At 72.2% G+C, this 97,237-nt stretch carries 94 protein-coding genes, 1 rRNA gene, 1 pseudogene and 1 riboswitch (1 of these 97 cut by a window edge); of the genes and pseudogenes, 46 read left to right on the top strand and 50 right to left on the bottom strand.

Features of this window, described 5'->3' with window-relative positions:
• Both ACWGKT_RS10270 and ACWGKT_RS10265 read right to left on the bottom strand, forming a co-directional pair.
• Positions 1 to 74: ribosomal RNA gene (locus tag ACWGKT_RS10270) — 16S ribosomal RNA — on the bottom strand; the annotation flags it as partial.
• 526 nt (positions 75 to 600) lie between these two features.
• Positions 601 to 1,242: a DNA-3-methyladenine glycosylase gene (locus ACWGKT_RS10265; protein WP_453273218.1), complete on the bottom strand. Its 642-nt coding sequence runs from the start codon at positions 1,240 to 1,242 to the stop codon at positions 601 to 603.
• A 137-nt stretch (positions 1,243 to 1,379) separates the two neighbouring features.
• Between ACWGKT_RS10265 and ACWGKT_RS10260 the strand changes: the two genes are divergently transcribed.
• The 3 genes from ACWGKT_RS10260 to ACWGKT_RS10250 all read left to right on the top strand — a co-directional run bounded on the left by ACWGKT_RS10260 (position 1,380) and on the right by ACWGKT_RS10250 (position 3,416).
• On the top strand, positions 1,380 to 2,162 hold the full coding sequence (locus tag ACWGKT_RS10260) for a sporulation protein (protein WP_453273217.1): 783 nt from the start codon (positions 1,380 to 1,382) through the stop codon (positions 2,160 to 2,162).
• Between the two features lie 40 nt (positions 2,163 to 2,202).
• Positions 2,203 to 2,742, top strand: a complete 540-nt coding sequence (locus ACWGKT_RS10255; protein ID WP_356142911.1) for a YbhB/YbcL family Raf kinase inhibitor-like protein — start codon at positions 2,203 to 2,205, stop codon at positions 2,740 to 2,742.
• 167 nt (positions 2,743 to 2,909) lie between these two features.
• On the top strand, positions 2,910 to 3,416 hold the full coding sequence (locus tag ACWGKT_RS10250; RefSeq protein WP_356142913.1) for an HNH endonuclease: 507 nt from the start codon (positions 2,910 to 2,912) through the stop codon (positions 3,414 to 3,416).
• Positions 3,417 to 3,580: 164 nt separating this feature from the next.
• Here the strand turns inward: ACWGKT_RS10250 and ACWGKT_RS10245 are convergent, their stop codons facing one another.
• The 3 genes from ACWGKT_RS10245 to ACWGKT_RS10235 all read right to left on the bottom strand — a co-directional run bounded on the left by ACWGKT_RS10245 (position 3,581) and on the right by ACWGKT_RS10235 (position 5,953).
• The gene (locus ACWGKT_RS10245) at positions 3,581 to 4,546 is read right to left on the bottom strand and encodes an SPFH domain-containing protein (RefSeq protein ID WP_356142915.1); all 966 of its coding nucleotides are present in this window, start codon (positions 4,544 to 4,546) and stop codon (positions 3,581 to 3,583) included.
• Positions 4,547 to 4,676: 130 nt separating this feature from the next.
• Positions 4,677 to 5,108, bottom strand: coding sequence for an NfeD family protein (locus tag ACWGKT_RS10240; RefSeq protein WP_356142917.1), 432 nt, complete (start codon positions 5,106 to 5,108; stop codon positions 4,677 to 4,679).
• A 53-nt stretch (positions 5,109 to 5,161) separates the two neighbouring features.
• Positions 5,162 to 5,953, bottom strand: coding sequence for an ABC transporter ATP-binding protein (locus ACWGKT_RS10235; protein WP_235460427.1), 792 nt, complete (start codon positions 5,951 to 5,953; stop codon positions 5,162 to 5,164).
• 150 nt (positions 5,954 to 6,103) lie between these two features.
• Here ACWGKT_RS10235 and ACWGKT_RS10230 point away from each other — a divergent pair, with 150 nt between their 5' ends.
• Positions 6,104 to 6,889, top strand: coding sequence for a hypothetical protein (locus tag ACWGKT_RS10230; RefSeq protein ID WP_453273216.1), 786 nt, complete (start codon positions 6,104 to 6,106; stop codon positions 6,887 to 6,889).
• A 208-nt stretch (positions 6,890 to 7,097) separates the two neighbouring features.
• Here ACWGKT_RS10230 and ACWGKT_RS10225 read toward each other — a convergent pair whose 3' ends face one another.
• From ACWGKT_RS10225 to ACWGKT_RS10215, 3 genes are all read right to left on the bottom strand, one after another.
• Positions 7,098 to 7,346, bottom strand: coding sequence for a chaplin family protein (locus ACWGKT_RS10225; protein ID WP_235460425.1), 249 nt, complete (start codon positions 7,344 to 7,346; stop codon positions 7,098 to 7,100).
• Positions 7,347 to 7,460: 114 nt separating this feature from the next.
• Positions 7,461 to 8,102 (bottom strand): response regulator, encoded by a 642-nt coding sequence (locus ACWGKT_RS10220; protein WP_235460424.1) that lies wholly within the window; start codon positions 8,100 to 8,102, stop codon positions 7,461 to 7,463.
• Positions 8,095 to 9,240, bottom strand: a complete 1,146-nt coding sequence (locus tag ACWGKT_RS10215) for a GAF domain-containing sensor histidine kinase (protein ID WP_453273215.1) — start codon at positions 9,238 to 9,240, stop codon at positions 8,095 to 8,097. The genes ACWGKT_RS10220 and ACWGKT_RS10215 overlap by 8 nt, the downstream gene beginning before the upstream one ends.
• 225 nt (positions 9,241 to 9,465) lie before the next feature.
• Here ACWGKT_RS10215 and ACWGKT_RS10210 point away from each other — a divergent pair, with 225 nt between their 5' ends.
• From ACWGKT_RS10210 to ACWGKT_RS10200, 3 genes are all read left to right on the top strand, one after another.
• Positions 9,466 to 10,164, top strand: a complete 699-nt coding sequence (locus tag ACWGKT_RS10210; protein WP_453273214.1) for an SDR family NAD(P)-dependent oxidoreductase — start codon at positions 9,466 to 9,468, stop codon at positions 10,162 to 10,164.
• Positions 10,161 to 11,267 (top strand): S-adenosylmethionine:tRNA ribosyltransferase-isomerase, encoded by a 1,107-nt coding sequence (locus ACWGKT_RS10205; protein WP_453273213.1) that lies wholly within the window; start codon positions 10,161 to 10,163, stop codon positions 11,265 to 11,267. Before ACWGKT_RS10210 ends, ACWGKT_RS10205 begins: the two co-directional genes overlap by 4 nt.
• 314 nt (positions 11,268 to 11,581) lie before the next feature.
• Positions 11,582 to 12,406 carry a transglycosylase SLT domain-containing protein gene (locus ACWGKT_RS10200; protein ID WP_453273212.1) on the top strand — a complete coding sequence of 275 codons (825 nt, stop codon included), beginning with the start codon at positions 11,582 to 11,584 and terminating at the stop codon, positions 12,404 to 12,406.
• An 88-nt stretch (positions 12,407 to 12,494) separates the two neighbouring features.
• On the opposite strand, the gene ACWGKT_RS10195 is transcribed toward ACWGKT_RS10200, so the two are convergent.
• Positions 12,495 to 15,020, bottom strand: a complete 2,526-nt coding sequence (locus ACWGKT_RS10195) for an FHA domain-containing protein (protein WP_453273211.1) — start codon at positions 15,018 to 15,020, stop codon at positions 12,495 to 12,497.
• A gap of 240 nt (positions 15,021 to 15,260) precedes the next feature.
• On the opposite strand from ACWGKT_RS10195, the gene ACWGKT_RS10190 reads away from it, so the two are divergent.
• On the top strand, positions 15,261 to 17,519 hold the full coding sequence (locus tag ACWGKT_RS10190) for a streptophobe family protein (RefSeq protein ID WP_453273210.1): 2,259 nt from the start codon (positions 15,261 to 15,263) through the stop codon (positions 17,517 to 17,519).
• A 682-nt stretch (positions 17,520 to 18,201) separates the two neighbouring features.
• Entirely contained in the window at positions 18,202 to 19,410 is a 1,209-nt protein-coding gene (gene serB / locus ACWGKT_RS10185) for a phosphoserine phosphatase SerB (RefSeq protein WP_356142934.1), read from the top strand.
• Positions 19,411 to 19,491: 81 nt separating this feature from the next.
• Here the strand turns inward: serB and ACWGKT_RS10180 are convergent, their stop codons facing one another.
• From ACWGKT_RS10180 to ACWGKT_RS10165, 4 genes are all read right to left on the bottom strand, one after another.
• Positions 19,492 to 20,010, bottom strand: a complete 519-nt coding sequence (locus ACWGKT_RS10180) for a SixA phosphatase family protein (RefSeq protein WP_356142936.1) — start codon at positions 20,008 to 20,010, stop codon at positions 19,492 to 19,494.
• 79 nt (positions 20,011 to 20,089) lie between these two features.
• Positions 20,090 to 20,296, bottom strand: coding sequence for a hypothetical protein (locus ACWGKT_RS10175; protein WP_235458203.1), 207 nt, complete (start codon positions 20,294 to 20,296; stop codon positions 20,090 to 20,092).
• Between the two features lie 168 nt (positions 20,297 to 20,464).
• Positions 20,465 to 20,581, bottom strand: coding sequence for an SGM_5486 family transporter-associated protein (locus ACWGKT_RS10170; RefSeq protein WP_268835308.1), 117 nt, complete (start codon positions 20,579 to 20,581; stop codon positions 20,465 to 20,467).
• A gap of 100 nt (positions 20,582 to 20,681) precedes the next feature.
• Complete coding sequence (locus ACWGKT_RS10165) at positions 20,682 to 22,004, bottom strand: CynX/NimT family MFS transporter (RefSeq protein ID WP_453273209.1); 1,323 nt, start codon at positions 22,002 to 22,004, stop codon at positions 20,682 to 20,684.
• Between the two features lie 70 nt (positions 22,005 to 22,074).
• On the opposite strand from ACWGKT_RS10165, the gene ACWGKT_RS10160 reads away from it, so the two are divergent.
• Positions 22,075 to 22,767, top strand: coding sequence for a FadR/GntR family transcriptional regulator (locus ACWGKT_RS10160; protein WP_453273208.1), 693 nt, complete (start codon positions 22,075 to 22,077; stop codon positions 22,765 to 22,767).
• On the opposite strand, the gene ACWGKT_RS10155 is transcribed toward ACWGKT_RS10160, so the two are convergent.
• The 3 genes from ACWGKT_RS10155 to fabG form a co-directional block, all read right to left on the bottom strand.
• Entirely contained in the window at positions 22,745 to 23,089 is a 345-nt protein-coding gene (locus ACWGKT_RS10155; RefSeq protein WP_453273207.1) for a hypothetical protein, read from the bottom strand. The two genes, ACWGKT_RS10160 and ACWGKT_RS10155, sit on opposite strands and share 23 nt — an antisense overlap.
• A gap of 160 nt (positions 23,090 to 23,249) precedes the next feature.
• Positions 23,250 to 24,017 (bottom strand): enoyl-ACP reductase FabI, encoded by a 768-nt coding sequence (gene fabI, locus ACWGKT_RS10150; protein WP_235458199.1) that lies wholly within the window; start codon positions 24,015 to 24,017, stop codon positions 23,250 to 23,252.
• A gap of 5 nt (positions 24,018 to 24,022) precedes the next feature.
• Positions 24,023 to 24,742, bottom strand: a complete 720-nt coding sequence (fabG, locus tag ACWGKT_RS10145) for a 3-oxoacyl-[acyl-carrier-protein] reductase (RefSeq protein ID WP_453273206.1) — start codon at positions 24,740 to 24,742, stop codon at positions 24,023 to 24,025.
• Between the two features lie 238 nt (positions 24,743 to 24,980).
• On the opposite strand from fabG, the gene ACWGKT_RS10140 reads away from it, so the two are divergent.
• Genes ACWGKT_RS10140 through tyrS form a run of 3 tightly spaced genes read left to right on the top strand, consistent with a single transcriptional unit; the run spans position 24,981 to position 29,216 of the window.
• Positions 24,981 to 26,504, top strand: coding sequence for a TldD/PmbA family protein (locus ACWGKT_RS10140; protein ID WP_356142946.1), 1,524 nt, complete (start codon positions 24,981 to 24,983; stop codon positions 26,502 to 26,504).
• Positions 26,501 to 27,904: a metallopeptidase TldD-related protein gene (locus ACWGKT_RS10135; RefSeq protein WP_453273205.1), complete on the top strand. Its 1,404-nt coding sequence runs from the start codon at positions 26,501 to 26,503 to the stop codon at positions 27,902 to 27,904. Before ACWGKT_RS10140 ends, ACWGKT_RS10135 begins: the two co-directional genes overlap by 4 nt.
• Before the next feature lie 43 nt (positions 27,905 to 27,947).
• Entirely contained in the window at positions 27,948 to 29,216 is a 1,269-nt protein-coding gene (gene tyrS / locus ACWGKT_RS10130) for a tyrosine--tRNA ligase (RefSeq protein ID WP_453273204.1), read from the top strand.
• Between the two features lie 57 nt (positions 29,217 to 29,273).
• Here tyrS and ACWGKT_RS10125 read toward each other — a convergent pair whose 3' ends face one another.
• Positions 29,274 to 29,558: a GlsB/YeaQ/YmgE family stress response membrane protein gene (locus ACWGKT_RS10125; protein ID WP_356142952.1), complete on the bottom strand. Its 285-nt coding sequence runs from the start codon at positions 29,556 to 29,558 to the stop codon at positions 29,274 to 29,276.
• Between the two features lie 260 nt (positions 29,559 to 29,818).
• Between ACWGKT_RS10125 and ACWGKT_RS10120 the strand changes: the two genes are divergently transcribed.
• Together ACWGKT_RS10120 and ACWGKT_RS10115 are read left to right on the top strand one after the other, a co-directional pair.
• Positions 29,819 to 30,217 carry a DUF3099 domain-containing protein gene (locus ACWGKT_RS10120; protein WP_356142954.1) on the top strand — a complete coding sequence of 133 codons (399 nt, stop codon included), beginning with the start codon at positions 29,819 to 29,821 and terminating at the stop codon, positions 30,215 to 30,217.
• 228 nt (positions 30,218 to 30,445) lie between these two features.
• Positions 30,446 to 30,679, top strand: a complete 234-nt coding sequence (locus ACWGKT_RS10115) for a hypothetical protein (RefSeq protein ID WP_235458192.1) — start codon at positions 30,446 to 30,448, stop codon at positions 30,677 to 30,679.
• A 77-nt stretch (positions 30,680 to 30,756) separates the two neighbouring features.
• Here the strand turns inward: ACWGKT_RS10115 and moaA are convergent, their stop codons facing one another.
• The 3 genes from moaA to ACWGKT_RS10100 all read right to left on the bottom strand — a co-directional run bounded on the left by moaA (position 30,757) and on the right by ACWGKT_RS10100 (position 33,874).
• Positions 30,757 to 31,746, bottom strand: coding sequence for a GTP 3',8-cyclase MoaA (gene moaA, locus ACWGKT_RS10110; RefSeq protein WP_356142957.1), 990 nt, complete (start codon positions 31,744 to 31,746; stop codon positions 30,757 to 30,759).
• Positions 31,747 to 31,901: 155 nt separating this feature from the next.
• Positions 31,902 to 33,521, bottom strand: a complete 1,620-nt coding sequence (locus ACWGKT_RS10105; protein WP_453273203.1) for a solute symporter family protein — start codon at positions 33,519 to 33,521, stop codon at positions 31,902 to 31,904.
• Positions 33,518 to 33,874, bottom strand: a complete 357-nt coding sequence (locus ACWGKT_RS10100) for a DUF485 domain-containing protein (RefSeq protein ID WP_356142961.1) — start codon at positions 33,872 to 33,874, stop codon at positions 33,518 to 33,520. The genes ACWGKT_RS10105 and ACWGKT_RS10100 overlap by 4 nt, the downstream gene beginning before the upstream one ends.
• A 248-nt stretch (positions 33,875 to 34,122) precedes the next feature.
• On the opposite strand from ACWGKT_RS10100, the gene ACWGKT_RS10095 reads away from it, so the two are divergent.
• The 4 genes from ACWGKT_RS10095 to ACWGKT_RS10080 all read left to right on the top strand — a co-directional run bounded on the left by ACWGKT_RS10095 (position 34,123) and on the right by ACWGKT_RS10080 (position 39,870).
• Positions 34,123 to 35,649 carry a S8 family peptidase gene (locus ACWGKT_RS10095; RefSeq protein WP_453273202.1) on the top strand — a complete coding sequence of 509 codons (1,527 nt, stop codon included), beginning with the start codon at positions 34,123 to 34,125 and terminating at the stop codon, positions 35,647 to 35,649.
• Positions 35,650 to 35,714: 65 nt separating this feature from the next.
• Complete coding sequence (locus ACWGKT_RS10090) at positions 35,715 to 37,232, top strand: S8 family peptidase (protein WP_453273201.1); 1,518 nt, start codon at positions 35,715 to 35,717, stop codon at positions 37,230 to 37,232.
• A gap of 105 nt (positions 37,233 to 37,337) precedes the next feature.
• Entirely contained in the window at positions 37,338 to 38,723 is a 1,386-nt protein-coding gene (locus tag ACWGKT_RS10085) for a CoA transferase (RefSeq protein WP_453273200.1), read from the top strand.
• 100 nt (positions 38,724 to 38,823) lie between these two features.
• Positions 38,824 to 39,870 carry a CopD family protein gene (locus ACWGKT_RS10080; protein ID WP_453273199.1) on the top strand — a complete coding sequence of 349 codons (1,047 nt, stop codon included), beginning with the start codon at positions 38,824 to 38,826 and terminating at the stop codon, positions 39,868 to 39,870.
• On the opposite strand, the gene ACWGKT_RS10075 is transcribed toward ACWGKT_RS10080, so the two are convergent.
• From ACWGKT_RS10075 to ACWGKT_RS10040, 8 genes are all read right to left on the bottom strand, one after another.
• A complete protein-coding gene (locus ACWGKT_RS10075) occupies positions 39,871 to 40,917 on the bottom strand; it encodes a zinc-dependent alcohol dehydrogenase family protein (RefSeq protein WP_453273198.1) in 1,047 nt (348 codons plus the stop codon). It lies immediately after the preceding gene.
• Positions 40,918 to 40,987: 70 nt separating this feature from the next.
• The gene (locus ACWGKT_RS10070) at positions 40,988 to 41,674 is read right to left on the bottom strand and encodes a lysoplasmalogenase (RefSeq protein ID WP_453273197.1); all 687 of its coding nucleotides are present in this window, start codon (positions 41,672 to 41,674) and stop codon (positions 40,988 to 40,990) included.
• Positions 41,671 to 42,573, bottom strand: coding sequence for a sterol desaturase family protein (locus tag ACWGKT_RS10065; RefSeq protein WP_453273196.1), 903 nt, complete (start codon positions 42,571 to 42,573; stop codon positions 41,671 to 41,673). Before ACWGKT_RS10065 ends, ACWGKT_RS10070 begins: the two co-directional genes overlap by 4 nt.
• Before the next feature lie 80 nt (positions 42,574 to 42,653).
• Entirely contained in the window at positions 42,654 to 43,373 is a 720-nt protein-coding gene (locus ACWGKT_RS10060; RefSeq protein ID WP_453273195.1) for a VIT1/CCC1 transporter family protein, read from the bottom strand.
• A gap of 72 nt (positions 43,374 to 43,445) precedes the next feature.
• Positions 43,446 to 44,684, bottom strand: coding sequence for an amidohydrolase family protein (locus ACWGKT_RS10055; RefSeq protein ID WP_453273194.1), 1,239 nt, complete (start codon positions 44,682 to 44,684; stop codon positions 43,446 to 43,448).
• On the bottom strand, positions 44,681 to 45,964 hold the full coding sequence (locus ACWGKT_RS10050; RefSeq protein WP_453273193.1) for an amidohydrolase family protein: 1,284 nt from the start codon (positions 45,962 to 45,964) through the stop codon (positions 44,681 to 44,683). The genes ACWGKT_RS10055 and ACWGKT_RS10050 overlap by 4 nt, the downstream gene beginning before the upstream one ends.
• Before the next feature lie 12 nt (positions 45,965 to 45,976).
• The gene (locus ACWGKT_RS10045) at positions 45,977 to 46,861 is read right to left on the bottom strand and encodes an SDR family NAD(P)-dependent oxidoreductase (RefSeq protein ID WP_453273228.1); all 885 of its coding nucleotides are present in this window, start codon (positions 46,859 to 46,861) and stop codon (positions 45,977 to 45,979) included.
• Positions 46,861 to 47,661, bottom strand: a complete 801-nt coding sequence (locus ACWGKT_RS10040; protein WP_453273192.1) for an acetoacetate decarboxylase family protein — start codon at positions 47,659 to 47,661, stop codon at positions 46,861 to 46,863. The genes ACWGKT_RS10045 and ACWGKT_RS10040 overlap by 1 nt, the downstream gene beginning before the upstream one ends.
• Positions 47,662 to 47,852: 191 nt before the next feature.
• On the opposite strand from ACWGKT_RS10040, the gene ACWGKT_RS10035 reads away from it, so the two are divergent.
• From ACWGKT_RS10035 to ACWGKT_RS10015, 5 genes are all read left to right on the top strand, one after another.
• The gene (locus ACWGKT_RS10035; RefSeq protein WP_453273191.1) at positions 47,853 to 48,884 is read left to right on the top strand and encodes a DEDDh family exonuclease; all 1,032 of its coding nucleotides are present in this window, start codon (positions 47,853 to 47,855) and stop codon (positions 48,882 to 48,884) included.
• A gap of 79 nt (positions 48,885 to 48,963) precedes the next feature.
• Positions 48,964 to 49,197 (top strand): hypothetical protein, encoded by a 234-nt coding sequence (locus tag ACWGKT_RS10030; RefSeq protein ID WP_235458175.1) that lies wholly within the window; start codon positions 48,964 to 48,966, stop codon positions 49,195 to 49,197.
• 48 nt (positions 49,198 to 49,245) lie between these two features.
• Positions 49,246 to 50,037 carry an SURF1 family cytochrome oxidase biogenesis protein gene (locus tag ACWGKT_RS10025; protein ID WP_453273190.1) on the top strand — a complete coding sequence of 264 codons (792 nt, stop codon included), beginning with the start codon at positions 49,246 to 49,248 and terminating at the stop codon, positions 50,035 to 50,037.
• A gap of 73 nt (positions 50,038 to 50,110) precedes the next feature.
• Positions 50,111 to 51,895 carry a glycoside hydrolase family 15 protein gene (locus ACWGKT_RS10020; RefSeq protein WP_453273189.1) on the top strand — a complete coding sequence of 595 codons (1,785 nt, stop codon included), beginning with the start codon at positions 50,111 to 50,113 and terminating at the stop codon, positions 51,893 to 51,895.
• Positions 51,896 to 51,899: 4 nt separating this feature from the next.
• Complete coding sequence (locus tag ACWGKT_RS10015; protein WP_453273188.1) at positions 51,900 to 52,655, top strand: SDR family oxidoreductase; 756 nt, start codon at positions 51,900 to 51,902, stop codon at positions 52,653 to 52,655.
• A 36-nt stretch (positions 52,656 to 52,691) separates the two neighbouring features.
• Here ACWGKT_RS10015 and amaP read toward each other — a convergent pair whose 3' ends face one another.
• From amaP to ACWGKT_RS09990, 5 genes are all read right to left on the bottom strand, one after another.
• Positions 52,692 to 53,279, bottom strand: coding sequence for an alkaline shock response membrane anchor protein AmaP (gene amaP, locus ACWGKT_RS10010; protein ID WP_453273187.1), 588 nt, complete (start codon positions 53,277 to 53,279; stop codon positions 52,692 to 52,694).
• Positions 53,276 to 53,953, bottom strand: coding sequence for a DUF6286 domain-containing protein (locus tag ACWGKT_RS10005; RefSeq protein ID WP_453273186.1), 678 nt, complete (start codon positions 53,951 to 53,953; stop codon positions 53,276 to 53,278). The genes amaP and ACWGKT_RS10005 overlap by 4 nt, the downstream gene beginning before the upstream one ends.
• Positions 53,950 to 54,372 carry an Asp23/Gls24 family envelope stress response protein gene (locus ACWGKT_RS10000; protein ID WP_453273185.1) on the bottom strand — a complete coding sequence of 141 codons (423 nt, stop codon included), beginning with the start codon at positions 54,370 to 54,372 and terminating at the stop codon, positions 53,950 to 53,952. The genes ACWGKT_RS10005 and ACWGKT_RS10000 overlap by 4 nt, the downstream gene beginning before the upstream one ends.
• Positions 54,369 to 54,563 carry a hypothetical protein gene (locus ACWGKT_RS09995; RefSeq protein WP_235458168.1) on the bottom strand — a complete coding sequence of 65 codons (195 nt, stop codon included), beginning with the start codon at positions 54,561 to 54,563 and terminating at the stop codon, positions 54,369 to 54,371. Before ACWGKT_RS09995 ends, ACWGKT_RS10000 begins: the two co-directional genes overlap by 4 nt.
• Positions 54,564 to 54,631: 68 nt before the next feature.
• Positions 54,632 to 55,117, bottom strand: coding sequence for an Asp23/Gls24 family envelope stress response protein (locus tag ACWGKT_RS09990; RefSeq protein WP_453273184.1), 486 nt, complete (start codon positions 55,115 to 55,117; stop codon positions 54,632 to 54,634).
• An 89-nt stretch (positions 55,118 to 55,206) separates the two neighbouring features.
• Here ACWGKT_RS09990 and ACWGKT_RS09985 point away from each other — a divergent pair, with 89 nt between their 5' ends.
• Entirely contained in the window at positions 55,207 to 55,929 is a 723-nt protein-coding gene (locus ACWGKT_RS09985; protein WP_453273183.1) for a nucleopolyhedrovirus P10 family protein, read from the top strand.
• A gap of 785 nt (positions 55,930 to 56,714) precedes the next feature.
• Here ACWGKT_RS09985 and ACWGKT_RS09980 read toward each other — a convergent pair.
• The 4 genes from ACWGKT_RS09980 to ACWGKT_RS09965 form a co-directional block, all read right to left on the bottom strand.
• Positions 56,715 to 57,518 carry an enoyl-CoA hydratase/isomerase family protein gene (locus tag ACWGKT_RS09980; protein ID WP_235458165.1) on the bottom strand — a complete coding sequence of 268 codons (804 nt, stop codon included), beginning with the start codon at positions 57,516 to 57,518 and terminating at the stop codon, positions 56,715 to 56,717.
• A 146-nt stretch (positions 57,519 to 57,664) separates the two neighbouring features.
• Positions 57,665 to 57,886, bottom strand: coding sequence for a helix-turn-helix domain-containing protein (locus ACWGKT_RS09975; RefSeq protein WP_004002281.1), 222 nt, complete (start codon positions 57,884 to 57,886; stop codon positions 57,665 to 57,667).
• Between the two features lie 335 nt (positions 57,887 to 58,221).
• On the bottom strand, positions 58,222 to 59,820 hold the full coding sequence (locus tag ACWGKT_RS09970; RefSeq protein WP_356143005.1) for an ABC-F family ATP-binding cassette domain-containing protein: 1,599 nt from the start codon (positions 59,818 to 59,820) through the stop codon (positions 58,222 to 58,224).
• Positions 59,821 to 59,912: 92 nt separating this feature from the next.
• On the bottom strand, positions 59,913 to 60,611 hold the full coding sequence (locus tag ACWGKT_RS09965) for a hypothetical protein (RefSeq protein WP_453273182.1): 699 nt from the start codon (positions 60,609 to 60,611) through the stop codon (positions 59,913 to 59,915).
• 271 nt (positions 60,612 to 60,882) lie between these two features.
• Between ACWGKT_RS09965 and ACWGKT_RS09960 the strand changes: the two genes are divergently transcribed.
• Positions 60,883 to 61,296 carry a VOC family protein gene (locus ACWGKT_RS09960; protein WP_235459617.1) on the top strand — a complete coding sequence of 138 codons (414 nt, stop codon included), beginning with the start codon at positions 60,883 to 60,885 and terminating at the stop codon, positions 61,294 to 61,296.
• 25 nt (positions 61,297 to 61,321) lie between these two features.
• Here the strand turns inward: ACWGKT_RS09960 and ACWGKT_RS09955 are convergent, their stop codons facing one another.
• The 3 genes from ACWGKT_RS09955 to ACWGKT_RS09945 all read right to left on the bottom strand — a co-directional run bounded on the left by ACWGKT_RS09955 (position 61,322) and on the right by ACWGKT_RS09945 (position 64,956).
• Positions 61,322 to 62,785: a hypothetical protein gene (locus ACWGKT_RS09955; protein WP_453273181.1), complete on the bottom strand. Its 1,464-nt coding sequence runs from the start codon at positions 62,783 to 62,785 to the stop codon at positions 61,322 to 61,324.
• A 202-nt stretch (positions 62,786 to 62,987) separates the two neighbouring features.
• Entirely contained in the window at positions 62,988 to 64,115 is a 1,128-nt protein-coding gene (locus tag ACWGKT_RS09950) for an alpha/beta hydrolase family protein (protein ID WP_453273180.1), read from the bottom strand.
• Positions 64,116 to 64,215: 100 nt separating this feature from the next.
• Positions 64,216 to 64,956, bottom strand: a complete 741-nt coding sequence (locus ACWGKT_RS09945; RefSeq protein ID WP_356143015.1) for a class II aldolase/adducin family protein — start codon at positions 64,954 to 64,956, stop codon at positions 64,216 to 64,218.
• Between the two features lie 198 nt (positions 64,957 to 65,154).
• Between ACWGKT_RS09945 and ACWGKT_RS09940 the strand changes: the two genes are divergently transcribed.
• From ACWGKT_RS09940 to cobI, 10 genes are all read left to right on the top strand, one after another.
• Positions 65,155 to 65,910 (top strand): lysozyme, encoded by a 756-nt coding sequence (locus ACWGKT_RS09940; RefSeq protein ID WP_453273179.1) that lies wholly within the window; start codon positions 65,155 to 65,157, stop codon positions 65,908 to 65,910.
• A gap of 143 nt (positions 65,911 to 66,053) precedes the next feature.
• The gene (locus tag ACWGKT_RS09935) at positions 66,054 to 67,301 is read left to right on the top strand and encodes an anion permease (RefSeq protein ID WP_453273178.1); all 1,248 of its coding nucleotides are present in this window, start codon (positions 66,054 to 66,056) and stop codon (positions 67,299 to 67,301) included.
• A gap of 32 nt (positions 67,302 to 67,333) precedes the next feature.
• Positions 67,334 to 67,561, top strand: coding sequence for a hypothetical protein (locus ACWGKT_RS09930; RefSeq protein ID WP_356143021.1), 228 nt, complete (start codon positions 67,334 to 67,336; stop codon positions 67,559 to 67,561).
• Positions 67,562 to 67,690: 129 nt separating this feature from the next.
• Positions 67,691 to 67,830, top strand: a riboswitch (cobalamin riboswitch).
• A 101-nt stretch (positions 67,831 to 67,931) separates the two neighbouring features.
• Positions 67,932 to 68,882: a cobalamin biosynthesis protein gene (locus ACWGKT_RS09925; protein WP_453273177.1), complete on the top strand. Its 951-nt coding sequence runs from the start codon at positions 67,932 to 67,934 to the stop codon at positions 68,880 to 68,882.
• Positions 68,879 to 70,426 carry a cobyric acid synthase gene (locus ACWGKT_RS09920; RefSeq protein WP_453273176.1) on the top strand — a complete coding sequence of 516 codons (1,548 nt, stop codon included), beginning with the start codon at positions 68,879 to 68,881 and terminating at the stop codon, positions 70,424 to 70,426. Before ACWGKT_RS09925 ends, ACWGKT_RS09920 begins: the two co-directional genes overlap by 4 nt.
• Positions 70,423 to 74,076: a cobaltochelatase subunit CobN gene (gene cobN, locus ACWGKT_RS09915; RefSeq protein WP_453273175.1), complete on the top strand. Its 3,654-nt coding sequence runs from the start codon at positions 70,423 to 70,425 to the stop codon at positions 74,074 to 74,076. Before ACWGKT_RS09920 ends, cobN begins: the two co-directional genes overlap by 4 nt.
• Positions 74,073 to 76,079: a putative cobaltochelatase gene (locus tag ACWGKT_RS09910; RefSeq protein WP_453273174.1), complete on the top strand. Its 2,007-nt coding sequence runs from the start codon at positions 74,073 to 74,075 to the stop codon at positions 76,077 to 76,079. Before cobN ends, ACWGKT_RS09910 begins: the two co-directional genes overlap by 4 nt.
• Positions 76,079 to 76,687: a cob(I)yrinic acid a,c-diamide adenosyltransferase gene (cobO, locus tag ACWGKT_RS09905; RefSeq protein ID WP_235459606.1), complete on the top strand. Its 609-nt coding sequence runs from the start codon at positions 76,079 to 76,081 to the stop codon at positions 76,685 to 76,687. Before ACWGKT_RS09910 ends, cobO begins: the two co-directional genes overlap by 1 nt.
• A complete protein-coding gene (locus ACWGKT_RS09900; protein WP_453273173.1) occupies positions 76,681 to 78,111 on the top strand; it encodes a cobyrinate a,c-diamide synthase in 1,431 nt (476 codons plus the stop codon). The genes cobO and ACWGKT_RS09900 overlap by 7 nt, the downstream gene beginning before the upstream one ends.
• Positions 78,108 to 78,839, top strand: a complete 732-nt coding sequence (gene cobI / locus ACWGKT_RS09895; protein ID WP_453273172.1) for a precorrin-2 C(20)-methyltransferase — start codon at positions 78,108 to 78,110, stop codon at positions 78,837 to 78,839. The genes ACWGKT_RS09900 and cobI overlap by 4 nt, the downstream gene beginning before the upstream one ends.
• A 26-nt stretch (positions 78,840 to 78,865) precedes the next feature.
• Here cobI and ACWGKT_RS09890 read toward each other — a convergent pair whose 3' ends face one another.
• Positions 78,866 to 79,594 (bottom strand): ZIP family metal transporter, encoded by a 729-nt coding sequence (locus tag ACWGKT_RS09890; protein WP_453273171.1) that lies wholly within the window; start codon positions 79,592 to 79,594, stop codon positions 78,866 to 78,868.
• Between the two features lie 95 nt (positions 79,595 to 79,689).
• Between ACWGKT_RS09890 and cobM the strand changes: the two genes are divergently transcribed.
• From cobM to cobC, 6 genes are read left to right on the top strand one after another with little or no spacing between them, the layout of a single operon-like run.
• Positions 79,690 to 80,508 (top strand): precorrin-4 C(11)-methyltransferase, encoded by an 819-nt coding sequence (cobM, locus tag ACWGKT_RS09885; RefSeq protein WP_453273170.1) that lies wholly within the window; start codon positions 79,690 to 79,692, stop codon positions 80,506 to 80,508.
• On the top strand, positions 80,505 to 81,746 hold the full coding sequence (gene cbiE, locus ACWGKT_RS09880; protein ID WP_453273169.1) for a precorrin-6y C5,15-methyltransferase (decarboxylating) subunit CbiE: 1,242 nt from the start codon (positions 80,505 to 80,507) through the stop codon (positions 81,744 to 81,746). The genes cobM and cbiE overlap by 4 nt, the downstream gene beginning before the upstream one ends.
• A complete protein-coding gene (gene cobJ / locus ACWGKT_RS09875; protein ID WP_453273168.1) occupies positions 81,743 to 83,446 on the top strand; it encodes a precorrin-3B C(17)-methyltransferase in 1,704 nt (567 codons plus the stop codon). The genes cbiE and cobJ overlap by 4 nt, the downstream gene beginning before the upstream one ends.
• Positions 83,443 to 84,027, top strand: coding sequence for a precorrin-8X methylmutase (locus ACWGKT_RS09870; RefSeq protein ID WP_453273167.1), 585 nt, complete (start codon positions 83,443 to 83,445; stop codon positions 84,025 to 84,027). Before cobJ ends, ACWGKT_RS09870 begins: the two co-directional genes overlap by 4 nt.
• Positions 84,024 to 84,953: a sirohydrochlorin chelatase gene (locus ACWGKT_RS09865; RefSeq protein ID WP_356143046.1), complete on the top strand. Its 930-nt coding sequence runs from the start codon at positions 84,024 to 84,026 to the stop codon at positions 84,951 to 84,953. The genes ACWGKT_RS09870 and ACWGKT_RS09865 overlap by 4 nt, the downstream gene beginning before the upstream one ends.
• The gene (gene cobC, locus ACWGKT_RS09860; RefSeq protein WP_453273166.1) at positions 84,943 to 86,007 is read left to right on the top strand and encodes an Rv2231c family pyridoxal phosphate-dependent protein CobC; all 1,065 of its coding nucleotides are present in this window, start codon (positions 84,943 to 84,945) and stop codon (positions 86,005 to 86,007) included. Before ACWGKT_RS09865 ends, cobC begins: the two co-directional genes overlap by 11 nt.
• A 36-nt stretch (positions 86,008 to 86,043) precedes the next feature.
• Here the strand turns inward: cobC and ACWGKT_RS09855 are convergent.
• From ACWGKT_RS09855 to ACWGKT_RS09835, 5 genes and pseudogenes are all read right to left on the bottom strand, one after another.
• Positions 86,044 to 86,957 (bottom strand): annotated as a pseudogene (locus ACWGKT_RS09855) (SCO1860 family LAETG-anchored protein).
• Between the two features lie 15 nt (positions 86,958 to 86,972).
• Entirely contained in the window at positions 86,973 to 88,064 is a 1,092-nt protein-coding gene (locus tag ACWGKT_RS09850) for an amidohydrolase family protein (RefSeq protein WP_453273165.1), read from the bottom strand.
• Between the two features lie 19 nt (positions 88,065 to 88,083).
• Positions 88,084 to 88,905 carry an amino acid ABC transporter ATP-binding protein gene (locus ACWGKT_RS09845; RefSeq protein WP_453273164.1) on the bottom strand — a complete coding sequence of 274 codons (822 nt, stop codon included), beginning with the start codon at positions 88,903 to 88,905 and terminating at the stop codon, positions 88,084 to 88,086.
• Positions 88,902 to 89,735: an amino acid ABC transporter permease gene (locus ACWGKT_RS09840; RefSeq protein WP_235459296.1), complete on the bottom strand. Its 834-nt coding sequence runs from the start codon at positions 89,733 to 89,735 to the stop codon at positions 88,902 to 88,904. The genes ACWGKT_RS09845 and ACWGKT_RS09840 overlap by 4 nt, the downstream gene beginning before the upstream one ends.
• A gap of 4 nt (positions 89,736 to 89,739) precedes the next feature.
• A complete protein-coding gene (locus ACWGKT_RS09835) occupies positions 89,740 to 90,597 on the bottom strand; it encodes an ABC transporter substrate-binding protein (protein WP_453273163.1) in 858 nt (285 codons plus the stop codon).
• A 574-nt stretch (positions 90,598 to 91,171) separates the two neighbouring features.
• On the opposite strand from ACWGKT_RS09835, the gene ectA reads away from it, so the two are divergent.
• The 4 genes from ectA to thpD are packed head-to-tail and all read left to right on the top strand — an operon-like array spanning position 91,172 to position 94,290.
• On the top strand, positions 91,172 to 91,690 hold the full coding sequence (gene ectA / locus ACWGKT_RS09830) for a diaminobutyrate acetyltransferase (protein ID WP_235459293.1): 519 nt from the start codon (positions 91,172 to 91,174) through the stop codon (positions 91,688 to 91,690).
• A gap of 13 nt (positions 91,691 to 91,703) precedes the next feature.
• Positions 91,704 to 92,975 carry a diaminobutyrate--2-oxoglutarate transaminase gene (gene ectB, locus ACWGKT_RS09825; RefSeq protein WP_356143056.1) on the top strand — a complete coding sequence of 424 codons (1,272 nt, stop codon included), beginning with the start codon at positions 91,704 to 91,706 and terminating at the stop codon, positions 92,973 to 92,975.
• Positions 92,976 to 92,995: 20 nt separating this feature from the next.
• On the top strand, positions 92,996 to 93,400 hold the full coding sequence (locus tag ACWGKT_RS09820) for an ectoine synthase (RefSeq protein WP_356143058.1): 405 nt from the start codon (positions 92,996 to 92,998) through the stop codon (positions 93,398 to 93,400).
• A 5-nt stretch (positions 93,401 to 93,405) separates the two neighbouring features.
• Positions 93,406 to 94,290 carry an ectoine hydroxylase gene (gene thpD, locus ACWGKT_RS09815; protein WP_356143060.1) on the top strand — a complete coding sequence of 295 codons (885 nt, stop codon included), beginning with the start codon at positions 93,406 to 93,408 and terminating at the stop codon, positions 94,288 to 94,290.
• Position 94,291: 1 nt separating this feature from the next.
• Here the strand turns inward: thpD and ACWGKT_RS09810 are convergent, their stop codons facing one another.
• From ACWGKT_RS09810 to ACWGKT_RS09795, 4 genes are all read right to left on the bottom strand, one after another.
• A complete protein-coding gene (locus ACWGKT_RS09810) occupies positions 94,292 to 95,323 on the bottom strand; it encodes a maleylpyruvate isomerase family mycothiol-dependent enzyme (protein WP_453273162.1) in 1,032 nt (343 codons plus the stop codon).
• A gap of 22 nt (positions 95,324 to 95,345) precedes the next feature.
• Complete coding sequence (locus ACWGKT_RS09805) at positions 95,346 to 95,939, bottom strand: RNA polymerase sigma factor (RefSeq protein WP_453273161.1); 594 nt, start codon at positions 95,937 to 95,939, stop codon at positions 95,346 to 95,348.
• A gap of 57 nt (positions 95,940 to 95,996) precedes the next feature.
• A complete protein-coding gene (locus tag ACWGKT_RS09800; protein WP_453273160.1) occupies positions 95,997 to 97,058 on the bottom strand; it encodes an aminotransferase class V-fold PLP-dependent enzyme in 1,062 nt (353 codons plus the stop codon).
• A gap of 97 nt (positions 97,059 to 97,155) precedes the next feature.
• Positions 97,156 to 97,237, bottom strand: the end of a protein-coding gene (locus ACWGKT_RS09795; protein WP_453273159.1) for a DsbA family oxidoreductase. The gene runs 644 nt beyond the window's last position; 82 of the gene's 726 nt are visible here — the last part of the coding sequence; the start codon falls outside the window, past its right edge; its stop codon occupies positions 97,156 to 97,158.

The following is a 97,237-nucleotide window of genomic DNA, read 5'->3' as shown; positions in this document are numbered from 1 at the left end:
CTTCATCGTTCGACTTGCATGTGTTAAGCACGCCGCCAGCGTTCGTCCTGAGCCAGGATCAAACTCTCCGTGAATGTTTACCGGTAATCCGGTTGCACACCACGAGAGCGGTGCGAGAGGAGGAATAGTCCCCTCGCACACAGCGTCCTCGCTGTGTTTTTTCAAAGGAACCTCGACCATCGGATTGTTCCGACGGACGGGGTATCAACATATCTGGCGTTGACTTTTGGCACGCTGTTGAGTTCTCAAGGAACGGTCGCTTCCTTTGTACTCACCCTCTCGGGCTTTCCTCCGGGCGCTTCCCTTCGGTCTTGCGTTTCCGACTCTATCAGATCCTTTCGGCGTCCGATTCCCGGTCGGCGGGATTTGTCTGTGGGCTTTGGGCTTTCGCCCGTCGGCCTTTCGACATTCACTACGTTAGCTGATTCTCTCGGCAACTCATAATCGAGTTCCGCGGGATTGAATTCGGGCATGCGGGCACGCCAGAAATCGCCCCGGTCGAGGGGAACTAGCAGGTAGTGGGTTGGCCGCTCCGGCTGCTGGCGATTGCCGTACCCGGTTCAGCGGCTCGGGCTACATTACGCACCTCCCAAGGGCGCGTCAACTTGAGCGGCGGCGGGCGGTGTGGGCCCTGTAGGGGCTCACAGTGGGGTCGTTGGCGACCCAGTAGCGCCAGGGGTGGACGCCGCCGTCGCCGGCCACGCCCGTACGCGGACCGTTGCGTACCTGGTCGGAGGGGACCGGGGCGCCGGTCAGCATCCGCAGCGGCGTCTCGCCGGGGGCGCACGCGTCGGTGCCGTCGAGGGTCCGGTCCACGCCGAGTGCCGTGGCCAGGCGGGCCGGCCCTTTGGCCAGTTCCTTGTCGTTTCGGGCCGAGAGTCGACGTTTACGCGCGAGCTCCGCACCCTCGACGATCTCCCCCGCGCGGAGCAGGACGGCGCTCGCCCGACCGTCCGGACCGCAGACGAGGTTCATGCAGTGCCACATGCCGTAGGTGAAGTAGACGTACACGTGTCCGGGGGGACCGAACATCACGTCGTTGCGGGCGGTGCGGCCGCGATAGGCGTGGGAGCCGGGGTCGTTCGGGCCGTCGTACGCCTCGACCTCCGTCAGACGCACCTCGATCGGACCGTCCGGGGTCTGCCGTACCAGGATCCGACCGAGGAGGTCGGGCGCGACCTCCAGTACGGGGCGGTCGAAGAAGGTCCTCGGCAATGGCGTACGGTCCGGGGGCGCGATCATGTCGTACGAGCGTAGTCCAGGTAGTTCCGTACCAAGGGCTGGTCAAAGGTTCGCCCGATTGCCAGGGTGTGGCGCGGAACCGGCAGTGCCCGGATCGCGTTTGTAGGGGTCAGGGATCCAGACGTAAAGGGAGAGTCATGGCGTTCAAGAAGCTGCTCGCGAGCCTGGGGGCCGGCGGGGCTTCGGTCGAGACGGTGCTCACCGAGGTCAACGTCGTGTCGGGCGGTGTCGTCCAGGGCGAGGTGCGGATCCAGGGCGGGTCCGTGAACCAGGACATCGAGGGGCTGTCCGTCGGTCTGCAGGCGCAGGTCGAGGTGGAGAGCGGCGACCAGGAGTACAAGCAGAACATCGAGTTCACCAAGGTGCGCCTGGGCGGGGCCTTCGAGCTGCAGGCCGGTGCCGTGCACGCCGTTCCGTTCGGGCTGGAGATCCCGTGGGAGACGCCGATCACGATGATCGACGGTCAGTCCCTGCGCGGGATGCACATCGGGGTGACCACCGAGCTGGAGATCGCCCGCGCGGTGGACTCGGGTGACCTGGACCCGATCAACGTGCACCCCTTGCCGGCGCAGAAGGCGATCCTGGACGCGTTCATCCAGCTGGGCTTCCGCTTCAAGAACGCCGACATGGAGCGCGGCCACATCCGGGGCACGCGCCAGCGACTGCCGTTCTACCAGGAGATCGAGTTCTACCCGCCGTCGCAGTACCGGGGTCTGAACCAGGTCGAGCTGAGCTTCGTGGCGGACGAACATGCCATGGACGTGATCCTGGAGATGGACAAGAAGCCGGGTCTGTTCAGCGAGGGCTCCGACACCTTCCGGTCGTTCCAGGTCGGTCTGCACGACTACCACGGGACCGACTGGGCGGCTTACCTCAACCAGTGGCTGTCCGAGGTCGGCAGCAAGCGCAACTGGTTCTAGGCTCGGTCCCACTGAACGGATTCGATCAGGAGGTACCGAGGTGACCGAGCTCAAGCGGCGGCCGCTCCCCCACGACTTCCATCCGCCCGTGCCGTCCTTCACGGTGACGAGTGAGGACGTCGAGGAAGGGGCGACGCTCAAGAGCGCCCAGGTCTACGCGGAGGGCAACACCTCGCCGCAGCTGCGGTGGGAGGGGTTCCCGCCCGGGACCAAGAGCTTCGCCGTGACGTGTTACGACCCGGACGCCCCGACGGGCAGCGGGTTCTGGCACTGGGTCGCGTTCGACATCCCGGCCTCGGTGACCGAGCTGCCGGCGGGCGCGGGCAGCGGCAAGTTCGAGGGGCTGCCGGCGGGCGTGGTCCAGGCGCGCAACGACTACGGCACCAAGGAGTTCGGCGGTGCCGCGCCGCCGCCGGGGGACGGGCCGCACCGGTACGTCTTCACGGTGTACGCGGTGGACCAGGAGAAGCTCGGTCCGGACGCGGACGCCTCTCCCGCCGTCGTCGGCTTCAACCTGCGGTTCCACGCGATCGCGCGCGCCCAGCTCATCGGCGAGTACGAGAACCCCCAGAAGGGCTGACGAGGAGTACCGAATCAGCCGAGCGTTCATGGAACGTTTGCCCGCCCCCGGTCTTGGAAGTGATCAGGGGCGGGCATTTTTTTATTGCGTTGTCCATCTCGGCGCGCCCGTCCAGAGTTGATCCAAGCCCGCCGGGGAGTGGGCGGTGCACACGGGAGGTGGGCTGGATGCGGGACACGCTGGTTCTGAACGCGAGCTTCGAGCCGCTGTCGACGGTGACGCTGAACCGCGCCGTCGTTCTGGTGCTGACGGACAAGGCCGTCGTCGAGCAGGCCCACCCCGAACTGCGCATGCGCGGTGCCGAGGTGGACATACCCGCGCCCCGGGTGATCAGGCTCTGCAGATACGTACGGGTGCCGTTCCGAAGACAAGCCCCGTGGTCGAGGCGGGGTGTGCTGGTGCGCGACCGGCACAAGTGCGCGTACTGCGGGCGGCGGGCGACGACCGTGGACCACGTGGTGCCGCGGGCGCAGGGCGGTGCGGACGCGTGGCTGAACACGGTCGCCTCGTGCGCGGAGGACAATCACCGCAAGGCGGACCGGACTCCGGAGCAGGCGGGCATGCCGCTGCTGCGGCAGCCGTTCGAGCCGACGCCGCAGGACGCGATGCTGCTGGCGTTGGGGCAGGACGACTTCGACGCGTTGCCGGAGTGGCTCGCGCAGCCGGCCGCGTAGCGGGCATGTGAGAGGGGCTCGCCCCCCACCACTCCGCGGCGTGCCGGTAGTCGCCCCCGCCGCGGGCCGCGTCGGGGCATTGTCTCGGGGGCTCGCCCTCCGTGGAGGGCGAGCCCCTCTTCGTGTGTACGGGAGTCGTCCGCGGGGGTCGTGTCCGCGGGCGGTCAGTCGATCTGCGGCTTCTCCCGGCGCTCCGAGCCCGGGCCGTTGTTCTGGTTCGGGACGGAGGCTCCGCCGCCGCCCGAACCGCCCCCCAGCGGGCCGAAGTTGCCCATGGCCCCGGAGAGGCCCTTCAGGGCGTCGCCGATCTCGCTGGGGACGATCCAGAGCTTGTTGGCGTCGCCTTCGGCGATCTTCGGCAGCATCTGGAGGTACTGGTAGGAGAGCAGCTTCTGGTCCGGGTCGCCGGCGTGGATGGCCTCGAAGACCGTACGCACGGCCTGGGCCTCGCCCTCTGCGCGCAGGGCCGCGGCCTTGGCCTCACCCTCGGCGCGCAGGATCTGGGACTGCTTCTCACCCTCGGCGGTGAGGATGGCGGCCTGGCGCGTACCTTCGGCGGTGAGGATCGCGGCGCGCTTGTCACGGTCGGCGCGCATCTGCTTCTCCATCGAGTCCTGGATGGAGGTGGGCGGTTCGATCGCCTTGAGTTCCACGCGGTTGACGCGGATGCCCCACTTGCCGGTGGCCTCGTCGAGGACGCCGCGCAGGGCCGCGTTGATCTCCTCGCGGGAGGTCAGCGTGCGCTCCAGGTCCATGCCACCAATGATGTTGCGGAGCGTGGTGACGGTGAGCTGCTCGATCGCCTGGATGTAGCTGGCGACCTCGTAGGTGGCGGCCCGCGCGTCGGTCACCTGGTAGTAGATGACGGTGTCGATGTTCACGACCAGGTTGTCCTGGGTGATCACCGGCTGCGGCGGGAACGGCACGACCTGTTCGCGCAGGTCGATGCGGTTGCGGATGGTGTCTATGAACGGGACCACGATGTTGAGGCCCGCGTTGAGTGTCCGCGTGTAGCGGCCGAAGCGCTCGACGATGGAGGCGCTGGCCTGTGGGATGACCTGAATCGTCTTGATCAGGGCGATGAAGACCAACACCACCAGAATGACCAAGACGATGATGACCGGTTCCATCGTCGCTCCCCGTACCCCTCTCCGCCGCGGCGTTTCGGCAGATCTTGTGGCTGTTGAAGATCTTGCTGGACGAGTCTGACAGACCGTCGCACGACTCGGGAGGTGTTCGGTTCAGTTGAGTCCTGCGAGGTCAGATGACGATCGCGGTGGCCCCCTCGATGTCGACGACATCCACTGCCTGGCCCACGTCGTAGGCACGGTCGGTGTCGAGCGATCGGGCCGACCAGACCTCCCCGGCGAGTTTGATGCGGCCGCCGGAGCCGTCCACGCGCTCCAGCACGACGGCCTGCTTGCCCTTCAACGCGTCCACGCCTGTGGCCAGTTGGGGGCGCTGCAGGCTGTGCCGGGCGGCTATGGGCCGGACGACGGCGATGAGGGCGACCGAGACGGCGACGAAGACGAGTACCTGGGGCACGACGTCGAGCCCGAGGCCCGCGACGACCGCGGCCGCGACGGCCCCCGCCGCGAGCATGCCGAATTCCGGCATCGCGGTGACCACGAGCGGGATTCCGAGCGCCGCCGCCCCGACGAGCCACCACACCCATGCGTCGATGTCGTTCACATGGTCATGGTAGGTCCGCACATCCCGTGCGGACAGGGCGCGTTGGGGGTGACTCAGGACAGCGGCAGGCCCTGGGCGGTCCAGCGCTCGCCGACCTGCTCGACGACGAGCGGGAGACCGAAGCAGAGGGAAAGGTTGCGGGAGGTGAGTTCGAGCTCCAGCGGACCGGCGGCGAGGACCTTGCCCTGACGGATCATGAGGACGTGGGTGAACCCGGGGGCGATCTCCTCGACATGGTGGGTGACCATGATCATCGAGGGGGCGATCGGGTCGCGGGCGAGGCGGCCGAGGCGGCGGACCAGGTCCTCGCGGCCGCCGAGGTCGAGGCCGGCGGCGGGCTCGTCGAGCAGGAGCAGCTCGGGGTCGGTCATCAGGGCGCGGGCGATGAGGGTGCGCTTGCGCTCGCCCTCGGAGAGGGTGCCGAACTTGCGGTCCAGGTAGTCGCTCATGCCGAGGCGGTCGAGGAAGGCGCGGGCGCGCTGCTCGTCGACCTCGTCGTACTCCTCGTGCCAGGCGGCGGTCATGCCGTAGGCGGCGGTGAGCACGGTCTGCAGGACGGTCTGGCTCTTGGGGAGCTTCTCGGACATGGCGATGCCGGCCATGCCGATGCGCGGGCGCAGGTCGAAGACGTCGATCTTGCCGAGGGTGTCGCCGAGGATGGTGGCGGTGCCCTTGCTGGGGAAGAGGTAGCTGGAGGCGACGTTCAGGAGGGTGGTCTTGCCCGCGCCGTTGGGGCCGAGGATGACCCAGCGCTCGCCCTCCTTCACCGACCAGGAGACCTGGTCCACCAGAGCCCGGCCCTCGCGGACCACGGATACGTCCTGAAGCTCCAGAACATCGCTCATGAGCGCGTTGTCTCCCCTTGCAGTGTGGCCGGTCTCGGCTGTCGCGTACGCCTGTGGCTCGGTCCGCCGCGCCGGTGGGCGCAGCCCCTACGAAATCTACGCCACCGGTGCCGCGGTCCATTCCATCGGTCCGGTCCTTAGGGTGGGGGCATGCTCTCGGAACCGCGTTCAGGACGCCTCGCCGCTTGGGGTAATGCCCTTTTGGCCGGACTTGTCTCTCCGGATGACGCCGTGCTCGCCATCGTCGGGGACGACGCGGTGCACCGGGTGGAGGGGTTGCCGGGTGAATCGGCGCCGGTCGGTCTCACGCTCGGCCTGGGCCGGCTGCGGGCCCTCGGGGCGACCGGGCTGCGGGTGGCGTTGCCGACGCCGGGGCATCCGCTGGGCCTGAGCGGGCCGCCGGAGTTCAACGCGCGGGCGCTGGAGTCCGAGGAGGCCGTGATCTGCCACGGCGCCGCGCTCGGGCTGGTTCCCGAGGTGTACGAGGCCGGGCCCGCCGGTGATGTGCATGTCGAGGTGGTCTGGCACTGCCTGCAGGTGCGGGAGGCGCCGCCCGCCGACGTGCCGTCCCTGGGCGAGGCCGAGCGGGAGCTGGCGGAGGCCCTGCGGGACGCGACCGAGATGCTGTCGCGGCTGGACGTCGCCGGGTCCGGGCCGGTGGCCGAGGCGGCGATCGACGCGTACCGGGCGCGGGCCGAGCGACGGCGGGAGGTGCTGGCGCCGGGCTATCCGCCACGGGCGGTGCGGGTGCTGGAGCTCGCGCAGCGGGTGGGGCTGCTGGTCTCCCTGGCCTATGAGAACGGCCACGGGGGTGCCGTGAGCGCCTCCGAGATGACGGCACGGGGGGCGGTGCTGCGGCCGGTGGAGCGGACGGCTCGGCGGGCGCAGGTCGCGGCGTACAACTCCGTTGTGGAGGAGCGGGAGCGGGGGCGGTGAGCGGGGCTTCGTGGTGACCGGCGTTGGTGTCGGCGTCCCTGGGGCTCTGCCCCCGGACCCCCGTTTCGGCCTGGACGGCCTCGTCCTCAAGCGCCGGACGGGCTGCATGGTGCCGGCCTGCGTTGAGTGGGCGCGGCACCGTCACAAGAAAGAAGCGACCGGCCCCCCGGTGCGATGGCGGGAGGCCGGTGGGCAGTGGGGGGTGGGCTCAGTGGTTGACGCCCAGGTTGCCGAAGGCCGGGTTCAGGGCACCGATGACGTTCACGGTGTTGCCGACCACGTTGACCGGGACGTGCACCGGGACCTGGACGACATTGCCCGAGGCGACGCCCGGGGAGTGCTTGGCCTCGCCGCCGGCCCACGCGCCGCCGGTCGTCGCGGAGGCCATCCCCGCACCGGCGGCCACCAGACCTCCGGCCACCATCGTCACGGCCGCGACCTTCTTCAGGTTCTTCACTTCTCTACCCCTCCTGGGTGATCACCGCGGCGATCACCGCGGCACGCACTGGAGAACGGCGGAGATCGCCGGAGGATGCGCCGTCCGGGTGACATTCCCCCGACGGTATGAATCTCACCCTGTCACACCGTGACGTACGGCCCACAGCGCGGCCTGGGTGCGGTCCGCGAGGTCGAGTTTCATGAGGATGTTCGAGACGTGCGTCTTGACGGTCTTCTCCGACAGGACGAGGGCACGGGCGATCTCGCGGTTGGAGCGGCCGTCCGCTATCAGGCCCAGCACCTCGCGCTCCCGCTCCGTGAGTGAACCGCCCCTGCCCTGGCCCGAGTTGGTCTCCTCCTGGGAGAGCAGCGCGTCGGCCACCTCCGGCTGGAGCACGACGTGGCCGGCGTGGACGGAGCGGATGGCGCCGGCCAGCGCGTCGGGGTCCACGTCCTTGTAGACGTACCCGGCGGCGCCCGCGCGCAGCGCCGGGACCACCGTGCGCTGCTCGGTGAAGCTGGTGACGATCAGCACGCGGGCCGGGTTGTCGAGCTCGCGGAGTCTGCGCAGCGCGTCGACGCCGTCCATGCCCGGCATCTTGACGTCCATGAGGACGACGTCGGGGCGCAGCTCCTCGGCGCGGTCGACGCCCTCGGCGCCGTCGGCCGCCTCGCCCACGACCTCGATGTCGTCCTGGACCTCCAGGAAGGTGCGCAGGCCCCGGCGGACCACCTGGTGGTCGTCGACGAGCAGCACCTTGATTGCGTCAGCCACCGGGGACCTCCATCTCGATCACGGTGCCCTTGCCGGGCGCCGACTCCACCGTCAGCCTGCCGCCGACGCCGCTCGCCCGGTCCCGCATGGAGACCAGGCCCAGATGGCGTCCGGCACGGCGGACGGTGCGCGGGTCGAAGCCGCTGCCGTCGTCGGTGACGCGCAGGACGGCTCCGACGGCCCGGCGACCCAGGGTGACGTCCACGTGCTCCGCCCCCGCGTGCCGCAGGGCGTTGTGCAGGGACTCCTGGGCGACCCGCAGGAGGGCCTCCTCCTGGGCGGCGGGCAGGGCGCGGAAGCCCGTGCTGGCGAAGGTCACGCGCGCGCTGTGGGCGCGGTCGAGGACCTGGACCTGATTGCGCAGGGTGGCAACGAGGCCGTCCTCGTCGAGTGCGGCCGGGCGCAGTTCCACGACGGCCGCGCGCAGTTCGTCGGCGGCCTCCGCGGCGAGGCGGGTCACCTGGTGCAGCTCGCCCTTGGCGCGGGCCGGGTCGCGGTCGACGAGCGCGGTCGCCGCCTGGGCCGTCAGGCGCAGGGAGAACAGCTTCTGGCTGACCGCGTCGTGCAGTTCGTGGGCGAGCCGGGAGCGTTCCTCCGCGATGGTCAGCTCGCGGCTGCGCTCGTACAGGCGCGCGTTGGTGAGGGCGATGGCGGCGTGCTGGGCGAGGATCGACAGGAGTTCCTCGTCCTCCTCGGTGAAGCCGCAGCGGCCCTCGGGTTTGGGGCAGTTCTTGTTCGCCAGGAAGAGGGCTCCGATGATCTCGTCGCCGTCGCGGATCGGCAGGCCGAGGAAGTCCGACATCTCGGGGTGGGCGGCGGGCCAGCCCTCGAAGCGCGGGTCCTTGCGCACGTCGGCCAGGCGCTCGGGGCGGGACTCGTGGAGCATCGCGGCGAGGATGCCGTGCTGGCGCGGCAGCGGCCCGATGGCCTTCCACTGCTCGTCGCTGACGCCGTCGACCACGAACTGGGCGAAGCCGCCGTGGTCGTCCGGGACGCCCAGTGCGGCGTACTGCGCGTCGAGCAGCTCGCGGGCGGAGGCGACGATCGTCTTGAGGACGTCGCGCACCTCCAGGTGCCGGCTCATGGCCAGCAGGGCGGAGCTCACCGCGGCGAGGCCGGACCGGGGACGATGACTCATGTCCTCACGGTACCGGCGGGGTGTGACGGCGCGGATCGGACCTGTGACGGCACGGGCTGGGCCCCGGGCCCTACGTCCGGCGGCCTAGGACCGGGGCCCGGACGCGGGGCCTAGGCCGAAGGACCCCGGCGGATTGCGGCCCGCGTCCGAGGCGGGCCGGGCGGTGCCGTTCCTACGTTGATGCCACCGCCGGTCTGCGGCGGCCACGACGAGGGGACGGTTGTCATGCCGGTAGCGATCATCACGGGGGCCTCGAAGGGGCTGGGGCGGGCGCTCGCCGAGGCGCTGGCCGCGCGCGGCTGGGATCTGGTGCTCGACGCGCGGGGAGCCGAGGCCCTCGGGGAGGCGGCCGCGGCCGTCGCCGCGCACGGCGCACGCGTGGAGGCGCCACCCGGGGACGTCACCGACGCCGGGCACCGGGCCGACCTGGTGGCGGCGGCGCGCAAGCTGGGCGGGCTCGATCTGCTGGTGAGCAATGCCAGCGCGCTGGGCGCCGAGCCTCTGGTGCGCCTCGCCGAGCTGCCTCTGGACGGGCTGCGGCGGGCGTTGGAGGTGAACGTGGTGGCGACGCTCGGCCTGGTCCAGGAGGCGCTGCCGCTGCTGCGGGAGTCGCCGGCGGGCGCGGTCGTCGCGGTCAGCTCGGACGCGGCGGCCGAGGCCTACGAGACGTGGGGCGGTTACGGGGCGTCGAAGGCGGCACTGGACCAGTTGGCGGCGGTGCTCGGGGTGGAGGAGCCGGAGCTGCGGGTGTGGGCGGTGGACCCCGGGGACATGGCGACGGACCTGTACGCGGCGGCCGTACCGGACGACGACGATCCGCGGCCGGAGCCGGCCGGTGTGGCGCCCGCCTTCCTGCGGCTGCTGGAGGAGCGGCCGGCGAACGGCCGGTACGCGGCACCCGCCCTGCTGGAGGGGCGGCGATGACGCTGGCGACGGGGGTTCCTGCGGTCGAGCCGGTCCGAGGGTGGGGGAAGGTGCCCGAGGAGCTGTCGGCGCGGGTGCCGGCCGAGCAGCGCGGGCCGGGGCTGGACCGGGATGCCGTACGGCTGCTGGTCTCGCGCGGCACCGAGGTGTCGCACCACGCGTTCCGGGAGCTGCCGCGGCTGCTGCGGGCCGGGGACCTGCTGGTGGTGAACACCTCGCCGACGCTGGCCGCGGCGGTGGACGGGAAGGTGGGGCACGCGCGCGTGGTGGTGCACCTCTCCACGCGCGGGGACGACGGGCGCTGGGCCGTGGAGCTGCGGGACCCGGACGGGCGGGGCACCACACGCGCGCGTGCGGGAGCGCCCGCGGGAACAGAGGTGCGGCTGCCCGGGGGCGTGCGGCTGGTGCTGGAGGAGCCGCTGAGCGCGCAGGGCGAGCGGTTGTGGTGGGCGCGGGTGACCGGCGCGGAGGTGCTCGGGCTGCTGCGCGAGCACGGGCGGCCCATTCGCTACTCCTATACGGACCGGGACCAGCCGCTGTCGGTGTACCAGACGGTGTTCGCGCTGCCGTCCGCGGACGGGGCGGGCAGTGCGGAGATGCCGAGTGCCGCGCGGCCCTTCACGCCGGGGCTGGTGGCGGAGCTGGTGAGCCGGGGCGTGCAGTTCGCGCCGATCACGCTGCACACGGGGGTGGCGTCGGCGGAGGCGCACGAGCCGCCGTATCCGGAGCGGTTCGCGGTGCCGGAGGCGTCGGCGCGGTTGATCAACGCTGCGCGGGCCGGCGGCGGTCGGGTGGTGGCGGTCGGGACGACGGCGGTACGGGCCGTGGAGTCGGCCGCCGGGCCGGACGGGGTGGTGCGGACGGCCGAGGGGTGGACGGATCTCGTCGTCACGCCGGGGCGCGGGGTGCGGGTGGTCGACGGGCTGCTGACCGGGCTGCACGAGCCGGAGGCCTCGCATCTGCTGATGCTGGAGGCGATCGCGGGGCGGGCGGCGGTGGACGGCAGCTACCGGGAGGCGCTGCGCGGGCTCTACCTGTGGCACGAGTTCGGGGACGTGCATCTGATCCTGCCGGAGGAGGGACCTCACGCAGAGCGTTGCTGAGGCAACGGTTGGTGAGCATGCCCCGTGATCCATGTGAGCCCGCGCATAGGGCCCAGATCACGTACGAACGGACATAGGAGATAAACACGCCCGCAATGAACGGGGCAGACGGTCTCGTCTGTCCCGTTTTGCCCTTACCTGTGCTACTACCCGGGATCGTACGTCACACCTTTGCCACAGGATTTTGCGGTCGCTAAGAATGGCTGCCGTCGCTCAGCGCCGTGGGTTCGTCCCGCGGCGTTCGTGCGGGACGGAACGGAGTCTCCCGCCGGACGAAAGAGCGACCCCGCGCTATTCGAAGAGGTCCATCAGTCATGCCCAAGCACAACAACACCCGTGGTCATAGTCGCTCGCTGACCAAGAACCACAAGTTCGCGATCGCCGGTGTCGCCGTGGTCGGTGCCGCCGCCGTCGCCATCTCCGCGGTGCCGAGCAACGCCCAGACGCTCACGACCGGCGCGCCCGCCGAGGCCCACGTGGCCTACAGCACCGAGCGCATCCAGAACGTCAAGGGCACGGTCACGGACCAGCTGGCCGCTCAGAACGTGAAGATCGAGGCCATCGCCGCCAAGAAGCAGGCCGCCGCCCAGGTGGTCGCCAAGCAGCGGGCCGCGGTCGCGACGCAGAAGCTGGTCGCCGCGCAGACCGTCAAGAAGGCCGCCCAGGCGCGCGTCGCCGAGGTGCACGCTGCCCACGCCGCCCACGTGCGCGTCGCCAAGCTGCACGCCGCCCAGGAGCGCGCCGCGCAGCAGACCGCGAGCCGCTCCACCCACCGCGTCGCCGTCAAGGCCGCCACGAAGCCCGCCGTGAAGTCCTACGCGAACAACCTGGACGGCTGGATCCGGGAGTCCCTGGACATCATGAAGTCCAAGGGCATCCCGGGCAGCTACAGCGGCCTGCACCGCAACATCATGCGCGAGTCCTCGGGCAACCCGCTCGCGATCAACGACTGGGACGTCAACGCCATCAACGGCATCCCGTCGAAGGGCCTGCTCCAGGTCATCCCGCCGACCTTCAAGGCGTACCACGTGCCCGGCACCTCGTGGAACATCTACGACCCGGTCGCCAACATCACCGCCGCCTGCAACTACGCGGCCGACAAGTACGGCTCGATGGACAACGTCAACAGCGCGTACTGAGGCAGGCGCGGGCCTCAGCACGTAGCGAGTACGGCCGAAGGGCGGCTCCCCGATGGGGAAGCCGCCCTTCGGCGTCGTACGGCGCGGACTACTTGCGCATGACCTCGGGCTCGTGGCGGCGCAGGAAGCGGGCCACGAAGAAGCCGCAGATCACGCCGAGGGCGATCAGGGCGGCCATGTCCATGCCCCAGGCGCCGACGGTGTGGTCCCACAGCGGGTCGCTGCTCCCGCCGTCCTTGGGCGGGCTGATCTTGTTGAAGTCGAGCGTGGCGCCCGCGGCCGCGACCGCCCAGCGCGACGGCATCAGGTACGAGAACTCGTTGACGCCGATCGAGCCGTGCAGCGTGAACAGGCAGCCCGTGAACACCACCTGGATGATCGCGAACATGACCAGCAGCGGCATGGTTTTCTCGGCCGTCTTCACCAGCGAGGAGATGATCAGGCCGAACATCATCGAGGTGAAGCCGAGCGCCATGATCGGCACGGACAGCTCGACGATCGTCGCGCTGCCGAGGACCAGGCCCTCCTTCGGGATCTCACGGCTGGTGAAGCCGATGACACCGACCAGCAGGCCCTGGAAGACGGTGATCATGCCGAGTACGAACACCTTGGACATCAGGTACGCCGAGCGGGACAGGCCGGTCGCGCGCTCCCGCTCGTAGATCACCCGTTCCTTGATCAGCTCACGGACCGAGTTCGCGGCACCCGCGAAGCAGGCGCCGACCGCGAGGATCAGCAGGACCGTGGTGGCCGTGCCGTTCGGGATGATCCGGCCGGTCTGCGGGTTGGCCGGGTTGGGCAGCAGGCCCTTGTCGGCGTCGATGAGCAGGCTCACCGCGCCGAGGACGGCCGGCAGGATCACCATCAGGGCGAGGAAGCCCTTGTCGGACGCGATCACCGAGACATAGCGTCGCACCAGCGTGACGAACTGCGACATCCAGCCCTGCGGCTTGGGCGGCTTCATCGCCTGCATCGGCGGCATCTGTACGGACTGCGGCGCAACGGCGTCGATGTCCGCGGCGTACATCTGGTAGTGCTGCGAGCCCTTCCAGCGCCCCGCCCAGTCGTAGTCGCGGTAGTTCTCGAAGGCGGAGAAGACGTCGGCCCAGGTGTCGTAGCCGAAGAAGTTCAGCGCCTCCTCGGGCGGTCCGAAGTAGGCGACCGCACCGCCCGGCGCCATCACGAGCAGCTTGTCGCACAGTGCCAGCTCGGCCACGGAGTGGGTGACCACGAGGACCGTACGGCCGTCGTCGGCGAGGCCGCGCAGCAGCTGCATGACGTCGCGGTCCATGCCCGGGTCGAGGCCGGAGGTCGGCTCGTCCAGGAAGATCAGCGACGGCTTGGTGAGCAGCTCCAGGGCCACCGAGACACGCTTGCGCTGGCCGCCGGAGAGGGAGGTGACCTTCTTCTCCTTGTGGATGTCCAGCTTCAGCTCGCGCAGCACCTCGTCTATCCGGGCGTCGCGCTCGGCGGCCGTGGTGTCGGCCGGGAAGCGCAGCTTGGCCGCGTACTTGAGGGCCTTCTTGACGGTCAGTTCCTTGTGCAGGATGTCGTCCTGCGGGACCAGACCGATGCGCTGGCGCAGCTCGGCGAACTGCTTGTAGAGGTCGCGGTTGTCGTAGAGGACCTCGCCCTGGTTGGCGGGCCGGTAGCCGGTGAGCGCCTTCAGCAGGGTCGACTTGCCGGAACCGGACGGGCCGATGACCGCGATCAGCGACTTCTCCGGGACGCCGAAGGAGACGTCCTTGAGGATCTGCTTCCCGCCGTCGACCGTGACGGTCAGATGGCGCGCGGAGAAGGAGACCTCACCGGTGTCGACGAACTCCTCGAGACGGTCGCCGACGATGCGGAAGGTGGAGTGGCCGACGCCCACGATGTCGTTCGGGCCGAGCACCGCGGAGCCGCTCTTGGGGATCGGCTGACCGTTGACGTAGGTGCCGTTGTGCGAGCCGAGGTCGCGGATCTCCATGCGCCCGTCGGGCGTCGCGTGGAACTCGGCGTGGTTGCGCGAGACCTGCAGGTCGGAGACGACCAGGTCGTTCTCCAGGGCACGACCGATGCGCATCACACGGCCGAGCGAGAACTGGTGGAACGTGGTCGGGCTGCGGTCCCCGTACACCGGCGGCGCCCCCGCGGCGCCACCGGGCGCCTGCTGCGCGAACCGGTCGGCCGGGCCGCCCTGCTGCTGCGGGATCGACGGCGGCTGCTGCGCCTGCTGGTAGCCGGCCTGCGGCGCCTGCTGCTGAGGCGGCTGCTGCGCCCAGCCGGCGCCCGCGCCCTGCGCGGCGTACGGCTGCTGCTGGGGCTGTGCCACGGCCGCCGCGGCGCCGGACAGATTCAGCCGCGGTCCGTCGGTCGCGTTGCCGAGGTGCACGGACGAGCCCGGGCCGATCTCCATCTGGCCGATCCGCTGGCCCTGCACGAACGTGCCGTTGGTGCTGCCGTGGTCCTCGATGACCCAACTGCGGCCGTTGAAGCTGACCGTGGCGTGGCGCCAGGAGACCCTGGCGTCGTCGAACACGACGTCTCCTTGCGGATCGCGTCCGAGTGTGTAGGACCTGGACGAATCGAGCGTCCAGGTCCGTCCGTTTGTTTCCAGTACGAGTTCCGGCACTCCATGCCCCACTGAGTTGTCCCCCGAGTTACCCCCATCACAGGGAGTCTAGGGATGTCGAACATCGTGGGGAACTATTTCAGGCGCGGCCCTATGACCGAAAGTCGGGCCTCGTGAAGACCGCCTACGGGTGCTGCGGAACGTCCCGTTGACGGGGTTGAAAACGACCCGGAGAGTGGTAATCCCACGCGAGGGGGGCATGCGCGGCGACCGGTCGCGCCGCGGATCGGGGGGTCTGCCATGAGTGCTGCCACGGGCGTCGAACCCACGAGGCACGGTGCACGGTTGCCGTGGGGAGACATCCTGCTGTCCGCGATCGCCGCTGTGAGCTGGGCGTTGATGGGAATGGCCGGCACGGCCGCACTCGGGCTGCATCTGCTGGAGGCGGACGCGGCGGGGTCACTCGGCCCGATGACGGCGGCCGTTGTGGCGCTCGGGGCGGGTGGTTCGGTCTCACCGTCCGGTGATGTGTCCGCTTTCGGCCTGAAAGGCGCGGAGGCGCACACGGCCATCGAGATCACGCCACTGGGCGTGAGCCTGGTGGGTGCGCTCCTTCTCTCCTGGTTCTTCCTACGGTCCCTGCGCACGGCCGGAGTTGTGATCGCGCCGTCCGAACTCCTCGCGCGTGCGGGCGCGGTGGTCGTGCTGTTCGTGGCGACGCTGGGCGGACTGGCCTGGGCCGGGCACGACGTCATCACGATCGACGGTGGCTCGCTCGGCCTCGACAAGCTGCCGGGCGGCGGGGGCTCGGGCGGGGGCGGCGGGGTGAGCATCCCCGGGCTCGGCGACCTCGGGGACCTCGGCGGGCTGTTGCCCGACCGGATCGGCGACCTCGTCCACGCGAAGGCGGCGGTGGGCTTCACGGTGGACACCGCGCCCACGCTCCTCGGCGGCCTCGGCTGGTCCGCGGGCATCCTCCTGATCGCGCTGCTGGCCTCCCGCCGCAGTCCCCTGCCGCACGGCTGGGAGGCGGTGCACCGGGTGGTGCGGCCGGCCGTGTCCGCCGTCGTCACCGTGCTGCTCGTGGCGGTCGCCGCCGGGTTCGCGGCCGCGGCCTACGCGGCGATCGGCGACGACCATCCCCGGCGGATCGCCGGCGCGGCTCTGCTCGGCGCGCCCAACGGGGTGTGGCTGGGCATCCCGATCGGTCTCTTCGTCCCGTGGGACGGCAAGGCCACCGGCGAACTGGCCAAGCTGCTCCCCGATCCGCTGGACGACCTGCTGAGCGTGCACTCCGACCAGCCGGTGACGCTGGGGCGGCTGGCCGACCTGGACGGGCGGGTGTGGCTGCTGGCGGTCGCGGCGGCGCTGATGATGCTGCTGGCGGGCGTGCTCACGGCGGTGCGCACGCCTGTCGGCACGGTGCGCTCCGCTGCGGACGTACGAGGGGACGGTCGGGGTTACCCGGAAGTAGCGGATGTACGGGCGGACGGTGGGAGCGCCCTCGGCTTCGCCGGCCGGTGCGCGCTGCGGCTTGGGCTCGCCACCGCCCTGGCCCTGCCTCTGCTCGCCTGGCTGACGGACGTGTCCGTGGACGCGTCGCTGTCGGTGCTCGGCTTCCCCGCGTTCGGCGCCGGGATCGAACTGCACGGCCACCTGGGGATGGCCCTCCTCCTCGGAGCCGTCTGGGGCGCGGCCGCGGGAGCCGTGGGCGCGCTGCTCGCCCGGGCCACCGGCGCGGCGGGCCGCCGCGCGGCGCCGCTGGCACTGAGTGACGCGCCCGACCACACCGGCCACCTCGAACAGCCGGGCCACACCGCCCCGGCGGGACATGCCGCGGACACGGGCTCGACCGGCCCCTACTCCCCCACTACGCCGTACCGCCCCCCGAACCCGGCCACGAACCCGTACCTGCGGGTGCCGGAGGAACTGCGAGAGCAGGGGAATGCGGGCGCGCAACGGAGCGACGGGAAGTGGGGCGCCGGTCGGGGGCCGGAGGGTTCTCGGGGGTCCGGCGGTGGTGGATGGGGCGGGCGAGGGGGGCCGTCCGGAAGGGCAGGGGGGCCTGAGGATTCCCGACCGGAGGGGTCGGGGGCCTTTGGCGGTGGGGGGTGGAGCGGGCAAGGGGTAGAGCCTGGGGGTGCGCGGGAGCCTGAGGGGTCGGGGGCCTCTGGTGGTGGCGGGTGGAGCGGGGGCCTGGGGTGGTCCGCGGGCGGTCGGGGGCGTGATGACGGGCGGGGGCGTGGTGACCGCGGGGGGCATGACGACGGCCGGGGTCGAGATGACGGTCCGGGTCGCCGCGGTGGTCGGGGAGCCGAGGACGCAGCGTCTGCCGAGGAGGCGCCGCCGACCCAGGGCCCGTCGGCCGACGACGTGTACGGCGCTCCCACCATGGCCCGGCCGATCGACCCACCGCCGCGTGGTTCGGTGCGGCGGCCCCCGGGGGCCGGGGGACGTGACGGACGACGGCACGGCTCCGGCGAGGGAACTCCGCCTCCGCCACCACCGCCGCCGCCTCCGCCACCACCTCCGCCGGGGAGGCCGAAGGGGCGCGGGTGAAAACGGAGCCCGTGCGGTGGGCCCGGCGGGAACACGGAGCCGGGCCGGTTGGGGCCACTGCGTCCGAGTCGGCGGGACCGTTGCGGCTGGCTTGGCGGGGCTATGGAAGCCAAGCCGGTAGGGCCACCACAGCCGGGCCGGCGGGGCTGGCGGTGCCGATGCGGCCGGGCTGGTGGGAGCGGTGTGGCCAGGCTGCGGAGCCCACACGGCCGAGACAGCGGGACCGTTGCGGCCGGACCGACGGCTGTCGCAGCCAAGCCAGCAGACACCACAGCCAGACCGGCAGGGCAGGCGATGCCGATGCCGCCAGCCTCGTGGGAGCGATGCGGCCAGGCCCGCGGAGCCCACCCGGCCGAGCCCGCGGAGCCCCTCGCTGCCGCGCCCGCGGGCCCCTGGCTGCCAAGCCGGCGGAGCCATGGCCCCCGAGCCGGCGGAGCCCGCTGCGCCCCGGCGGGACAATGGTCGGTGAACCGGGCGCGGCGACGCCCCCGTGCAGTCCCGCCCCGTCGGCAGAGCCGTCGGCGGTGTTCCCGTCGTGCGCGTAGGCGAGCGGAGTGGGAGGGTGATCGAGGTGTGGCCGGGAGGTCAGGGCTTCGACACCGGACCGACACCTACTGTTCGGTGTCCGCTAGACGGACCGCATGGGCCCAAGGCACTGGGTGCCGGATACGGTGGTTGCACCATGAGCGCTACGCAGACCTCCGAGGTCCCCACTCTCCTCGTCAAGATTTTCGGCAAGGACAGGCCGGGCATCACGGCCGGCCTCTTCGACACCCTTGCCGCCTATTCCGTCGACGTGGTCGACATCGAGCAGGTCGTCACCCGCGGCCGTCTCGTCCTGTGCGCGCTCGTGACCCAGCCACCCGCCGGACTGGAGGGCGACCTCCGGGCCACCGTGCACAGCTGGGCCGAGTCGATGAAGATGCAGGCGGAGATCATCTCCGGGCACGGCGACAACCGCCCGCGTGGTCATGGCCGCTCCCTGGTCACCGTCCTCGGTCACCCCCTCACCGCCGAGTCGACCGCCGCCATCGCCGCCCGGATCGCCAAGGTCGGCGGCAACATCGACCGCATCTTCCGACTCGCCAAGTACCCGGTGACCGCGGTCGAGTTCGCGGTGTCCGGCGTGGAGACCGAACCGCTGCGCACCACCCTGGTGTCCGACGCGGCCGCGCTCGGCGTCGACATCGCGGTCGTGTCGGCGGGCCTGCACCGGCGGGCCCAGCGCCTGGTGGTCATGGACGTGGACTCCACCCTCATCCAGGACGAGGTGATCGAGCTCTTCGCCGCGCACGCCGGCTGCGAGGACAAGGTCGCCGAGGTCACCGCGGCCGCGATGCGCGGCGAGCTGGACTTCGAGCAGTCGCTGCACGCGCGCGTGGCCCTGCTGGAGGGGCTGGACGCCTCGGTGGTGCAGAAGGTGCGCGGCGAGGTACGACTGACGCCGGGCGCGCGCACCCTGATCCGTACGCTGAAGCGGCTCGGCTACCAAGTCGGCGTCGTCTCCGGCGGGTTCACGCAGGTGACCGACGATCTGAAGGAGCGGCTGGGGCTGGACTTCGCCCAGGCCAACACCCTGGAGATCGTGGACGGGAAGCTGACGGGCCGGGTCACCGGGGAGATCGTGGACCGGGCGGGCAAGGCGCGGCTGCTGCGCCGGTTCGCGGCCGAGGCCGGTGTCCCGCTCTCCCAGACGGTGGCGATCGGCGACGGCGCCAACGACCTGGACATGCTGAACGCTGCGGGCCTGGGCGTGGCCTTCAACGCCAAGCCGGTCGTCCGCCAGGCCGCGCACACCGCGGTGAATTTCCCCTTCCTGGACACGGTCCTGTACCTGCTGGGCGTCACCCGCGAAGAGGTCGAGGCCGCGGACATGCACGACGAGGACTGAGCCGCCCGCGAGGCAGCGGCAGAGGGGCCCGGCACCACCACGGTGCCGGGCCCCTCGCCGTGTGCCGTCACGCGGACCGGGTCACTCGGACGGCGCCCAGTAGTCGGCCAGTGTGCCCACGCCCGGCTCCAGACCCTTCCAGGATCCGTCGAAGGTCACGACGGCGAAGGCGGCGGCGGGGAAGCCGCGGCGGCTCATCCGATCGCGGGCGTCGCCCTCGGCGGAGCCGGGGAGGATCTCGGCGAGACCGTGCACGCTCGGGTTGTGACCGATCAGGATCACGTTCTGCACGTCGTCGGTGATCTCGTTCAGCACGGCGATCAGCTCGCCGGGCGAGGCCTCGTAGAGCCGCTCCTCGTAGACCGTTCTCGGTCGGTGCGGGAGCTCATGGACGGCGAGCTTCCAGGTCTCGCGGGTCCGGACGGCGGTGGAGCACAGGGCCAGGTCGAAGGGGATGCCGCTGTCGGCCAGCTTGCGTCCGGCGACTGCGGCGTCCATACGGCCCCGCTCAGCGAGCGGCCGCTCGTGATCGGTCACCTGGGGCCAGTCTGCTTTCGCATGCCGGAAGAGGACAATCCTGCGGGGTTCTGCGACGCTCATGCGTCTCAGCTTCGCATGAAACATGCCACACGGCGCAGGGAGTTGACATGCGATTTCTCCCCGCGAGGCCGCCCTGGAACTAGCGCGCGATCAGCTCCTGCACCCGCTCGACGAGGTGGGTGACCGCCGGGTCGCCGGTGGCCGCCTGGGCGTGGGACGGGTTGAGTATGAGCAGGAGCAGGGCGACGAAGGCGAGCGCGGGCAGGGCGAGCGCCCACCAGGGCAACCGGATGTCGACGCCGCCCGTGGTCGCCGGGTGGGGCCGGGTGTGGGTACGGGCCGACATGCTCGCCTCCGCTGCTCTCCGAGTGGTCCGCGGCCGCGTCCCGCGGTCACATCTCGAAGCTACGGAATCCCCGGTCGCCAACCCATCCGGTGATCCACCCACTTGACCCTGACACTCACCCCCTAGGGGATGGTGGTGCTGGCCCCACCATGGGCCGCGAGGCCGAGGTCAGGGGGACGCGAGGGTCGCGATGACGGCGATGACGACGAAGATGGCGAAGAACGCGCCGAGGACGATCAGCAGCTTCTTCTGGCCGTTCGGGGGGTTCGGGTCGAGCACTGGCATGGGGTCAGTGTCGCACCCTTCTCCCGCGCGCGACCGGCCGGGGCCGGGCGAGGCGGGAGGGAGGTCCGGGGGCGGCAGCCCCGGGGGAAGCCGGGCGGGGTCAGCGGCCCGCCTCGTCCTCCACCGTCCGGTCGCGGCCCGCGAGGACGCCCACCGCCATCTGAGGGAGCATGAGGCCGGCCATGAGCGCGATCGGGATGCCCCAGCCGCCGCTGTGCTGGTAGAGCACGCCGACCAGGAGCGGCCCGGGGATGGAGATCAGGTAGCCGGTGCTCTGCGCGAAGGCGGAGAGCTGGGCGACGCCCGCGCCGGTCCTGGCCCGCATGCCGACCATCGTGAGGGCCAGCGGGAAGGCACAGTTGGAGATGCCCAGCAGCACGGCCCAGGCCCAGGCACCGCCGGCCGGGGCGAAGTACAGACCCGCGTAACCGGCCAGGCCGCAGGCGCCGAGCACCAGCACGATGGGCCCCTGGTGGGGCAGCCGGGTGGCAAGGCGCGGGATGACGAAGGCCAGCGGCACGCCCATCACCATGGTCACGGCGAGGAGCACGCCCGCCGTGCCGGCGGGGACGCCCGAGTCGCGGAAGATCTGCGCCATCCAGCCCATCGTGATGTACGCGGCGGTCGCCTGGAGCCCGAAGAAGACGGCGAGCGCCCAGGCCGTACGGCTCCGGGTGATCCGCAGTGCTGGCGGCTGCTCCTCACGCGCGCGTGCCCGCGGTACGGCCGCCCCGTCAAAGGGCGCCGCCCCCCGGTCCCGGATCAGCCCGAGCCACGGCAGCACCGCCACGGTGGCGAGCAGCGCCCAGACGCAGAGCCCCGACCGCCAACTGCCGCCCAGTGCCTCGGTCATCGGCACGGTCACCGCGGCGGCGGTCGAGGTGCCGAGGGCGAGGGCCATGGAGTACAGGCCGGTCATGGAGCCGACCCGGTCCGGGAACCAGCGCTTGACGATGACCGGCATCAGGACGTTGCTGACCGCGATGCCCATGAGCGCGAGGGCGCTCGCCGCCAGGAATCCCGCGGTCGAGCCGACGTACGGCCGTATGAGCAGGCCCGCGGCGATGGCGGCCATGCCGGCGCAGACCACGGCGGCCGGTCCGAAGCGGCGGGCGAGGCGGGGTGCCATGACGCCGAAGACGGCGAAGCACAGCGGGGGCACCGAGGTGAGGAGGCCGGCCACGCTGCCGCTCATGCCGAGCCCGTCGCGGACCTCTTCGAGGAGCGCGCCGAGGCTGGTGATGGCCGGGCGGAGGTTGAGCGCGGAGAGCACGATGCCGACGACGACCAGGCGGGTCGCCCACGCGCGCGGGGGCGCTGTCGCCGTCTTCGGGGCCGCTTCGCCGTAGTGGCCGGGGGTCGTGCTGTCGTCGGTCGTGGACGTTCGGGTCCGGGTTTCCTCGCTCACCATGAGACCCATCATAGAATCATGGGATGATTGGCTGTCCATCCCCGGGCGGTCTCCTCCCGGTCCTCCCGTGCGAAGGTGTGCCATGCCCCTGAGCCACCCCCGCCGTTCGGCGCTGTCCGAGCAGGTCATCGCCGAGCTGCGGAACCAGATCACCTCGGGCGAGTGGCCGGTCGGCTCGCGCATCCCGACCGAGCCGGAACTGGTCGAGCAGCTCGGCGTCGCCCGCAACACGGTCCGCGAGGCGGTGCGCGCGCTCGCGCACAACGGTCTGCTGGACATCCGCCAGGGCTCCGGCACGTACGTGGTGGCGACCAGCGAGCTGGCGGGCGTGATGCACCGCCGCTTCGCGGAGGCCGACCCGCGGCACATCGCCGAACTGCGCTCCACGCTGGAGTCGGCGGCGGCGAAGCTGGCGGCCGAGCGGCGCACCGAGAAGGATCTCACGCAGCTCGACGCGCTCCTGCTGCGGCGCGAGCAGACCTGGGAGTCCGGGGACGCGGAGGCCTTCGTGGCGGCGGACGCGACCTTCCACCTGGCGGTGGTGTCCGCCTCCCACAACGAGGTGATGACCGCGATGTACGCCGATCTGGGCGAGGTGCTGCGGGACTGGCTCCGCGCGGACGTCGGCGAGGTGCTGACGCCGGAGACGCACATGGATCACACGCGGCTGGTGGACGCGATCCGGACGGGCGACGCGGAGGCGGCCGCGACCGAGGCCGCGAGCTATCCGTTCCTGTGCCGTCCGGCGCGCCTCAGCCCGCCTTCTGGTGGCTGATCCACACCGAGCGGACGTCCTTCCAGCACCGGCCGCTGAGCCGGACGGTCATCGCCGGCCCGGCGTCGACCGGGTCGCCGTCGGTGTCGAGGTCCCACCAGCGGGCGCACTCGATGTGCAGCCGCACGCGATCGGTGTCGACATAGGGGTTGTGGCAGTACGCCACGACATGGGAGCCGCTGACGGTCGTACGGCACTCCGCTCCGAACAGACGCGGTGCCGACGGCCCCTTCACGCGCGTGTGCGGCGCCGCCTCGAACGGCAGGCAGAGCACGAGCGCGAGGGCCACGGTCGCCGAGGCCAGGCTGCGGGACAGGCGCACAAGGGGACCTCCTCGGCCGTGCTGGGGAGGGAATTCGCGAGGTGAACTCGTATTCCAGGGTGCGGCGTCGGCCCCCTGCCCCGCCCGGTCGGGTACGCCGAACGAGTGACGCCCCGCCGCCCGCGGGCGCGGGGGACGGGGCGTCGAGGCGTACCGGGGATCAGGCGCCGATGGCGTGCAGACCGCCGTCCACGTGGATGATCTCGCCGGTGGTCTTCGGGAACCAGTCGCTCAGCAGGGCGACCACACCGCGGCCGGCCGGCTCCGGGTCCTTCAGGTCCCACTCCAGGGGGGAGCGGTTGTCCCACACCGAGGCCAGCTCGGCGAAGCCCGGGATGGACTTGGCGGCCATGGAACCGATCGGGCCCGCGGAGATGAGGTTGCAGCGGATGTTCTGCTTTCCCAGGTCGCGCGCCATGTAGCGGTTGGTCGCCTCCAGGGCGGCCTTGGCCGGGCCCATCCAGTCGTACTGCGGCCAGGCGAAGGAGGCGTCGAAGGTGAGGCCGACGACCGAGCCGCCGTTCTGCATCAGCGGCAGGCAGGCCATGGTCAGCGACTTCAGGGAGAACGCCGAGACGTGCATGGCCGTGGAGACCGACTCGAACGGCGTGTTCAGGAAGTTGCCGCCGAGGGCGTCCTGCGGGGCGAAGCCGATGGAGTGCACGACCCCGTCGAGGCCGCCGAGCTCCTCGCCGACCACGTCGGCCAGGCGGCCGAGGTGCTCGTCGTTGGTGACGTCGAGCTCGATGACCTTGGTGGGCTTGGGCAGCTTCTTGGCGATGCGCTCGGTCAGCGTGGGCCGCGGGAACGCGGTCAGGATGATCTCGGCACCCTGCTCCTGGGCCAGCTTCGCGGTGTGGAAGGCGATGGAGGACTCCATCAGCACACCGGTGATCAGGACGCGCTTGCCCTCGAGAATTCCGCTCATGGTGATCAGTGACCCATTCCCAGTCCGCCGTCAACGGGGATGACGGCTCCAGTGATGTACGAGGCGTCGTCGGAGGCGAGGAACCGCACCGTCGCGGCGATCTCCTCCGGCTGCGCGTACCGGCCGAGCGGCACCTGCTTGACGATGCCCTCTCGCTGCTCGTCGGTGAGCACCTTGGTCATGTCGGTGTCGACGAAGCCGGGCGCGACGACGTTGAAGGTGATGTTGCGCGAGCCCAGCTCACGGGCGAGGGAGCGCGCGAAGCCGACGAGGGCGGCCTTGGACGCGGCGTAGTTCGCCTGGCCCGGGCCGCCGTACAGCCCGACGACCGACGAGATGAGGACGACGCGGCCCCTCTTGGCGCGCAGCATGCCGCGGTTGGCGCGCTTGACGACGCGGAAGGTGCCGGTGAGGTTGGTGTCGATGACCGAGGTGAAGTCCTCCTCGGACATGCGCATCAGGAGCTGGTCCTTGGTGATGCCGGCGTTGGCGATCAGTATCTCGACGGGGCCGTGCTCCGCCTCGATCTCCTTGTAGGCCTGCTCCACCTGCTCGGAATCGGTGATGTCGCACTTCACGGCGAGGCAGCCCAATTCCGTCAGGGCGGCCGGCGGCTCACCCGAGCGGTACGTGATCGCAACCTTGTCGCCGGCGTCGGCGAAAGCGCGGGCGATGGCGAGGCCGATGCCCCGGTTGCCTCCGGTGACGAGAACCGAGCGGCTCAACGGATCACCCTTTCGATAGCGGTCTGGCACGTCCGCCCGGACACCTGGATGACAGGCGGCTTTATCAAAAACCTATCGGTACGTCCGCTCTCGCAAAGAAGCGGGCACCGACAGTGGCGCGGGGGCGGCACTGTCGGATCCCTACAGAAAGTCCGGATGCCGGGCCGAAATCTGTGGTCCGGGCACCCGCTCGCGCGACATGATCGGAGGAACAGGCCACGACAGCAGGGAGACCTCCGTGCCTCATTCCATCGACGAAGCCTTCACGGCGCTTCCGCTACGGGCCCTGGCCGACGCCGCGCTGGCACGCGCGCGTGCGCTGGGGGCCGAGCACGCGGACTTCCGGTTCGAGCGGGTGCGCAGCGCGTCCTGGCGGCTGCGGGACGCCAAGCCGGCGGGTACGTCGGACACCACCGACCTCGGGTACGCGGTACGGGTCGTGCACGGCGGGACGTGGGGCTTCGCGTCGGGTGTGGACCTGACCCTGGACGCCGCCGCCAAGGTGGCCTCGCAGGCCGTGGCGATGGCGAAGCTCTCCGCGCAGGTGATCAAGGCGGCGGGCTCGGACGAGCGGGTGGAGCTCGCCGGGGAGCCCGTGCACGCCGAGAAGACGTGGGTCTCGTCGTACGAGATCGATCCGTTCTCCGTGCCGGACGAGGAGAAGGCGGCGCTGCTGACGGACTGGAGCGCGCGGCTGCTGGCGGCGAGCGGCGTCAACCACGTCGACGCCTCGCTCCTGACCGTGCACGAGAACAAGTTCTACGCGGACACCGCGGGCACGGTGACCACGCAGCAGCGGGTGCGGCTGCACCCGCAGCTGACCGCGGTGTCGGTCGACGAGTCGAGCGGCGAGTTCGACTCGATGCGCACGATCGCGCCGCCGGTCGGCCGCGGCTGGGAGTACCTCACCGGCACCGGCTGGGACTGGGACACCGAGCTGGAGCAGATCCCGGAACTGCTCGCCGAGAAGATGCGGGCGCCCAGCGTCGAGGCGGGCCTGTACGACCTCGTCGTCGACCCGTCCAACCTGTGGCTGACCATCCACGAGTCCATCGGCCACGCCACCGAGCTGGACCGCGCGCTCGGCTACGAGGCCGCGTACGCCGGCACCTCCTTCGCCACCTTCGACCAGCTGGGCAAGCTCAGGTACGGCTCCGAGCGGATGAACGTCACCGGCGACCGCACCGCCGAGCACGGCCTGGCGACCGTGGGGTACGACGACGAGGGCGTCGAGGCGCAGTCCTGGGACCTGGTGAAGGACGGCACGCTCGTCGGCTACCAGCTGGACCGGCGCATCGCGAAGCTGACCGGCTTCGACCGCTCCAACGGGTGCGCGTTCGCCGACTCCCCCGGGCATGTGCCGGTGCAGCGCATGGCCAACGTGTCGCTCCAGCCGGACCCGGCGGGGCTGTCCACGGAGGACCTCATCGGGGGTGTGGACCGGGGCATCTACGTCGTCGGGGACCGTTCCTGGTCGATCGACATGCAAAGGTACAATTTTCAATTTACCGGGCAGCGCTTCTTCCGGATCGAGAACGGCCGGATCACCGGCCAGCTGCGGGACGTCGCCTACCAGGCCACCACCACCGACTTCTGGGGCTCCATGGCGGCCGTCGGCGGCCCGCAGACGTACGTCCTGGGTGGTGCCTTCAACTGCGGCAAGGCCCAGCCGGGACAGGTGGCCGCCGTGTCGCACGGGTGCCCCTCCGCCCTCTTCAAGGGCGTCAACATCCTCAACACCACCCAGGAGGCCGGTCGATGAGCGCCCGCACCAACCAGGCGGACAAGCCGCACGAGATCGTCGAGCGCGCGCTGGAGCTGTCCCGGGCGGACGGCTGCGTCGTCATCGCCGACGAGCACTCCACCGCCAACCTGCGCTGGGCGGGCAACGCGCTGACCACCAACGGGGTCACCCGCGGCCGTACGCTCACGGTCGTCGCCACGGTGGACGGCAAGGAGGGCACGGCGTCGGGGGTCGTGACCCGCTCGGCCGTGACCGCCGAGGAACTGGAGCCGCTGGTACGGGCCGCCGAGGCCGCCGCGCGCGGGGCGGGCCCCGCGGAGGACGCGCAGCCACTGGTCACCGGTGTGCCCCAGTCGCCGGACTTCACGGACGCGCCGGCCGAGACCTCGTCCGCGGTGTTCGCGGACTTCGCGCCCGCGCTCGGCGAGGCGTTCGCACGCGCGCGTGCGGGCGGCCGCGAGTTGTACGGCTTCGCCAACCACGAGCTCGTCTCCACCTATGTGGGCACCTCGACCGGGCTGCGACTGCGGCACGACCAGCCCACCGGCACGCTGGAGCTGAACGCCAAGTCCCCGGACCGCACGCGCTCGGCCTGGGCGGGTCGCGCCACCCGGGACTTCAAGGACGTCGACCCGGGCGCGCTCGACGCCGAGCTGGCCGTACGCCTCGGCTGGGCCGAGCGGCGCGTCGAGCTGCCCGCGGGCCGCTACGAGACGCTGCTGCCGCCGACCGCGGTGGCCGACCTGCTGATCTACCAGCTCTGGTCGGCCTCGGGCCGGGACGCGGCCGAGGGCCGGACGGTGTTCTCCAAGCCGGGCGGCGGCACCCGGGTCGGCGAGAAGCTGACCGAGCTGCCGCTGAGCCTGCGCAGCGACCCGAACGAGCCGGGACTGGAGAGCGCCCCCTTCGTCGTGGCCCACTCCTCCGGCGGCGACCAGTCGGTGTTCGACAACGGGCTTCCCGTCCGGGCCACCGAGTGGGTCGCCGAGGGTGACCTGAAGCACCTGACCACCACCCGGCACAGCGCGGGCCTGACCGGGCTGCCGGTGGCGCCCGTGATCGGGAACCTGATCCTGGACGGCGGCCAGGACCGCTCCCTGGAGGAGATGGTCGCGGCCACCGAGCGCGGGCTGCTGCTGACCTGCCTGTGGTACATCCGCGAGGTCGACCCGGCGACGCTGCTGCTGACCGGCCTGACCCGGGACGGCGTCTACCTCGTCGAGAACGGCGAGGTGACCGGCGAGGTGAACAACTTCCGGTTCAACGAGTCGCCGGTGGACCTGCTGGGCCGGGCGACGGAGGCCGGGCGCACGGAAAAGACGCTGCCCCGGGAATGGAGCGACTGGTTCACTAGGGCTGCGATGCCCGCGCTGCGGGTGCCCGACTTCAATATGAGCTCTGTCAGCCAGGGCGTATAACCTCGTACCTGATTACGAGACCACTCAAGGAGATACGAGAACCGTGACGGACATCGTCGACGAGCTGACGTGGCGGGGGCTGATCGCCCTCTCCACGGACGAGGACGCATTGCGCAAGGCGTTCGCGGACGGTCCTGTCACGTTCTATTGCGGTTTCGACCCGACCGCGCCCAGCCTGCACCTCGGCAACCTCGTGCAGATCCTGACGATGCGGCGGATCCAGCAGGCGGGCAACCGCCCGCTGGGTCTGGTCGGCGGCGCCACGGGCCTGATCGGCGACCCGAAGCCGACGGCGGAGCGCACGCTGAACGACCCGCAGGTGGTGGCCGGCTGGGTGGCGCGGCTGCGCGGCCAGATCGAGAAGTTCCTGGACTTCGAGGGACCGCATGCCGCGACCATGGTCAACAACCTGGACTGGACCCAGGGCCTGTCGGCCATCGACTTCCTGCGCGACATCGGCAAGCACTTCCGGGTCAACAAGATGATCGCGAAGGAGGCCGTCTCCCGGCGGCTCAACTCCGACGCGGGCATCAGCTACACCGAGTTCAGCTACCAGATCCTGCAGGGCATGGACTTCCTGGAGCTGTACCGGAAGTACGGCTGCACGCTGCAGACCGGCGGCAGCGACCAGTGGGGCAACCTCACGGCGGGCGCCGACCTGATCCACAAGGTCGAGCCGCACGTCGCGGTGCACGCACTGGCCACGCCGCTGATCACCAAGGCGGACGGCACCAAGTTCGGCAAGACGGAGTCCGGCACGGTCTGGCTCGACCCGGAGCTCACCACGCCGTACGCCTTCTACCAGTTCTGGCTGAACGCCGACGACCGCGACGTCTCCAAGTTCCTGCGCATCTTCAGCTTCAAGTCCCGTGAGGAGATCGAGGAGCTGGAGAGGCAGACCGAGGAGCGTCCGCAGGCCCGTGCCGCGCAGCGGGCGCTGGCCGAGGAGCTGACGACGCTGGTGCACGGCGCCGACCAGACGGCCGCCGTGATCGCCGCGTCCAAGGCACTGTTCGGCCAGGGCGAGCTGGCGGACCTGGACGAGCGGACGCTGGCCGCGGCCCTGTCCGAGGTGCCGCACGCCCAGGTCGCCGAGCTCGCGCCGGTGGTGGACCTGTTCTCCGAGGTCGGCCTGGTGGCCAGCAAGTCGGCCGCGCGCCGCACGGTCAAGGAGGGCGGTGCCTACGTGAACAACGCGAAGATCACCGCCGAGGACGCGGTCCCCGCCGAGGCGGACCTGCTGCACGGCCGCTGGCTGGTGCTGCGCCGGGGCAAGAAGAACCTGGCGGCGATCGAGGTCGTCGGGGCCTGAGACAACGGCGAAGGGTGGCTCCCCGAGGGGGCCGCCCTTCGCCGTGCCGGACCGTCGTCAGGTCACCCGCTGCTGTTTCCTCTTGCCCCACAGGGCCATGTACGCCATGTCGCCGAGGGCGACGATGATGATCGCGGCGATGAGCTGGAAGAGGTGCCGGGTCCAGTCGATGCCCCCGGTCTCGGCGACACCGAACGCGGCGGCGATCGCGTTGCCGGCGACGGCGCCCAGGATGCCGAAGATCGTGACCAGCCAGAGTGGGCTGTGCTGCTTGCCGGGGATGATGGCCTTGGCGATCAGGCCCAGCACGAATCCCACGATGATCGCCCACAACCAGCCCATGGCTGCCTCCTCGTACGGCTCGACGTGAGCATTACGGCCAGTGTCGACCGGTCAGCCGTACGGCGCACGTCGGGTACGGCTGTACGACGTACGGGCGTACGCAGCGCTGCGCAGGACGTTCGCCCGGACGGGAGGTGCCCCGGTCTCGAAGGCGGCGCAGCCGCGGCGTAACGTGGACCGTGTCCCGGTCCGGCTCCCCGTACGGGTGGGACGCGTTCGCGGGCCGGGGAGAGTCCGATACGGGCGGATGGTGGAATGTGATGCGGAAGCAGCATGGCGGCGGCAACGTCCAGGTTTTCCGGATCACCGGGGCTCGGACGGGCCTGGCCGAGGACGTGCGCGGCCGGCAGCGCCGGTACATCATCTCGATGACCGTCCGCACCGCCTCGGTGATCCTCGCGGCCACCCTCTGGAACGTCGAACGGCACGTCGCCCTGGTGGCATTGGTGCTCGGAGCGCTGCTCCCCTATGTCGCCGTGGTCGCCGCCAACGCGGGCCGGGAGCGGCCGCCGTCGCTTCCCTCGACCTTCGTGGCCGTGCCGCCGCGGCCGATGCTCGCCCCGCCCGAGGCTCGGGACACGCCCGCGGAATCCGTCCCGGAGGACGCTCCGGGGGACTCGGCGGCCGGGATGCGGGGCGAGCGGGCCGACCCGGTGTGACCATCGCCGACGCCGGGCAACCGGATGGCGGCTCCGCTCAAAGCTCAAGAAAAGCTCAGATCAATCATGCTGTTCCGGTGCCGGGCGGCGTGTGTCCCATGACATACTGCGTACGCGCTCCGCATCCCCCGTCGGAGCGACGGACCGACGCCGGGCAGCTCCCCCCGTGGCTGCTCGGCGTCGCCTTGTTTGCAGCGCTTCTGAACGCATCCCTGTGAGACGAACCCCGTGAGTGACGAGACCCCGATCTGCTCCGCCAAGGGCTGCCGTGCCGACGCCGTGTGGGTGCTGGCGTGGAACAACCCGAAGATCCACACCCCGGACCGCCGCAAGACCTGGCTCGCCTGCGACGAACACCGGGAGCACCTGTCGCAGTTCCTCGGGGTGCGGGGATTCCTCAAGGACGTGGTCCTGCTGAAGGAGTGGGAGACGCGCGAGGCCCCGGAGGGTTCGGGTTCCTAGGGCCTCTCGTTTGGATCAGGCCGGGCTCGCGGGCCCTGGCACCGCTCCCTGATCCGGCCCGATCCAAACGAAAGACCCTAGCCGCCGATCGCCGACATCGGCCGGTCGGGCTGGAGGAACGACGGGTCGTCGAGGCCCGAGCCCGCCTTCTTGCCCCACATCGCCAGGCGCCAGATGCGGGCGATCTCCTCGTCGGGGGCGCCCGAGCGCAGGGCTGCGCGCAGGTCCGTCTCCTCGGTGGCGAACAGGCACGTCCGTATCTGGCCGTCGGCCGTCAGGCGGGTGCGGTCGCAGGCGGCGCAGAACGGGCGGGTGACGGAGGCGATGACACCGACGCGGTGCGGGCCGCCGTCGACCACCCAGCGTTCGGCCGGTGCCGAGCCGCGCTCCCCCGCGCCCTCGGGCGTGAGGTCGAAGCGGGTGCGCAGGGAGGTCAGGATGTCCGCCGCTGTCACCATGCCCTCGCGCTTCCAGCCGTGCTGGGCGTCCAGGGGCATCTGCTCGATGAAGCGGAGCTCGTACTCGTGCTCCATCGCCCAGGCCAGGAGGTCCGGGGCCTCGTCCTCGTTCAGGCCCGGCATCAGGACCGTGTTGATCTTCACCGGGGTGAGGCCCGCCTCGCGGGCGGCTTGGAGGCCGTCGATGACGTCCTGGTGACGGTCGCGGCGGGAGAGCGCCTTGAAGACGTCCGGGCGCAGGGTGTCGAGGGAGACGTTGACCCGGTCCAGGCCCGCCGCCTTCAGCGCGGCGGCGGTGCGCTTGAGGCCGATGCCGTTGGTGGTGAGGGAGGTCCGGGGGCGCGGCTCCAGTGCCGCGACGCGCTCGACGATGCCGACCAGGCCGGGGCGCAGCAGGGGCTCGCCGCCGGTGAAACGGACTTCCTCGATGCCCAGCGTCCGCACCGCGATGTCGATCAGGCGGACGATCTCGTCGTCCGTCAGCAGGTCGGACTTGGCCAGCCACTGCAGGCCCTCCTCCGGCATGCAGTACGTGCAGCGCAGGTTGCACCGGTCGGTGAGCGAGACCCTCAGGTCGGTGGCCACTCGGCCGTAGGTGTCGATGAGCACGTGGGCCCCCTCCCGCATCCGGACCAATTGTTTTCCGTCACCTGCGAGCCTACGTGACACCACTGACACCGGCCGAGGCCCGATACCACTAGGGACGAAGCGGCCGCGTCGTAGGACCGTACAATGCCCACGACGCGGCCGTCCGTGCGAAGCGCTCAGTGTGCTCCGGTGCCCGTCAGGGACCGCACCTCCAGCTCCGCGTACTTCATGGTGTCGGGCTCCTCCTTCGACAGGAGGGTGCCGACGACGCCGATCAGGAAGCCGACCGGGATCGAGACGATGCCGGGGTTCTCCAGCGGGAACCAGTGGAAGTCGGCGTCCGGGAACATCGACGTGGGCTTGCCGGAGACCACCGGCGAGAACAGCACCAGTCCGACGGCGGTGACCAGGCCGCCGTAGATCGACCACAGCGCGCCGTTGGTGGTGAACCGCTTCCAGAAGAGGCTGTAGAGGATGGTCGGCAGGTTGGCGGAGGCGGCGACCGCGAAGGCGAGGGCCACCAGTCCGGCCACGTTCAGGTCGCGGGCCAGGGCGCCCAGCAGGATGGAGACGGCGCCGATGCCGACGGTGGCGTAGCGGGCGGCGTTGACCTCCTGTTTCTCACTGGCCTGGCCCTTCTTGATGACGTTCGCGTAGATGTCGTGGGCGAACGAGGAGGACGAGGCCAGGGTCAGTCCCGCGACGACCGCGAGGATCGTGGCGAAGGCGACCGCCGAGATGGTGGCGAGCAGGATGGCGCCCCAGCTGGAGTCCACGCCGCCCAGGTGCAGGGCGAGCAGCGGGGCGGCGGTGTTGCCCGCCTTGTTGGAGGCGATGATCTCGTCCGGCTTGATCAGCGCGGCGGCGCCGAAGCCGAGGGCGAGGGTCATCAGGTAGAAGGCGCCGATCAGGCCGATCGCCCAGATGACGGACTTACGCGCGGCCTTGGCGGTCGGCACGGTGTAGAAGCGGATCAGGATGTGCGGCAGGCCCGCGGTGCCCAGGACCAGGGCGATGCCGAGCGAGATGAAGTCGAGCTTCGTGGTGCCCGTCGCGCCGTACTTCAGACCGGGCTCCAGGAAGGCGGCGCCCTTGCCGCTGTTGTCGGCGGCCTTGCCGAGCAGATCGGAGACGTTGAAGTGGAACTTCAGCAGGACCAGGAAGGTCAGCAGCAGGGCCCCGGCGATCAGCAGCACCGCCTTGACCATCTGGACCCAGGTGGTGCCCTTCATGCCGCCGATGGTCACGTAGACGATCATCAGGACGCCGACCAGGGCGACGATGCCGATCTTGCCGCCGTCGCTGGTGATGCCGAGCAGCAGGGAGACGAGGACGCCCGCGCCCGCCATCTGGGCCAGCAGGTAGAAGATCGAGACGACGATGGTGGAGGTGCCCGCCGCCGTCCGCACCGGGCGCTGGCGCATCCGGTAGGCCAGCACGTCACCCATCGTGTAGCGGCCCGAGTTGCGCAGCGGCTCGGCGACCAGGAGCAGGGCGACCAGCCAGGCCACCAGGAAGCCGATGGAGTACAGGAAGCCGTCGTAGCCGAACAGGGCGATGGCGCCCGCGATGCCGAGGAAGGACGCGGCGGACATGTAGTCGCCGGAGACGGCGAGGCCGTTCTGGAAACCGGTGAACTGCCGTCCGCCGGCGTAGAAGTCGGCGGCGTCCTTGGTCTGGCGGCCCGCCCAGACGGTGATGACGAGGGTCGCGGCGACGAACACCGCGAACAGGGAGATGATCAGCGGCCGGTGCTCGCTCGCCTCTCCGGCCGCGAGGGTGATCGCGGGGCTCATGCTCCGGCCTCCATACGGGACTTGATGGCTTCGGCCTTGGGATCCAGTTCGGTCGCGGCACGCCGCGCGTACCACCAGGCGATGAGGAACGTGGTGAGGAACTGGGCGAGCCCCAGGACCAGGGCCACGTTGATGTTGCCGACGACCTTGGTGCCCATGAAGTCGCCCGCGTAGTTGGAGAGCAGGACGTACAGGAGGTACCAGGTGATGAAGCCGACGGTCAGCGGGAAGGCGAAGGAGCGGTATGAGCGGCGCAGTTCACCGAACTCCGCGCTCTGCTGCACCTCGGCGAACTCCTCGGGGGACGGGAGCCGGTGTTGCTCCTTCGCGGGGGGCGGTGTCTCGGTGGCCACGGAGTCTCCTCGTGCTGCGGGTGGGTTTGCGAAGGGGAAGCACGATCGTGCTCGTGCTCCCTGTCGGAGGTCACGGCGCCACGCGAGGAGCGGTTCAAGTCCTATGAGTTCTTTCGGAAGTCATCTTGACCAAGTCATTGCTGGCCGATGAGACAGGGAGATAGCTTCGCCGTGCGCCACCCGTCATGTACCCGCCCGAGCACCACCTGTGCCCGGGTGGTTTCGTTTCAGGATGATGTGGAGATCCCATGGCTCATCTGCGCTCCAGACGCCGGCTCGCACTCGCCGTACCGGTCGTGCTGTCGCTGACCGCCTCGCTGGGCTTCCTGCCGTCGGGGGCCGCGGCGGCCCCGCTGACCGGCACGGCGGCCCAGGCGACCGACGGCCCGAACCTCGCCTATGTGGTCAATACCGGAACGGACCACCACACGATCGCGTCGGTACAGAAGGCGATCACGGCACACGGCGGAACGATCGTGGTGACGTACGACCGGATCGGTGTGATCGTCGTCCACTCGTCGAACCCGGACTTCGGCAAGGAGATGCGCGCGGTCCGCGGCGTGCGGTCCGCCGGTGCCACCCGGACGGCGCCGCTGAGCCCCGCGGGCACCACCGACGAGGGGGCGGCGCAGGTCCTGTCGAAGGCGGAGGCCGCGAAGGTGGCGCGGGGTTCGGCGGCCGGGGAGGAGCCGCTGGAGGCCGACCAGTGGGACCTGCGGGCGATAGGCGCCGACAAGGCGGCCACGATCAACCCCGGCAGCAGGAGCGTGACCGTCGGTGTCATAGACACCGGCGTCGACGACACCCACCCGGACATCGCGCCGAACTTCTCCGCCTCCCAGTCGGCGAACTGCGTGAGCGGCAAGCCGGACACGACGTACGGCGCCTGGCGGCCGGCGGACGCCGACCACTACCACGGCACGCACGTGGCGGGTGAGATAGCCGCGGCCCGCAACGGGATAGGCGTGGCGGGTGTCGCGCCCGGCGTGAAGGTCGCGAGCATCACCGTCGCCCAGCCCGACTCGACCCAGCTGTTCTACCCGGAGAGCGTCGTCTGTGCCTTCGTGTTCGCCGCCGACCACGGCGTCGAGGTCACCAACAACAGCTACTACGTCGACCCGTGGCTGTACAACTGCATGGACGACCCGGACCAGCGCGCCATCGTCGACGCGGTCAACAGGGCCCAGCGGTACGCCCAGCGCAAGGGCACGCTCAACGTCGCCTCGGCGGGCAACTCCAACGAGGACCTCGACGCGGACGCCCTCGTCGACGCCTCCAGCCCCGACGACTCGACGGCCACGACCCGCACGGTCGACCCGCACGAGTGCTTCGACGTGCCGACCCAGCTGCCCGGCGTGGTCACCGTGAGCGCGGTGGGCGTCAAGGGCGCCAAGTCGTACTACTCCAGCTACGGCATGGGCGTCGTCGACGTCGCGGGCCCGGGCGGCGACAAGTACCAGATCCCGGACACGCCGTCGAAGAACGGCCGCATCCTGTCGACGCTGCCGAACAACCAGTACGGCTTCCTCCAGGGCACCTCCATGGCCTCTCCGCACGTGGCCGCCGTGGCCGCGCTGCTGAAGTCCACCCACCCGTACGCCACTCCGGCCGCTCTACAGGCGCTGCTCAAGGCCGAGGCGGACAACCCGGGCTGCCCGGCGGGGCCGTACGACGGCAACGGTGACGGCGTCGTGGACGCGACCTGTGTGGGCGGCAAGCGGGTCAACGGCTTCTACGGCTGGGGCGTCGTCAACGCGCTGCGTGCCGTCAAGTAGGGCCCGAGGCGCAGGACTTCCCGCACGGCCCCCTCGTACCGCGAACGAACTGGAGACACAGACACATGACAGCGCCTCACCCGCGCTACCGTCGCGCCATGGCGATCCCGGCCGGGATGGCCCTGGCGACGGCCCTCGCGTTCCTGCCCAACGTCACCGCGTCCGCCGCGGACTCCACGACGACGGTCACCAGTGACGCGACCTCGCTCAGCTATGTCGTCAACGTCCACCCCGGTTTCGGGCTCTCCGCACATGTGCGGAAGGCCATCGCCGAGGCCGGTGGCACGGTGGTGATCTCGTACGACCGGATCGGCGTGATCGTCGTCCACGCGTCGAACCCCGACTTCGCGAAGACGATCCGCACGGTGCCCGGCGTCGAGTCGGCGGGCGCCACGCGTCACACGCCGCTGCCCGCGCAGTCGACCACCGACGTCGGCACCCCGAAGGTGCTCGGCGCGGAGCAGGTCGCGAACGCGCAGGCCGCCGACGGGCAGGACCCGTTGGAGCCGCTGCAGTGGGACCTGCCCGCCATCAAGGCGGACAAGGCGCACGAGAAGTCCCTCGGCAGCAGGGACGTCACCGTCGCCGTCATCGACACCGGCGTCGACGACACCCACCCCGACATCGCGCCCAACTTCGACCGCGACGCCTCCGCCAACTGCGTGTCGGGCAAGCCGGACACGACCGACGGCTCCTGGCGGCCCAGCGCGTCCGAGAGCCCGCACGGCACCCATGTGGCCGGTGAGATAGCGGGAGCGAAGAACGGCGTCGGCATCACGGGCGTGGCGCCGGGCGTCAGGGTCGCGGGCATCAAGGTCGCGAACCCGGACGGCTACTTCTACACGGAGGCCGTGGTCTGCGGCTTCATGTGGGCGGCCGAGCACGGCGTCGACGTGACCAACAACAGCTACTACACCGACCCGTGGTACTTCAACTGCAAGGACGACCCGGACCAGAAGGCGCTCGTGGACGCCATCACCCGGGCCTCGCGGTACGCGGAGAGGAAGGGCACCGTCAACGTCGCGGCGGCGGGCAACGAGAACTACGACCTGGACGCCGACTCGATCACCGACCCGGTCTCCCCCAACGACGGCACCCCGTCGGACCGGGTGATCGACCCGCACAAGTGCTACGACATACCGACCCAGCTGCCGGGTGTCGTCACGGTCGCCGCGACCGGCGCCAAGGGCCTCAAGTCGTCCTTCTCCAACTACGGCTTCGGGGTCATCGACATCGCCGCGCCCGGCGGTGACTCGACGGCGTACCAGAAGCCGGCGCCCCCGGCGACCAGCGGCCTGATCCTGGGCCCGCTGCCGGGCGGCAAGTGGGGCTACATGGCCGGCACGTCGATGGCGTCGCCGCACGTGGCGGGTGTGGCCGCGCTGATCAAGTCGACCCACCCGCACGCGCCCGCGGCCATGGTGAAGGCGCTCCTGTACGCCCAGGCCGACGCCACGCCGTGCACGGACCCGTACGACATCAATGGCGACGGCAAGGTCGACGCGGTGTGCCAGGGCCCGAAGAACCTCAACAGCTTCTACGGCTGGGGCATGGCGGACGCACTGGCCGCCGTCACCAAGTAGAACCTCCAAACACATGACCCGGGCCGGGCGGCATGACCGCCCGGCCCGGGCGTTTTGCGCGGCCATCCTCTTACATTGATTGAATCAATACTGCATAGTACAGTCATGACTGGAATCAAGTTCGCATGGGACGCGGTGGGCGGCGATCCCGCTCTGCTCTCGCGGGTGGGCACCGTCGTACGCCGGGAAGCGCTCGAAGCGAGGCTGCCGGTACGGGAGTTGGGGCGCGCCTGCGTGGGGGCGTGTGCGCTGGCCGCCGCCGAGTTGGGGGCGCGGCGGGCGGGGCTCGCCGAGGTGCCGGAGGTTCGGGTCGACGACGCGGCGGTCGCGGCCGCCTTTCTCAGTGAGCGGCTGCTGCGGGTCGACGGGCGGGCGCCGGTCTCCTTCGCACCCCTGTCCCGGCTCTGGCGGACGGCGGACGGCTGGGTGCGCACCCACGCCAACTATCCGCACCACCGGACGAGACTGCTGGACGCGTTGAAGCTGCCCCGGCACGCCTCGCCGGAGGACGTCGCCGCCCGGTTCGCCGAGTGCTCCGCGCTGGAGGCGGAGGAGACCGTGTACGGCGCCGGAGGCCTCGCCGTCGCCCTGCGCACCCCCGAGCAGTGGGCCGCGCACGAGCAGTCCGCGGTCCTGGCCGGACGGCCGCTGGTCGAGCGCGTACGACTGGACTCGGCACCCGCGCGCGTGCTCGCGCCGCTCGCGGACTCCGCTCCCCTGCTGCCCGCCGCCGGACTGCGCGTGCTGGACCTGACCCGGGTCCTGGCGGGCCCGGTGGCCACCCGCACCCTCGCCCTGCTCGGCGCGGACGTGCTGCGTCTGGACGCGCCCCGGCTGCCCGAACTCCCCGACCTGCACGCGGACACCGGCATCGGGAAGCGATCGGCGACGCTGGACCTCGCGGTGGACCGGCGGACCTTCGAGGAGCTGCTGGCCGCGGCGGACGTCGTGGTGACCGGCTACCGGCCGGGCGCCCTGGACCGCTTCGGTCTCTCCCCCGAGGCGCTCGTCGAACGACGGCCCGGGCTGGTCGTGGCCCAGGTGTCGGCCTGGGGCGCGTACGGACCGTGGGCCGGGCGGCGCGGCTTCGACAGCCTGGTGCAGGTCGCCACCGGCATCGCGACGGTCGAGGGGTCCACCGAACGGCCCGGCGCGCTGCCCGCGCAGGCCCTGGACCACGGCACGGGCTATCTACTGGCGGGCGCGGTGCTGCGGGCCCTGACCGAGCAGTCGCACGACGGCGGCAGCCGGTCCGTACGGCTGGCCCTGGCCCGGACCGCGCGCTGGCTGACGGAGGAGGTCGAACACGAGGAGGCGGGCGACGTCTTGCCGAACGGGCCGAGCACCGCGGTGGATCCTCGGTTCGGCGAGCGGGACAGTGTCTTCGGGCGGGTGCGGTACGCCCTGCCCGCCGTGTCCTTCGTCGGCGGACCCGTCGACTGGGCGCGGCCGCCCGTGCCCTGGGGGACGGACGCGCCGGGCTGGGACTGAGCGGGCGGGTGGCCGGATCCGTATCAAGGGGCGGAATTCCCATCTCCCGGTTGCTTTCCGGGACTTGCCCCGTTTTGTAGCGGCTGGCCAAGATCCAGGGGTGACGTTGATACGACCGACGGTCAAGGCGGACGGCACGAGCAGGAGCGGCGGCCGGCCCGGGACGCTCCGGGCCGTCGCCGCCCTGGCCCTGGTGACCCTGGCCGCGCTGATCTCGCTGCTGGGCCCCTCCACCGCGCTGCACGGCACCGGCGAGGCCGCGGCACCCGGCGTCGGCGGCATCGCCCTGCTGCGCATGGTGCTGTTCGCGGCGCTGTGCGTACCGGCGGGCGAGCTGTTCGTGAACCGGCTGGCCCGCCGGCTGCCCGGCGCCCCCGCCGCCGTCCCCCGCAGCCGGGCCCCGTACGCGGCCGCCGCCGGCTTCGTCGCGGCGCTCGGGCTGGCCTCGGTCGTGGCGACCGGCAACCTCGTGCCGAGCGGCCTCTCCCAGATCGACGTCGGCGGCCTGTACGGCACCCGCGACGGCGCGCTCGCGCTCCTGGAGGTCAACGCGTTCTTCGTGGCCGGCCTGTGCGCGCTCTCGCGCCGGCCCGGCACCCAGGTCTGGCCGCTGGCGGCGATCGTGGGCGCGGAGGCCCTGCGCGCCCACCCCACGACCGAGCACAATCCCTTGTTCGGCTCCTCCCTGACGCTCGTGCATCTGACGTGCGCGGCGCTGTGGGTGGGGGCCCTGCTGCAGGTGCTGCGGACCCTGCGGCTGTGGCGCGGCGGGACTGAACAGGCCGGCATCGGAGACTCGGGCTCCGCAGGGGTGAGCGCCGCGCTGTTGGGGCTCTACGCGCGCGTGGCCGCCCTCCTGCTCGCGGCCATCACCGCCACGGGCGTGTGCAGCGCCCTGCGCCGGATGCCGGCGGCCACCGTGCTGGACCAGCTGACGACGACGGCGTACGGGCGCACCCTGCTCGCCAAGGTGATCCTCGTGACCGCCGTCGCCGTGCTCGCCGTGTGGGCCCGGATCCGGCTGCGCCGGGCGCCCGATCCGCTCACCGCGTACACGCCCGCGCGCGCCGAAGTCGTCGTGCTGGGCGTGGTGGTGGCGGTGTCGGGACTGCTGACGGCGCTGCCGGTGCCGATCCGCTGGTCCTGATCAGCCGTTGGTCATCAGCACTTTGAGCGCGGTGCGCTCGTCCATCGCCTTGTAGCCCTCAGGTACGCCCTCCAGGCCGACCGTCATGTCGAAGACGGGCGAGGGGTCGATGGTGCCGTCGAGGATGTCGGGCAGCAGCTGCGGGATGTACGTGCGGACCGGTGCGACGCCGCCGCGCAGCGCGATGTTCCGGTCGAACATCACGTCGAGGTCCAGGCCGGTGCCGCTGCCGTGGGGCACGCCGACGAAGCCGATCGCGCCACCGTCGCGGGCGATGTCGACCGCCGTACGCATCGACTGCTCGGTGCCGACGGCCTCGACGACCGCGTGCGCGCCCTGGCCGCGGGTGAGCGCGCGGACCGCCTCGACGGCCGCCTCCCCGCGCTCGGCGACGACGTCGGTGGCGCCGAAGCGGCGCGCGATGTCCGTACGGACCTCGTGGCGGCCCAGCGCGATGATCCGCTCGGCGCCGAGCCGCTTGGCGGCGAGGACGGCGCACAGGCCGACGGCGCCGTCCCCGACGACGGCGACGGTCGCGCCCGGGCGGGCGCCCGCGCCGAGGGCGGCGTGGTGGCCGGTGCCGAGCACGTCGGAGAGGGTCAGCAGCGCGGACAGCAGGTGCTCGTCGGAGGCCGCGTCCTTGGGCAGCTGGACGAGGGTGCCGTCGGCGAACGGCACGCGCACGGCCTCGCCCTGGCCGCCGTCGTAGCCGACGGAGCCCCAGAAGCCGCCGTGCTCGCAGGAGGTGGTCAGGCCCTCGCGGCAGTAGTCACAGACCCCGTCGGACCACACGAAGGGCGCCACCACGAGGTCGCCGCGCCTGACCGTGCCCACCTCGGAGCCGGTGTCCTCGACGAGGCCGAGGAACTCGTGCCCGATCCGCTGCCCCGGCTGCCGGGACGCCTCGCCGCGGTACGCCCACAGGTCGCTGCCGCAGATGCAGGCCCGCAGCACACGCACCACCGCGTCGGTGGGCAGCTGCACCACGGGCTCGGGCACGTCCTCCACACGCATGTCGTAGGGGGCGTGGATGGTGGTGGCGCGCATGGCGAGGATCCTTCTCGTGCGAGGGCGGGGACCGGTGCTCAGGGGGTGCTGTGCTCGGCGAGTGCGGTGCTCAGGGGGTGATCGAGGAGCGCACTTCACGGTACGCCGTGGCCGGCGCGGGCGGCGCGGGCGGCGCGGGCGGCGCGTCGAGAGTGCCGCTCACGATCAGGTACTGCGCCGCGGCGTAGGTGAGCATGATCCAGAAGTCGGGCCGGGGCGACTGGGGCCAGCCCGCGATGCCGGTCGCGATCATGGTGTCGGAGAGCATGAAGAGCGCGCCGCCGAGGCCGGCGACCGGGCCGAGCCGGAGGCCCGCCGAGCAGGCCATCGCCGTGAGCAGGGCGCTGTAACCGGCGACCGGGACCCTCAGGTCCGCGGGCAGGTCCGGCCACAGCAGGGTGACGGTGGTGGCGAGGGCGACGGCGTAGAGGGGGACGAGGCGGCGGGCACGCGCGCGTGGGGCGGGGAAGCGGCCGAACAGGACCAGGTAGCAGACGTGGCCGGCCGCGAAGCAGGCCATGCCCGCCATGAACGCGGGGTCCGCGTCGGACAGCAGCAGCACGTCACCGCCCCAGCCGCACAGCAGCCCGGCGATCAGGAGCCGGGGCGCGCCGCTCGCGAACGCGTAGGCGGCGAGCAGGGGCATGAGCAGCACCTTGGCCACCACGTGTCCGGTGTGGAGGCCCGCCGCCAGGGAGGCGAGGTCGACGTCGGCGACCAGGGCGAAGGCGATGAGGAGCAGACGGGGCGATCTCACGCGGCAGCGGCCTCCCCGGTCGCGGCCGCACCGGCCGAGGGCCCACCGGCCGCGGTCTCGTCCCCCGTCGCCGGTGGCTGCCAGCCCGGCCCCCTGAACACCCGTCCGGCCCGCTCGCCCCAGCCCGTGGCCTGTTTCACGTCCCTGGCGATGGCGGCGTACTCGTGCGTGGCGACCTTGATCGGGTGGTGCGTGCCGATGTTCTTGGTCAGCCCGTACACGGGGCGCTCGACCTCGGGCACGAAGGACCCGAAGAGCCGGTCCCAGACGATCAGGATCCCGCCGAAGTTGCGGTCCAGATAGCCGCCCTGGGAGGCGTGGTGCACCCGGTGGTGCGACGGCGTGTTGAAGACGAACTCGAACCAGCGGGGCAGTCTGTCGATCCGCTCTGTGTGGATCCAGAACTGGTAGACGAGGTTCACCGAGGAACAGAAGGCGAGCGCGGCCGGGTGCACGCCGGCGGCGATCAGCGGGACGTAGAACGGCCAGGAGGTCAGGCTCGTCCAGGGCTGACGCAGCGCGGTGGAGAGGTTGAACCTCTCGCTGGAGTGGTGGACGACGTGGCAGGCCCACAGGATGCGGATCACGTGGTGGCCGCGGTGGGACCAGTAGTAGAAGAAGTCCTGGGCGAGCAGCATCAGGAGCACCGTCCACCACAGGACGGGCACGCGCAGCGGGGTGGCCGCGTGGACCGCCGTGTAGATCGTGACGATCGGGATCTTCCACAGCGCGTCGAAGAAGAGGCTGCCGAGCCCCATGGAGACGCTGGTGGCGGCGTCCTTCGCCGCGTACCCGGCCGCGTCCTCGTCGGAATGGAGGCGGTAGCTGATCATCTCGACGACGGTGAGCAGCACGAAGGCGGGAATCGACCAGACCACGGCATCCGGGAGGTTCGGCATGGGTGCACGGTAGAGGCGCCGGCCGACCGCGGCTAGAGCTTGTTACCCAGAAGTATTTCGGTCCGGCGCCCCGCGCGGGTCTAGACCCCGGCCACGCCCAGCAGCGTTCCGGCGGCGTAGGTGACCCCCATGGCCAGGGCTCCGCCCGCCACGTTGCGCAGTACCGCCCGCCTCGGGCGCGCCGCGCCCAGTCGCGCGCTGCTCCAGCCGGTCAGGACGAGCGCGGCCAGTACCGAGACCACGGTGACCAGGACCCGTAGACCCGCCGGTGGGAGGACGATCGCGAGGAGGGGCAGCAGAGCGCCCACGGTGAAGGCGAGGAAGCTCGCCCAGGCCGCGTGCCAGGGGTTGGTCAGCTCGTCCGGGTCGATTCCGAGCTCCACGCGCGCGTGGGCCCGCAGCGCGTCCCGCGCGGTGAGCTGCTCGGCCGCCTCCCGCGCCACCTCCCGGGACAGCCCGCGCTCCTCCAGCAGCCCGGTCAGCTCCGCCAGTTCGGCCTCCGGCTGTTCTCTCAGTTCCCGCTTCTCCAGGGCGAGGGCGGCCTTCTCCGAGTCGCGCTGCGTGGAGACGGACACGTACTCTCCCGCCGCCATCGACATCGACCCCGCGAGCAGTCCCGCCAGTCCCGCGGTCAGCAGGGCGGAGCGGTTGTCCGTCGCCCCGGCCACGCCGACGACGAGCCCCGCCGTGGACACGATCCCGTCGTTCGCGCCCAGGACGGCGGCCCGCAGCCAGTTGAGCCGCGAGCCGAGCGCACCGCCATGGGCTTCGTCATGGGTTGGTTCCACAGCAGGGAGCATCGCACCCCGGAGTTCACCTGGCACCCAGCGACGCCGCCGGAGGTCGCCCGACACCCACCGACGCGCCGGACGTCACCAGACCCGTACCGACGCCCCCCGTGCGAACACCGGACTCGTCGCGTCGGCCGGTCCTTCCTCCAAGGGACGCGCGACCTCCTCGACCGTGGGGCCCACCTTCGCCGCGATCGGGTCCAGGTGTGACAGGTCGAAGCCGTACACGCGGGCCGCGTTGCCGCCGAGCATCGCGGCGACCTCGTCCCGGGGCACGCCCGCGTAGGCGAAGCGCAGGCCCTCCCGGGAGTACGGGTAGGTGCCCTCGTCGTGCGGGTAGTCACTGCCCCACATGATCTTGTCGACGCCGATGCGGTCGCGCAGCGGCACCTCGTGCGGGCGCATGAAACTGGCCCCGACGAAGCAGTTCTCGCGCCAGACCTCGGACGGGACCCGGCCCATGCGGTCCGCGAGACCCGTGCCGAACTTCGCCTCGGCGGTCGGGGCCGTGGACGCCTTCGTCGCCGCCGCGACCAGGCGCCCGTGGTAGTAGTCCAGCATGTCGAGCACGCCGGGGATCCAGCCCGAGCCCTGCTCGGTGAGGACCAGCCGCAGCCCCGGGTGGCGACGGAACGCGCCGCCGAAGACCAGGTGCCACAGCGCCCGGTGGGAGAACCAGGTCGTCTCGATCATGAAGACGGCGCGGGCGGCCGGTTCGTCGCCGAGCGGCGGGGAGGCGGAGCCCGCGTGGTGGTTGACGGGCATGCCCAGTTCCGCGCTCACGGCCCAGATCGGGTCGTACGACGGCGAGTGCAGCTCGGGCAGTCCGGAGCCGGGGGGTGTGCCGGGCAGCATCAGGCCGCCCTTGAGGCCGGCCGACGCCGCCCACCGGATCTCCTTGACCGCCTCCTCGACGTCGTTCAGGAGGATCTGGAAGACGCCCGCCCGGCGGCCCGGGGCGGCCGCGCAGAAGTCCGCCAGCCAGCGGTTGTGGGCGCGCAGTCCGGCCCAGCGCAGCGCGAACTCCCCGGCGGTCGGCGCCGGTGCCATCAGCGAGCCGGACGGGAAGAACGGCGGGATCGTGTTCGGGAACAGGACCTCGGCGACGATCCCGTCCCGCTCCTGCTCGGCCAGGCGCCGCTCGGAGTTCCAGTTCCGGTCGGCCGAGTCGGCGAGCAGGTCCTCGTACGGGTTGACGTAGGTGGCCGCCCACGCGTCGAACTCGTCGTGGTACCGCTTCTCCAGGTACGGCTTGTAGTCCAGCAGATCGGCACCCGCGTGGCAGTCGGCCGAGATCACCGTGTAGCGGTCGTCGCTCATGAGGTCACCCCCAGGACCGGGAAGTCGTTGTCCGTCAGCCAGTGGCGGCCCACCGCGCGCGAGCGCGCCCAGGACGCCTCGACCGCCGCCTGGTCGTCCGGCTGGCCGAGGTCGGCGGGCCTGGGGCCGATGCGGCGGGCCAGCGGAGTGAGCGCCGCGACGTCGAAGCCGAAGACCTCCGCCGCCGCCAGGCCCAGCATGCGGCGCGTCTCCGTCACCGGGATGTCGTGGAAGGTCCGCCGCAGCCACGCGCGCGTGTCGGGCCAGGTGCCCTCCGGGTGCGGGAAGTCGCTGCCCCACAGGATGTTGTCCACGCCGATCTCGTAGCGCTGGGCGAGTTCGCGGCGCTTGGTGTTCGTCGCGCAGATGAAGACCTGGCGGTCCAGGTACTCGTGCGGCGGGCGCCTCAACTCCTCGAAGGGGGACAGCTTCTTGCCGCCGTGCGCGCCGAGGTAGAGGCGGTCCATGAACCAGAGCAGGTTCGGCAGCCACCAGCAGCCCGACTCGGCGACGCCGAACCTGAGGCCGGGGTGGCGCTCGAACACGCCGGACCACAGCAGGAACCAGAGCGGCCGGGCCGGCCACCAGGTGACCTCGGAGACGTAGATCCCCAGATGGTCGCCGTACTCGTGCCGCGGCGCCGCCCCCGAGTGGGTGATCACGGGCATCCGGCACTCGGCGGCGGCCGCCCACACCGGGTCGTAACGGCGGTCGTGGTACGGCTCCTTGTCGACCCACATCGCGGGGATCATCAGCGCGCCGAGGCCCGACTCCTTGGCGCGGTACACCTCGGTGACGACCTGTTGGGTGGGGGCCGTCACCGGCAACAGGGCGACGCCGCAGTGGCGTTCGGGATGCTCGGAGACGAAGTCCGCCAGCCAGCGGTTGTGCGCCCGCGCGCCCGCCATGCCGAGCTCCGGGTCGTGGTCGCCGGACAGGCCGAGGCCGACCCCGAACGGCGCCGCGGTCCCGCTGTCGACGGCGTCGGCGTCCGGGAAGACCACCTCCGCGGCCACCCCGTCCCCGTCGAGCTCCTTGACGCGCTGCGCGGCGTCCCAGCCCCCGCGCAGCCCCTCCTCGTTGTCCCGGAACCACTTGCTCGCGAACGCCTCGTTGCGGATGCCGAGCCGCGTCATCTCCTCGCGGCGCCGGTCGCGCCCGGCGAGGAACTCGTCGAACTCCCGGTGGAAACGGGCGTCCAGATAGGGCCGGTACTCCTCGGTGGGCAGCCCGGCGTGGCAGTCGGAGGAAATGATCAGGTACGGGTCCTGTCCGGTCACTACAGCCCCCTGTCAGTCCAGGATGAAGTGTTCGAGGTACGACGGGTTCGCCCGGTCGAGCATCGACCGGGACCGCGCCCGGATCTGGGCGTCGCTGTGCTCGCTGACCGGCAGCAGCCAGAAGCGGTCCGCGCGGACGCCGTCCACGACGAGCTCCGCGACCTCCTCGACGGGCGTGAACCGCACCTCCCGGCCGGCCTCGCGCATCGCGGCCTCCCACTGGCCGAGGCTGCGGTACGGGGTTCTGCGCGGCTTCTGCTTGGCGTACCGGGCCGGGCGGTTGCGGTGCGACTCCCACAGGCCCGTGCGCAGCATGTGCGGCCCGGGGAAGAGCACCGAGGCGCCCACGCGCGCGTGCTCCGCCTTCAGGTGGGCGTACAGGGACTCGGTCATCGTGACGACGGCCGCCTTGGTGACGGCGTACACGGAGGCGGTGGGCAGGGGCGCGATGCCGCCGTCGCCCGACGAGGTGTTGACCACGTGGCCCGGCTCGCCGCCGGCGAGCATCCGCGGCACGAACGCCTGGATGCCGTGGAAGACGCCCCACACGTTGACCGCGAACGCCCACTGCCAGTCGTTCGGTTCGTGCTCCCACATCCGGCCCTCGGCGCCCGAGCCGACCCCGGCGTTGTTGCACAGGACGTGGACCGCGCCGTACGTCCCGTAGGCCGCCTCGGCGAGTTCCAGGACCTGTTCGCGGACGCCGACGTCGACCACGCGCGCGTGCACCTCGGTCCCCTGGGCGCGCAGGACCGCGGCGGCCTTCTCCAGGGCGGCCTCCTCGACGTCGGCGAGGACCACCTTCAGGCCCTCGGCGGCGAACCGCCGGGCCATCGCGAACCCGATGCCGCTCGCCGCTCCGGTGACGACGGCGACCTGTCCCGGCCTCAGCTCCATCACGCGCCCCCGTCCTCGGGAGGCGCGTCGAGGATCTGTCGAGGATCGTCGTAGCGCTGGTGGACGTACGGCAACAGGGCCCGCGCGTCGACGCGTTCGACGACCCGGCCGCGCTGGGTGCTGGTCTTCTCGCCGACCGTGATCTCGACGAGGCGCCGCACCGGCAGGTCGGCGACGGGGTCGTACAGGGACTCCCGCAGGACGACGTCCCCGGTCACCCGCTCCAGCCGGCGCGCCTTCTCGTCGCGTTCGCAGTACACCAGGACGGGGTCGCCGTCGAAGCCCGAACCGTCCACCGCGGGCAGGAACTTGAAGTAGAAGTCGGTCTTCCGGGCCGGTTCCGGCAGCGGCAGCGGGCCGCTCACCGCGCCGCGCACCTCCACGAAGGCGATGCCGTGCCGGGCCATCGAGGCCCGTACGACGAGGCCGTCGCGCTCGACGACGACCTCGCCGAGCTTCTTGGGCTCCCCGAACACCTCGCGGCCGCCGGTGAGGGCGCGCTCATGGGTCATCGGCATGACGAGCGGGTACCAGCCCTCCACCGCCTCGTGGGCGGCGGCGACCGCGAACGAACCGGCGCCGAGCGGGTGTCCGGGCAGGTCGACCTTGCTGATGTTCACCCGCACGAGGGGCCGTGCCGTCGGCTTGAGCGGGGGTGGCAGGACCGCCGCCACCGCGTCCGGATCGGTCTCCCAGACGGCCACCACCCCGGTGGACCAGATGTCGGGGAGCTTCGCGCCCGCGGTGCGGGAGGCGGTGATCTCCGCCTCGGTCCGTGCGCCGTACCGTACGCGTGCCATACGCCGTACCGCCCTTCCGTCGACCGTCATCGCCGGGCGCCAGCACGCTTGCACCGGGCGGTGAAAAGGTCCATAGCCGCGCGCACGGGCTTTCGCGACTCGGTGCCGGTGTTCGAACGGGCGGCCCCGGCAAGGCGGCTGAGGAGCCTGCGGGACGGCGCTGTCGGTCGTGGCCCGTATCCTCAGTGACCATGCTCGAAGACCGCACGACCGCAGCGTCCTACCCCACCCGGTGGCCGGCCGCGTACCCGAAGGGATACGCGGTCGTTGACGTGGAGACCACCGGGCTGGCCCGGGACGACCGGATAATCTCCGCGGCCGTCTACCGGCTGGACGAGCGCGGCGAGGTCGAGGACCACTGGTACACGCTGGTCAATCCGGAGCGCGACCCGGGCCCGGTGTGGATCCACGGTCTGACGAGTGACGTCCTGGAGGGCGCGCCGCTCTTCGAGGACGTCGCGGAGGAGTTCGCGCGCCGGCTGGCGGACCGGGTGCTCGTCGCGCACAACGCGGTCTTCGACTGGCAGATGATCGCCCGTGAGTACGCGCGCGCCGAGCGCGAGGCGCCGGTGCGGCAGCGGCTGTGCACCATCGCGCTCTCCAAGGAGCTCGGTCTGCCGCTGCCCAACCACAAGCTGGAGTCGCTGGCGGCGCACTTCGGTGTCGTGCAGCGACGGGCGCACCACGCGCTGGACGACGCGCGCGTCCTGGCGGAGGCGTTCCGGCCCAGTCTGCGGGCCGCGGCGGCGGGTGACGTACGGCTGCCGCTGCTGGAGTGCCGGCCGCTGACCGAGTGGTCGGACCGGACCGCGCCGCGGATCGGCCGACAGTCGAGCGGGGGGTACGGCGGCTACCGGCCGACCAGTTGGCGCCCGTCCCGCAAACGGCCCGCCTGCCCGTACCCCAACCCTGGCCGGTACGAAGAGGGCAAAAGACTCAAGCAGGGCATGCGGGTGGCGTTCTCCGGGGACACCTCGGTCGAACGCGAGCTGCTGGAGGACCGGGCGACCGAGGCGGGGCTGCACGTCGCCACCAGCATCTCCCGGCTGACCAGCCTGCTCGTCACCAACGACCCCGACTCGGGGACGTCGAAGGTGGTCAAGGCGCGGCAGCACGGGACACCGGTGGTGGACGAGGCGGCGTTCGGACAGCTGCTCGGAGACGTAGAGCCGGCCGCGGGGAGCGGTGTGGCGGCCACGGAGAGCGCGGCGCCGGAGTCCTGACCGTACGGACGGGTGATTGCTTCGCGACTCGCCCGGCGCCCGCTCGCCCGCGCGACGCCGACCGCTCACCCTGTGGCGCATGGCGAAATGCGAAGTTTGCGGCAATGACTACGGAATGACCTTCGAGGTCCACGCCCAGGGCTCGGTGCACGTCTTCGACTGCTTCTCCTGCGCGATCCACCGCATGGCCCCCGTCTGCGAGCGCTGCGACGTCCCGATCATCAGCCAGGGCGTGGAGGCCGACGGCAGCTTCTACTGCGGCGCCCACTGCGCCCGCGCGGAGGGGAAGGTGGGGATCGTCGACCGCGTCTGAGGACACCCCTGCGCAAACACCCCACGGTCCGAGTTGTACGGTCGTGGGGTGTACCGCTTCCTGTTGACCCGGCAGTGGGTGATCCTCACCCTGATCGCCCTGGCTCTGATCCCCACGATGATCAGGCTGGGCTTCTGGCAGCAGCACCGGTACGAGGAGCGCAGCGCGCGCAACCAGCTGGTCTCCGACGCGCTCGCGGCCAAGCCCGTCCCCGTGGAGCGGCTGACGTCCCCCGGGCATGTCGTGACCCGCGCGGAGAAGTACCACGGCGTCACCGCGACCGGCACCTTCGACACCGAGCACGAGGTCGTGGTCCGGCGCCGGGTGAGCGCGGACGACCAGGTCGGCTTCCACGTCCTGACCCCGTTCGTGCTGACGGACGGCAAGGTGCTGCTGGTCAACCGCGGCTGGATCCCGGCGAACGGGGTGCAGACGGCCTTCCCGAAGATCCCCGCCCCGCCCAGCGGCCGGACCACCGTCACCGGGCGGCTGATGGCCGACGAGACGACCGCGGCGAGCGGCATCAAGGACGTCAGGGGACTGCCGGCCCGGCAGATCATGCTGATCAACAGCGAGCAGGAGGCGCGCCGGCTCGGCGCCCAGGTGCTCGGCGGCTACATCCAGCAGACGGCCCCCGCGCCCAAGGGCGACACGCCCGAGCAGATCTCCGACCCGGGCAAGGAAGACGCCCCGCTGAACTACGCGTACATGATCCAGTGGTGGCTGTTCGCCGCGGGCGTCCCGGTCGGCTGGTTCGTCCTGGTCCGCCGCGAGGCACGGGAGCGCGCGAAGGCGGCGTCCGAGGAAGCGGCAGCGGAGGCGGAACCGGCCGCGGTGTGAGCCACCGCGGCGGGTCACCCGCCCGGCCCCGCTCCCTGATTGTCCGCCCGGTCCACCGGGAACCCGGAACCCCGTGCACCCCCGCATCGAGGACTACGCCCTCATCGGCGACGAACAAACGGCGGCCCTGGTCGGCAAGGACGGGTCCATCGACTGGCTGTGCCTCCCCCGCTTCGACTCGGGCGCCTGTTTCGCCAAGCTGCTGGGCGACGAGGAGAACGGCCACTGGCGCATCGCGCCCAAGGGCGCGGACACCTGCACCCGCCGCGCGTACCGTCCCGACACCCTCGTCCTCGACACCGAGTGGGACACCCAAGACGGCTTGGTCCGCGTCACCGACCTGATGCCCCAGCGCGACCGCGCCCCCGACGTCGTCCGCATCGTCGAGGGCGTCAGCGGCCGCGTCACCATACGCAGCACGCTGCGCCTGCGCTTCGACTACGGGGCGGTCGTGCCGTGGATGCGCAGATCCGGCGGCCACCGCGTCGCCGTCGCAGGGCCGGACGCGATCTGGCTGCGCAGCGAGCCCACCGTGCGCACCTGGGGCCAGGACTTCGGCACGCACTCGGAGTTCACCGTCGAGGAGGGCGAGCGGGTCGCGTTCGTGCTCACCTGGCACCCCTCGCACCATCCGCGTCCCCCGCTCGTCGACCCGTACGACGCGCTGCGCGCCAGCGTCCGCGACTGGCGGCGCTGGGCGGCCCGCTGCCGCTACGACGGCCCGTACCGGGACGCCGTCGTCCGCTCCCTGATCACCCTCAAGGCCCTCACCTACGAGCCGACCGGCGGCATCGTCGCCGCGGCCACCACCTCGCTCCCCGAGGAGATGGGCGGCGTGCGCAACTGGGACTACCGGTACTGCTGGCTGCGCGACTCCACCCTCACCCTCGGCGCCCTGCTCTCGGCCGGCTATCACAAGGAGGCCGAGGCCTGGCGCGACTGGCTGCTGCGCGCGGTCGCCGGCGTCCCGGCGGACCTGCGGATCATGTACGGCCTCGCGGGCGAGCGGCGGCTGCCCGAGTTCGAACTGCCCTGGCTGTCCGGCTTCGGCCGCTCGGCGCCGGTGCGGATCGGCAACAGCGCCGCGGACCAGCTCCAACTGGACGTGTACGGCGAGGTCATGGACTCGCTGTGGCTGTCCCGCCGGGCGGGCCTGCCCACCAAGCCGCACGTCTGGTCGATCCAGGCCTCGCTGATGGAGTGGCTGCGCAAGGAGTGGCGGCAGCCCGACGAAGGCCTGTGGGAGGTGCGCGGCGGCCGCCGTCAGTTCGTGCACTCGAAGGTCATGGTGTGGGTGGCCGCCGACCGTGCCGTACGGACCCTGGAGGAGCACCCGCACCTGCACGGCGACCTGCACGGCTGGCGGCGGATGCGCGACGACGTGCACCGGGAGGTGTGCGAGAAGGGCTACGACCCCGACCGGAACACCTTCACCCAGCACTACGGCTCGCAGGAGCTCGACGCCGCCCTGCTGCTGATCCCCCGCTGCGGCTTCCTGCCCCCCAAGGACCCGCGGGTGATCGGCACGATCGACGCGATCCGCAGGCAGCTCGGCCACGGCGGCTTCGTGCGCCGCTACGACACGGAGGACTCGCTCGTGGACGGGCTGCCGGGCGGGGAGGGCTCGTTCCTCGCGTGCTCGTTCTGGCTCGCGGACGCGCTGCACATGACGGGCCGTACGCAGGAGGCGCGGGAGCTGTTCGAGCGGCTGCTGAACCTCACCAACGACGTGGGGCTGCTGTCGGAGGAGTACGACCCCAGGACCCGCCGTCAGCTGGGCAACTTCCCGCAGGCGTTCAGCCACATCGGTCTGGTCAACACCGCCCTCGCCCTGTTCGACGGCGAGGGGGCAGGATAGGGCCATGGATCTTGGACTGAAGGACCGGGTGTACGTCGTCACCGGGGCCACACGCGGACTGGGCAACGCCGTGGCGCGCGAGCTCGTCGCCGACGGGGCGAAGGTGGTCGTCACGGGGCGGGACGAGCAGCGGGTCGCCGACGCGGCGGCCGAACTGGGCCCGAACGCGGCCGGGGTGGCCATCGACAACGCCGACCCGCAGGCACCGGAGTGGCTGATCGCGGCCGCCCGCGAACGCTTCGGCGGCTTCGACGGCATCCTGATCAGCGTGGGCGGGCCGGCGCCCGGGTTCGTCGCCGACAACACGGACGAGCAGTGGCGGACGGCGTTCGAGTCGGTGTTCCTGGGCGCGGTGCGGCTCGCCCGCGCGGCGGCCGCGGAACTGGAAGCGGGCGGTGTCATCGGGTTCGTGCTGTCCGCGTCGGTGTACGAGCCGATTCCGGGGCTGACCATCTCCAACGGGCTGCGGCCCGGGCTCGCCGGGTTCGCCAAGTCCATCGCCGACGAGCTGGGGCCGCGGGGTGTCCGGGTGGTGGGTCTGCTCCCGTCGCGGATCGACACGGACCGCGTGCGGGAGCTGGACGCGCTGTCCGCGGACCCGGAGGCGACGCGCGCCGCCAACGAGTCGCGGATTCCGCTGCGGCGCTATGGGACGCCGGAGGAGTTCGGGCGGGTGGGGGCGTTCCTGCTGTCGCCGGCCGCCTCCTATCTGACCGGGATCATGGTGCCGGTGGACGGCGGGATGCGTTCCGGATTCTGACGGGCGCGGGCCGGGCGTCGTCGCCCGCGCGGCCGGTCAAGTCACCCTTTCCGCACGGTGCTTGACCGCCGCCAGGCGTACTTCCGCCGGGAGCTTCGCCAGACCCGTCGACTCGCGGGCCCGGGTCAGGGACTCGGCGGTGAGGTCGTGCAGGGCCGTGCCGGGGTCCACGTCCGGGTCCAGCTGGAGCCGGACGTGCGCCCCGGGGGCCTCGCGGCGGCCGGTCAGGGTGGCGTGGGCGTGGGCCACTCCGTCCAGGCGGTCCGCGTCGGCGGTGAGGACGTCCACCAGGGCGCGGCCGCGCAGCAGCGCGCCCTCGCCGTCGCCGGTGTCGACGAGCACCTCGGCGAGGCGGCGTCGGCGCAGCACGGCGGCGAGCCACCACAGGGCGAGCAGGACGAGGACGGCCAGCACGGCGATGACGGTCGGCCACCACCAGCCCTCGTCCCGCCACCGGGTCCGTTCGGCCTGGCTGAGCAGGACGTCGTGCCGCCCCTGGTGGATCCACCAGGACGGTGGCCGCACGCCCAGGCCGACGGCGAGCACCGAGCCGCCGAGGACGACGAGCAGCAGTCCGACGACACCGAGCAGTACGCGGTTGACCGTCCTCAGCACCGCCCTCACCCCTTCCGTCCGGGCCGCGCGACGTGCACCGACAGCCCGGGCGGCCGGGTGAGCCCGAGCCCCCGGATCGCGTCGGCGAGCGTCAGGTCCAGGTCGGCGCGGACATCGTCGAGTTCACGGAAGTGCGAGACCGCGCGGACGTCTGCGCGTCTGCGCCGCAACCGCACCCGTACCGACCGCACGCCGGAGACCTCCATCGCGCGGTCGCGCAGCACCAGGGCGGCCGCGTCGCGGTGCAGCACGGCCCGGACGTCGGCGTGCGGCGGCCGCATCGGCAGCCACTTGCGCAGGCCGGGCGTGACGGCGAGCACGATCAGCCACAGGCCGAGGGCCGCGGCGAGGCCCGCGCCGACCAGCACCCAGGTGTCGTCGAGGGGCCTTTCGGCGAGCTGCCGGGCCAGTTCGCGACGCCAGCGCATGGCGGGCCGGTGGGCCCGTACGGCGGCGATGTCGTAGAGGAAGGCGGCCGCGCCGATCAGGAGCAGCAGGGCGGCGATGCCCGCGGGCACGCGGCGCGCCGACCAGAGGCGGCCGCCTCGGCCGTCGTCCCCGGCCGCGGCCGGCGGTGGCTCGTAGGCGGCCGCCGAGGCCGCCTGGTCCAGCCCGGTTCCGGTCTCCTTCTCGACGGCCGGAAGGCGTCGGGTGGTGGTCTCGGTGCCCTGGGACTCGCTCATCGCGCCCTCCCGTGTGCCGCGCCGTGCACGGATACCGGGTGCAGCCGCTCCACCTGGACGGCCACCTCCGGCACCTCCATGCCCACCAACGCGCCTACCCGCTCGACCACATGCCGACGCACGGCAGCGCAGCGCGCGCCGATGTCGCAGGGGTAGTCGAGTTCGAGGTGCACCCGGATCCGGGCGGTGGCGACGGGTCTCTCCCCCGCCTGACCGGAACCGAGTGCGTGCGGGTGCACGACGACGCTCGCGTGCGGTGCGACGGCGTCCTCGGTCAGCGGTCCGACCGCCTCGCGCGCCGCCCGCGCGGCGACCTTCGCGACGACCCGGTCGGCGATCCGCAGCGCGCCCCGCTCGCCCGGCGCGACGACGGTCACGGGTCCGCGGACCTCCCCGGCCCCGCCGCTCACGGCGGTCACGGTCGTCGATCGCGCCGGTCGGTGCGGATGCGGAAGAAGTCACCCGGCTCCAAGTCCCCCTCCAGGAACCGGCCGACCACGAATCCGACGGCACCGAGCGCCGCCACCAGGAGGAAGGCACCGAACCCGCCGAAATATCCGGCGAAGCCCAGCGCCATTCCGGCGATCATGCCGACCACGGCCATGCTCATGCTGCGCTCCTCAGCTCCTCAGCCGTGCGTTGTCTCTCCTCAGCCGTGCGTGGTCCGGTGGCCCGTGGTCACTGGATCCGGGGTTCCGGCTCTTCTTCCTCTTCCTCCGGAAGCTTGACATCACTCACCGCGAGGTTGACCTCGACGACCTCGAGTCCGGTCATCCGCTCCACGGCCGCGATCACGTTCTCGCGCACGGCCCGGGCCACGTCGGCGATCGGCATGCCGTATTCCACGACGATCTCCAGGTCGAGGGCGGTCTGCACCTCGCCGACCTCGGCCTTGACCCCGCGGGTCACCGACTTCGTGCCGCCCGGCACCCGGTCGCGTACGGCCCCGAAGGTCCGCGCCAGCCCGCTGCCCAGGGCGTGCACGCCGACCACGTCTCGCGCGGCCAGCGCGGCGATCTTCTCCACCACCCCGTCGGCGATGGTCGTGCGTCCCCGGGTCCCCGGGTCCCCGCCACCGCGCTTGGTGGCCTTACGGGTCTGTACCGGGGGCTCCGTCGCGCTCTCGGGGCTCGTCGTCCGGTCCCGCTCCGTCATCTCGGTCATCGCCGTACGTCCCTTCCCGTCGTCGTCCCCTTCGACCACGGTAAGCGGGGATGCGCCGTGGCGCGCCGGGGATGCGGCAAGCTGGAGCAATGACGGCGGACCGATGGACACAGGCCGTACGGCACCAACTGGGCCTGGGCAGAATTCTCCCGCTCGGCGGACCGGGCGACGGGGCGTGGATCGCGGAGGCGGCGGCCGAGGCGGTGCTGCGGCGCGCGGCGGCGGGCGTGGCGGGGGCGCGGCTCGGCGCGCTGCGGATCGCTCTCGCGGATCCGGGCGACACCCACGAGCCGGCCGTGCCGCCACCGCCGGGGGCGCTGCCCCCGGGCCCGCTCCGGGTGACGGCGGACTTCGCGGCCACGGCCGACGAACCACTGCCGACGACGGCCTCCCGGCTGCGGCTGACGTTGGCGACGACCGCGACGAAGGGCCTGGGCCTGACGGTCGTCGAGGTGGACCTGCGCGTGACGGACCTGCTGGAGGAAGAGGCAAAGCCCCCGGCGGTCCGCTCCCCGGAGCCTCCCCGCGCCCGCGAGACCACGGAGCCGGACGAGTCCCGAGCCACCGAGGCGGCCCTCGCCGTCCCCGGCGTGACCCACCTGACCGGCGTCCTGGGCCGGGCGGTACACATCGAGGAACGCCGGGACGCCGAGACGGCCCTGCCACGTCGCCACGTACGCGTGGAGGCGGCGACGTCCACGTCCCACCGTCCCCTGGACGTGGCCCGGGACATCCGCACGGCGGTACGGGAGGCACTGAGCGATCCGGGAGACCGCCCGACGGTGACGGTGCTGGTGACGGCGGTGGGCTGAGCCGTGGTGACAGCGGTCGGCGAGCCGGGGTGACATGGGTCGGCCGGCCGACGGACGCCAGTTGGCCGGGGCGGTGAGGACCGGTTGGTCGGGGCGTGGGCGGCGCATGCCGGTCGGCCGAGGCGCGGCGCACGGCTGTCCGCGGGGGTGCGGCGCACGGCTGTCCGCCGGGGGCGGGGCCCACGCGAGGGCAGTGCCTGCAGATCCGCCGGGGCGGCGTATGCCGGTAGGCAAGCCGACGCACGCCGTCAGGCGGCTCGGCGCCCACCGGTTGGTCGGCGCGGCGCACACCACTCGGCCGAGGCGCGGCGCACGGTTGTCCGACGGGGCGCGGTCCACGCCGGGGCGGCGCCTGCAGATCCGCCGGGGCGTCGCACGCCGGTAGGCGAGGCCGGCGCACGCCGTCAGGCGGCACGGCGCACACCAGTTGGCCAGGGCACGGCGAAGGCTGTCCGCCGGGCGGCGCACGCGGTTGGTCGGTGCGGCGCACGCCATTCGCCCAGGGCGGGCTCGGCGCATGCCGATCCGCCGGGCCGGCGCAGGTCAGTCGGCCGACGCGACGCACGCCGATCAGCCGGGTCGGCCCAAGCCGGTCAGCCGGCGTGGCGCATCGCATGCGGGTCGGCAAGGTCGGCGCACGCCAGTTGATCAAGGCTCGGCGCATGCCGATTCGCCCTGCCGTCGCAGGTCAGTCGGCCGACGCGACGCACGCCGATCAGCCGACGTGGCCCATGCCAGTCAGCCCGCGTGGCGTGCGTGCGGTGCGTCGGACCGGTGGGCGTGGGTCATTCGCCCACGTCGGCCAAGTCCCGCAGGCGGCGGGCCTGGGCGGCGCGCTCCGCGGTGCGTTGGGCGTCGTAGTCGCGGCCGGTTGCTCCGCGCAGCAGGGCCTTGGTCTCGACGACCGCGTCCCGGGGCGCGGCGAGGAGCGCCGCGGCCAGGTCCCGCGCCGCGCCGTCGAGTTCCGCGACCGGCACCGCGAGGTTGGCCAGCCCGGTCGTCACGGCCTCCTCGGCGTGCACGTACCGCCCGGTCGCGCAGATCTCCAGCGCACGGGCGTAACCGACGAGCCCCACCAGCGGGTGCGTGCCGGTCAGGTCGGGCACGATCCCCAGGCTGGTCTCGCGCATCGCGAACTGCACGTCGTCGGCGACCACGCGCAGGTCACAGGCGAGGGCGAGCTGGAAACCGGCACCGATGGCATGCCCCTGGACGGCGGCGACGGACACGATGTCATTGCGCCGCCACCAGGTGAATCCTTCCTGGTACTCGGCGATGGTCGCGTCCAGCTCGGCGTCGTCACGGCGCGCGAGTTCGAAGAACGTCGGCTCGCCCGGGATCCCCTCCGGGGTGAACATCTGTCGGTCCAGCCCGGCGGAGAAGGACTGGCCCTCGCCACGCAGCACGACGACCCGGACGGAGCCCGGCAGCAACCGCCCGGCCTCGGCCAACGCCCGCCACATCGCGGGGCTTTGGGCGTTGCGCTTGGCCGGGTTGCTCAGCGTCACCGTGGCGAGCGCGTCGTCGACGGTGAGCCGTACGCCGTCCTTGTCGAGTACAGGAGCGAGGTCCTGGTCGGGCGAAGCCATGGGGCGCCTCCGATGGGTGCGGTCATCCTGCGCACCGTACGACATCGCGCCGCACGACGACACAGCTAAGTGACTGCACAGTAACCACCCGGCCGATCAGCGAACCGACCGGGTGGCCACCATCGAAGCCGATGGGCCGCCCGAGGTCAGGACGATGCGGCCTTCTTGCCCCGGGTCGCTCCGCCACGCCCACGCAGCGTGACGCCCGACTCGCTGAGCATCCGGTGTACGAAGCCATACGAGCGGCCGGTCTCCTCGGCCAGCGCCCGGATGCTCGCACCGGAGTCGTACTTCTTCTTCAGGTCTGCCGCGAGCTTGTCGCGCGCGGCGCCGGTCACCCGGCTGCCCTTCTTCAGAGTCTCGGCCACCCGTGCCTCCTCATGGGAAGTGCGCTCTGGTCCCCTCATGATCACCCCTCCGGGGCGTGATGGCCACCCATTCGGCAAGGTCCGTGGGACAAGCTTGTGACGACAGGAGCGCATCCCCACAAGCGGAATCCAGAGTTCCGATCGACGTCATCCCTGCGTCCCGGTGGGTTCGTCGATGAAGTGCCAGGTCAGAGACGCGGCGCGGCCGACCCCTTGTCGACAAAGGGATCGGCCGCGAAATCGATGTACGACACACCTCGATACGAGGAGATCTCACACAGATGATGGATCACCGATGGGCCGAATGATCCATACGCTGTGGATCATCCGTTCGATCAAGCGAGGGCGACGAGATCCGCGTAGTCGGCGCCCCACAGGTCCTCGACACCGTCCGGAAGCAGGATGATCCGCTCCGGCTGGAGCGCCTCGACGGCACCCTCGTCGTGGGTGACGAGGACGACCGCGCCCTTGTAGGTGCGCAGCGCCCCGAGGATCTCCTCGCGGCTGGCCGGGTCGAGGTTGTTGGTGGGCTCGTCGAGGAGCAGGACGTTCGCCGAGGACACCACGAGCGTGGCCAGGGCGAGGCGGGTCTTCTCGCCGCCCGAGAGCACACCGGCCGGCTTGTCGACGTCGTCTCCGGAGAAGAGGAACGAGCCCAGCACCTTGCGGACCTCGACGAGGTCCATGTCGGGGGCGGCCGAGCGCATGTTCTCCAGGACCGTGCGGTCGGGGTCGAGGGTCTCGTGCTCCTGGGCGTAGTAGCCGAGCTTGAGGCCGTGGCCGGGGACGACCTCGCCGGTGTCGGGCGTCTCGACGCCGCCGAGGAGGCGCAGCAGGGTCGTCTTGCCGGCGCCGTTGAGGCCGAGGATGACGACCCGGGAGCCCTTGTCGATGGCCAGGTCGACGTCGGTGAAGATCTCCAGGGAGCCGTACGACTTCGACAGGCCCTCGGCCATCAGCGGGGTCTTGCCGCAGGGCGAGGGCTCGGGGAAGCGGAGCTTGGCGACCTTGTCGGACTGGCGGACCGCCTCCAGGCCGGAGAGCAGCTTGTCGGCGCGGCGGGCCATGTTCTGCGCGGCGACGGTCTTGGTGGCCTTGGCGCGCATCTTGTCGGCCTGCGCGTTGAGGGCGGCGGCCTTCTTCTCGGCGTTGGCGCGCTCGCGCTTGCGGCGCTTCTCGTCGGCCTCGCGCTGCTGCTGGTAGAGCTTCCAGCCCATGTTGTAGACGTCGATCTGGGAGCGGTTGGCGTCCAGGTAGAACACCTTGTTGACGACCGTCTCGACCAGGTCGACGTCGTGGGAGATGACGATGAAGCCGCCGCGGTAGGTCTTCAGGTAGTCGCGCAGCCAGATGATCGAGTCGGCGTCGAGGTGGTTCGTCGGCTCGTCGAGCAGCAGCGTGTCCGCGTCCGAGAACAGGATCCGGGCCAGCTCGATACGGCGGCGCTGACCACCGGAGAGCGTGTGCAGGGGCTGGCCGAGCACCCGGTCGGGCAGGTTGAGCGCGGCGGCGATGGTGGCGGCCTCGGCCTCGGCGGCGTACCCGCCCTTGGTGAGGAACTCGGTCTCCTGGCGCTCGTACTGCTTGAGGGCCTTCTCGCGGGTGGCGCCCTGGCCGTTGGCGATGCGCTGCTCGTTGTCGCGCATCTTGCGGATCAGGACGTCGAGGCCGCGCGCGGAGAGGATGCGGTCGCGGGCGAGGACGTCGAGGTCGCCGGTGCGGGGGTCCTGCGGGAGGTAGCCGACCTCGCCGGAACGGGTGACGGTGCCCGCGGCGGGGATGCCGTCGCCGGCCAGGACCTTGGTGAGGGTGGTCTTGCCGGCGCCGTTGCGGCCGACGAGACCGATGCGGTCGCCCTTGGCGACGCGGAAAGAGGCGCTCTCGATGAGGATGCGGGCACCGGCGCGCAGCTCGATACCGGAGGCGGAGATCACGGACAGACTCCAGGGCGGACTGGGATTGGCGGGTGGGCGGCTGAGGACGTTCCCGCCGTCTAATGCGCGAGGAGAATGGCCATGGGCCAAGTCTAACGGGGCGAGGCAAGCGCTTTTTCTGCGTGCGGGCGTTCGAGACGGTCGCCGGGGCGGTCGTCGGCCAGGGGTCTGCGGTGCGGGGCGATGCGGCCGAACGCGTCGAGGGCGATGACCTGCGCGGTCCACGCGCCCTGGGCGCAGGGCTGGGCGACGAGGAGCGCGCCCGCGTGACGAACGGCACGTTCGGGCCGGAACGCGCATCCCTCGCGCGCGGGCAGCATCCAGCGGAGGTCGCCGTCGGAGGTGCGGTACGCGGTGACGCGGTCCGGGGTGACGACGGCGAGGATGCCCGGCCCCATCGGGCGCAGGACCCCTCTCCCGCCGTGCGCACGGAGCCAGCCGCCGACCCCGGGCAGGGCCCGGTGCCAGCGCACGCGGTCCCCCCGGCCGCCGGTACCGGTGACCACCCCGTCGTCCCAGACGGCCATCGCGACCCCCCGCGCCCCCACCACGGCGACGGGCCACCGTCCCTCCCGCGCGTACCGCCACCGCACGTCCCCGTCCGAGGGTCCGTACGCCTCGACGGCGGCACCCCGCACCCGCACCGCCGGGGCGGCCACCGCGCCGGGCCCGGTGACGGTGAGGTGATCTCCGTAGGGGGTGGGGCGGACGTGGTGGGCGGCGGCCGGCAGCAGCACTGCGAGGAGGCCGACCGCGAGGACGGCGATTCCGCCCCTCGGCCGAACGGTCACCCGTACCCCCACCCCCTGCGACACCCGGCCTCGGACAGGCGCAGAGCGTAGCCAGGTGGCGAACGCGTGGGGGGACCCCGTCGCGGGACACGGCGGGTGGGGGTGGGGTGTCGCTCGTTCGGAGGTCGGGAGGGGGGTTGGAGGGGGTGGGGGCGGGGGCGTTGCTGCTCTCGGGGCGTTGTCAGTGGCGGGTGCCAGACTGAGCAGCGGGCCGGGAATACCGGAGGACGGACGACATCGAGGCACATCCGGACACAGGGGAGTGATCGGCATGGCGGGTACGGGCGGCGGACGACCGAGCGTCTTCCCGACGCTGCTGTACGCGGACGCGAAGGCCGCGATCAAGCAGCTCACGGAGGCCTTCGGCTTCACCGAGCTGTCGGTGTACGAGGGTGAGAACGGCACCGTGCTGCACGCCGAGCTGGTGCAGGGCAACGGCGCGGTGATGCTCGGCTCCAAGGGCCGCGGCGGCGTCTTCGACACGGCGATGAAGGGCGCGGGCCCCACGGGTGTGTACGTCGTGGTGGACGACGTCGACGCACACCACCAGCGCGCGGTCGATCACGGCGCGGAGATCCTGATGCCCCCGACGGACCAGGACTACGGCTCGCGGGACTACATGGCCCGGGACGCCGAGGGCAACATCTGGAGCTTCGGTACGTACGCCCCCGAGACCGGGGCCTGAGACGACCGGGGCCTGAGACACCGGGCTATCCCCCGGTGTGCACCTGGAAGGCGGCCCGGCGCACGGCCTTCGCGAGGGCCGGGTCGGGATGCGCGGCGGCGAGGGCGACCAGCACCTGCACGGTCCGGGGGTGTCCGACGGCGCGGACCTCGTCCAGCAGCTGGGGCACGGTGGGCTGCACCGCGGACTCCAGGTGCCGTACGAGCATCGGCGCCTCCCCGTGGTCGGAGACGGCGGCGGCGGTGTCCACCCACAGCCACGTGGCCTCCTCCCGGGTGAGCACCTCGTGCGCGTCCTCGGGGTCGGCGCCGTCGTGCTCGGCGAGCCACAGCAGGGCGTACGGGCGCAGCGTCGGCTCGTCGACGACGGCGCGTACGTCGGGCTCGGCGGGGGCGCCGACGACGCGCAGCGCCTCGAAGGCGAGGCCGCGCAGCAGGGCGTCCTCGCCACGGGCGGCGTCGATGAGTTCGGTGACGGCGCTGCCGACCGTGCGGGCGGCGAGCCAGGCCCGGTATTCGGCACGGGCCGCGTTGGGGCGCAGCTGGGCACAGCCGCGGAGCATGTCCTCGGCGCCCTGCTCGATGTTGCCGGCGGGGCTCTGCGCGGCCACGCAGATCTGCTCCAGCTTGACCCAGACCGCCCAGCTGCCGAGCGGGGTGAGCGTGGCCTGACCGTCGCCGCAGGTCAACGCGCCGACGGAGGCGAGGGCATGCAGGGACCAGTCGAGGAGCGGGGCGAGCGGGGCGACCTCGGCGGGCCGCGGCGCCTCGACGGCGGAGGGCGAGGAGAGCGAGGAGACGACGGGCCCGGAGGCGGCGGGCGCGGCGTCGCCGGGTCTCGTCGTGCCGGGCTCGTACGGGACCTCGCAGCGCTCGGTGCGCAGCTCGGTGACCCGCTGCTGGAGCAGGTCGAGGAGCTGCTCCACCGGGACGGGACCGGCGGACAGCTGGAGGAAGGAGAGCACCTGGGGCATGGCCGAGACGACCTCGGCGACGGCGGCGGGCTCGTGGTCAGCGGGTTCCGGTGAGGCGAGCGACCAGGCGTCGAAGAGCGCGACCCAGCCGCGCAGCACGGCGCTGTCGTCACGGTCCCAGGCGCGCAGGCGCCAGCCGGGGCGCGCGCTGTCGCCGTGCACCTCGACGAGGCCGGCCAGGCGGGCGGTGTCCCATTCGGCGCGGATCTGAGCCGCGGTCAGGCCCAGATCGGCGGCCGCGCGTTCGGCGGTCGCTTCGGAGAGGGTGGCCTTGCCGTCGGCGGTGCCGCCGGCGCGGCCGGGGCCCAGGGCGGCGTCTGCCCAGTGGGCGAGGCGGGCCGCGCCGGCCAGGCCGGAGCGCGCCATTCTGGCCAGTTCGGCGGGTGCGGGAGTGCCCTCGGGCGGCCGGGGGGCGGGGCGGCGCGCGTGCCGCTGGTTCATCGCTCTGGGGGCGGCGGCCAGGGGTCGCGGTCGGACGAGTCGAAGCCTGGAGTCGCGCGGGATACGGGACGTCACGGGTGCAGTCTTCCGGTTGACGGTCCGAAAACCCAAACGGAATGTCACGGCGGGCGACGGGGCTGGCCAACGCACGCGGTCCACCGGGGGCCGTAGAGGCGGGATCAGGCCAGTCGTACGGGGTTAAACGGAATGACGGGAACCGGTGTTTCCGGCTCGTGCGCCCCGGTGCTTCCGTCGTGTGCGCCCGGCGGGCGGCGGCTCACATCAGCGGGGTCAGGAAGCGCCGGAGCCGCTCCTCGTACTCCTCGGGGTCGGCGTTCCACATCGCTCCGTGCGGGGCCCGCGGCACGGTGTGCAGGGAGACCCGGTCGGGGCGGCGGGCGGCGAGGAGGCGGGAGTACTCCCAGGGGGCGACCTCGTCGTCGGGGCCGTGGATGATCAGCGTGGGGACCTTGATGTGTCCGGGGTCGGCGCTGTCGGCGAGGTGGTCGGCGTGCAGGCCGGCCCGGCCCTGGGCGGCCCGCACCGCGAGCGGCAGCAGCGCTTCCGGGGTGTGCCGGGCGGTGGCCAGGGCACGCAGGGTGGCCTCCCAGTCGAGCACCGGCGAGTCCAGGACGAGGCCGGCGACACGGTCTCGGACCGCGGAGTACGCGGCGGCGCGCAGGGCCATGGTGGCGCCGGTGGACCAGCCGTACAGGATGACGCGGCGGGCGCCGTAGCGGACGGCGTAGCGGATCGCCGCGTCCAGGTCGCGCCACTCGGTCTCGCCGAGGTGGTTCAGGCCGTCGGTCGGGCGGGGTGCGCCGAGGTCGCCCCGGTAGGCGAGGTCGAGGACGGGCAGGCGCCTGCGGTGCAGGGACTCCATGACGTTCATGGGGTGCTCGCGGGTGGTGCCCAGGCCGTGCACGGTGATCACCCAGATGTCCCGGGCGCCGGGCACGAACCAGGCGGGCAGGGCGCCCAGCTCGCCGGGGATGTCGATGTCGGCGTGGTCGAGGCCGAGGGCGGCGCTCGGGTTGCCTATGTGGATGTTCGGGGTGAGCCAGACCCGGTCGCCGGTCTGCAGGGTGCCGTGGGTGACGCGTCGCAGGCGGCGTACGACGGTGTCGGCGCTGTGCTCGGCGGACTCCAGGACGGGGCCGACGACCGCGTGCGACCCGTCGCCGGAGAGGCCGTAGATCCCGGGGCGCAGGGAGGCCAGGTCGCGGGTGAGGGTGATCCGGCCGGCGGCCGTGCCGTGCACGGTGAGCCGGGGTTCGGTGGGCAGCGGGCGGCCCGCGGGCGCCTTGAGCGCGGCGCCGCTGGCCATCCGTCCGACGACCACTCCGGCCGCGCCGGCTGCCAGAACCGCGGTGACGGCAGCGGCCGTCGCTTTGACAGTGCGCACCCGTCCAGTGTCCCGGCCCGCCTCCCGCTCGGCCAGCGGGCCGCCTTCGCGCACTGGCGCGGACCGGAGCGGAGGGGGCACCGGAGCGGACGGGGAGGCGTCAGGGGCGCTGGCCGTAACCCCGCAGGCGTTCGGCCGCCTGGGTCAGCTGCCGGTCGGACAGCAGCGACGGGGACCGGCCGGGCACGGAGGTCGCCGTCAGCCACAGCCGGCACATCCACTCCAGCTGGGCCGTGCGGTCGAAGGCCTGGTCGAGGGTGGTGCCGTAGGTGATGGTGCCGTGGTTCTGCAGGAGGCAGCCGGAGCGGTCGGCGAGGGCGCGGAGCATGTTCTCGGCCAACTCCTCGGTGCCGTAGGTCGCGTAGGGGGCGACCCGGACGGGGCCGCCGAGGGCGCCGGTCATGTAGTGGATGGAGGGGAGTTCGGGGACGAGGGTCGAGACGGCCGTGGCGTGGACGGCGTGGGTGTGCACGACGGCACCGGCGTCGGTGGCGCGGTAGACGGCGAGATGCATGGGCAGCTCGCTGGTCGGGATCAGGGTGCCGAGCACCTGCCGGCCGTCGAGGTCGACGCCGGTCACGTCGTCCGGCGTCAGCCTGTCGTAGGGCACGCCCGACGGCGTGACCAGCACGGTGTCCCCGACGCGCACCGACACATTGCCGGACGTGCCGACGACCAGTCCGTCGGACACCGTCCTGCGGGCCGTCGCGACGAGGGTCTCCCAGGCGTGCGCCTCGTCGTCACGCACACCACTGCGGTGCGGCTCCGGCACACCCTGTGCGCCGTCCCGGCCCTCGCCGCCGTCCCGTATGTCGCGCTGGTCCCGCCGCTGTTCCGCCATGCGCCGATCCTGCCAGGCGGCGTCTCGACGGATCCCCGGGGCGGGGCACTTTAGGCCGGAAGCCGCGCCTCCGAAAGACCGCATACAGCCATAAATCGCCCCGTCGGCATCCTTGGCCGGGGATCATCCGGAATTCAATGATCTTCCAGTAGCGTCTGGTCGCGCCGTGTCGTGCACGTCGCCATTCCGGGGGGAAACATGGCCCGCGATCACCAACCGTCCCGCCACCGCACCCGCGTCCTCGCGGCGTCCGCCCTGGCCCTCGTCACCGGGGGCGCGGCGGCCGTGTTCGCCGGCGTTCCGGCCGCCGCGGCCGGCCCGCCGAAGGGCCACGACGTCTCGTCCCACCAGCGGAACGTCGACTGGCCGAGCGCGAAGGCCAAGGGCGCCCGGTTCGTCTACATCAAGGCGACCGAGGCCACGGCCTACCGCAACCCCTACTTCGCCCAGCAGTACGACGGCTCGCGCGCCGCGGGCCTGATCCGGGGCGCGTACCACTTCGCCGTGCCGAACAAGTCGTCCGGCAAGGCCCAGGCCGCGTACTTCGTGCGGGGCGGCGGGGCCTGGACGGCGGACGGCTGGACGCTGCCGCCCGCCCTCGACGTCGAGTACAACCCCTACGACAAGAAGGACAAGTGCTACGGCCTGAGCAAGGCGCGGATGGTCGCCTGGATCAAGTCCTTCAGCGACGAACTGAAGCGGCGGACCGGCCGCCGCCCGGTGATCTACACGACCACCCACTGGTGGAACCTGTGCACCGGCGGCAGCGGCGCCTTCGCCGCGAACCACGCCCTGTGGATAGCCCGCCACGGCTCGGGGGACGCGGGGGCGCTGCCGGCCGGATGGTCGTACTGGACCTTCTGGCAGTACGACAACAGCGGCAGCCTGCCGGGTGACCAGAATCTCTTCAACGGGTCGCCGAACGGGCTGAGGACGTTCGCCCGGGGTGACTAATCAAGGCACGCCTGGGCCGTCCGGTCGAAACAGGGCGACAACCCCCGTCTCGCGACACCCTCAAGCCCCTCCCAGTTCACCTTCCGTTCACCCAGGTTGCCTACGGTCAACCGGCCGATGACCTCTAAAGATTGTCTGGGTAAATGGAAAACTTCTCGCTGATCCTCGCGATTGTGGTGGTAACCGCACTCGCGTTCGATTTCACGAACGGTTTCCACGACACCGCCAACGCGATGGCCACGACCATCTCGACCGGTGCACTCAAGCCCAAGATCGCGGTGGCCATGTCCGCCGCGCTCAACCTGGTGGGCGCCTTCCTCTCCGTGGAGGTCGCCAACACGATCTCCAAGGGACTCGTCGACGAGTCCGGCATACGTCCCGAGGTCATCTTCGCCGCGCTGGTGGGCGCGATCCTCTGGAACCTGGCGACCTGGCTGGTCGGACTGCCCTCCAGCTCCTCGCACGCCCTCATGGGCGGCCTGATCGGTGCCACCGTCGCCTCGGCCGGCACCGGCGCCGTCCACGGTGACGTGCTCGTCACCAAGGTGCTGCTCCCGGCGGTCGCGGCCCCGATCGTGGCGGGCCTGGCGGCGATGGTCGCCACCCGCTTCTCCTACGCGATCGGCAAGAACGCCGACGGCGAGGCCACCCGCAAGGGCTACCGCGCCGGCCAGATCGCCTCCGCCGGCCTGGTCTCGCTCGCGCACGGCACCAACGACGCCCAGAAGACAATGGGCATCATCACGCTGGCCCTGATCGCCGGCGGCTCCATCGCCCCGGGCTCGAACCCTCCCACCTGGGTCATCCTCTCCGCGGGTCTGGCCATCGCGCTCGGCACCTACATCGGCGGCTGGCGCATCATCCGCACCATGGGCAAGGGCCTGACCGACCTTCAGCCGCAGCAGGGCTTCGCCGCCCAGACCAGCGCGGCCACGGCCATCCTGGCCTCCTCCCACCTCGGTTTCTCCCTGTCCACCACGCACGTCGTCTCCGGCTCCGTGATGGGCGCGGGCCTGGGCCGCAAGGGCGGCGTGGTCCGCTGGTCCACGGCCACCCGGATGTTCGTCGCCTGGGGGCTCACGCTGCCGGCCGCGGCTCTGGTCGGCGCGCTCGCCGAGTCGGTGACCGACCTGGGTGACTGGGGCACGGCCGTGGTCGCGGTCTTCCTCGTCGCCGCCAGTGCCGCGATCTGGAAGGTCTCCCGCCGCGAGGTGGTCGACCACACCAACGTCAACGACACCGACGAGCCGGCCGGCGTGGTGACCACGGCGATCGCCGCCGTGACGCCTCCCCCGGCGGGCACCGTGGCCGACGGCCTCACCGCCACCATCCCGGCCCAGGCGACCGCCCCCGCCACCGACCCGGCCGTCCCGCCGACCGCCGCCGTCTGACCCCGAGCCCCGGTTACTAAGGAAGCATCAGCATGAAGATCGACTGGGCGGCCCTCGGCTCCGTCTTCGGCGCCAGCCTCGCCGTCACCGTGGGCCTCGTGGCCCTCTTCACCCTCGGCGTCGCCGGCCTCTCCCGCCGCGAACGCGCCGCCGCGCAGGGCGACTCCGCCGCCCTCGCGCTGACCGGAGCGTACGTGTGCTTCGCGACCTGCGCGGCCGCGGTGGCGTACGGCATCTACCTGATCATGGCCAAGGCCTGACCGACGTACGCAGGGCTCCTCCCCGATGCCTTCGGGGAGGAGCCTTTCGCATGCCCTCACACCGGTGCGGCCCCGGCCGGTGTGGGGTTCTGCACACTCTCCCCCTGCAGGTCAACAGCAAGTTGACGGCCCTTCCGGGCCCGTGGTGGACTTCCGGAGCCAAGTACGGCGGCAGAAGAGGAAGCCGGTGAGAATCCGGCGCGGTCCCGCCACTGTCACCGGGGTAGCAATCCCCGGGAGCCAGGAACTCTCACCGCCGGTCTCGTCGATTCAGGGCGTGGACACCCTGAGTGAGGACACATCGCCATGCTCTCTCGGCCGCCCAGGCACAGAACCGGAACGCTGCCCCACCCCGCGGCCGGCTGAGCCGATGCGTGCCGATCGCGTCTTCGCGTACGGCGCCGCCGCCGGACTCCTCGGTGACCTGCTCCTGGGCGATCCCCGCCGGGGGCATCCGGTCGCCGCGTTCGGGCGGGCCGCCGCGGCCGTGGAGCGGACGTTGTGGCGGGACCACCGGGGTTGGGGCGCGCTGCACACCGCCGTGTGCGTCGGCGGGGCCGTCGCCCTCGGGGCCGTGGGCGAGACGTACGTACGCCGCTGTGCCGCCGCCTCCGTCGCGCTGACCGGCGCCGCCACCTGGGCCGTCGTCGGGGGGACTTCGCTCGCCCGGGAGGCCGGGATCATCGCGCGTGCCCTGGAGGCGGGGGACGTCGAGGCGGCGCGGGCGCGGCTGCCGCATCTGTGCGGACGCGATCCACAAGCCCTCGACGCCGACGGGATCGCCCGGGCGGTCGTGGAGTCGGTCGCGGAGAACACGTCCGACGCCGTGGTGGGGGCTCTGGTGTGGGGGGCCGTCGCCGGCGTGCCCGGACTGCTCGGCTTCCGCGCCGTGAACACCCTCGACGCCATGGTCGGGCACAAGTCGCCCCGGTACCGGCGCTACGGGTGGGCCTCCGCCCGCCTCGACGACCTCGCCGGGTGGCCGGGGGCCCGGCTCACCGCCGTACTGGCCACCGCCACGGGCCCCGATCCGCGCGGCGCCCTGCATGCCTGGCGGGCCGACGCGCGCAGGCATCCGAGTCCCAACGCGGGGCCCGTCGAAGCCTCCTTCGCGGGGGCGTTGGGTGTGCGGCTCGGCGGAACGCTCTCCTACGGAGGGCGCTTCGAGCACCGGCCCGTGCTCAACTGCGGCGGCCGTGCCGTGGCCACCGAGGACATCGACCGGGCCGTACGGCTCTCCCGTCGGGTCGGTCTGCTCGCGCTCGGCGTCGGGGTCGCCGCGCGCGCCATCGCAGCGAGAGCAAGGGGGCGCAGGTCATGAACGGTGGTCTTCTCGTCGCCGGCACCACCTCCGACGCCGGCAAGAGCGTCGTGACGGCGGGGATCTGCCGGTGGCTGGTCCGGCAGGGGGTCAAGGTCGCGCCCTTCAAGGCGCAGAACATGTCCCTCAACTCGTTCGTCACGCGCGAGGGCGCGGAGATCGGGCGGGCGCAGGCCATGCAGGCCCAGGCGTGCCGGGTGGAGCCGACGGCGCTGATGAATCCCGTGCTGCTCAAGCCGGGCGGCGAGAGCAGCAGCCAAGTCGTGCTGCTGGGCAAGCCGGTGGGCGAGATGAGCGCGCGCGGGTTCTTCGGGGGGTCTGGGGGGTCGTCCCCCGGGAAAAGGCTGCACGGCGGGCACCAGCAGCGACTCCTCGGGACGGTTCTCGACTGTCTCGCCGAGTTGCGGGGCACGTATGACGCGGTGATCTGTGAGGGGGCCGGTTCGCCCGCCGAGATCAATCTGCGGCGGACCGACATCGTGAACATGGGGATCGCGCGCAACGCCCGCCTCCCCGTGCTCGTCGTCGGCGACATCGACCGCGGGGGCGTCTTCGCCTCCTTCTTCGGGACCGTCGCCCTGCTCTCGCCCGAGGACCAGGAGCTCGTCGCCGGGTTCCTCGTCAACAAGTTCCGTGGGGACGTGTCCCTGTTGGAGCCGGGGCTCGACATGCTGCACGGGCTCACCGGACGGCACACCTACGGCGTGCTTCCGTTCCGGCACGGGCTCGGGATCGACGAGGAGGACGGGCTGCGCGTCTCGCTGCGCGGGACCGTGCGCGAGTCGACCGTGTCCCCGCCCCTCGGCCAGGACGTGCTGCGCGTCGCCGTCTGCGCGATCCCGCTCATGTCCAACTTCACCGACGTGGACGCGCTGGCCGCCGAACCCGGTGTCGTCGTGCGGTTCGTGGACCGGCCGGAGGAACTCGCCGACGCCGACCTCGTCGTGATCCCGGGCACCCGGGGGACGGTCCGGGCGCTGGAATGGCTGCGGGAGCGGGGACTGGCCGATGCCGTCGTCGCAAGGGCCCGTGAGGGCCGGCCCGTTCTCGGCATCTGCGGCGGCTTCCAGGTGCTCGGCGAGCACATCGAGGACGACGTCGAGAGCCGCGAGGGTCAGGTGGACGGTCTCGGGGTCCTGCCCGTGCGGGTGCGGTTCGCCCGCGAGAAGACCCTCACCAGGCCCGTCGGCGAAGCCCTCGGCGAGCACGTCGAGGGGTACGAGATCCACCACGGGGTCGCCGACATCCACGGCGGAACGGCCTTCTTGGACGGCTGCCGGGTCGGCCAGACCTGGGGCACGCACTGGCACGGCTCACTGGAGTCGGACGGTTTCCGGCGGGCCTTTCTGCGCGAGGTGGCGGCCGCCGCGGGGCGCCGCTTCGTCCCGGCCCCCGACACCTCGTTCGCCGCGCTGCGCGAGGAGCAGCTCGACCGGCTCGGCGACCTGATCGAACAGCACGCGGACACGGACGCGCTCTGGCGGCTCATCGAGTCGGGCGCGCCACAAGGACTGCCTTTCATTCCACCGGGAGCGCCCGCATGAGCACAGTGTTGTTGTTGTCGACCGCCGACACCGATCTGCTGGCGGCACGGGCCTCCGGCGCCTCCTATCTGATCGGCAACCCGACCCGGGTCGACGTCGCCGAGGAGCTCCCGGAGCTCGTCCGGCAGGCCGACCTCGCCGTCGTCCGGCTGCTCGGCGGCAAGCGGGCCTGGGAGGAGGGGCTCGCCGCGCTGAAGGCCGCCGGGATCCCGACCGTGCTGCTGGGCGGGGAGGCGGTGCCCGACGCCGAGCTGATGGCCGAGTCGTCCGTGCCGGCCGGTGTGGTGGCCGAGGCGCTGCGCTACCTGGTCGAGGGCGGCCCCGCCAACCTCACCGAGCTCGCCCGGTTCCTGTCCGACACGGTGCTGCTGACGGGCGAGGGCTTCGCCGAGCCGCAGAAGATGCCGGAGTACGGCGTCCGCGGCGAGCGCGTCTTCGTCGAGGGCCGGCCGACCGTCGGCGTGCTCTTCTACCGGGCCCACGAGCTGAGCGGCAACACCGCCTTCGTCGACACCCTGTGCGAGGCGATCGAGGCGCGGGACGCCAACGCCCTTCCCGTGTACTGCGGTTCGCTGCGCGGGGCCGACGCCGGGCTGTACGAGATCCTCGGCCGGACCGACGCCCTCGTCGCCACCGTCCTGGCCGCCGGCGGCACGCACGCCTCGCAGGCGTCGGCCGGCGGCGACGAGGAGGCCTGGGACATCGGTGCCCTCGCCGACCTGGACGTCCCGGTGCTGCAGGGCCTGTGCCTGACCTCCTCCCGGGCCGCCTGGGACGAGTCCGACGCGGCCCTCTCCCCCATGGACGCGGCGATGCAGGTCGCGATCCCGGAGTTCGACGGCCGCCTGGTCACCGTGCCGTTCTCCTTCAAGGAGCAGGGTGCGGACGACGTCCCGGTGTACGTCGCCGACCCCGAGCGGGCCGGGCGCGTCGCCGGAATCGCCCTGCGGCACGCGCGGTTGAAGCACAAGGAGAACGCCGAGAAGAAGGTCGCGCTCGTCTTCACCGCGTACCCGACCAAGCACTCGCGGGTCGGCAACGCGGTGGGCCTGGACACCCCGGCCTCCGCGGTCCGGGTGCTCGACGCGCTGCGGGATGCCGGCTACTCCCTCACCGAATACCCCGACAACGGCGACGAGTTGATCCACCGGCTCATCGAGGCCGGCGGCCACGACGTCGAGTGGCTCACCGAGGAGCAGCTGGCCGCCGCGCCCGCGCGCGTGCCGCTCGCCGACTACCGGGCCTGGTTCGACAAGCTCGACCCCGAGCTGCGGGACGCCATGCTTCAGGCGTGGGGCGAGCCACCGGGCAGCCTCTACGTGGACGGCGACGACATCGTCCTCGCGTCGCTCCGGTTCGGGAACGTCGTCGTGATGATCCAGCCGCCGCGCGGCTTCGGCGAGAACCCGATCGCGATCTACCACGACCCCGACATGCCGCCCTCGCACCACTACATGGCGGCGTACCGCTGGCTGGAAAACTCGTTCGGCGCGGACGCGATCGTGCACATGGGCAAGCACGGCACGATGGAGTGGCTGCCGGGCAAGGGGCTGGGGCTCGGCAAGGGCTGCGCGCCGGACGCGGTCCTCGGCGATCTCCCGCTGATCTACCCCTTCATCGTCAACGACCCCGGCGAGGGCACCCAGGCCAAGCGGCGCGGCCACGCCACCGTCGTCGACCACCTGGTCCCGCCGATGGCCCGCGCCGACACCTACGGCGACCTGGCCAAGCTGGAGCAACTGCTCGACGAGTACGCGCTCGTCTCCGACCTGGACCCGACGAAGGCCCCGGCCGTCCGCGCCCAGATCTGGACCCTCGTCAAGGCCGCCGAGCTCCACCACGACCTGCACATCGACGAGCAGCCGGACGAGGACGACTTCGACGAGTTCGTCATGCACATCGACGGCTATCTGTGCGAGATCAAGGACGTGCAGATCCGCGACGGTCTGCACATCCTCGGCGGCGGCCCGGTCGCGGAGCCGCGCGTCAACCTGGTCCTCGCCGTGCTGCGCGCCTCGCAGGTGTGGGGCGGGCAGGCGAACGCCCTGCCGGGGCTGCGGGCCTCGTTGGCCGAGCACTTCGGGCTGGTGGAGAAGGAGCTGCTCGCCGAGCCGGGCGCGCCGGTGAAGGTGCCGGTGGAGCTGACGGACCTGGTCGACGGCCCCTCGCGCACCGCCGCCGACGCGATCGACCTGCTGGAGCAGCTGTGCCGGCGGGTCGCGGAGGGGATGGAGGAGCGCGGCTGGGACGGCGCGACGGTGCCGGCCCTCGTCCGTGACGTCCTCGGCGCCGAACTCCCCGACGCCGTCGCGGTGCTGGAGTTCGCCTGCGCCGAGGTCGTGCCGCGGCTCGCCAGGACCACGGACGAGATCGGTCACATCCTCCGGGCGCTGAACGGCGGTTACGTCCCCGCCGGTCCCTCCGGCTCGCCGACCCGCGGCCTGGTCAACGTCCTGCCGACCGGCCGCAACTTCTACTCGGTCGACCCCAAGGCCATCCCGTCCCGGCTGAGCTGGGAGGTCGGGCAGTCGCTGGCCGACTCGCTGGTGCAGCGGTATCTGCAGGACACCGGCGAGTACCCGAAGTCCGTCGGCCTGACGGTCTGGGGTACGTCCGCGATGCGCACCCAGGGCGACGACATCGCCGAGATCCTGGCGCTGCTGGGCTGCCGTCCCGTCTGGGACGACGCCTCGCGCCGGGTGACCGGCTTCGAGATCGTGCCCCTGGCCGAGCTCGGCCGGCCGCGCATCGACGTCACGGTCCGCATCTCGGGCTTCTTCCGCGACGCGTTCCCGCACGTGGTCGGGCTGATCGACGACGCGGTGCGGGCGGTGGCCGAGCTGGCCGAGCCCGCCGACCGGAACTTCGTGCGCGCCCACGCCGACGAGGACACCGCCGAGCACGGCGACCGGCGGCGCGCGACGGCCCGTATCTTCGGCTCCAAGCCGGGCGCGTACGGCGCCGGTCTGCTGCCGCTGATCGACGCCCGCAACTGGAGAAGCGACGCCGACCTCGCCGAGGTGTACGCCGTCTGGGGCGGTTACGCCTACGGGCGCGGGCTCGACGGGCGGGCGGCACGCGGGGACATGGAGACCGCGTTCCGGCGGATCGCCGTGGCCGCGAAGAACGTCGACACCCGCGAGCACGACCTCGTCGACGCCGACGACTACTTCCAGTACCACGGCGGCATGGTCGCCATGGTCCGCCACCTCACCGGGGCCTCCCCGGAGGCGTACGTCGGCGACTCCGCCGTACCGGACCAGGTCAGGACCCGCACCCTCGGCGAGGAGACGCACCGCGTCTTCCGCGCCCGCGTGGTCAACCCGCGCTGGATGGCGGCCATGCGGCGGCACGGCTACAAGGGCGCCTTCGAGATGGCGGCGACCGTGGACTACCTGTTCGGCTACGACGCCACGGCCGGGGTCGTGGACGACTGGATGTACGAGAAGCTCAGCGCCGAGTACGTCTTCGACCCGGAGAACCGGGACTTCATGAAGAAGTCCAACCCGTGGGCGCTGCGCGGGATCACGGAGCGGCTGCTGGAGGCGGCCGAGCGCGGGCTGTGGGCCGAGCCGGACGCGGAGACGCTGGAGCGACTGCGCGCCACCTACCTGGAGCTGGAAGGCGACTTGGAGGGCGACGAGAAGTGAGTACCCCGTTTCCGTTCACGGCCGTCGTCGGCCAGGACGACCTGCGGCTCGCGCTGCTGTTGAACGCCGTGTCACCGGCGGTCGGCGGCGTGCTGGTGCGCGGCGAGAAGGGCACCGCCAAGTCGACGGCCGTACGCGCTCTTTCGGCGCTGCTGCCCGAGGTGGACGTCGTCTCCGGGTGCCGGTTCTCCTGCGACCCCGGGGCGCCGGACCCGGCGTGCCCGGACGGGCCGCACGAGCCGGGCGCGTTCGAGTCCCGTCCGAGCCGGATGGTCGAGCTGCCCGTCGGCGCCTCCGAGGACCGGCTGGTCGGTGCCCTCGACATCGAGCGGGCGCTCGCGGAGGGCGTGAAGGCCTTCGAGCCGGGCCTGCTGGCCGACGCGCACCGCGGGATCCTCTACGTCGACGAGGTCAACCTGCTCCACGACCACCTGGTCGACCTGCTCCTCGACGCGGCCGCGATGGGCGCCTCGTACGTCGAGCGAGAGGGTGTCTCCGTACGGCACGCGGCCCGTTTCCTGCTCGTCGGGACCATGAACCCCGAAGAGGGCGAGCTGCGGCCGCAGTTGCTCGACCGGTTCGGGCTGACCGTGGAGGTCGCGGCCTCCCGCGAGCCGGAGCAGCGGGTGGAGGTCGTGCGGCGGCGGCTCGCCTACGACGACGACCCGGCCGGCTTCGCCGCGCGCTGGGCGGACGAGGAGGCCGCCGTACGGGCCCGGATCGTGGCCGCGCGTGCGCTGCTGCCGTCCGTGCGGCTGGGCGACGGCGCGCTGCGGCAGATCGCGGCGACCTGTGCCGCCTTCGAGGTGGACGGCATGCGGGCCGACATCGTGATGGCGCGTACGGCGACCGCGCTGGCCGCGTGGGCCGGGCGGACCGAGGTGCTCGCCGAGGACGTACGGCAGGCCGCGCTGCTCGCGCTGCCGCACCGGCGTCGGCGCAACCCCTTCGACGCGCCGGGCCTGGACGAGGACAAGCTCGACGAGACGCTGGAGGAGTTCGGGGACTCCGCCGACGACGAGGATCCCGACCCGGACGGGTCCGGCGGAGGCGGTGGGGGCGGCGGGCAGCCGGCGCCGGACAGCGGCCCGCAGGGCGGTGACACCGGGGCGCGGCCCGAGGAGGGCGAGGGCGGGCAGCCGCAGGCGTCCGGCGCCGCCGAGCAGGCTCCGGCCCGCGCCGCCGAGCCGTTCCGTACGAGGGTGCTGAGCGTGCCCGGACTCGGTGAGGGTGCCGCCGGGCGGCGGTCACGGGCGCGGACCGAGCACGGGCGGACCACCGGGGCCCGGCGGCCCCGGGGCACGCTCACCAAGCTGCACCTGGCGGCGACCGTCCGGGCCGCGGCTCCGCACCAGCGGGCGCGCGGACGCTCCGGGCCGGGGCTCGTGGTGCGCCGGGACGATCTGCGGCAGGCCACCCGCGAGGGGCGCGAGGGAAACCTGGTGCTGTTCGTGGTCGACGCCTCCGGTTCGATGGCGGCGCGGCAGCGGATGAGCGCCGTGAAGGGTGCCGTGCTGTCGCTGCTGCTGGACGCGTACCAGCGGCGGGACAAGGTGGGATTGGTGACCTTCCGCGGCAAGGACGCGCAGGTCGCGCTGCCGCCGACCTCGTCCGTGGACGCGGCGGCGGCCCGGCTGGAGTCGCTGCCGACGGGCGGGCGGACGCCGCTCGCGGCCGGGCTGCTGCGCGCGCACGAGGTGCTGCGGGTCGAGCGGCTGCGGGATCCGGCGCGGCGGGCGCTCGTCGTGGTGGTGACGGACGGGCGGGCCACGGGCGGCCCGGAACCGGTCGCCCTGGCGGGGCGTGCGGCGCGGCTGTTCGCGGCCGAGCAGGTCGCCTCCGTGGTCGTGGACTGCGAGTCGGGGCCGGTGCGGCTGGGGCTCGCCGGGCAGCTCGCGGGTGAGCTGGGCGGTACGGCGGTGACGCTGGACGAGCTGCGGGCGGACAGCATCGCCGGGCTGGTGCGGGATGTGCAGGGCAACAGCAACAGGAGGGCTGCGTAATGCCGCAGGGACAGCCGAGTGTCGTACCGGACGACGGACTGACGACCCGTCAGCGCCGCAATCGTCCGCTCGTCGTCGTGCACACGGGCATCGGCAAGGGGAAGTCCACCGCCGCGTTCGGGCTCGCGCTGCGCGCCTGGAACCAGGGGTGGCCCATCGGGGTTTTCCAGTTCGTCAAGTCGGCCAAGTGGAAGGTCGGCGAGGAGAACGCGCTGCGCGTGCTCGGCGCCTCCGGCGAGGGCGGGACCGTCGACTGGCACAAGATGGGCGAGGGCTGGTCGTGGGTGCAGCGCGACATCCAGGGTGACAACTCGACCAACGAGGAGAAGGCCCGGGAGGGCTGGGAGCAGGTCAAGCGGGACCTGGCGGCCGAGACGTACAAGCTGTACGTGCTCGACGAGTTCGCGTACCCGATGCACTGGGGCTGGGTCGACACGGACGAGGTCGTGTCGGTGCTGCGCGACCGGCCCGGCACCCAGCATGTGGTGATCACCGGGCGGAACGCGCCGCAGAAGCTGGTCGACTTCGCGGATCTCGTCACCGACATGTCCAAGGTGAAGCACCCCATGGACGTGGGCCAGAAGGGCCAGAGGGGCATCGAGTGGTGACGTCCGTGCCCCGGCTGGTCATCGCCGCGCCGTCGTCCGGCAGCGGCAAGACCACCGTGGCCACGGGGCTGATGGCCGCGCTGACCGGGCGGGGGCTCGCCGTGTCCCCGCACAAGGTCGGTCCGGACTACATCGACCCCGGGTATCACGCGCTCGCCACCGGGCGCGTGGGGCGCAACCTCGACGCGTACCTGTGCGGGCCGGAGCTGGTCGGTCCGCTGTTCGCGCACGGCGCGCGCGGGTGCGACATCGCGGTCGTCGAGGGTGTGATGGGGCTGTACGACGGGGCTGCCGGGGAGGGTGAACTGGCGTCCACCGCCCAGGTGGCGAAGCTGCTGCGGGCGCCGGTGGTGCTCGTCGTCGACGCGTCGGCGCAGTCGCGGTCGGTGGCCGCGCTGGTGCACGGGTTCGTGTCCTGGGACCCGGAGGTGCGGGTCGGGGGCGTGATCCTGAACAAGGTCGCCTCGGACCGGCACGAGGAGTTGCTGCGGGACGCGTTGGACTCCGTCGGGGTGCCGGTGTTGGGGGTGTTGCGGCGGGCGCCGCAGGTGGACACGCCGTCGCGGCATCTGGGTCTTGTGCCGGTCGCCGAGCGGCGGGCTGAGGCCGTGGAGGCCGTTGCGGCGATGGGTGCGCAGGTCTCCGACGGGTGTGATGTGGACGGGCTGGTCGCGCTGGCGCGCAGTGCGGGTGTCCTGCCCTGTGCGACCTGGGATGCCGTCGAGGTCCTGGGGGCTGCCGCCCCCAGCCCCCCGCTTCGGCCTGAACGGCCTCGTCCCCAAGCGCCGGACGGGCTGGAGAATGCCGACCGGCATCGGGAAGCACCAGTCATTGCCCTCGCCGGCGGGGAAGCGTTCACCTTCTCCTACGCCGAGCACACAGAACTGCTCACCGCCGCCGGAGCCGACGTCGTCCCCTTCGACCCGCTGCGCGACGAGCGACTGCCCGACGGGACACGCGGGTTGGTCATCGGCGGGGGCTTCCCCGAGGTGTACGCCGCCGAGTTGTCCGCCAACGAACCGCTCAGGAAGGCCGTCGCCGAACTCGCGCTCGGCGGTGCTCCCGTCGCCGCCGAGTGCGCCGGGCTGCTGTATCTGTGCCGGGAGTTGGACGGGCGGCCGATGTGCGGAGTGCTCGACGCCACCGCCCGCATGAGTGAACGGCTCACCCTCGGCTATCGCGACGCCGTGGCCGTCGGCGACAGTGTGCTCGCCGCCGCCGGGACCCGGATGCGCGGGCACGAGTTCCACCGCACGGTCGTCGAGCCCGGCTCGGAGGCGGCTCCCGCCTGGGGTGTGCGCGCCCCTCGACGGCGGGTCGAAGGTTTCGTACAGCAGGGTGTGCACGCGAGTTATCTGCACACGCACTGGGCGTCCGCGCCCGGTGCGGCCCGTCGGTTCGTGGAGAGGTGCCGGACGTCATGAGCAGCAGGCTGATCGGAGTCGGAGTCGGTCCCGGTGACCCGGAGCTGGTGACCGTCAAGGGCGTCAACGCCCTGCGCGCGGCCGCTGTCGTCGTCGTACCCGTCATGGACACGGGTGAGCAGGGCCGGGCCGAGGCGACCGTGCTGCACTACGTGCCCGCGGAGAAGGTCGTCCGGGTCGTGTTCGCGCTCAACGAGCGCAGCGACCGGGCGCGGCGGGAGGCCGCCTGGGACGCGGCCGGCGAGCGGGTCGCCGAGTTGCTCAGGGAGGGCGGTTCGGTCGCCTTCGCGACCATCGGCGACCCCAACGTGTACTCCACCTTCACCTATCTCGCGCAGACCATCACGGAGCTGGTGCCGGGGACGGGTATCGAGACCGTGCCCGGGATCACCGCCATGCAGGATCTCGCCGCGCGGTCGGGTGCCGTCCTCACCGAGGGCACCGAGCCGCTGACGCTCGTACCGGTGACCGCCGGGGCCGCCGTGCTCAAGGAGGCGCTGAACGGTCCCGGAACCGTCGTCGCGTACAAGTTCGGGCGGCAGGCCGGGGAGGTGGCCGAGGCGCTGCGGGAGACCGGGCGGATCGGCGATGCGGTGTGGGGGTCGGCGCTCGGGCTGGCGGAGGAGTTCATCCGGCCCGCCGCCGATCTGGACGGGACGCCGCTGCCGTACCTCTCCACGCTGATCGCGCCCGCGCCGCGCTCGAACAGACGGGGCGGCAAGCTGTGAGCGGGCCGGCCGGCGCCGTGCCGTCCTCAGCCGGACAGGCCCACCACCAGCCAGATGAACGCGGCGCCCGCCACCGTGCACAGCAGGGTCGAGCGGGCGGGGTGCTCGTGATGGGCCTCCGGCAGGATCTCGGCGGCGGCGAGGTACAGGAGCGCGCCGCCGAAGAGGGCGAGATAGCCGCCGAGCAGCGTCGCGGGGATGGTGAAGAAGACCGTCGACAGCGCGCCGAGCACGGGTGCGCAGGCGTCGGCGACCAGCATGGCGACGGCCTTGCGGCGCGCGTTGCCGTACAGGCTCGTGATGGTGAACGTGTTGAAGCCGTCCGCGAAGTCGTGGGCGATCACGGCGAGCGCGACCGCCGTGCCCATGCCGCCGCCGACCTGGAAGGCCGCGCCGATCGCCACACCGTCCATGGCGCTGTGGCCGACCATCGCGGCCGCCGCCGTCAGGCCCACCTCGGGCGCCCGGTGACCGTGCTCCTCGCCGCCGTGCGCGGCCTGCCGGGCGGCCAGCAGGCGTTCCACCAGGTGGGCCAGGAGGAAACCGGCCACGAACAGCAGCAGGGCCGCGGGTACGCCGAAGATCTCCCGGCCGGCGGCGCGCAGCGCCTCCGGCAGCAGGTCGAGGCCGACCACGCCGAGCATCAGGCCGCCGGCCAGGCCCAGGACCAGGTGGCGACGGTCGGTCACGCGCTGTGCCGTCCAGCCGCCGGCCAGCGTCATCAGGAACGCGCCGAGCGCGACGAGGACCGCCATAGGGCCTTGCTATCCGATCGACCCCCCGTCGCGCACATCCGGCCGCGTTGCCACCCCCGCACACCATGACATTTCGTACGAGAGGACCCCTCCCCATGGCCGATGCCCCCACCGGCAAGGTGACCTTCGTCGGGGCCGGCCCCGGCGCCGCCGATCTGCTGACGTTCCGTGCCGCGCGCGCCATCGCCGAGGCCGACGTGGTGATCTGGGCGGCCAGCCTGGTGCAGGCGGAGGTCCTCCAGCACGCGCGCGAGGGCGCGGAGATCCTCGACTCGGCGACCATGTCCCTGGAGGACGTCGTCGCCGTCTACCGGCGCGCCCAGGACGAGGGGCTGCGGGTCGCCCGTATCCACTCCGGCGACCCGGCCCTGTGGGGCGGCACGCAGGAGCAGGTCGACCGGTGCGCCGAGATCGGGATCGCGACGGAGATCGTGCCCGGCGTCTCCTCGTTCTCCGCCGTCGCCGCGCTCGCCCAGCGGGAGCTGACCATCCCCGAGGTCGCGCAGTCCGTCGTGCTCACCCGGCTCGGCGGCGGCAAGACCCCGATGCCGCCCGGCGAGGAGGTGCGCGAGTTCGCGCGCCACGGCACCACCATGGCGATCTTCCTGTCCGCCGCCCGCAGCGGCCAGCTGGTCCGGGAGCTGCTGGAGGGCGGCTACCCGACCAGCACCCCGGTGATCGTCGCCCACCAGGCCACCTGGCCGGAGGAGCTGGTCGTCCGGTGCACGATCGGCACGCTGGAGGAGACGGTCAAGGAGCACAAGCTCTGGAAGCACACCCTCTTCCTGGTCGGCGCGGCCCTGGACGCCCACGGCACCCGCTCGCACCTGTACCACCCGGGCCACTTCCACGGCCATCGCAAGGCCGACCCCGAGGCCCGCAAGGCGCTGCGCGAGCGGGGTGCGCGCACATGACGGCGGGGATCACGGTCGTCGGTACGGGGACGGGGGCGCCGGTTCCCGGCGACGTCCTGGCCGGGGCCGCGCTGGTCGTGGGCGGGCGGCGGCATCTGGACGCCGTACGGACGCCCGAGGCGGCCGAGCGGATCGTCCTCGGGCCGCTGGCGCCCGCGCTGGACGCAGTGGAGCGGCGTCTCGACAAGGGCGACCGGGTCGTCGTGCTTGCCTCGGGCGATCCGGGGTTCTTCGGGATCGTGCGGGCGCTGGCGGAGCGCTTCGGGGCGGAGCGACTCGACGTGCGGCCCGGGGTCTCGTCCGTCGCGACGGCGTTCGCGCGGCTCGGGCTGCCCTGGGACGACGCGGTCGTGGTCAGCGCGCACGGCCGTGACCTCCGTACGGCCGTCAACGCCTGCCGCGCGCATCCCAAGGTCGCCGTGCTGACCGGGCCGGGGGCGGGCCCCGCCGAGCTGGGCGCCGCGCTCCCCGAGGGCCGGGTGCTGGTCGTGGCGAGCGCGCTCGGCGATCCGGAGTGCGAGCACGTGGAGCGGGTCACGCCCGCCGAGGCCGCGGCCCGCGACTGGGGTACGGCCGTGAGCGTGGTGCTGTGCCTGGACGAGGCGCGGGAACTGGGCCCGGTGCGGACCGTCGCCGGGGTGTCCGCGCGGCCCGGCCGATGGGCGCTGGAGGAGTCCGCGTTCGCCCACCGCGACTCGATGATCACCAAGTTCGAGGTGCGGGCCCTGGCGCTGGCCCGGCTCGGGCCCCGGCTCGGCGACCTGGTCTGGGACGTCGGCGCGGGCTCCGGTTCCGTGGCGGTCGAGTGCGCGCGGCTCGGTGCCGCCGTCGTGGCGGTCGAGCGGGCCGCGGACGGGGTCGAGCGGATCCGCGCCAACGCCGCCGCGCACGGTGTGGACGTCCACGCGGTGCACGGGGCGGCGCCGGAGGCGCTGGCCGGACTCGACGACCCGGACGCCGTGTTCATCGGCGGCGGGGGCCGCGAGCTGCCCGCCATCGTGGCCGCGTGCGCACGCCGGGCCCGGCGGACGGTGGTCGTCGCGATGGCGGCGCTCGACCGGGTGCCGGCGGCGCGCGAGGCGCTGACCGGTGCCGGGTTCTCCTGCGACGGGGTGCTGTTGCAGTCGTCGCGGCTCGCGCCGCTGCCGGGGGACGTGACCCGGCTCGCGGCCACCAATCCCGTGTTCCTGCTGTGGGGCGACAGGCCTGCGGCGCGTAGTGAAGGAGTTGCCCAGTGATCGGCCTCATTTCCGCCACGGCGGCGGGCGCGGCTGCGCGGGACCGGCTGGCTGCCGCCTGGCCGGACCGGACGCGGGTGTACGAGGGCCCCGTCGGGGAGGCCGTGCGGGCCGCGTTCGCCGAGTGCGAGCAGGTGGTGTGCTTCCTGGCCACGGGGGCCGTGGTGCGGCTCGTCGCCCCGCTGTTGGGCGACAAGGCGACCGACCCGGGAGTGGTCTGCGTCGACGAGGGCGGCCGGTTCGCCGTGTCGCTGGTCGGCGGGCACGGCGGCGGGGCCAACGAACTCGCCCGCGAGGTGGGCGGACTGCTCGGCGCCGAGCCCGTGGTGACGACCGCGACCGACTCGGTCGGACTGCCGGGCCTCGACACCCTCGGCCTCCCCTTCGAGGGAGCCGTCGCGTCGGTCTCCAGGGCGCTGCTGGACGGCGAACCCGTCGCCCTGGAGGCCGAGTTGGCCTGGCCGCTGCCCGCGCTGCCGACGGCGCCGCACGGCACGCACACCATCCGTCTGACGGACCGCGCGGTCGCGCCCGGCGAGCACGAGGTGCTGCTGCGGCCGCCGTCGCTGGTCGTCGGCGTCGGCGCGTCCAAGGGGGCGCCCGTCGACGAGGTGCTCGGGCTGGTCGAGGCGGCGCTCGCGGACGCCGGGCTCTCGGCGCGGTCCGTCGCCGAACTCGCCACCGTCGACGCCAAGGCCGCGGAGCCCGGCATCGTCGACGCCGCCGCACGCCTCGGGGTGCCCCTGGTGACGTACTCCGCCGGGGAACTGGCCGAGGTGGCGGTGCCGAACCCGTCCGACGCGCCGCTCGCCGCCGTCGGCACGCCCTCCGTGGCGGAGGCCGCGGCGCTCGCGCGCGGCGGCGAACTCGTCGTCCCCAAGCGCAAGTCGCGGCGCGCCGACGGGCAGCCGGCGATGGCGACCTGTGCCGTCGTACGGCGGCCGGGGCGCGGCCGGCTCGCGGTGGTCGGGCTCGGACCCGGCGCCCGGGACCTGCTCACCCCGCGCGCGCGGGCGGAGCTGCGCCGGGCCTCCGTGCTCGTCGGGCTCGACCAGTACGTCGACCAGATCCGCGACCTGCTGCGGCCCGGCACCCGGATCCTGGAGTCGGGGCTCGGCGCGGAGGAGGAGCGGGCGCGGACCGCGGTCGCCGAGGCCCGGCAGGGGCACGCGGTGGCGCTGATCGGGAGCGGGGACGCGGGCGTGTACGCGATGGCCTCCCCCGCGCTCGCCGAGGCGTCCGACGACATCGACGTGATCGGTGTGCCGGGCGTGACCGCGGCGCTCGCGGCCGGGGCGATCCTGGGCGCGCCGCTGGGCCACGACCATGTGTCGATCAGCCTGTCCGACCTGCACACGCCGTGGGAGGTCATCGAGCGGCGGGTGCGGGCGGCGGCCGAGGCGGACCTCGTGGTCACCTTCTACAACCCCCGTTCCCGGGGCCGCGACTGGCAGCTGCCCAAGGCCCTCGCGATCCTCGCGGAGCACCGGGAGCCGACGACGCCCGTCGGCGTCGTCCGCAACGCCTCGCGGCCGGACGAGTCCAGCCGCCTGAGCACCCTGGCCGCCCTGGACCCGGCGACCGTCGACATGATGACGGTCGTGACCGTGGGCAACACGGCGACCCGGGACATCGCGGGGCGGATGGTGACCCCGCGCGGCTACCGCTGGCAGGAAGGCTCCCAGGAGGAGGCCAAGTGAACCGTGTCGTTCATCCGATCGAGCAGGAGTCCTTCCGGCGGCTGCGCGCCCGCCTGGACACCTCGCACTTCCCGCCGCTGACCCGGGCGGTGGTGGAGCGGGTCATCCACTCCGCCGCCGACCTGGAGTACGCGAGCGACCTCGTCATGGACGAGGGCGACCTGGCCACGGCCCACGCGGCGCTGCACGCGGGGGCGCCGGTGGTCGTCGACGTCGAGATGGTCGCGGCCGGCATCACCCGGCGGGAGACGGTCTGCCGGCTGAAGGATGCCGAGTCGGGTCCGGGGCTGACCCGTTCGGCCCACGCGATCCGGCTCGCCTACGAGCAGGTCGGCCCCGGCGCCCTGTGGGTGATCGGCTGTGCGCCGACGGCACTGGAGGAGCTGCTCACGCTGGACGCCTCCCCGGCGCTCGTCATCGGTCTGCCCGTCGGCTTCGTCGGCGCGGCCGAGTCCAAGGCCGCGTTGCGCCAGAGCGGGCTGCCCGCCGTGAGCAACGTGTCCGAGAAGGGCGGTTCGGCGGTCGCCGCCGCCGCGCTCAACGCCCTGCTGTACCACCCCGTTTCGAAGGAGAACCTGTGACCACCCAGCCGCCCGCCCTGCTCATCGCCGGACACGGCACCCGGGACGAGGCCGGAGCCGAGGCGTTCCGCGACTTCGTGCGGGAGCTGGGCCGTCGCCACCCCGAGCTGCCCGTCGCGGGCGGCTTCATCGAGCTGTCCCCGCCGCCGCTGGGCGATGCCGTGTCCGAGCTGGTGGAGCGGGGAGTACGACGTTTCGCCGCCGTACCGCTGATGCTGGTGTCCGCCGGGCACGCCAAGGGCGACATCCCGGCGGCGCTGGCCCGGGAGAAGGAGCGGCACCCCGGGATCTCCTACACCTACGGGCGCCCGCTGGGCCCGCACCCGGCACTGCTGAACGTGCTGGAGCGGCGGCTGGACGAGGCGCTGGGCTCGGCCGCCCGTACGCCCGAGGACCGGGCCGATGTGACGGTGCTGCTGGTCGGGCGCGGCTCGACGGACCCGGACGCCAACGCCGAGGTGTACAAGGCGGCCCGGCTGCTGTGGGAGGGGCGCGGGTACGCGGGCGTGGAGACGGCGTTCGTGTCACTGGCGGCGCCGGACGTGCCGAGCGGTCTCGACCGGTGCGTGCGGCTCGGCGCGCGGCGGATCGTCGTGCTCCCGTACTTCCTGTTCACCGGCATCCTGCCGGACCGGGTGCGCCGGCAGACCGAGGGCTGGGCTCAGGCGCACCCGGAGATCGAGGTGCGCTCGGCGGACGTGATCGGGCCGGAGCCCGAGCTGCTCGACCTGGTGATGGAGCGGTACGAGGAGGCCGTCAAGGGCGACCTGCGGATGAACTGCGACTCGTGCGTGTACCGCATCGCGCTGCCGGGCTTCGAGGACAAGGTGGGGCTGCCGCAGCAGCCGCACTTCCACCCGGACGACGACGGGCACCACCACGGGCACGGGCATCACCACCACGGCGGGCACGCCCATGCCCACTGAGGACTCCGGGCACGATCTGCGCCACCACGGTGACGCCGAAGTGCGCGACGACGGGTCGGCGTTGGTCGACCTCGCCGTCAACGTCCGGGCCGACACGCCCCCGGCGTGGCTGCGGGAGCACATCGCGAAGTCGCTGACCGGTCTCGCGGCCTACCCGGACGGGCGGGACGCGCGGGCGGCGGTGGCGGCGCGGCACGGGGTTCCGGTGGAGCGGGTGCTGCTGACGGCGGGGGCGGCCGAGGCGTTCGTGCTGCTGGCGCGCGCCCTGAAGGTACGCCGGCCGGTCGTGGTGCATCCGCAGTTCACGGAGCCGGAGGCGGCGCTGCGGGACGCGGGGCACACCGTCGACCGGGTGCTGCTGCGGGAGGCGGACGGGTTCCGGCTGGATCCGGCGGCCGTTCCCGAGGACGCCGACCTGGTGGTGATCGGCAACCCCACGAATCCCACGTCGGTGCTGCATCCGGCCGGGGCTGTCGCCCAACTGGCGCGGCCCGGGCGGACGTTGGTGGTCGACGAGGCGTTCATGGACGCGGTGCCGGGTGAGCGGGAGGCGCTGGCCGGGCGGACGGACGTGCCGGGGGTGGTGGTGCTGCGCAGCCTGACGAAGACCTGGGGGCTGGCCGGGCTGCGCATCGGCTACGTCCTGGCCGCGCCGGAGACGGTCGCGGAGCTGGAGCGGGCCCAGCCGTTGTGGCCGGTGTCCACGCCGGCGCTCGCGGCGGCGCGGGCGTGTGTGGCGCCGCGGGCCCTGGCGGAGGCGGCCCATGCGGCCCACCGCATCGCGGCGGACCGCGCCCATCTGGTCACGGGACTCGCGTCGTTCGCGGAGCGGGGCGTGCGGGTGGTGTCCCCCGCGGAGGGGCCGTTCGTCCTGGTACGAGTACCTGGGGCGGCGGAGGTACGGCGCCGCCTGCGGGACCTGGGCTTCGCCGTACGCCGCGGGGACACGTTCCCGGGCCTGGACGGGGAGTGGATACGGATGGCGGTACGCGACCGCGCCACAACGAACCACTTCCTGCACGCGCTGGCCTCGGCGGTACCTGGCCCTCACTGACGCGCAGGACAACCGCCCCGGGGCCCCGCCCCGGCCTCACCCCCTGCGGCGCCGAGCCAGTACCAGTGCTCCTCCCCCGACCACCACGAACCCCAGTGCGCCGGCCGCCAAGTACGGGGTCGTCGGCTTGCCGCCCGTTTCTGCCAGGTCGGCCTCTGCCGGGGCGCCCTGGGGCTTTACGTCGGGGGTGGGGGTGGTGGACGGGACCACGGCTCTTGCTGGTGTGTGGGGGTTTCGCAGGTGGCCTCGGCCAGGGTCAGGGTGCCCTCCACCTCGGCCACGTTGAGTTGGGGGTCCCCCCTGCTCGTAGAGCTCGGGGGAGGGTTGACGGAGACTCTGAGTTCGAGGGCGGTGGCGGCCGCGGAGCGGGTCGTGGTCTCGCGCTTCGACAGGTCGAGGCGGACCTCGCCGACCCCGGGCACCTTGACGTCCGCAGGACCGCCGGCGGTCAGCGTCACGCGCTTGCCGAGCACCGTCACCGAGCCGAGCACGTTCGAGGTGGCGACGGGTGCCTTCCCGGCCGCGCAGGTCGCCTTCGCGGTGACCGTGTCGACCTCGACCAGGGACAGCACGCGCAGACCGGGGACGTGCAGCCTGGCGTGGGCGAGGCGGACGGAGCCCTCGGCGCGGTCGGCGGTCACCGTGGCCTTCGCCGAGGCGACGTCCGCGGCCAGGACGGAGAAGGGCCTGCCGCCGTCCACACCGTCCAGGCGGGCGCTCAGCGCGGTCCGCTCGGCGCTCCGCGGTGCCTGGACCTCGTTGAGCGAGACCGCGAGCGGGACGTGCACGGTCTTGTTGAGCAGGGACACGTCCAGCCCGGTGCGCAGGACGACCGCGCTCGCACGACCGTGGTCGGTGGTCGCGTGCGCGGAGCCCGCGCCGGCCAGCACGGCGGGACCGGCGGCGAGGACCGTGGCCGTCGCGACGGTGGCGAGACGGCGTGCGGCCACGCCCCCGTGAGCGCCCTACTGCACGACGAGCCCGTTGAGCACCACCCGGCGCGGAGCCGCCAGCACGCGTACGTCCGCCCGCGGATCCGCCTCGTACACCACCAGGTCCGCCGGCGCGCCCTCCTCCAGCCCCGGCCGGCCGAGCCAGGCGCGGGCCCCCCAGCTCGTCGCCGACAACGCCTCGACCGCCGGGATCCCCGCCGTGACCAGTTCCGCGACCTCGCCCGCGACCAGCCCGTGCGCCAGCGAGCCGCCGGCGTCCGTGCCGACGTACACCGGGATCCCCGCGTCGTACGCGCCGCGCACCGTGTCGTAGCGCCGCTCGTGCAGTCGCCGCATGTGTGCCGACCAGCGCGGGTACCTGCTCTCGCCGCCCGCGGCGAGGGAGGGGAAGGTGGCGATGTTGACGAGGGTCGGCACGATCGCGACGCCGCGCTCGGCGAACAGCGGGATCAGGTCCTCGGTCAGGCCCGTGGCGTGCTCGATGCAGTCGATGCCCGCCTCGACCAGGTCCCGCAGGGAACTCTCGGCGAAGCAGTGCGCGGTGACCCGGGCGCCGAGCCGGTGCGCCTCGGCGATGGCCGCCTCCACCGCCTCGCGGGGCCAGCAGGCGGACAGGTCGCCGAGGTCGCGGTCGATCCAGTCGCCGACCAGCTTCACCCAGCCGTCGCCGCGCCGGGCCTCCTGGGCGACATAGGCGACCAGCTCGTCCGGCTCGATCTCGTGGGCGAAGTTCCTTATGTAGCGGCGGGTGCGGGCGATGTGCCGCCCGGCCCGGATGATCTTCGGCAGGTCCTCACGGTCGTCGACCCACCGGGTGTCGGAGGGCGAGCCCGCGTCCCGGATCAGCAGCGTGCCCGCCTCGCGGTCGGTCAGCGCCTGCTTCTCGGCGACGTCCGAGTCCACCGGGCCGTGCGGGCCGAGGCCCACATGGCAGTGGGCGTCGACCAGGCCGGGCAGTGCCCAGCCCTCGACGGTCCGGATGTCCTGGGCGCCGGCGGGACGGTCGTACGAGACCCGCCCGCCGACCACCCACAGCTCGTCGCGGACCTCGTCCGGGCCGACGAGGATCCGCCCCTTCACGTGCAGCACCGCGTGATCGCTCATGTACCGCACCTTAGGACAGCTACCGCTCGGTCCCGCCCACCTGGTCCGAGGTCTCCTCCTCCACCTCGGCCATCGCCGGGTCGAGCAGGCGGGAGAGGAAGTGCCGGGTGCGCTCGTGCTGCGGGTCGCCGATCACCCGGGCGGGGGCGCCCTCCTCGACGATCACTCCGCCGTCCATGAACACGACCCGGTCGGCGACCTCGCGGGCGAAGGTCATCTCGTGGGTGACGACCATCATCGTCATGCCCTCGTCGGCGAGCATGCGCATGACGGCGAGGACGTCGCCCACCAGCTCGGGGTCGAGCGCCGAGGTCGGCTCGTCGAAGAGCATCACCTCGGGGCCCATGGCCAGCGAGCGGGCGATGGCGACGCGCTGCTGCTGACCGCCGGAGAGCGAGGACGGGTAGGCGTCCGCCTTCTCGGACAGGCCGACCCGCGCCAGGTTCTCGGCGGCGATCCGCGCGGCCGTCGCCTTGTCCCGGCGCAGCACGCGGCGCTGCGGCAGGGTGAGGTTCTCGGTCACCGACAGGTGCGGGAACAGGTTGAACTGCTGGAACACCATGCCGATACGGCGGCGTACGGCGTCGATGTCGACGTCGGGGTCGGTCACCTCGGTGCCGCCGACGAAGACCTGGCCCCGGGTGGGTTCCTCCAGGAGGTTGACGCAGCGCAGCAGGGTCGACTTGCCGGAGCCGGACGGGCCGATGACGCAGACGACCTCGCCCTGGCGGATCTCCAGGTCGATGCCCTTGAGCACCTGGTTGTCACCGAAGGACTTGTGCAGGTCTCGGACCTGGATCTCGGCGGTGCCGGTGGCGGCGGGGGTCCCGGGGGTGCTCACTTGACGGCCTCCTGGGCTTTGGCCTCCATGCGGCGCACGACGAAGCCGAGCGGGATCGTGACGAGCAGGTAGCACAGGCCGGCGACCAGGATCGGCGTGGAGTTGGCGGTCGTACTGGCCAGGTCACGGCCGAACTTGGACAGTTCCCGCTCCTCCAGGGTCACCCCGAGCAGCAGCACCAGGGACGAGTCCTTGAAGAGCATGATGAACTCGTTGGTGAGCGGCGGGAGGATGATCCGGAACGCCTGCGGGATGATGATGGAGACCATCGCGCGGGCGGGCGAGAAGCCCAGCGAACGGGCCGCTTCCATCTGCCCCTTGGGCACCGCCTGGATGCCCGCGCGGAAGGTCTCCGCCATGTAGGCGGCGCCGATCAGACCGAGCCCGAGGGCGGCCTTGCCGTAGGTGCCGCCGGGGATCTCCGTGCCGGGGAAGGCCAGGGGCACGGCCACGGCGATGAAGACGAAGATCAGCAGCGCGGGCAGGCCGCGGAAGACCTCGATGTAGACGCTCGCGACCCAGCGGTACGGGCCCACGGAGGACAGCCGCATCAGCGCGACGACCAGGCCGAGGGCCACGCCGAGCACGAAGCCGGACACCGTGTACAGCACGGTGTTCTTCAGCGCCAGCGTGAGGACGTCGGGGAACATCTGCCGCGCGATGTCCGGCTGCGCGAACTGGTTCTGCAGCCGTCCCCAGTCCGCCGTGACCGCGACGGCGATCACGGCGGCGACGAAGACGGCGTACTGGACGCCCCGGGACAGACGGCGCTTCTGACTCCGGGTCAGTCCCTTTTTCCGTGGCCGGAGTCGTACGTCGGTGTCGGCCATGGGGTCAGGAGGCGGACGGCGAGGCGGTGGCGGCGGCGGACGGAGTGTACGGGCCGATCCACTGCTCGTAGAGCTTCTTGTACGTGCCGTCGGCCTTGGCGTCCGCGAGCGCCTTGTTGATGGCGGCGAGGAGCTTGGTGTTGCCCTTCTTCACCGTGAAGCCGTACTGCTCACCGGTGTTGAGGTTGTCGACCACCTGGAAGGCGCCGGCGTTGGCCTTGTCCTTGAGCCAGCCCTGGACCACCGGGTAGTCGATGATGACGGCCTGGACCTGGCCGGTGCGCAGGCCGTTGAGGACCGCGTCGGAGGACTCGAAGGAGACCGGGTCGTAGCCCTTGCTCTTCGCGTAGTCCTCGCCGGTGGTCTGCGCCTGGGCGCCGAGCTTCTTGCCCTTGGCCTTGACGTCGGCGAGCGAGGTGATGCCGCTCTTCTTGTCGACGAGGACGGCCTGGGTGGCGTCGAAGTACGGGTCGGAGAAGTCGACGTTCTTCTTGCGCTCGGGGGTGATCGTCATGCCGGCGGCGGCCAGGTCGCACCGGCCGGAGTTGAGGAACGCGCCCGTCTTGAAGTTCTCGAACGGCGTGTCGACGATCGTCTGCTTCACCTTGAGGTTCTTGGCGACGAGGTCGATGAGCGACACGTCGAGGCCCTGCACCTTGCCGTCGATCTCCGACTGGAACGGCGGGTACGGCAGATGCGTGCAGGTGGTGAGCTGTCCGCCCTGGACCACCTCGACGCCGCCGGCGGCCGTCTTCTTGGCACCGCCGCCGTCGCTCGACGAGCAGCCGGCCACGAGCACGAGCCCGGCCGTCGCGGTGGTTGCGGCCAGGACGCGGGCCCGGCGCCCGAGGAGCGTTTTCACGAGGGAGACCTCTCTGTGGGGGGAGCTTTGAGTTCCGGTTATGGGGCTTCTGATTATAAGGAGATGTTTGAGTGTCTCAAACCAAACCCATGGCTTCGCAGCTGTCCGGCCTGGGAAGTCGCCGGTGGGAGGGGATGAACCCGGACGGTTACGCTCATCTGCGTCGACCCCCGTGAGCGAAGAGAGTGGCGAGCCTGACGGCCCTGGGCGCCGCACTGACCGAGGCCGGTGTGACCACGGATGTCGCCCGTGCTCGGCGGACCGCGGAGGCCGTCCGGTGACCGCCGTCTGCGGGCGTCCTGCGGGAGCGCGTCGGCGGAGTTGCCGGGGGTTGAATTCAAGGAAATTCCGCGATGTTTTTTCGAAGATAGCTTTCCCGAGTTCTTCTGCCCGCTTTTTGCGGAGCTAAACAGGGGTAATTTCATCCAGGTTTCAAACCTGTGACGCACTCCACACAGAGGGGTGATTTGACCATCTTTGCGCCGGTCAAATCACCCTTTTTCACCTCCCGATGCTCGCGCGGCCGCACCCCCGTCCGTGCATTTTTGAATTTGCCTCGCTAAATTCAATCCGCATGACTGCCGCACAAGCAGACCTGCTCATCGACCGTCCGGACGTGACGGACGGGGCCGCGCTCTGGCGTATTGCCAGGGACTCCGGAAACCTCGACCTGAACTCCTCGTACAGCTATCTGCTGTGGTGCCGCGACTTCGCCGGCACCTCGGCGGTGGCGCGCGGGGCGGACGGGGAGCCCATCGGCTTCGTCACCGGGTACGTGCGCCCCGACCGCCCGCACACCCTGCTCGTCTGGCAGGTCGCGGTCGACGCGGCGCACCGGGGACGCGGCATCGCCGCCGCGCTGCTCGACGGGCTCACGGCGCGGATCGGCGCCGAGTGCGGCATCACCTCCGTCGAGACGACCATCACCCCGGACAACACCACCTCCGAGCGTCTCTTCACCTCGTACGCCGCCCGGCACGGCGCCTCCGTCACCCGCGAGGTGCTGTTCGACGCGGGCCTGTTCCCCGACGGCCCACACGAGCCCGAAGTCCTGTACCGGATCGGGCCGTTGACCCCCCACCCGTCGCACTGAGGAGCGATTCACCGTGACCATCACCCAGCCCGACCTCAGCGTCTTCGAGACCCTCGAGTCCGAGGTGCGCAGCTACTGCCGCGGCTGGCCCACCGTCTTCGACCGTGCGCAGGGCAGCCTGATGTACGACGAGGACGGCCACCGGTACCTCGACTTCTTCGCCGGAGCCGGCTCACTCAACTACGGGCACAACAACCCCGTGCTCAAACGGGCGTTGATCGACTACCTGATGCGCGACGGGGTCACCCACGGCCTCGACATGTCCACCACGGCCAAGCGGTCCTTCCTGCAGACCTTCCAGGACCTGGTGCTGCGGCCGCGCGACCTGCCGTACAAGGTCATGTTCCCGGGGCCGACCGGCACCAACGCCGTGGAGTCCGCGCTGAAGCTGGCGCGGAAGGTGAAGGGGCGCGAGGCGATCGTGTCGTTCACCAACGCCTTCCACGGGATGTCCCTCGGCTCACTGGCCGTGACCGGCAACGCCTTCAAGCGGGCCGGGGCCGGGATCCCGCTGGTGCACGGCACGCCCATGCCGTTCGACAACTACTTCGACGGCCAGGTCCCCGACTTCCTGTGGTTCGAGCGGCTCCTGGAGGACCAGGGGTCCGGGCTCAACAAGCCGGCCGCAGTGATCGTGGAGACCGTGCAGGGCGAGGGCGGCATCAACGTCGCGCGTCCGCAGTGGCTGCGGGCCCTGGCCGAACTGTGCGAGCGGCAGGACATGCTGCTGATCGTCGACGACATCCAGATGGGATGCGGACGCACCGGGGCCTTCTTCTCCTTCGAGGAGGCCGGGATCGTGCCCGACATCGTCACCGTGTCGAAGTCCATCAGCGGCTACGGACTGCCCATGTCGCTGTGCCTGTTCAAGCCCGAGCTGGACATCTGGGAGCCGGGCGAGCACAACGGCACCTTCCGCGGCAACAACCCGGCGTTCGTCACCGCCACCGCGGCCCTGGAGACGTACTGGACCGACGGCTCCGCCATGGAGAAGCAGACCCGGGCCCGCGGCGAGCAGATCGAGCAGGCGCTGATCGCCCTCACCGAGGAGAACCTCGCCGACGTGAAGGAGTACCGGGGCCGGGGGCTCGTGTGGGGCCTGGAGTTCCACGACAAGTCCCGGGCCGAGCGGGTCACGCGGCGCGCCTTCGAGCTCGGGCTGCTCATCGAGACGTCCGGCCCGGAGAGCGAGGTGGTCAAGCTGCTGCCCGCCCTCACCGTGACGCCCGACGAACTGGACGAGGGACTCAGCGTCGTCGCCCGCGCCGTTCGCGAAACCATCTAGCAAGGAGGCTGTGCACCACCGTGATCGTCCGTTCGTTCAAGGACCTCGAAGGCACCGACCGGCATGTGAGGGCGGCGTCCGGCACCTGGGAGAGCAAGCGCATCGTCCTCGCCAAGGAGCGGGTCGGCTTCTCGCTCCACGAGACCGTCCTGTACGCCGGGACACAGACGTCGATGTGGTACGCCAACCACGTCGAGGCCGTCGTCTGCGTCGAGGGCGAGGCCGAGCTCACCGACCACGAGACCGGGAAGGCCTACTCGATCACTCCCGGGACCATGTACCTCCTCGACGGGCACGAGCGGCACACACTGCGCGTCAAGGAGGACTTCCGCTGCATCTGCGTGTTCAATCCGCCCGTGACCGGGCGGGAGGACCACGACGAGAACGGCGTCTACCCGCTTCTCACCGAACCCGAGGAGGTGTGAGGACCATGACCGTCACCGATCGCTATCCCAGCCGCGGCGCCGCCGAGGTGTCCGTCCCGCGCCAGGACCCGGTCGTCTGGGGCGCCCCCGACGCCCCCGGCCCGATCGCGACCACCGATCTGCAGGCGTACGAGCGCGACGGCTTCCTCGCCATCGACCAGCTGATCACCGACGACGAGGTCGCCGTCTACCGGCGGGAGCTGGAGCGGCTCGTCGACGACCCGGCGATCCGCGCCGACGAACGCTCCATCGTCGAACCGAAGTCGAAGGAGATCCGCTCCGTCTTCGAGGTGCACCGGATCAGCGAGCTGTTCGCGAAGCTGGTGCGCGACGAGCGGGTCGTCGGGCGGGCCCGGCAGATCCTCGGCTCGGACGTGTACGTCCACCAGTCCCGGATCAACGTCAAGCCGGGCTTCGGGGCCAGTGGGTTCTACTGGCACTCGGACTTCGAGACCTGGCACGCCGAGGACGGTCTGCCGGCCATGCGGACGGTGTCCGTCTCGATCGCGCTGACCGAGAACCTCGACACCAACGGCGGGCTCATGATCATGCCGGGCTCGCACCGCACGTTCCTGGGGTGCGCGGGAGCCACGCCCCAGGACAACTACAAGAAGTCGCTGCAGATGCAGGACGCGGGCACGCCCTCCGACGAGGCCCTGACGGCCATGGCGGGCGAGTACGGCATCCGGCTGTTCACCGGCCGGGCCGGGTCGGCGACCTGGTTCGACTGCAACTGCATGCACGGCTCCGGCGACAACATCACGCCGTTCCCGCGCAGCAACGTCTTCATCGTGTTCAACAGCGTGGAGAACGCCGCGGTGGAGCCGTTCGCGGCTCCGGTACGGCGGCCGGAGTTCATCGGGGCGCGGGACTTCACGCCGGTGCGGTGAGCTACAGCCAGGCCAGCGACGCGGCGCGCTGAAGTACGGCGCTCACCGCCCCCGTGTCGCCGGTCTCCCGGCGCGGCACCTCGCGGGGTGCCTGGCGTCCGCCGACGAGAAGACAGAAGTCGACCGGGTCCAGGGTGAGTTCGGCCCGTACCGGTTCGGACTCGGAGCCCAGCACCCAGGCGTCGCCGCCGGTCACCGTGAGGAGGACCCGCGGCGCGCCGGGTCCGAGGGCCGTGCCGAGGATGCGGACGGCCAACCGGACCAACTGCCCAAGGTGCTCCTCGGGCGGGGGCGGAACGTTCAGGCCCAGGGCGCGGCCGAGGTCGTCGGTGTGGATCCAGGTCTCGAAGGCGCGGACCAGGAAGTGGTCGGCGACCGGCAGGCGGACGCCGGTCAGCGTCACCGCGCGGCCGGCGCGTTCGGGGTCACGGTCCCGGTCGAGGGCCTCGGGCGTCGCGAGCAGTTCGCGCGCCTGCGCGGACCAGGCGGCGACGGTCTCCTCGGGGGTCCGGCCGTGCTCGTGGGCGATCACGTCGGCGGTCCGCCGCTCCCAGGCCCGGACCCAGCCCAGTTTCTCGGTGCGCGACGGCGGCACCCGCGCGTCCAGGCCGAGCAGCAGGGCCAGGTGCTCGTCGGCGGCGAGGAGGTGGGCGACGGTGGCGTGCGCGTCCCAGTCGTGGACCACCGGGGTGCCCCAACGTCCCTCGGCCTCGGGCAGCAGGGCGGTCAGACCGGAGACGGCGGCGGCGTAGGGCGCGGCGTGCGCGGCCACCCGGGGTGCGGCGGGGCGCCGGGTGAGCGCGGCGGACAGCACGTTCCTGCTGCCGAAGTCCCCGTCCCCGCCGTCCAGCGCCGGTCCTTGTGATGCCGGTCCGTCCAGCAGCCGTACCGCCTCCCGCAGCCGCCGCGCCTGAGCCGCGCAGCTCGCGCACTCGGCCAGATGGAGCGGGACCGCCTCCCGCTCGGCCGGAGACAGGGCGTCGAAGGCCCAGGCCGCCAACAGCTCGCGTACGCCGTCGTGATCGGTGGTCACCGCGCGCCTCCTTCCCCAGCCATCATGCGCCCCTTTCCCACACGGGATCCGTCGGGTCGGCCAAAGTCTCTGCCAAGGTGCGCAGGGCGGTGCGCAGCCGTGTCTTGGCCGTGCCCTCGGGAATGCCCAGCTCCACTGCCGCCTGCCGGTAGCTGCGGCCGGCGAAGTAGGCGAGGTGGACCACCTCCCGCTGCGGCTGCGGGAGTTCGGCGAGGGCGGAGTGCAGGAGCAGGGCGCGTTCCCGGTCGACGACCGTCTCGTCGGGACCGGGACCGGGCTCGGGGATGGCGTGCAGCGCGGAGTCGTCGGCGCACACGTCCTTGCGGTGCCGGGCCTCGCCGCGCACCCAGTCCACGGCCCGCCGGTGGGCCAGCAGGGACAGCCAGGTGCGCAGCGAGCCGCGGCGCGCGTCGAACGCGTACGGTCTGCTCCACAGCTGGGCGAAGACCTCCTGCGCCACGTCCTCGGCGGCGGCCGGACTGCGGGTGACCCGCCCCGCGACCCGCCGCACCAACGCGCCGTACGCCGTGTACGCCTCGGCCAGCGCGGACTCGTCGCCGTACACCAGCCGCCGGTGCAGGTCGGCGTCCGCGGGTGCCCGCTCCTCGGAGTCCACCGGCACCACCCCCCCGGGTGCCCTTCCTAGCGGTCCGCGGCGCGCCGCGCCAGAGGGTCAGGCGGACAGGACGTCCAGCAGGCGGTCGACGTCGGCGGACGTGTTGAACAGGTGGAAGGAGGCGCGCAGGTTGCCCGAGCGGTTGGAGACCTCGACGCCGGCCCGGCCCAGCTCGGGCTGCCGGCCGCCGAGTCCGGGCACCGAGACGATCGCGGAGCCGGGCGCGGGCAGTGCCTCGTGGCCGAGGGCGGCGAGTCCGGCGCGGAAGCGTTCGGCGAGGGCCAGGTCGTGGGCGTGCACGGCGGCCACGCCGAGCTCCTCGATCAGGTCGAGGGAGCGGCGCAGACCGGCGTAGGTGAACAGGGCGTGGGTGAGGTCGAACCGGCGGGCGGAGTGGGCGAGTTCGGCGACGGGGCCGTAGCAGCTGTCCCAGGGCTCCTCGCCGGCGACCCAGCCCGCCAGCACCGGGGTCAGCCCGCCGAAGTCCTCGGGGACCACGAGGAAGGCCGCCCCGTGCGGGCCGAGCAGCCACTTGAAGGAGACGGCGGCGGTGAAGTCGTAGGCGTCGGCGTCCATCGGCAGCCAGCCCGCGGCCTGGGAGAAGTCGACGTAGGTGCGGGCGCCGTGCGTCCGGGCGGCGTCGCGCAGGGCGGTCAGGTCGGCGATCCGCCCGTCGGCGGACTGCGCGGCGCTGACCGCGACGAGCGCGGTGCCGGGGCGGACGGACTCGGCGATCCGGTCCAGCGGGACCGTGCGGATCTTCAGGTCGCCGCGCATGTGGAACGGGTTCAGTACGGAGGTGAAGTCGTCCTCGGCGGTGAGGACTTCGGCGCCCGCGGGCAGCGAGGCGGCGATCACGCCGGTGTGCGCGGCGACCGAGGCGCCCGCGGCCACCCGGGTGACGGGGACGCCGGCGAGCCGGGCGAACGCGGCCCGGCAGGCCTCCACGTCCTCGAACAGCGGGGTGAGCGGCCGGCCCTCGGCCCGCAGCAGCGCCGCCTCGTGCAGGGCGGTGACGGTGCGGGCGGGCAGCAGGCCGTTGCTCGCGGTGTTCAGGAACGTGCCCTTGGGGGTGAACTCGGCGCGGACGAGGCTCTCGAACGTCTCCGTGGTCTCCATGGGTCCACTCTGCGGCCGAATGAAGTCGTAGTCCATTGCGGATTATTACGTGGATCCGCTAAGCAGCGCTTATACGTCCGCTCCGAGCTGCGGTTTCTCAGTGCTGCGGGACCGCGCACCCGTCCGGGCCGCACGTTGTCCCGTCACCCCGGCCGCCCTGGTCGAGGAGCCGCAGCGGG

This window comes from Streptomyces sp. NPDC054794 (genome assembly GCF_053611585.1).
Note: the sequence above shows the minus strand (reverse complement) of the source record. Positions and strands in the feature narration are given on the sequence as shown.

Coding starts and splice junctions, on each gene's coding strand:
- ACWGKT_RS10215 (WP_453273215.1), bottom strand. CDS start 9,240: ATGAGTCATCGTCCCCGGTCCGGCCTCGCCGCGGTGAGCTCCGCCCTG.
- ACWGKT_RS10030 (WP_235458175.1), top strand. CDS start 48,964: ATGGCGAAATGCGAAGTTTGCGGCAATGACTACGGAATGACCTTCGAG.
- ACWGKT_RS09840 (WP_235459296.1), bottom strand. CDS start 89,735: ATGGCCGACACCGACGTACGACTCCGGCCACGGAAAAAGGGACTGACC.
- ACWGKT_RS09940 (WP_453273179.1), top strand. CDS start 65,155: ATGGCCCGCGATCACCAACCGTCCCGCCACCGCACCCGCGTCCTCGCG.
- ACWGKT_RS10045 (WP_453273228.1), bottom strand. CDS start 46,861: ATGGAGCTGAGGCCGGGACAGGTCGCCGTCGTCACCGGAGCGGCGAGC.
- ACWGKT_RS09985 (WP_453273183.1), top strand. CDS start 55,207: ATGACGGCGGACCGATGGACACAGGCCGTACGGCACCAACTGGGCCTG.
- ACWGKT_RS10035 (WP_453273191.1), top strand. CDS start 47,853: ATGCTCGAAGACCGCACGACCGCAGCGTCCTACCCCACCCGGTGGCCG.
- ACWGKT_RS10160 (WP_453273208.1), top strand. CDS start 22,075: ATGCCCCTGAGCCACCCCCGCCGTTCGGCGCTGTCCGAGCAGGTCATC.
- ACWGKT_RS09945 (WP_356143015.1), bottom strand. CDS start 64,956: ATGGCGGAACAGCGGCGGGACCAGCGCGACATACGGGACGGCGGCGAG.
- ACWGKT_RS10245 (WP_356142915.1), bottom strand. CDS start 4,546: ATGGAACCGGTCATCATCGTCTTGGTCATTCTGGTGGTGTTGGTCTTC.
- ACWGKT_RS10235 (WP_235460427.1), bottom strand. CDS start 5,953: ATGAGCGATGTTCTGGAGCTTCAGGACGTATCCGTGGTCCGCGAGGGC.
- ACWGKT_RS10055 (WP_453273194.1), bottom strand. CDS start 44,684: ATGAGCGACGACCGCTACACGGTGATCTCGGCCGACTGCCACGCGGGT.
- ACWGKT_RS10120 (WP_356142954.1), top strand. CDS start 29,819: ATGCGGAAGCAGCATGGCGGCGGCAACGTCCAGGTTTTCCGGATCACC.
- ACWGKT_RS10250 (WP_356142913.1), top strand. CDS start 2,910: ATGCGGGACACGCTGGTTCTGAACGCGAGCTTCGAGCCGCTGTCGACG.
- ACWGKT_RS10075 (WP_453273198.1), bottom strand. CDS start 40,917: ATGCGCGCCACCACCATCCACGCCCCCTACGACATGCGTGTGGAGGAC.
- ACWGKT_RS10260 (WP_453273217.1), top strand. CDS start 1,380: ATGGCGTTCAAGAAGCTGCTCGCGAGCCTGGGGGCCGGCGGGGCTTCG.
- serB (WP_356142934.1), top strand. CDS start 18,202: ATGAGCGCTACGCAGACCTCCGAGGTCCCCACTCTCCTCGTCAAGATT.
- ACWGKT_RS10040 (WP_453273192.1), bottom strand. CDS start 47,661: ATGGCACGCGTACGGTACGGCGCACGGACCGAGGCGGAGATCACCGCC.
- ACWGKT_RS10170 (WP_268835308.1), bottom strand. CDS start 20,581: ATGCCAGTGCTCGACCCGAACCCCCCGAACGGCCAGAAGAAGCTGCTG.
- ACWGKT_RS09995 (WP_235458168.1), bottom strand. CDS start 54,563: ATGAGCATGGCCGTGGTCGGCATGATCGCCGGAATGGCGCTGGGCTTC.
- ACWGKT_RS09925 (WP_453273177.1), top strand. CDS start 67,932: ATGCGTGCCGATCGCGTCTTCGCGTACGGCGCCGCCGCCGGACTCCTC.
- cobO (WP_235459606.1), top strand. CDS start 76,079: ATGCCGCAGGGACAGCCGAGTGTCGTACCGGACGACGGACTGACGACC.
- ACWGKT_RS09960 (WP_235459617.1), top strand. CDS start 60,883: ATGGCGGGTACGGGCGGCGGACGACCGAGCGTCTTCCCGACGCTGCTG.
- ACWGKT_RS10210 (WP_453273214.1), top strand. CDS start 9,466: ATGCCGGTAGCGATCATCACGGGGGCCTCGAAGGGGCTGGGGCGGGCG.
- ACWGKT_RS10085 (WP_453273200.1), top strand. CDS start 37,338: ATGACTGGAATCAAGTTCGCATGGGACGCGGTGGGCGGCGATCCCGCT.
- ACWGKT_RS09935 (WP_453273178.1), top strand. CDS start 66,054: ATGGAAAACTTCTCGCTGATCCTCGCGATTGTGGTGGTAACCGCACTC.
- ectA (WP_235459293.1), top strand. CDS start 91,172: ATGACTGCCGCACAAGCAGACCTGCTCATCGACCGTCCGGACGTGACG.
- ACWGKT_RS10125 (WP_356142952.1), bottom strand. CDS start 29,558: ATGGGCTGGTTGTGGGCGATCATCGTGGGATTCGTGCTGGGCCTGATC.
- ACWGKT_RS10200 (WP_453273212.1), top strand. CDS start 11,582: ATGCCCAAGCACAACAACACCCGTGGTCATAGTCGCTCGCTGACCAAG.
- ACWGKT_RS10265 (WP_453273218.1), bottom strand. CDS start 1,242: ATGATCGCGCCCCCGGACCGTACGCCATTGCCGAGGACCTTCTTCGAC.
- ACWGKT_RS10175 (WP_235458203.1), bottom strand. CDS start 20,296: ATGTCGGCCCGTACCCACACCCGGCCCCACCCGGCGACCACGGGCGGC.
- ACWGKT_RS09990 (WP_453273184.1), bottom strand. CDS start 55,117: ATGACCGAGATGACGGAGCGGGACCGGACGACGAGCCCCGAGAGCGCG.
- ACWGKT_RS10205 (WP_453273213.1), top strand. CDS start 10,161: ATGACGCTGGCGACGGGGGTTCCTGCGGTCGAGCCGGTCCGAGGGTGG.
- ACWGKT_RS09930 (WP_356143021.1), top strand. CDS start 67,334: ATGAAGATCGACTGGGCGGCCCTCGGCTCCGTCTTCGGCGCCAGCCTC.
- ACWGKT_RS09890 (WP_453273171.1), bottom strand. CDS start 79,594: ATGGCGGTCCTCGTCGCGCTCGGCGCGTTCCTGATGACGCTGGCCGGC.
- ACWGKT_RS10190 (WP_453273210.1), top strand. CDS start 15,261: ATGAGTGCTGCCACGGGCGTCGAACCCACGAGGCACGGTGCACGGTTG.
- ACWGKT_RS10005 (WP_453273186.1), bottom strand. CDS start 53,953: ATGAGCGAGTCCCAGGGCACCGAGACCACCACCCGACGCCTTCCGGCC.
- ACWGKT_RS10060 (WP_453273195.1), bottom strand. CDS start 43,373: ATGCTCCCTGCTGTGGAACCAACCCATGACGAAGCCCATGGCGGTGCG.
- cobM (WP_453273170.1), top strand. CDS start 79,690: ATGGCCGATGCCCCCACCGGCAAGGTGACCTTCGTCGGGGCCGGCCCC.
- ACWGKT_RS09920 (WP_453273176.1), top strand. CDS start 68,879: ATGAACGGTGGTCTTCTCGTCGCCGGCACCACCTCCGACGCCGGCAAG.
- ACWGKT_RS10180 (WP_356142936.1), bottom strand. CDS start 20,010: ATGAGCGTCGCAGAACCCCGCAGGATTGTCCTCTTCCGGCATGCGAAA.
- ACWGKT_RS09980 (WP_235458165.1), bottom strand. CDS start 57,518: ATGGCTTCGCCCGACCAGGACCTCGCTCCTGTACTCGACAAGGACGGC.
- ACWGKT_RS09800 (WP_453273160.1), bottom strand. CDS start 97,058: ATGGAGACCACGGAGACGTTCGAGAGCCTCGTCCGCGCCGAGTTCACC.
- ACWGKT_RS10135 (WP_453273205.1), top strand. CDS start 26,501: ATGAGCGCCCGCACCAACCAGGCGGACAAGCCGCACGAGATCGTCGAG.
- ACWGKT_RS10165 (WP_453273209.1), bottom strand. CDS start 22,004: ATGATGGGTCTCATGGTGAGCGAGGAAACCCGGACCCGAACGTCCACG.
- fabI (WP_235458199.1), bottom strand. CDS start 24,017: ATGAGCGGAATTCTCGAGGGCAAGCGCGTCCTGATCACCGGTGTGCTG.
- ACWGKT_RS10105 (WP_453273203.1), bottom strand. CDS start 33,521: ATGAGCCCCGCGATCACCCTCGCGGCCGGAGAGGCGAGCGAGCACCGG.
- cobC (WP_453273166.1), top strand. CDS start 84,943: ATGCCCACTGAGGACTCCGGGCACGATCTGCGCCACCACGGTGACGCC.
- cbiE (WP_453273169.1), top strand. CDS start 80,505: ATGACGGCGGGGATCACGGTCGTCGGTACGGGGACGGGGGCGCCGGTT.
- cobN (WP_453273175.1), top strand. CDS start 70,423: ATGAGCACAGTGTTGTTGTTGTCGACCGCCGACACCGATCTGCTGGCG.
- thpD (WP_356143060.1), top strand. CDS start 93,406: ATGACCGTCACCGATCGCTATCCCAGCCGCGGCGCCGCCGAGGTGTCC.
- ACWGKT_RS10015 (WP_453273188.1), top strand. CDS start 51,900: ATGGATCTTGGACTGAAGGACCGGGTGTACGTCGTCACCGGGGCCACA.
- cobI (WP_453273172.1), top strand. CDS start 78,108: ATGAGCAGCAGGCTGATCGGAGTCGGAGTCGGTCCCGGTGACCCGGAG.
- ACWGKT_RS10090 (WP_453273201.1), top strand. CDS start 35,715: ATGACAGCGCCTCACCCGCGCTACCGTCGCGCCATGGCGATCCCGGCC.
- ACWGKT_RS10065 (WP_453273196.1), bottom strand. CDS start 42,573: ATGCCGAACCTCCCGGATGCCGTGGTCTGGTCGATTCCCGCCTTCGTG.
- ACWGKT_RS09850 (WP_453273165.1), bottom strand. CDS start 88,064: ATGAGCGATCACGCGGTGCTGCACGTGAAGGGGCGGATCCTCGTCGGC.
- ACWGKT_RS10095 (WP_453273202.1), top strand. CDS start 34,123: ATGGCTCATCTGCGCTCCAGACGCCGGCTCGCACTCGCCGTACCGGTC.
- ACWGKT_RS10230 (WP_453273216.1), top strand. CDS start 6,104: ATGCTCTCGGAACCGCGTTCAGGACGCCTCGCCGCTTGGGGTAATGCC.